The sequence below is a fragment of the Caulobacter sp. ALps2 genome, from assembly GCF_058681635.1.
This window is the reverse complement of sequence record NZ_CM178743.1, coordinates 3,688,411-3,803,753: the sequence shown is the minus strand read 5'-3', so window position 1 is coordinate 3,803,753 and position 115,343 is coordinate 3,688,411. Positions and strand designations below refer to the sequence as shown.

Genomic DNA, 115,343 nt, shown 5'->3' with positions numbered 1-115,343 from the left:
CAGGCCGCTGCGGCCAGGGATAGAAGTACGGCCAGGCCAGAGCGCCGGAGAAGGTGGCGTGAGCCTTCAGGCCCAGGCGCCGGCTGGCGACGGCGGCGGCCTTGACTTGCCCCACGGCCCAGGCCTGACGCTCCTTGGGCTTGCCACGCAGCTCGGGCGGGGCGAAGCCGTCGAACAGCTCGTCATAGGCCGGATGCACGGCGACCAGCTGGCCCTGCAGGTGGGTCGAAAGCTCGGTGATCTCCAGGCCGTACTCGGCCAGCTGGCCGGCGATGGCGTCGCAATAGGTCTGGCTCTCGGCGGCCAGGGCCAGGTCGAAGAACGAGTCCGCCCCGCCCGTCGGCATCTGCACGCCGACATAGCCAAGATCGGCGACCCATTTGGCCATGGTCTCCAGCTTGTCGAAGGGCGGCTCGCCGCCGATGAACTGGGCCAGGAAGATGGCCGGTCCCTTGAGCGTCTTCATCGCCCGTCTCCTTCCAAGGTGACCCAGCCAGCATCGTCGCGGCTGGCAGCCACCGCGCGCTCGACGAAGGCCATGCCGCGCACGCCTTCGCCAATGTCGGGCACGAGCGCTCCGCCCTGCCCTTCTATGGCGTTGGCGAAGTCGCGATAGATGTTGGCGAAGGCCTCGATGAAGCCTTCCGGGTGGCCGGTCGGCAGGCGGGTGACCGCACGGGCGGCCGCGCCCAGATAACCCGAGCCGGCGTGCAGCACCTGGCTGGGTCCGTCCAGCCAGTCCAGGGTCAAGACGTTCGGATCCTCATGCGACCAGGTCAGGCCGCCCCTCTCACCATAGACGCTGAGCGTCAGGCCATTGCGGGCGCCCGCCGAGATCTGCGAGGCGATCAGCACGCCGCGCGCGCCGCCTTCGAACCGCAGTAGCACGTTGCAGTCGTCATCCAGGCCGCGGCCGGGAACGACGGTGGACACGTCGGCGCACAGGCGCTCGACGCGGACACCGGTCACGAACTCGGCGATGTTGAAGGCGTGGACACCGATATCGCCGATACAGCCGCCGACGCCGGATTGCGCAGGGTCCGCGCGCCAGCTGGCCTGCTTATTGTCGCCGTCGCGCTCCAGGGGCTTGGACAGCCAGCCTTGCGAATATTCGACCACGACCTTGCGCACCGCGCCCAGGTCGCCCCGCGCCACGATCTCGCGCGCCTCGCGGACCATCGGATAGCCGGTGTAGGTATAGGTCAAGCCGTAGAGCTTGCCCGACGCCGCGACGACGCCCGCCAACTCTTCGGCCTCAGCCAGGTTCAAGGTCGCGGGCTTGTCGCTGATCACGTGCAGCCCGCCCTTCAGCGCGGCCGCCGAGACGTCGAAATGCAGATGGTTTGGCGTCACCACCGAGACCAGCTGGACACCGTCCTCGCGCACCCGCTCGGCGGCGATCATCGCGTGATGGTCCGGATAGACCCGGTCGGGCGCGACGCCCCAGGCGGCGGCCGCCTGGGCGTTCTTGGCCGGATCGCGGCTGAACACCCCGGCGACCAGCCGGATGCGGCCGTCCAGCTCGGCGGCCATGCGATGCACCGGCCCGATGAACGAGCCAGGACCACCACCCACCATGGCCATCCGCAAGGCCATCAGGCGACGACCTTGGAGAGGTAGTCGTAGCTGATCTTGGCGGACTCCAGACGCGGATGGGCGAACGGCGGCTCCTGCTCGTAGTAGAAACCGCGGATGCCGGCGGCGTAGGCCGCGGGCAGCAGCGTCTTCCAGTCGATCATGCCGCTGCCGACCTCGGTCGGGTCCTGCTTCAGCTCGAAATTGGTCTTGGTCGTCGCCTTGACGTCCTTGACGTGCATCTGAGTGAAGCGGCCCGGATGGGCCTTCAGCAGCGCCAGCGGATCGTGGCCGGCGGCGGTGACCCAGCCCACATCCATCTCGAAGGTGACCAGGTTCGGATCGGTGCCCTTCAGCAGGATGTCCATGCCGGTGGTGTCGCCCAGCGGTGCGAACTCGAAATTGTGGTTGTGGTAGCCGCTGATGATGCCGGCCTTCTTCAGCACGGCGGCCTTCTCGTTCAGGAAGTCGGCGTTCCACTTCCAGTCGTCGGCGGTCATCTGGACGCCGGCCGCGCGCAGGTCGTTACCCAGGCGATCGGGGATGTAGAGGATCGGCATGATCGCCGACTTCACGCCAATCACGTGCAGCTCGTCAGCCAGCTTGGCCAGGTCGCCGCTGAAGCCGTTGGGACCCTTGGGCGAGATGTGGGCGCTGGGGCAGATCAGGCCCGCCTTGTCGAAGGCCGCGCGCAGCTCGGCCGGGGTGCGTCCTAGATAGCCGGCGAGCTCCACCGATTTGAAGCCGATCTTGGCGACGGTGGCGAGCTGGGCGTCCAGCTCCTTGGCCAGGTCCGGACCCAGGCTGTAGAGCTGGATGCCGACCGGCTGCTGGTGGCGCTGGAAGAACGGCGTCTGCGCCGCGCTGGCGCCGCCGGCCAGGGTCGCGCCCAGCAGGGCCGCGCCAGCGCCGAGAAGGCCGCGCCGAGAAAGGTGTTCGTGCACGAGGCTTTCCTTTTGCATGAGGGCTTAGACTTGGGCCGGGCTGGCGGTCGCGGGGAGTTCTTCGGTCTCTGCCACCGGGCCACGCGACGGCGGGCGGAAGAACACCGCCAACAGGCAGACGGCCGCGAGGGCCATGCCGGTCGGGACCAGGAACAGGGTGGTGTAGTCCACCGAACCGTCCGTGCTCAGGCGGCTGACCAGCGACGGAAACAGGAAGCTGGCGACCACATTGCCGACACCCAGGATCAGCAGGTTGAACAGGCCCTGGGCGCTGGAGCGGACGTCCTTGGGGAACACCGCGTCGACGAAGATATACACGGTGGCGAAGAAGAAGGCGTAGCAGATCCCGTGCAGCAGCTGCACGGCGACGATCGTCGGGATGCTGTCGGCGAAGAAGGCGAAGACCGCGAAGCGCGCGGCATGGCCCAGCACGCCCACGATCATCGTCACCTTCCAGCCCAGGCGCACCAGCACCCGGCCCAGCAGGAACATGGTCAGGATCTCGGCCACCTGCCCCAGGCTCAACACCACCATGGACAGGTTGCCGGCGATCCCGACACGGTTGGTCAGGAAGGCGTCGGCCATCACGAAGTAGCCGTTGTGGATGACGCTATCGATGAAGGTTACGATGAACAGCACCAGCACGAACGGCGCGGCCAACAGCTTGAAGGCGCGTCGCCAAGCCAGCTTGTCGATGCCGGCCGCGTCCTTCCGGGCAGGCGTGTGCGGCAGGGTCAGGGCATAACCGGCGAAGGCGAACGAGACGATCGCCGCGACCAGGAAGATCCAGCGCACCTGCTCGACCGACGCATGGGCGCCCAGCAGGAAGACGAACGGCCAGCTGACCAGCACCCAGCCGACCGTCCCGCCCATGCGCACCGCGCCGAAGCCGGCGGCGGGATCCTTCAGGTTGGCGAAGGCGATCGAGTTGGTCACCGACAGGGTCGGCACATAGACCAGGCTGAAGATCAGGTAGCAGGCGAAGAACGGCCAGAAGTCGGTGGCGAACGCCGTGCCGACCAAGGCGAGACCGCCGATCAAGTGGCTGACGGCCAGGAACCGCTCCGCCGCGAAGTTGCGGTCGGCGAACTGGTTCGAAAAGAAGATGCCGACCAGGGCGGCCACACCCCACGAACTGCCGACCAGCGACTGCTGCCAGGGCTCGAAGCCCAGCATGCCCATGTAAGGGAAGATCTTCGGCGCCCAGGCGCCCCAGATCGCCAGCTGCAGCACCATCATCACGAAGAGCCGGAAGCTCGTGTTCATGGATCTGGCCTCCCCGACCAGTTTGGGCGGCCGGTTTCGCCCTTTTGGACGCCTTCCGCTCCGATGTAATCGAAATCATCGATAACAGGCGCCGGTCAGCTTGCCAAGCTGTCGGCTAGTCGCCAGTGTCGCGCCAATGGCGACCATTCAAGATGTTGCGCGCGACGCGGGGGTCTCGACCGCGACGGTCTCCCGGGTGTTCAGCGCGCCCGAACTGGTGCTGGAGACCACCCGAAACAAGGTGATGGAGGCGGTCAACCGCCTGGGCTACGAGCCGAACTTCGCGGCCAAGAGCCTGCGCACCCTGCGGACCGAGAAGATTTTGGTCACGGTGCCAGACATCTCCAACCCGTTCTTCTCGCAGGTGATCCGAGGCGTCGAGGAAGCCGCCCTGGCCGCCGGTTATTCGGTGCTGCTGGGCGACACCCGCCACGAGGAGACGCGCGAGGAGCAGTACGCGGCCATGTTCCGCCGCAAGGAGGCCGACGGCCTGATCTTCCTGGGCCACCGCCTGCCCGACGTGCTGGCCGAGATGGTCGCCGCCAAGGGCCCCAAGACGCCGATCGTCAACGGCTGCGAGTTCCGGCCGGGCCTCGCGGTCTCCAGCGCCCATATCGACAATGAGCGCGCCGCCGCCGAGGTCGTCGAATTCCTCTATGGCCTAGGCCACACGCGGGTCGGCGTCGTGACCGGCCCCTTGGCCAGCCCGATCAGCAGCGACCGCCTGTCCGGCGTGCTGTCGGCCGCCCAACGTCACGGCCACGCCAGCGCCCTGCGCATGGCCATCGGCGACTTCTCGATCGAGTCGGGCGTGCGCCAGACCGGCGAGCTGCTGGACGAGCCCGGCCGGCCGACGGCGATCTTCTGCTTCAGCGACGAGATGGCGATGGGCGCGCTGGAGGCCATCCGCCAGCGCGGCCTGCGGTGCCCCGAGGACGTCTCGCTGGTCGGCTTCGACGACATCCGCTTCGCCGAGTACCTGCACCCGAAGCTGACCACGGTCAGTCAGCCCAAGGAGCAGATCGGCCACGAGGTGGTGCGCCTGTTGATGGACATTCTGAGCGGTCGCGCCACCGCGCTGCAGAACGTCACCCTGCCCCACCAGCTGGTGGTGCGCTCCAGCACCGCCCCGCCGCCGGCTTAGCGCGGCGCCAACGCTCGGACCCAGATGTTGCGGAAGCTGATCGGCGCGCTGGGGTCGCCGTGGGCCTGCAGCTTGATCGGCGCGGGGCCATGGGCCTTGTAGGACGGCTTGCCGATATAGACCGTCTCGCCGGCCAGCACCGCGTGGTCCTGCACCAGCACGCCGTTGTGGATCACGGTGACATTGGCCGGCGTGGCCAGCGCCCCGTCCGCGCCGAACACCGGCGCGCGCCAGATGATGTCGTAAGCCTGCCACTCACCCGGCTTGCGACTAGCGTTGGCTAGGGGCGGATGCTGCTTGTAGACGCTGGCGGCCTGGCCGTTGACGTAGGTGGCGTTGTCATTGCTGTCGAGGATCTGCACCTCGTAGCCTTGGTCGCGCGGGCCGGTGGACGCCAGGAAGACGCCGCTGTTGCCGCGCGCCTGGCCCGACCCCGTGATCTCGGCAGGGATCCGCCATTCCAGATGCAGCTGGTAGTCGCGGAAGGACCGCTTGGTCTCGATATTGCCGCGCGCCTTGTCGACGATCAGCACGCCGCCCGCGACCGTCCAACCCGCCGGAGACTTGTCAGAGGCCGAGACCCACTGGTCGAGGCCTTGGCCGTCGAACAGTACGATCGCATCGGCCGGCGCGCCGCCCGCGTCCTTGGCAGGAGCAACGACTGGAACCGCCGGCTTCCAGACCTCGGTCTCTTCCGGCTTGGTCTGGGCCACGGCCAGCGAGACGGCCGTCAAGCCGCCGGCCATCGCGAACGCCAGGACGTTTTTACGCTTCATCTTGCTTCCCGCTCCCTATCGAGAACGGCAGCATAGGCGGCGAGGTCCGGAAACGACAACGCCCCCGCTGGCGGACCAGCGGGGGCGATTGCGTATAGCGCTAAACGTTGAAGCTTACGCGCCGCCCGGGAAGCGGAAGGGGACCTTCACCGAACCGGTCTTGGCGCCCATCGGCAGCTTCTCGGCGATGCACATGGCGGCCTTGTCGAAACCCTTACCAGCCGCGCTGTTGTCGACGACCTTGCAGTCCGACAGCTTGCCGTCGGCGGCGTTGCACTCGAGCATCACTTGCGCGGCGTCACGGGTGTTGGCGAACTGCTGCAGGCAGCGGCCCATCTGATCTTCGAAACCACCAGCGGCCGAAGCGGCCTGAGCGACGAAGAAGCTGCCAGCGAGACCCGCGGCGAAAGCGATCGAGAGTTTCATACCCACCCATTCCTTCTGGAACCGAACTTGTGAGGATGGTTATCGGGCCTAAGCCCTAAAGAACGCCCAAGGTTCGCGGTTAATCATTTCCAAAACACGAAAGTCGCCCCCCAAACTCCCGAAGCGCTTGGCTTGGCGGACAAATAATAAAAGCGGTTTTCTTAAACGCCGGACGAATGGTATCGCTTCCAACCCCAGGAGAGACAGCGCGACCATGTCCGATGCGCAAAGCCGGCGCCCTCGCAAGCCGCATGACGACCGGACCAGTTTGTCCGGCACCAATATCGAACGGGCCGGTGACTACAATCAGCGCGTCGCGTTGCAGTCCATCCGCATCGGCCTGGCGAAGACCAAGCAGGAAGTCGCTACCTATACGGGCCTGACGGTTCCGGCGATCACCAACATCGCCAACCGGCTTATCGAAGAAGGCCTGATCGTCGAGGCGGGCAAGCTGCACGGCGCCCGGGGCCAGCCGGCCATGACCTTCACGGTCAATCCAGACGGCTGCTACTCGATCGGTCTCAATATCGACCGCGACCACGTCACGATCGTGCTGTTGGATCTGGCTGGCAAGATCCGCGCCCGCGCCTCGCGCGAGATCGCTTTCGCCAGCCCCGATGAGGTCGCCGAGTTCTTCGAGCAGCATCGCAAGGCCTTCCGGCGGCTGAAGGGCGTCCAGGCCAACCGCATCATCGGCATGGGCGTGGCCGTGCCCGACGACCTGGCCAAGGGCGACCTGCCCCATCGCCCCACGGACTACGAGGCCTGGAACACGGTCGACATCCGCGCCCTGCTCTCGCGCGGCCACGACTGGCCGATCATGGTCGAGAACGACGCCGCCGCGGCCGCCTTGGGCGAGCTGCACTTCGGCCACGGCATGCACAATCCCAGCTTCTTCTACATGCTGGTCAGCTCGGGTCTGGGCGGCGGCCTCGTCGTCGACGGCGAGTACTTCCGTGGCGCGCATGGCCGCAGCGGTGAGTTGGGTTTCCTGCCCATCGGCGCCTCGGGCTCGGCGACCCTGGAGGATTTCGTCTCGCTGTCGTCGCTGAACGAGGCCCTGGGCGACTTGGCCCCGGCCGATCCGGCCGCGCTCGCCGACTTGCCGCCGGAAGGCCGTGAGCGGGTCGACGCCTGGCTGGACGTGGCGGCCGAGCGGCTGTGCGACCCGCTGGTCGCGATCAGCTGCCTGATCGATCCCCAGGCCGTGTTCATCGGCGGCCGCCTGCCCGGTTCGCTGATCGATCGCCTGGCCCAGGCCGTGAACGACAAGCTGTCCGCCCGCAACCTGGCCCTGGCCATGGCCCCGGTGCGCCACGCCGCCCTGGCCGCCGACGCTCCAGCTCTCGGCGCGGCGATCCTGCCGATCATCGCCCGCTATCTGCCGGTGCGTTCGGTGCTGCGCAACACCGCGCAGGTCTAGACTTCACCCGGCGCCCATAGGCGGGCCGCGCCGCGCACGCCCGAGCTGTCGCCCCAGCGCGCTGGCGCGATCTTGGCCGAGAAAGCATCCGAGAAGATGCGCGGCCCGATCACGCCCGGCAGCCTCGCGTACAGCGCCTCGACGTTCGAAAGCCCGCCGCCCAGCACGAAGACGTCGGGGTCGACGATGTTGCAGATCAACGCCATGGCTCGCCCCAGGCGGTCGACCAGGCGATCGAAAGCAGCGGCGGCTTCCGTGTCGCCGGCCAGAGCATCCGCGACGATGGCCGCGCCATCCAGCTCACGCCCCGTGCGCGTCGTGAAGTCGCGACGCAGGCCCGTGCCCGAGACCCAAGTCTCCAGACAACCCTTCTGGCCGCACCAGCAGTCCGGGCCGGGCGTCTCGTCCGTGTTCGGCCAGGGCAAGGGTATATGTCCCCACTCCCCGGCAACGCCATCACCGCCCTCTACCAGCCGTCCATCGACGACCAGCCCGCCGCCGCAGCCAGTACCCAGGATGATGGCGAAGGTCACGCGCGCGCCGGCCGCCGCGCCGTCGGCGGCTTCCGACAGGGCCAGGCAGTTGGCGTCATTGGCCAGGCGCACCGGTCGCTCTAAAGCCTGGGCTAGGTCCTCCCGGAAGCGACGGCCGTTGAGATAGACCGCGTTGGCGTTGCGCATCATGCCGGTGCGCGGCGAGACCGAGCCGGGCGCGCCGACGCCGACCGTTCCGCGCTGACCGGTCTCGGCTTCGATCCGTTCCACCAGCTCACGGACGGCCGCGAGGGCGGCGTCGTAGGTCGCCGGCGTGGACGTCCTGCGACGGACGACTACCCCACCTTCGGGCGCCAGGGCGGCCGCTTCGATCTTCGTCCCGCCGAAATCGACACCAATCTGGATCACTACTAGAACCTCGATCGCGCAGATGGCGGAGCCCGCCCTCGCGTCAGCGTGGTTGGAAAAACAAGGATGAAAAACGAAACTGGCTAGGGTGTGATGCGGACCATGACCACGCCGTGCGATGGCGCGGTCGCGACGAACCGGCCCTTCATCGCCCCCAGGTCCTCGCCCGCCCACAGGTCACGCACCTGGGCCTTCAAAGTCGCGGGGTAACCGAGCTCGGTCCAGTCCACCGCGATGGACTTGGCCGCCTCGCCGCGATTGAACAGGATCACCGCTCGACTACCGTCGGCCAGGGGCTTGGACCAGACCTCCAGGTCGCCGTCGTCGCGCACGCGGCGGCCCTGGACGCCCAGCCGGTCCTGGTTCACCGCGATGACCTCCTTGTTCAGCAGGATGTCGCGCGTGTCCTTGTCCATGCTGGCCACGTCATTGCCGGCGATCAGCGGCGCGGCCATCAGGGCCCACAGGCTGAAGTGCGAACGGTACTCCGTCGCGGTCAGCCCGCCATTGCCGACCTCCAGCATGTCCGGGTCGTTCCAGTGGCCAGGCCCCGCGAACGGATGGAGCGGCTCGTTCAGGTCCAGGATGCGCAGCACGCCCAACGAATAGTCGTGCTTGCCGTCCCACTTGTCGGTGATGTCGCCGGTCGTACGCCACAGGTTGCCAACCGCGCTGGCCCACAGCCACGGCTTGGCCGTGCCCCACTCGCACATGGAGAAGACGATATCGCGGCCGGTCTCGCGCAGAGCGTCGGCCATGAGGGTGTAGGCTTCCTCGGCATTGCGCGTGCCCGTCGAGCACCAGTCGTATTTGAGATAATCGACGCCCCATGAGGCGTAGGTCTTGGCGTCTTGGTACTCGTGGCCCTGGCTGCCGGGACGACCGCCGCACGTCAGCCGGCCGGCGTCGGAATAGATGCCGAACTTCAGTCCCTTGGCATGGACATAGTCCGACAGCGCCTTGATGCCGCTGGGAAAGCGTTTGGCGTCGTAGGTGATGAAGCCGCCGGCGTCGCGCGGGCCGTGCCAGCAGTCGTCGATCACGACGTACTGGTAGCCGGCCTCCTTCATGCCGTTCGAGGCCATGGCGTCGGCGACACGGCGGACGGTGGCCTCGTCGATATTGCAGGCGAACTTGTTCCAGCTGTTCCAGCCCATCGGCGGCGTCTGGGCCAGGCCGTTGGCGACTCGCGGCGGCGGATCCTTGTCGGCCGCCATCACGGCGGACGGAAGAACCAGCGCGGCGGCCGCCAACAAGGCGATCAGACGCTTGGATGGCCTAGGCATCAACGGTTCCTTTCGTGGGGTCGCGCGCGGCGACGCGTTCGAGGATGCTGGCGTGGGTCGGCATCCGAGCGGCGGCCTGGCGGCAAGCGGTCCGCACATGCTGCAGTCGCTCGGCCATCCGGCGCTCGTCCATCAGCCCGGCCAGCGGATCGAAGCCCTCGGGCTCGCCGCCCTGGCCGACCATGATCGCCAGCCAGTTCGGCTCCTGAAAGATGGTCTGGTTGGGGAAGATGGTCGCGCCCCGGGTGCGGAACAGGTCCATCTTGAGCTTCAGCGAGTCCGGGATCGTCATGTGGCGCATGCGGTCCCACAGAGGCTGACCGACGCGGCGGTTGGCGTGGTAGTGGTAGATCAGGAAGTCCCGGATCTGCTCCATCTCCTCGCCCATCATCTGGTTGTAGAGGTCGGAGACCGGCGCATCGATCTTGGCCAGCGGGAAGCTGCCGGCCAGCTTGATCAAACCGTGCTGGATCAGGTGGATCGAGGTGGACTCCAGGGGCTCCAGGAAACCGCTCGACAGGCCGATCGCCGCGCAGTTCTTGAACCGCGACACCTTGCGTCGACCGGTGGTGAACCGCAGGAAACGCGGGTCGCCCAGGATCTTGTTGCCCGGATGCTCGCGCGCCAGGGCGGCCAGCAGGTCATCGGCGGCCTGGTCGTCGCTGATGTGGTCGCTGACATAGACATAGCCGTTGCCGGTGCGGTGCTGCAGCGGGATGCGCCAGCGCCATCCGGCCGTGTCGGCGGTGGCGCGGGTATAGGGGATCGGGTCCTCGTAGCGCGCGGTCGGCACGGCCACGGCGCGGTTGGCCGGCAGGAACTCGGACCAGTCGTCATAGCCAACGCCCAGGGCGTCGCCGATCAGCAGCCCTCGGAAGCCCGAGCAGTCGACGAAAAAGTCGCCCGCCAGCGTCTCGTCGCCGTCCAGCGCCAGCGAGGCGATCGTGCCGTCCATCGGGTCCAGGTTCACGCCCCGGATCGTGCGCTCGACCCGCTTGACGCCCCTGCCCTCCGCGACCTCACGCAGCAGCTTGGCATAGAGCGAGGCGTCGAAATGATAGGCGTGGGCCATGGCCGCGCGCGGGTCGCGAGGATCCTCCACGCGCCAGTCGAACTTGCCGGCCTTGGCCGCCACGCAGCTCAGCGAGAACTCCGAGAGGTCGGCCTGGTAGCCCAGCTTGCGCGCCCGCAGCCAGAAGGCGTGAAACGACACCCCGTCCATCGGCGGGCCGTAATTGCCGAACGGGTGCATGTAGGCTTCGCCGGGATCGCCCCAGCCGACGAACTCGATCCCCAGCTTGTACGTGCCCTGCGTGGACGTCAGCATCCGCCGCTCGTCCACGCCCACGACCTGGTTGAAGAAGGTGATCGGCGGGATCGTCGCCTCGCCTACCCCAACCGTGCCGATGTCGGCCGACTCGACGAGGGTGATCCGCATCTGCTGCGGCGTGAAGACCTTGGAGAAAAACGCAGCCGACATCCATCCGGCCGTACCGCCGCCGACGATGACCAGGTGAGAGATCTTTCCCGCGTTTTCCATGCCGCCTTCGTTCAATCAAAAGATCCCCGCCGGCGACGCGCCGGCGGGGTTACGGGGCCTAGAAGGTCCCGCGCACGATGAACGAAACACGGCGGTCGCTGACGGTCCAGCTGTGGGTGCGGACCAGGGACTTCGAGAAGTTCCCCTGCGTGCCCAGGTACCAGCTGTCCCGCTGGTCCATCTCCAAGTCGTAGCGCGAGTTCAGTAGGTTCACGACCTGCAGGCCGACCTTCACCTGCGGGGTGAGACCGTAGGTCACAGAGCCGTCCAGCTGGCCGTAGGCCTTGGCGTAGACTGGCACCATCAGGTTCGAGGCCGAGGCGCTCATCAGGTAACGCGAGCGCCAGTTGTAGGCCAGGCGGGCGTCGATGCCGTACTTACTGTAGAGTAGCGTCGCATTGTAAGTGTAGCGCGACAGCTGCTCCAGCGGCAGGTCCAGCTTCGAAGCATTGATCTGCGAGGAGTCGGTGACGCTGCTGGTGACGTTCTGCGTGCCACGGCTTTCCAGCATGGTCGCGTTGAATTCCGTGCCCAGGCCGCCGAACACGCCGGGCAGGAAATCGTAGTACTGCTGGTACTGAAACTCGAGGCCATAGACCTTACCGTGGCCCAGGTTCTGCGGAATCGTGCCGACGGCCTGGACGGACTTGCCATCGGCCTTGGTGATCGTCGCCAGGGTCGGGGTCGATTGGATGTAGTCGTAGACGTCCTTGTGGAAGGCGCCGAGCGCCATCATGCCGCCCTTGAAGTACCACTCGCCCGACAGGTCGAACGAGTTGGAGCGCATGGGCTTCAGGTTCGGATTGCCCGAGTAGAAACCGAAGGCGACGTCGCTGTGGTACTGCACGGGCGAGCCGCCGGCCGCGGCCGCGTCGAGCTGGGCCTGGGTGTAGGCCGCGCCGGTCTGGGCGTTGATGATACCATCGGCGGCCGTGGCGTTGCGCGACTGCAGCGTGGCCGACATGTTGACCGAGGGGTCCAGCTGATAAAAGTCCGGCCGGACGATGTTCTTGGACGCCGCGAAACGCAGGAACAGGTTTTCCTTGGCCTTCAGACGCAAGTTCAGGCTGGGCAGCACGTTGGTGTAGTTGGTCTTGCCGACCGAGGCGAACGGCTTGCCGTCGGCGAAGTCGATCTTGGCTTGGGCCGTGGGCGAGGCGAAGCGTTTCTGAGATGCGTCGATGAACCCGACCGTGCCGAAGCCCTGGCCTTCGGTCGACGCATGCACCACGCGCACGCCGATATTGCCGTCCCAGCTCATGGCCCTGTCGCCCCATTCGAAGGGCAGGTCACCGCCGAAGCGGGCCTTGGCGTAGACCGCCTCGGTCTTCTCCCACTGGCGGTTGACGCCGCGCCCGCCCGAGCTGAGGAAACTGGAGTTCACGTCGCCCAGCGGCTGCCAATAGCTGATGCTGCCCGTCGGCGCGGCCCAGATGGGCATGTAGCTCATCAGGGTGCCTTGGGTGAACGGGCTGTAGGTCCCGCCGGCCGGCGACCAGGTCGGGATCGTGCCGTTGGGGCCGCCCGGCGGATAGTAGCCGTATTCGCCGTCGTTATAGGCTGGGCCACCGCCGGGGATCGGACCGTTCCACACGACGGTCTTCAAATAGGCGGCCAGCGCCTGCGGGCTCTTGGCCAGGTCGAACGACGGCATGATCAGGCCGGGAACGCTGAGGTCGCCCTTGAAGAAGTTGTCGAAGCTGACCGTGTCCTGGTGCTGGGTATATTTGTCAGCCGTGGCGGTGACCCGTGTGGCCCAGGGCGCTGAGATCAGGTTCCAGTTGTAACCCGCGTCGCGCGAGGTTGCGTCGCGCGAGGTGGCCCGGACGCCCAACTTCAGGTCCTTCAGCCAGTTGTCCTCGTCGAATGCATAGGTCACGTCGAACTTGCCCGAATATTCGCGGGCGTCGTTGTCGTCGAGGTGATCCATCGCGGCGTACAGGTTGAACGCCGATGGGGTCGAGGTGGTGTTGGCCATGGTGATCTTCGGCAACTCGCCGGTCAGATCCAGGCCAAAGCCCCCCGCCAGGGTGACGGTGTTGTAGACCGTCAGGTCCGTGCCCTCGCGGTGTGAATAGACATATTGCAGGTCGCCGGTGACCAGCCAGCGGTCGTTCGACCACTTGAAGCCGGCCGAGACGTCGTTGGTGTTGTCCTTTACCGTGCCGTAGCGAGTGCCCAGGTTCAGCAGGAACGAGTTGGCCACGCCGTTGCCGCCGCCACCGCCGTCGACCAGCTGTCCCTTCAGGAAGTTGCCGTCCGAGTCGAAGGTGAACGAGGTCCCGCTGGCCGGACCGACCACGAACGACTGGTTGTTCGTCGCTGAACAGCAGGCCGAGGTCTGGGCGAAGCGGTCCTGGAAGGTCTGCTTGGCCTCGGTGCGGAACAGGGTGGTGTAGAGTTCCAGGTTGTCGTTCGGACGCCACTGGAACGCGCCGTAGAAGCCGTTGCGGTTCCGGTCCTGCTCGTTGTTGCGGTACTGCACGCCGACAGGCACGAAGACCCGGCTCTTGCCCTGGCCGACGATCGAATTGTCGCCGTTGAAGTTGAAGGTCGAGCCGCCGTCGTACGACGACTGCACGCCCACGCCGTGGGCGTTGTACGGATCGACAGCGATGGTGTTGACGGCCGTCTTCAGCTTCGAGCTGGACATGCTGACCAGCATGCCGAACTCGCCGAGATTGGTGTCGAAGCGATCGCTGAGCAGGAAACTGCCCGACGGCGTGCCCTCCTTGCGCAGATCGCCGCGCGTGTAGTCGGCCGAAAAGGCCATCTGCCGGCCGGCCTGGTCGAACGGCATTCGGGTGCGCAGGTTGACCGTGCCGCCCAGGCCGCCTTCGACGATGTCGGACGACGGATTCTTGTACACATCGACGCCAGCGAAAAGCTCGGGCGTGACATCTTCCCACGAGATCGCCCGGCCGCCACGCGCCGAGAACATGTCGCGCCCGTTCAGTTCCGAACGCACCCAGGTCAGGCCGCGGATCTGGATGCCCGAGCCTTCGGCGTTCAGGCGGTCCACGTCGCGGGGTTGATTGGTCCGGCCGATGGTCACGCCCGGAACACGCTGCAGCGCTTCGGTGACCGAACGATCCGGCAGGCCGCCGATGTCGACGGCGGTGATCGAGTCGACGATCTCCTCGGAGTTCTTCTTCAGGTCCTGCGCCGACTGTATCGCCTTGCGCTGGCCGACCACGATGACTTCGGTCACTTGATCGACAGCGCTATCGCCGCCGACCGCGGTTGTCTGGGCCTGGGCTGATACGACCAGCACGCCAGACCAGGCGAGGGCCGCGGCCGACGCCAAGAGCACACGTTTCCTGTTGATTGCCTTCACGTTTCCACCCCTGAAAACTGCCACTTGGCCGGTTGACCAAGCGGGCCGCCGTTTGCGGCGAGTTCGACATGCGTCGCCTCACCGTCCCCCGGCATCTTTTATTTAATATGCTTTATTTAACCGGGGTGCATTTATCGTACAAGCGCAAATTCTCGGTTGCGAAATCGCGGCCGTTTCCCAGCAGCGGCGGGATGATCCGCTGCCGGGTTCGACGGGCTTAGCCGGCGTTTTCAGGTGGCGCGATCGAGACGAAGCCATGCGCCTCGACCAGGCTGACCTGGCCGGCGGCGATCCGCGCGGAGGGATTGGGCCGCGGCTCGGCGACCTTGTGCAGAGTATTGCGGTCGATATGGCGGAACGGCGCCGCCCTGCCCCGCACCTGCAGCATGGTCGTCGAGGTGTACGACCACTCGTCGTCGCCCTCGAAGCGCACGTCGAGTTCGTAGGAGTCGGTTCGAAACGCCCACTCCAGGAAGTCGGTCGAGCTGATGCCGTAGCTTGTGCTGCCACGCTCGGCCCGCACGATCAGGCTTGACCCGTCCTCCTGGGCGCGACCGCCGGCCAGGGCTGTCTGTCCGCGCGGAAGGGCCAGGGTCTGCATGACCAAGCCCGTAGCCGGCTCCCATAGCCAGTAACCGACCTGGTCGTGGAAGGTCGTGTCCTCGTCGGAGGCGACGATATGGACGTGATAGCGCAGGCCGTAGAGCAGCTGCGGGCCATTAGCCTGTGGGTCAATCGGCTGCATCTCGATACGCTCGAGGAAGTCGCGGCGCTCGGGACCGTCGGCCTTGGGGTTCAGGTCGACGCCCTTCATGCCCTCCCACACGCCGGCCAAGCGGCGCAGCGGACCCAGGTTGGCCAGGGTGTCCGGATCCACGTCCTCGGGTTCGGTGAAGATGTCGTCGGGGAAGTCGTGCATTAGGTCCGCGCCCTGGTGAAGCTTGACGCCGGCTCTATCGGGATGTGCGGAGGCGTCAAGCGTTACACGACAGACCGCGCCCCAAACGCATTGTTCCACGACGCGGCGGCTCGGCTAAGGCCCTTAGCGGGCTGGCGCGACCCGCCAGACGGTGTTGGAGAGATCGTCGGCGATCAGCAGGATGCGCCTGGCCGGATCGAAGGCCACGCCCACCGGACGGCCGCGCGCATGGCCTTTGCCGTCCAGGAAGCCGGTGACAAAATCGACGGGCTTACCATTGGGATGTCCGCCAGCGAATGGTATCCAGACGACCTTGTAACCGGCTAGGTCCTGGCGATTCCAACTGCCGTGCTCGCCGACGAACACGCCTTCGCGGAAGTCGCCTCCAAAGCCGCCATCGCGCGCGAAGCTGACGCCTAACGCCGCCACGTGAGAGCCCAGGGCGTAGTCGGGCACGATGGCCTTGGCCACCAAGTCCGGTTTCTGCGGTCGCACGCGCGGATCGACGTTCTGACCCCAGTAGCTGTAGGGCCAGCCGTAGAAGGCCCCATCGCGCACCCCGGTCAGATAGTCGGGCGCCAATTGTGGACCCAGCTCGTCGCGCTCATTGACCACGGCCCATAGGGCGCTGGTCGTGGGCTCGATAGCCAGGGCCGTCGGATTGCGGATGCCGTGGGCGATCGTGCGACGCGCGCCGGTCAGGCGATCGATCTCCCAGACCACGGCCCGCTCTTCCTCGACGTCCAGGCCGCGCTCGCCGACATTGCTGTTCGAGCCGATGCCGACATAAAGCTTGGTCCCATCTGCGCTGGCGGTCAGCGACTTGGTCCAGTGGTGATTGATCCGCGAGGGCAGCTTGGTGACCTCGACGCCCTTCTCGGTGATGCGGGTCTGGCCCGGCTGGTATGGAAAGCGCAGCAGGGCGTCCTGGTTGGCGACGTAGAGCTGGCCGTCGACGAAGGCCAGGCCGTAGGGCGCATTCAGCCCATCGATCAGCACCGCGCGTGTCTCGGCGCGGCCATCGCCGTTGGCGTCGCGCAGCAGCGTGATCCGATTGCCGCCCTTCACCTTGGTCTTCCCCTTGGCCTTGATGTAGCCGGCGATGATGTCCTTGGGGCGAACCTTGGGAGCCTGGGCGCCGCCCGAGCCCTCGGCCACCAGCACGTCGCCATTGGGCAGCACCAGCATCTGGCGCGGGATCTTCAGGTCTTTCGCCAAGGCCGTGACCATGAAACCCTTGGGCGCGATTGGCGTCGCGTCGCCCCAACCGGTTGGCTTGGCGATCTTCATCGGCGGCAGCAGGGTTTCCTGACGGTCAGGCAACGGCGGCTTGCCGGCCCCCGTCTGGTCCAGGCCCGGGTCGCCGCGCCCACAGGCCGTCAACGTGATCGCCGCCGCGGCGAGGAGAACCCAGCGCACGCTCATCGGACAATCCCCTCGACGCGTTGGCTAGAATAGCCGACCACGGCGGCGAACAAGGCGGCCAGGGTCGAAACGATCGACAACGTCAGGCCGGTCGAGCCGACCGAACTCCAGCCGTCATGGCTGTGCTGGAAGGCGTTGATCAGGCCGGCGCCCCACATCACGGCGACGGCGACCAGATAGATCAGCGCGCGCGCTCGCGTGGCGCGCCCCGGGAAGATGGCGCCAACGATCGCCCAGGCCAGAACCAGACCGCCAAAGAAGCACCCGCCGGCGATCAGCCAGGCCGAGAAGTTCGACCACTGGACCGTGGCGCTCTTCAGATACGCGATGTCGGAGGCTAGACCCGAGGAAAATAGCGCCAGGGGAAAGGCAAACAGGATAGCGTGGACAGGATGCAGAAGCGTGGCTCCGATCCCTCGGGGAGCTGGCATGGGATACTCCTACTGGCGTCGCCTGTGGCGTTAGCGGAGCAATTCCTGGACGACCGTTAGGTTTCATCGGCCATCGCCGCTCTCGTGGAGACGGCAGGATTGATGAATTGCATTCATGAACCTGTGGAACAGAACGCGCTAATCGCGGCTCAAAGCGTCGGCTAGCCTAGCCGAACCTGCGCGCGGCAACCACCGGCCGCCCTCGCCGCTTATACTGGCGGCGTCAGCGGAGGATCGGAGGATGACATGGCCGACACTGAAGACCTCAGCCTTTCGAGGCGCGACCTGATGGCGACGGGCGCGGCGTCCGCCGCCATCGTGAGTGCGCCCGCCGCCGCCAGCGCGGCGCCGTCCGACGCGCCCAGCCTAGCGCCGGTGAGCTTCAAGGTGAACGGCCAAAAGCGGTCCCTGAACCTCGACACCCGCACCACCCTGCTGGACGCGCTGCGCGAGCACCTGAAGCTGACCGGCACCAAGAAGGGCTGCGACCATGGCCAGTGCGGGGCCTGCACGGTCATCGTTGATGGACGGCGGATCAATTCCTGCCTGACCCTGGCGGTGATGCACCAGGGCGACGAGATCACCACGATCGAAGGCCTGGGAACGCCCGAGAAGCTGCACCCGCTGCAGGCGGCGTTCGTCAAGCACGACGGCTATCAGTGCGGCTACTGCACGCCCGGCCAGATCTGTTCGGCCAAGGCGGTGCTGGACGAGATCAAGGCCGGCGTCCCCAGCCACGTCACCGCCGATCTGACCGCCGATCCCCAGCTGACCGAAGCCGAACTTCGTGAACGGATGAGCGGCAACATCTGTCGCTGCGGCGCCTATTCCAACATCGTCGAAGCGATCGGCGACGTCGCGGGAGGCCTCTCTAAGGGGGAAATGGCATGAAAGCCTTCGCCTACGAACGCGCCCGTACCCCGGCCGAGGCCGCCGCGGCCGTCGCCCGTGAACCGAGCTCCCGCTTCATCGCTGGCGGCACCAATCTCCTGGACCTGATGAAGCTGGAGATCGAGACGCCCCGCCGGCTGATCGACGTCAATGGCCTGAAGTTGGACAAGATCGAAGCCACGAAGGACGGCGGCCTGCGCATTGGGGCGCTGGTGCGCAACACCGACCTGGCGTCCGACAAGCGAGTGCGCAAGGACTACGGCGTCCTGTCGCGCGCCTTGCTGGCCGGCGCCTCGGGCCAGCTGCGCAACAAGGCCACAACGGCCGGAAACCTGCTGCAGCGGACCCGGTGTCCGTACTTCTACGACACCAACATGCCCTGCAATAAACGCACCCCTGGCGCGGGTTGCTCGGCGATCGGCGGCTTCACGCGGTCGCTGGCGGTGCTGGGGACCAGCGAAGCCTGCATCGCCACCCACCCCAGCGACATGGCCGTGGCCATGCGGGTGCTGGACGCCTCCGTCGAGACCGTCCGACCCGATGGCGTGACACGCGCCATCCCGATAGCCGACCTCCACCGCCTGCCCGGCACCACGCCGCACGTGGAGACGGCCCTGACGCCCGGCGAGCTGATCACCGCCGTCACCCTGCCCAAGCCGGTCGGCGGCGTGCACGCCTATCACAAGGTCCGCGATCGGGCGTCGTACGCCTTCGCCCTCGTCTCGGTGGCGACCATCCTGCACAAGGACGGCTCTGGTCGGGTCGCCCTGGGCGGCGTGGCCCACAAGCCCTGGCGGGTCGAAGCGGCGGAAAGCGCCCTGCCGCGGGGTGCCAAGTCGGCGTCCGAACGGCTGCTGGCCGGCGCCAAGACCACCTCGCAGAACGCCTTCAAACTGACCCTGGCCGAGCGCGCGCTGGGCGCGGCCATGGCCCAGGCGCGGAGCTAGAGCCATGAAGTTCGACACCCCCGCCACGACCAACCCGATCGACCAGTTGAAGGTCATCGGCAAGCCCACCGACCGCATCGACGGCCCGCTGAAGACGACCGGCGCCGCGCCCTACGCCTATGAGCGGCACGACGCCCTGGACAACGTCGCCTACGGCTACATCCTGGGTTCGGCGATCGCCAAGGGCCGTATCAGGGCCATGGATGTCAGCCGCGCCAAGGCCGCTCCGGGCGTGGTGACCGTGGTCACGGCCCAGACCGCGGGCAAGCTGACCAAGGGCGACTTCAACACCGCCAACCTCCTGGGCGGGCCTGAGATCCAGCACTACCATCAGGCCGTTGCCGTGGTCGTCGCCGAGACCTTCGAACAGGCCCGCGCCGCCGCCGCCCTGATCAAGGTCGACTACGAGCGCACCAAGGGAGCCTTCGACCTGGCCTCAGCCAAGGACGGCGCGCCGCCAGCCGGCAAGGACAATCCCGACACCACGGTCGGCGACTTCGACAAGGCCTTCGCCGACGCACCGGTCAAGCTGGACGAGACCTACACAACACCCGACCAAGCCCACGCCATGATGGAGCCGCACGCGACCATCGCGGCCTGGAAGGGCGACAAGCTTACGGTCTGGACCGCCAACCAGATGGTCGCCTGGGGCCGGGGCGACGTGGCCAAGACCCTGGGCATCCCCAAGGATAATGTCCGCCTGGTCTCACCCTATATCGGCGGCGGTTTCGGCGGAAAGCTGTTCGTCCGCGCCGACGCGATCATGGCGGCGCTGGGGGCCAAGGCGGCTGGCCGGCCAGTCAAGATCGCCCTGCCCCGCCCCTTGATGTTCAACAACACCACACACCGTCCAGCCACGATCCAGCGCATCCGCCTGGGCGCGACCCAGGACGGCAAGATCACCGCCATCGGTCACGAGAGCTGGTCCGGCGACCTGCCTGGCGGCGGCCCCGAGACCGCTACCCAGCAGACCCGCCTGCTCTATGCCGGCGCCAACCGCATGATGAAGATGAAGCTGGCGACGCTGGACCTTCCCGAGGGCAACGCCATGCGCGCGCCTGGCGAGGCGCCGGGCCTGATGGCGCTGGAGATCGCGATCGACGAGTTGGCCGAGAAGCTGGGCATGGATCCCATCGAGCTGCGCGTCATCAACGACACCCAGGTCGATCCGGAAAAGCCTGGCCGTCCGTTCTCTCAACGCCAGTTGGTCGAATGCCTGCGCACCGGCGCCGACAAGTTCGGCTGGAGCAAGCGCGGCGCCCGCCCCGGCCACGTCCGTGATGGCCGCTGGCTGATCGGCCAGGGCGTGGCGGCGGCGTTCCGCAACAATCTCGTCATGAAGTCCGCCGCCCGCGTACGGCTTGAGAACACCGGCCAGATCGTGGTCGAGACCGACATGACCGACATCGGCACCGGCAGCTACACGATCATCGCCCAAACGGCCGCTGAGATGATGGGTGTGCCGCTGCACCAAGTGACGGTGAAGCTGGGCGACTCTACCTTCCCGGTTTCTGCCGGTTCTGGCGGCCAGTGGGGCGGCAACAGTTCGACGGCGGGCGTCTACGCCGCCTGTGTGAAACTGCGAGAGGCCGTGGCGACCAAGCTTGGCCTTGATCCCACGCTTGCTGAATTCGCGGATGGCCGCGTGAAGGTCGGCAACCAGAGCCTGCCGCTGGTTCAGGCCGCGGCCGATGCGCCGGTGATGGCCGAGGACGCCATGGAATACGGCGACCTGGCCAAGACCCATCAGCAGTCGACCTTCGGCGGCCACTTCGTGGAGGTCGCCGTCGACTCCGCCACCTGCGAGATCCGTATCCGCCGCATGCTGGCGGTCTGCGCCGCCGGCCGGATCCTCAATCCCAAGGCCGCTCGCAGCCAAGTGATCGGGGCCATGACCATGGGCGCCGGCGCGGCGCTGATGGAAGAGTTGGTCGTCGACAAGCGGATCGGCTTCTTCGTCAACCACGACCTGGCCGGTTACGAGGTGCCGGTCCACGCCGACATCCCGCACCAAGAGGTGATCTTCCTTGACGAAACCGACCCGATGTCTTCGCCGATGAAGGCGAAGGGCGTCGGCGAGCTGGGCATCTGCGGGGTCGGCGCGGCGGTGGCCAACGCCATCTACAACGCCACCGGCGTACGGGTGCGCGAGTATCCGATCACGCTGGACAAGCTGCTGAAGGACATGCCGGTTCTGGCTTAGTCGCCCAGCAAAGCGCGGGCGTAGTGCTGGCGGTCGATGATCGGTCGGAAGAAGCTCAGGGCGCCATCGATGACGGCCGGTTCGTTCAGCAATGCCCTGAACCACAGGTTCGCCTCGACCACGCCACGATGCAGGGACGTGACCCGGTAGCTGTGCTTGCCGGTGACAGCCGCGGCGGCCGAGACGGTGGGATCATTGCGCAGGCGAGCCTCGAACTGCTCCAGGTCCCGGACCTCCAGCAACCGCGTGCGCAGGTCGGCGATGCAGTGGCAGACATCGTCGGGCAGCCGCACCCGGTCGACCAACTTAAGCAGGCCGCTCTGCTTGAAGCGGGCGATGATCCGATGAGCCGTGGTCTGGGAGACGTCGAACATCTGGGCCAGCTCGACGACCGTCGGCAGCGGCTTGCCTTCCAGTCGCGCCAGAATCTCGAGGTCCGCCTCCAGGCCGACGCGCGGCGCCGGCGTCTGGCGTGAGAGGTGCGGCGGTCCGGGTCTGATCTGGTTCACGGGCGCCGCCTAGTCGCCGCGTTTCGGCGTGAACAGCAGGTCGTGATAGTCCCAGCTGAAATCGGCGATCGGCGAGACCGCCTTCATGGTCACCCGCTCGACACCGCCGTCGGCATCGAGGCCAAAGGTGACGTAGGCGGGCTCGAGCGTCTTATCGTCGAAACGGGTGACGAAGGTGTCGTACTGCCAGTGCTCCAGCTTGCCGGCCATGCGGGGCGTCGACTTGAAGTCGATCCGCAGGCCGTCCGAGCCTTGGGTGACCGCGATGTCGCCGTACCAAGGATCAACGTAGGTTCCCGCGTACTTGGCCTTCGGCAGCGAAGGTCCGACGCTAGCCGGCTTGGCCTGGACGCCGCCCAGCGCCTTCAGCGCCCCGCCGACCAGCTGCTTCTTGTAGGCGATGTAGCGCTCGGTCCACGGCTCGGGTTTGAGGCCCAGATAGTGGTCCAGCAGCTCGTACATCAGGCCGCGCGGCAGCTCGCCGTCCTCGCTGTTCAGCTCGATCGAGAAGCCGACATTCCGGTCCGGGATCAGCACGACCACGGTCTTGAAGCCGAACACCGCGCCGCCATGCCAGACGATCTGGGTCCCGCGATAGTCCTGGATCTCCCAGCCGAGCGCATAGGCCTGGAAGGTCGGCTTGGTGACCTCCATCCCGGGCGGGGCCTTGTCCAGCGGCTGGATCACCGTCGGCTGCCACATGGCCTTGCTTTGCGCCTCGCTGAACAGGCGCTTGCCGTCGGGCAAGGCGCCGTGGGCCAGCTGCAGCTTCAGCCACTTGGCCATGTCGTTGGCGCTAACGGCCATGCCGCCAGCCGGCGCGGCGCTGGTGGCCAGCTCGTCGCGCTCGTCCAGCACCTCCTGGTCGCCCGCGCCGCGCAGGCCGCCATTCATGCGGGCGTGCGGCTGGGCGCGGTTGGCGATCTGGAAACGACGTCCGTCGGTGGTCGAGTTCGTCATGCCGGCCGCGGCGAAGACGTGCTCGCGGACATAGTCCTCCCAGGTCTGGCCCGTTACCGCTTCAATGAGCTGGCCGGCCACCATGTAGAGGATGTTGTCGTAGGCGTAGCCGCTGCGGAAGCTGGTGGCGGGCTTGAGGTAACGCAGGCGGCGCACCGCTTCCGCGCGGGTGATGTTGCTGCGCGGCACGAACAGCAGGTCGCCCTGCCCCAGGCCCAGGCCGCTGCGGTGGACCAGCAGGTCGCGCACGGTCAGCTCGCGCGTCACCCACGGGTCGTACATCTGGAAGCCCGGCAGGCGGTCGGTGACCTTGTCGTCCCAGGACAGCTTGCCAGCATCGACCAGGGTGGCCAGGGCCGCCACGGTCATCGCCTTGCCGGTCGAGCCCGTCATGAACAGGGTGTCGGCGTCGACCTTCTCAGGGCTGCCTAACTTGCGGACGCCATAACCCTTTGCCAGCACGGTCTGGCCTTCGTCGACGATGGCGATCGACAGGCCCGGCGCACCGACCTTCTGGCGCAGCGCCTCGACATGGGCGTCGAAGTTCTTGGGCGGCTGGACGACAGGGCCGGCAGCGAGCGCGGCGGCCAGGACGAGGCTGATCATGAGACCTCCGGTTGGAAGGCGGGACGGCGAACGAGACGAAGCAGGCTCACGGTCGCCAGCGGCGCGACGTAGAGCGCGATCAGGGCATAGGCCAGCAGGCGATAGCCACCGCCGATCAGGGCGACCAGCCCGACCCGCTCGGCCAGTCCCATGCAGAAGACGAGCAGGGCCAGGGTGCAAAGGGCGCGAGCACGTACGCCGAACGCGCGGCCCATCCGCGCCTTGAAGGCGCCTGCGACGCGCTCGTTGATGGCGTGCACCGCGCCCGTGCCGCTCTCCAGCAAGGCCGCGAAGACCATCACCTGAAACAGCAGGCGGAAGACCGGCAGGTTCAGCTTGGCCAGCAGCACGTCTGACGGCAGGGCCGCCCCGCCCACTTCGGGCGCATAGGCGCACATGCAGACGAACAAGACGAAGGCCGGAATCATGGCCAGCGGCCCAGCGATGAGGCCGGCCTTCACCGCATCGCGATCGCTGAGCAGGTGGCGGGTCACCGGCAGGATGATCACTGCTCCGATGATGTTGTAGCCGGCATAGGTGGCGCCGCCGACGAAGGCCTCCGCGCCGATCTGGACCGGGACTGAGAAAGCGGTGGCGATGTCGTGGCCGAAGGTTCCCAAGGCCAGCACCAGGAAGAGGCCATAGACGCCGTAGAGCAGGATCGAGACCCAGGCGAACAGCTGCTCGACCAGCTTGTTGCCGAAGCTCGCAAAGACCGTCACCCCCGCCAGCAGGGCCAGCATCCCGGCCCACCGAGGCGCGGCGAACACGGCATGGCCGATCTCGCCCGCCGCCGCGCCGAATACGGCCAGCACCAGCACGACGAAGAAGGCGTAGGCCAGCTCGAAGGCGATCCAGCCGCGTCCCAGCAGCGCCTGGAAGAAACTCCGATAGTCCCGCGCCCCGTTCGCTCGCGCGAACAGGAAGGTCAGGACACACATGCCGCTCCAGATCAGCGTCGCCAGCGTCAGGCCGGCCAGGCCGCCCCACGGACCGGCGGGTAGGAAGAACTCCGCGATCTCGCGGCCCGTGGCATAGCCGCCGCCAATGACGGCGGCCTTGAAAGCCAGGCCCGGCAGCAGCCAGCGGCTGAACCAGCCTGAGGCCCGCCCGCTCATGCGAGGCAGGCGTCGAGCAGGCGCTCGAATGCCGGCCCGCCCCGGAGCGGGTCGGCGACCGGCAGGCCCAGGCGCTGAGCGACCGCCTCGATCTCGGCCTGGGCCGCCTCGGGCGACAACTTTCCGGTGTTAAGGCTGACGCCGGCGCAGCGGATGTCCGGACTGGTGACCCGCCCCAGGGCGATGGTCGCCGAGATCACCGCCTCGACCGACGGCAGGGCATGGCTGGCATGGCCCAGGATCTCGGTGCGCCCCGGCTCGTGGCAGACCACGAAGACGCCCGGTTGGCTGCCTTGCAGCAGGCCCAGCGACACCGCGCCATAGGCCGGATGCAGCAGCGAGCCCTGTCCCTCGATGACGTCGATATGGCTGAGCGGCGCGGCGGGGCTCAGCATTTCGGCGGCCCCGGCGATAAAGTCGGACACCACGGCGTCGATCGGCATGCCGGAGCCCGCGATCATGATCCCGGTCTGGCCGGTGGCCCGGAAGTCGACGTCCAGCCCCCGGCCCTTCAGCCCCCGCGTGATGGCCAGGGCCGCGTACTTCTTGCCCAGGGCGCAGTCGGTGCCGACGGTCAGGATCCGGCGACCCGAGCGTGGCTTGCCCGAGCCGACGGGGATACCGGGCGGCGGCGTGCGCACGTCGATCAGCCGGCGCCCGGTCCGCTCGGCGGAGGCCTTCAGCTCGGGAATGTCGCCCAGCCGGGCGTGCATGCCCGAGATGATATCGAGCCCAGCTTCCAACGCCTCGACCAGGCCGGCTACCCAGGCCGGCGGAATGACCCCGCCGGCGTTGGCGACCCCAATCACCAAGCCGCGCGCGCCCTCGGCCACCGCTTGCGCGGGGGCCAGGGCCGGCAGACCAGTACTGACCCGGCCGCCGGGCAGGACGAACTCGCCGACACAGCGTTCGCCGACCCAGTCGCGCAGCCCGAACGCCGTCTTGGCGTAGCCGGGCTCGACGGTGTCGCCGAGGAACAGGAGGTAGGGCGACGGCAGGCCGCCGACCTCCTCGGTTGCCTCGTCACGCGGAACTCTGGCGATAGCGCTCATGGGATCAGAAGCCGGCCGTCAGGCTGACGCCGATCGTGCGGGGACGGATCACGCCCGTGCCCATCGCCCCGCCTGGATAGACCGGCAGGCCGCTGGAGGTGACCGCCGAGCTGGAGACCTTGCCGTCGGCGTCGGTCACGTTCTTGACGTAGGCTTCCAGATCAACCGTGCCGAAGCTGACGCCCGCCCGCAGGTCGACCACCTCGTAGGACGGGACCTCGCGCTGCTCGCCATGGGCGGTGCGATAGGTCGCATCGAACGTACCGCTCTGCTTGCCCATGACCCGCAGCGAGGCGCCGACATAGGCTTCCTTGTCGCCGATCGACCAGCTGTAGTCGCCGTTGAAGCCCAGGCTGAGCTTGGGCGTGAACGGCAGTCGATCGCCCTTCTTGCCGCCAACCAGGGCGCTGGTGTCGCCTGACAACTTGGCGTCCGTATAGGCGCCGTTGGCCGACAGGGTCAGGCCATTGGCCAGGCGTGCGGTGGCGTTGAACTCCACGCCATCGCTTTTGGCGTCGGCGCCGTTGGCGTTGATGCCGAAGTTGTTGACCACGGTCAGCAGCTGGATGCCCTTCCAGTCGATGTGAAAGGCGGCGATGTCCAGGCTGAAGCGGCGGTCCGCGCTCTCGCCCTTGAAGCCGGCCTCGTAGCTGGTGACAGTGTCTGGGGCGAAGCTGGACGGCGTGCCGGCCGGGGCGCTGGGTGGGATCACGTTCGGGCCGCCAGGGCGATAACCCTTGGCGACACGGGCGTAGATCGAGCGGTGGTCATCGATCTTGAACTTCGGGGCCAGCGAATAGGTGAAGACGTTGTCCGAGGAGGTCAGATTGCTCGCGATCGGCGTCCCGCCGGCGAGCACGCCCTTGGCCGCTTGGCTGGCCGTCTGCTTGTTGTGGCTGTAGCGGCCGCCGACATCGACGTCGATCCGCTCGCCGAAGTGCAGGGTCGCATTGGCGAAGCCGGCATATTCCTTGTAGCGCGAGCTGAGATCCAGGTCGGCTAGCAGCGGCAGCGTGGTCAGCTGGGTCAGGGTACCCGGCGCGACAGCGATATACTCCTGGTGGATCAAGCCCTTCTCGTCGGTGAAGTAACCGCCGACCATCCAGTCGAACTTGGCGCCCTCGTTCGAGGCCAGGCGGACTTCCTGGGTATATTTCCGGTTGTTGGTGTTCTGTGCCAGATAAAGTTCGTTCGGCGCGCCGAACACGCTCTGGATCAGGCCGCTGAGATTGAACGAGGCGTCGTCGCGCTTGGTCTGGTTCAGCTTGGTGTAGCTGCTGGACGAAGTCAGCGTCGCGAAGCCCAGGTCGTAGTTGAACACCCCGTTATAGACGCGGTAGTCGACGTCCGAGAACGCTGGCACGAACTGCGACAGGGTCGGGCCACCGTGTAGGGTCTTCAGGGTGTTGGGATCGCTCTCGACCACGGTCGGGGCGTCGGCCTTGATGTCCTGCAACACGGTCGTCAGGCGCAGATCGAACTTGTCGTTCGGCTTGAACAGCAGCGAGGCGCGGCCGCCATAGACCTTGGCGTCGTTGATGTCTTTCTCGACGTCCGAGCCGGAGGTGCCGATCGAGTCGATGAAGCCGCCGTCCTTGCGGTAGAAGCCCGAGGCGCGGACCGCGACGGTGGGGCTGAGCGGGATGTTGACCACGGCCGTGCCGCGATAAGACAGGGCGCCCCCCTTGGTGTCCTCTACCGCGACGCGGCCGCGGGCGCTGTAGGCGTCGAAGTCGGGCGTATTGGTCACGAACTTCAGCAGGCCGCCCATCGAGCTGGCGCCGTACAGCGTACCCTGCGGGCCGCGCAGCACCTCGATGCGGGCGACATCGAAGGTGTCGAAATCGCCGGCCAGCACCGCGCCGTTCACCAGCGCGCTGCTCGAGCCGAACGGCGTCTCGTCCATGTAGACGGCCACGGTCGAGGCGACGCCGCCGGTGTTGACGCCGCGCATGACCAGGCGGCCCTGCCCCGGGGTGCTCTGGACCAATTGCAGACCCGGCACCAGCTTCAGGTAGTCACTGAAGTTGGTGGCTTGATGGGTTTCCAGGTCGTCACCCGACACCACCGAGATCGCCTGCGGAATGTCGATCAGCGTCTGCTCGCGTTTTTGCGCGGTGACGACAATTTCCTCGACGGTCGAGATGCTCGGCCTGGGGCCTTCGTCAGCCGCGAAGGCGCCGGAGTGGATCAGCAGCGCGCCGACGGCGCTGGAGATCAACAGGGTCGTACGCTTGAGCTTCATTCTAGTCCCCTCGTTGTTGCCTGCGCCGGACGGCCCCCAGGGCGCTTTGGCCCTTCTTCCGCCGGTGCTCGAGGTCGCTCGGGTTTCCCGTTTCGACCTCATCCCATTACGCAAATTTAATCCTATTTAGGACACTGTTATCCCAATCAGAGAATTGTCAACGGCAATCGCGCGTCAGGCGGACGGTCCGCCCGCTTCCACGCGACGCGCCCAAGGATCGATCAGACGCAGGAGGATCGCGGCGACCACGGCCAGTCCCGCGAGCAGCGCGAAATAGGCCGTGTGAGACATCCGGCTCCACAGCGTCCCGACCAGGCCGGCGCTGAGGCTGCCTGCGAAGATGGTCAGGTACCAGGCCGCCACGGTGGTCGCGCCGAACCCGGGCGGCGCCAAGCGCGCGAACAGGCCCAGCCCCGTCGGCAGGATGAACAACTCGCCGAAAGTGTAGACCCCGAAGAACGCCACCAACCACAGCCAGTGCGCCTTGCCGCCGCTGAAGGCGTCGACCGCGCACAGCATCAGATAGGCCCCGGCCACGATCAGCGCCCCTGTCGCCATGCGCTGGGCTGGCGAGGTGTCGCGCCCCGTGTCGGCCCGCTTCTTCCAGCCGGCCAGCAGCATCGGCGTCATGGCCATGACCAACAGCGGGTTCAGTGACTGGAACCAGGTCATCGGCACGGTCCAGGAACCCAGCGCCCGATCGACGCCCGCGTCGGCCCACAGGGCCACGGTGTTGCCGGCCTGCTCATAGGCGCCGCGGAACACGGTGACCGACAAGGCCACGGCCGCCAGGACCAGCACGGTCGGCAGGCCCATCCGGCCCCGCGCGGCTGTGGGCGCGGCGGCGACCCTGCCCTGCTCGGCCGGCAGATATCGCTGGCCCCACAGATAGATCAGCAGCCCCGCCATCATGCCCAGGCCCGCCACCGCGAAACCGACGTGCCAGCCGAACACCTCGCCCAGCGTCCCGCACAGCAGTGGCGCGAGAAAGCCGCCGATATTGATGCCCAGATAATAGACGTTGTAGGCCCAGCCGCGCCGGGGGTCGCCCTCGGCATAGAGGTCGTTGATCTGGCTGGGCAGGGTCGGCAGGAACAGGCCATTGCCCAGGGCGATCGTGGCCAGGGCGACATAGAGCAGGTTCTCGAAGCCCATCATGAAATGGCCGGCGGCCATGACGCTGGCGCCGATGATGATGGCCCGCCGCTTGCCCAGCAGTCGGTCGGCGATCACCCCGCCCACGATCGGCGTGAAATAGGCGCAGGCCGTATAGGTCCCGTAGATCAGGGACGCCGTCCCCTGGGCGACCAGCAACTGCTTGGTCATGTAGTAGACCAGCAGCGCGCGCATGCCGAAGTAGGAGAACTGCTCCCACATGTTCGTCAGGAACAGGACGGTCAGGCCGCGCGGCTGACCGAACCACGGCGACGGCTCGAGGGCCTTGTCGCTCATGCGGCCGCCGCCGAGGCCGGAGCGCCCCACACGCCCTCACCCGCCCAGACCGTGCCGTCCTTGTAGACGGCGCCGGGTGGTCGATCCTTGGCCAGGAAGGTCGGACCGTCCAGGTCGACGAGATCGCAGATCTGGCCCAGCACGAAGCCTGGCCCGGTAGCGAGACTCGTGCCGACCATGGTGCCAACCATGACGCCCAGACCCAGCCGCCGCGCCTTGGCGGCCATCAGCAGGCCCTCGGTCAGGCCGCCGCACTTGTCGAGCTTGATGTTGATGACCTGGAAGCGGCCCACCGCCGCCGCCACGTCGGCCAGGCTGACGGCGCTCTCGTCGGCGGCGATCGGGATCGGGCTGTCGAAGCCCTCCAGCTCGTGCTCATGGCCCCGCGCCAGGGGCTGCTCCAGCAGCGACACCCGCTGCTCGACCAGGGTCTCGACCAGGGCGTCCAAGTCCGCGCGGACAAAGCCCTGGTTGCCGTCGACGCCCAGCCAGGCGTCCGGTCGCGCGGCGCGAATGGCCCGCACCCGCTCTTGGTCGAGACCCAAGTCGCCGGTCAGCTTGATCTTTATCGACCGGGCCTGGCCATAGTCGATCGCGCCCTTGGCCATCGCCTCCGGCGTATCGGCGCCGAGCGTAAAGGTGGTGCGCAGCGGCTGAGGGGCGTCCAGCCCCGCCAGCCGCCACACGGGTTGCCCCGTCAGCGCCGCCTCCAGCTCCCACAGGGCGCAGTCGACGGCGTTGCGGGCTCCGCCAGGCGGCAGGATAAACCTTAGCGCCTCGCGGGTCGGCCAGGCCTCGATCGCCTCGCGGACCGCCTCGATCTGGGCCCGCATGCTGTCCACCGTCTCCTTCAGGAAGAAGACCCCGGACGCTTCGCCGCGTCCCTTCCCGCGCCCGTAAGACAGGGTCACGACGATGATGTCGGACGTGTCGAAGACGTGGCCGGCGATCCGGAACGGCTGGGCCAGCCGCAGCGTCTCGCTGGCGATGTCCAGGGTCAGCCGGGCCATCAGTAGCTCACCGACATGGCCAGCAGGTGGAAGGTGAAGGCGATGTAGAACAGCACCAGCGTCGCCAGCAGAAGCAGCGCGCTCCACAGCTTGCGCGCCCACCCGCGGCCGTCGGTCCAGGTCAGCCACGCGTTCCAGCCGGCGGTGACGATGGCCAGCGGCAGCAGCACCCAGCCCAGCCCCTGCAGGAGCAGCATCAGCCAGTCCAACGCGCCGGCCAGGGCCGCGGCGCTGGACGTCAGCATGGACATGCCCACGGCCCAGCCGACCAGCAGCGCCACCAGCAGGCCAGCGCCGGCGCGGGAAGCGCGCGAGGCCGTCAGGGCCTTGCCCGAAATGTCGGCCTTGGTCTTGTAGCGGCGACGCACCAGGGCGACGACCGGCCAGTAGAGGAAGGTCAGGATCAGAATGCCGATGCTGGCCATCAGCGCCGGCAGCACCCACGCCATGTCCTTGCCGGCCGGGGGGCGGTCGAAGACCATGAACGGCGAACCGAAGTCCCAGCTCCAGCGGACGGGTTCGCCATCGACGACCTGGGCGGCCAGGCGATCGTGACCACCGACCTCACGCCAGACGTAAGGGGCGATCTCGACCCACTCCTTCGGGCGGCCGTTGGGACCCAGCACGCTGGGGACGATCAGCTCGCCCTTGGGACCGGCCACGATCTTGGCCTGGCCCATCGCGTAGAACAGCGACAGGAAGCTGCTGTCGGCCCGACGGCTGGCCCACCAGCCACCGGCCATGGCCTTGGCGTGTTCGGCCGAGGTCTTGGCGTCGACCTTGCCGTCCGCCGCGCCGCCATAGGGCAGGTAGCGGTCCGAGAAGTCGCGGAAGATGGCCGTGCGCAGCGTTCCCGCCGCGCCCTGACGGCCGCCGCTGTTCAGCGACAGATACAGGCCCACGCCATCGTTCATGTAGAGGTGCAGCGACGAGTGGAACCCCTCGGTGTCGCCCAGGTGGCCGATCACGGTCTTGCCGTTGATCGAGGTCTCGAAGAAACCCAGCTCCATGCGGTCCAGCGGCTTAATCAGCGACTTGGGGTCGACCTTGTCCAGTGGGCTGTCGTGCATGGTCTTGGCGGTCGCCGCCGACAGGATGCGTGCGCCGTCCAGCTCGCCGCCCTGCAGGTGGGCGATCATGAAGCGGCCCATGTCCGCGCCCGTCGACGAGGCCGAGCCGGCCGGGGCCGGACCGACGATCTCGAAACCCTTCGAGGGCTTGCCGGGCTTGGAATAGCCGACGGAGTCCGTGCCATCCAGGTTCGCGGGCAGCGGTTGCCGGAACGTGGTGTTGGCCATCTTCAGCGGGCCCATGACGTGGCGGTCGAGATAGTCGTTGAACTTCTCGCCCGACACGCGCTCGACGATGTACGCCGCCAGGGCCGTGCCATAGTTCGAATAGGCCGGCGTCGTGCCCGCGTCGAAGATGCGGTGCGGCAGGTGCTTCTTGAGATAGTCGCCCAGGACCGGCTCGGGCTGGTCGTAGAAGATCAGCGCCTTGGCCACTTCCTCGAAGCCGGCCGTGTGCGTCATCAGCTGACGTGTGGTGATCGGCTTGCCCTTGTAGGCCGGGATCTTGAAGTCGAGGTACTTGTTGACGTCGGCGTCGAGGTCGATCTTGCCGACCTCGACCTGCTGCATCACGGCCGTCCAGGTGAACAGCTTCGAAATCGAACCCGGACGGAACAGGGTCTTGTTCGGATCGACAAGCATACGCTTGTCGCGATCCGCATAGCCGAAGCCGCGCGTCGTCAGGATCTGGCCGTCCTTGACCACGGTAACGACCGCCCCGGGAATGTCGCCCACACGCAGGGCGTAGGGCATGTAGCCGTCCAGCCAGAGGTCGACATCCGCCTTGGTGAGCACTGGCGTCGCCGATGGAATCGCCGGGGCCGCTGGCAACGACGCCGTGGCCTTGGCGACCGGCGGCGTCGCCGTCTCCTGCCGCGTCTGAGCCTGAGCGGAGCCTAGCCCCGCCAGCACCGCGGCCACAACGACCGCTACTCTTCTGATCGACCGCATTCTCTCGGCTCCCCTCGCCTGACGGCAGGATTGCTCCCGCTCGGCTCAGCCGATAGATTGGGAGACAACAATCCTGATCAGGACAATTGCTATCCTGATTGGAAAATTCGTCAACTGCCATGAGGAGTCGCGGCGCGTGCCTGCCAATGCCCACACGCTAGGAACCCTGCTGCGTGGACTGAGAGATCGTGAGGGCTGGACGCTCAAGCAGATGAGCGAGAAGAGCGGCATCCCCGTCTCGACACTTTCCAAGGTCGAGCACGACCGCCTGACCCTGACCTACGACAAGCTGCAGCAGCTCTCGCAGCGGCTGGGCATGCGGATGTCGGAGCTGTTCGCGGAAGAAGATTCAAGCCCGCCCCAGGCGGTCACCGCCCGGCGCAGCCTGGGCGACGTCGACCGCGCCGTGCGCGTCGAGACCCCGAATTACGACTACTACTACCTGCACACCGAACTGCGCGGGAAACGTATGATCCCGGTGATCACCAAGATCCGCGCCAAGAGCGCCGAGCAATTCGGCGATCTCGTCAGCCACGCGGGCGAGGAATACATCTTCGTCCTGAAAGGCAGGATCGTCGTCACCACCGAATTCTATGATCCGGTGGTGCTGGAGGAAGGCCAGTCAATCTATATCGACTCCAGCATGGGCCACGCCTATCTGGCCGCCGAGGGCTGTGACGAGGCCGAGGTGCTGGGCGTGATGTCCAGCGAGGACGACGAGCTTATGAAGGCTCTGCTGGACATCCACGAGGACCAGAAACAGGCGCGCCGCTGAAGTCGCGCGGCGGAGCCGTGGAGTCCCGCGCGATCAGCGCATGATCCAGAACGTGATCGGCGAAGATCTCGCCAGTCTCATCCGTCGATCTCAGAGCGCGGATCAGCCGATCCAGGGCGATCGCGGCCATTTGCCTGACCGGTTGGCGGATGGTTGTCAGCGGGGGCCATAGCGTGGTGGCCACGGTCGTGTCATCGAACCCGACCACGGTCAGGTCGCGCGGCACGTCCAGATGCCGACGGTGCGCAACCGACACGGCCGCGGCCGCCATGTCGTCGTTGCTGGCGAAGATCGCGGTCGGCGGCCGTTCTGCGTCGAGCAGTTGCTCGGCGGCGCGAAGGCCCGAGTCGTAGGTGAAGGCGCCCGAGGCCACGATGAGTTCAGCCTCCTCCACCTTGGCGATGGCCGCGCGCGCGCCTTCCAAACGCACGGCGCTGGCGGTCTGGTCCGGATTGCCGGCGATGAAGCCGATCCGTCTGTGGCCGAGATCCAGCAGGTGCTGGGCCATGGCCTGGCTGGCCTGGCGGTCGTCGATGCGCACATTGATCGCGTCGGTCGGCGGCAGACCGGCGGCGACCACGGCGACCGGTAGATGGGCGGCGCGCAGGATGTCGCGCGCCAAGGCCGACTCGCCCAACGGCGGAGCCAGGACCACGCCGTGCACACCGGCGGCGACCAGTCTCTGAAGTTCCTCCAGCGTCGGGGTCTGGCCGTTTTCGCCACGCACCAGGATCAGGCGGGCGCCCGCGCTGGTGGCCTCCTCGAACACCCCTACGAGAAAGTCACTCATGAAAGCCGAGCTGGGATTTGAATAGACCACCCCGATCCGCAGCTCGCCGGACATGACGAGGTTGCGGGCCGCCAGGTTGGGCTCGAAGCTCAGCTCGCGGATCGCGGCCAGCACCGCCAGCCGTGTCTCTTCCCGAACCTTGGCGCCCTCGTTGATGACCCGCGACACCGTCATGCGCGAGACCCCTGCCCGGTCGGCGACGTCGGCCATGGTGGCGCCCCGAGCGCGACGGGGCTTTCTGGTCGTGGGCGCTGTCATGTCGAATTGAGTCTCCCGCGCGGGACCGAGCCATAGCGCAAAGAAAGACGCCCGGGCCACTGGCGGTGATGCCGTGGGCCCGGGCGAGGCCGCCCAGGGGGAGGTGGAAGGCGGGCGGCCCGGGACTTAGAAGCTGTAACGGAGACCGAGGTGGTAGAACCGGCCCAGCAGGTCATAGAGCGCCGGGTTGGCGTCCAGGCCCGTATTGGTCTGGGGCGACGGCGTCGGATCGCGGTTCAGCAGGTTGTCGACCTTGCCATAGAGCTGCAGGCCATTGCCGAACTTGTAAGAGGCGCTGATGTCGACATAGGTCGCGCCGCTCATGTGGTTGTAATCGATGGTCGGATTGCTGCCGGTCGAGACGGGGCAGCTGCCAACCTTGCACTCGATGTAGTCGGTGGTCGTGCCGCCGAACCTGCCATCGCTGAACCAGCGCTCCTGAACGCTGAAGGCGAAGCGGTCGGTGTCCCAGGACTGGATAGCCAGGAACTTCCAGTCGGGCGTGGCGCCGGAGTTCTGGCCGGCCGAGTCGACGGCGACCGCGCCAGGAATGCCCGGGTTGGTGACGAACTTGTGGGTGTTGGTGGCTAGGCCACGGACCGTGAAGCGGCCGGGCACGCTGGGCAGTTCGAACCGATAGCTGCTCTCGATGTCGAAGCCGCTGGTCTTGATCGAAGCCAGGTTGAACGTCTGAGAGTTGATGAAGGCGTTCGGCGGATTGAGATTGAAAGCGCCGCAGAACTGGGTGAGGCCGCTATAGCAGAAGTTGACGATCTGCTGAGCGCCCAGGCTGGAGATACCGCCGTTGAGGACGATATTGTACCAGTCGACCGAAACGCTGAAGCCCGGCAGCCATTGCGGGTTCGAAAGCACCGCGCCGATAGTGACGTTCTTGGCGATTTCCGGCTTCAGGTTCGGGTTCCCCACCACGTTCTGAAACGCCGTCACCGCGCCGCCGGAGGGCTGGCCAGCTGGCGGCGTGCCGTTCGAGGGGACGGTGAAGTTCGGCAGCGTGGTCGTCACCGGCGCGGCGAACAGTTCCGACAGGTTGGGCGCGCGGACGTCACGCGAGGTGACGGCCCGCAGGCGGATGCCGTCGATCGGCGTGTCCCAGGTGGCCCCGACCTTCCAGGTATAGACGGTGCCCGAGGTGCTGTAGTCGGTCCAGCGGCCAGCCATGTTGAGGTTGGCCCGGCCCGCCGCATCCGAGTTCACCAACGGGATGTTCACTTCGGCATAGGCTTCCTTCACCGAGTAGCTGCCACGGCCGGAGTGGTAGTTGCCCGCGAACCAGTTGGAGCCCGACGCGACGAGGACCGGATCGGCCGGATAGTCGGCCGTGTTGGGCGAGTCCGTATTGCCGTCGCCGTAGGGGTCGCCTTTGACGTAGTACTGCTCCTTGCGCCACTCGCCGCCGAACGCCAGCGACACCGGACCAGCCCATGACGAGAAGGGCTCGCCGCTGAAGTTGATGCTGGCGACGTCCTGCTTCTGCACCGAGTGCTGGTACGGGCCGTTCTTGGGCGTGATGTAGGCCAGGGCCGCTTCGCTGGGCGGCTTGCCGCCGAAGATGTTGAACGGCACGCAGCCGTTGGCGCGGGCGACCGGGTCGGCGCAGACGATCTGTCCGCCCACCGTGGTGGCCTGGATGGCCGCGCGATAACGCGGCATCAGCAGGATGTCGTTGACGTGGATGTTCGTCGTGTTCTGGCCGTGGGTGTAATAGGCGTCGTAGTGCCAGTCCTTGCCCAGGGCGTTGAACTTGCCGTTGGCGCCGATCACGCCGCGATACTGGGTCCGGGTCGGATGGACCGAGATGTTCCTCGGCAGCAGGGCGTTGCTGGTGCCGAAGTTGAACGTCGTGATGCCATTGGCCGCGCAGGCGGCCACGATCGAGGCCGGCAGGAACGGGTTCGAGCACGACATCGTCAGGTTGGTGGTGGCGCCGCCCGGGTTGGGCTGGTTGCTGCTTTCCACACGGGCGACGTTCAGGGTCGCGTAGATCTCGTTGTTGTCATCCAAGTCGTAGCCGATGCGTCCGTAGGTTCCCATCCGCTTGATCCGGGACTGCAGCGAGGTGCCGATGCCGACATTGCCCGACAGGTCGCCGCCGACGCAGAAGCCGCCGTTCGAGTAGCAGCCGCTGACCGTGCCGGCGGCGTTCTTGGCGGGGACGCCGCCACCGCCGTACTGGAACTGGAATGGATTGCCGGCTTGGTCGAAGGCGGTGCCTTGCAGCGGGCCGTTACTGATCAGGCCGTACTTGGTGTATTGATAAGCTTGGGCATGCTCGCGATAGAGATATTGCGGAGAGCCGTCGTTGGTGACGCCGCGATTGACCAGGGTGGCGGTCGTGTACCAGTCGCGGCTGCCCGGCGCGTCCTCGCCGAAGCCGCCCGCCGGGACGCCCTCCTCCCAGTCATATTCGCCGCTGACCTGCACGTGCAGACGGTCGTTCAGGAAGTTCTTGCCGGCCGCGACCTGGGCCAGCCACTGGTGGTTATCGCCATAGGTCGTGACGCCCGTCAGGACGTTGGCCTTGAAGCCCTCGAACTTCTTGTTGGTGATGAAGTTGACCACGCCGCCAACGGCGTCGGAGCCGTAGGACGCCGAGGCGCCGCCGGTCACCACGTCGACGCGCTCGACCAGCAACTGCGGGAACAGGCTGATGTCGGGAACGCCCGTGACATTGGCCGGCACCACGCGCTGGCCGTCCAGGAGGGTCAGGGTGCGGATCGTACCCAGGCCGCGCAGCGAGAACGAGCTGAGGCCCTGCTGGCCGCTCGAGGTGCTGAACGTGCCCGTGGTCGCGCCGCTCGAACCCTGCAGCGATGGCAGCTGGGTGATGGCGGTGAAGATGTTGGGCTGAGCCGCGCGCTCCAGATCGGCCTGGCCCAGCATCTGGGTCGGCGTCGGGGCGGTGAAGCCCTCTGACCGGATCCGCGTGCCCGTGACGACGATCTCGGTCACGGTGCTATCGTCCGAAGCCGGGGTGGCTTGCGCGTAGGCCGCGCCCCCTGCGAAAATTGTCGCGAATGCGCTCGTCGCGAGCAGAGCGCTCAAAAAGGACGATCCCCCTCGCGTGCTACCGACAGCACTCATCCTGCATCCCTCCCAGTTTTTCATTGGACCATCTGATTGGCCTGCTGGGAATTTGTCAGACGATGGGACCGCTAACTATACGACCATGGTCGTATGCCTTTTGGGGACTGATCTCCTATTGTGGGACTACTTGTTCCGCACCGCGTAAAGCGCGTGGTGAGTCAGCACATACAGAGTGCGCCGATCGGCCCCGCCAAACAGAAGTTGCAAGGGCCTTTCGGGGATATCCAGGCGCCCCAACTCACGACCATCAGGGGCGTAGACGAACACCTGGCCGTTGGCGACATAGACCCGGCCTTCCGCATCCGTCGCGACGCTCTCCCCGCCCCGGTCGGCGAAGACCTTCAGCTGGGTGATGGCGCCCTTTTGTCCGACCAGACCGCTGTAGGTCTTATTCTCGGAACTGTTGGCGACGAACACCCGCTGGCCGGGCTTTACCGTGGTGAAGCCGTACGCATCCAGCGAATCCGAGAAGCGCAGACCGCGATGGTCGGGCGGGCCATTCGAGAAGACTCGATAGGCGGGCAAGACCAGGCTTCCGTCGGGCGAGATATATTCCTTGGCCTTGGGCAGCGCCATGTCGCGAGCGAACAGCTCGGCCAGGGTGGTGAACTGGAAGGTGTCGAGGTTCAGCTGATCCTTGAATTCGCCGTTGTTCCACCAGTTGACCGGCAGCACCGTCGCCGTGCCGGGATGATCGGTGGACGGCGTCGGCGCGATGACCGTAACCTCGGCGTCGGGACTGCCGGGCTTGAAACTGTAGACCGAGCCAGCGCGGCCGTCCGACGACAGCACCAGGAGATTGCCCGAGGCGTCTATGGCCAAGTTGACCGGGTCCAGGGTGTTGTCGCGCGCGATCGACAGCTTGCGATCGTCCGACCAGCTGTAGATCCGCTGGTTGCGGCGATCGGTGAAGTACAGCGTCCCCGCCGTGTCTACGACCCCGCCGCCCAGCGAATAGAAGCCGTCGCCCAGCTTCTCGACCTTCGCGCCGATCGGGAACACCGATGGCGTGACCGGCTTGGTCGTCGCGCCGATGTCCAGCACCGCGAACTGGCGCTCGCGCACCTCCAGGCCGCTGGTGATGTCCTGGATGGCGTTCTCGTACGGATACTTTGTCAGGCGCGTGAAGGTGCCGCAGCCGTTGTCGTCGCAGGCGCCAAAACCGCTCTCGCCGTTAACCGCCACGTTGCGGAAGCGGATGTCGTGCGAGTTGTAGATCCGCACCGCCGCCGGCGCCGGGCGGCGCGTACGGGTGACGCGATAGCCGTGATAGTTGGCCAGCAGGATGTTGCTGGAGTCGCGGATCTCCAGCGAGACGGTGTCTTCGCCCTCGCCGGCTTCCTCCTCGGTCTGCGGGGCCAGGAACTCCCAGTTGGCGACGCGGTTCAGGCTGATCTCGGTGCGCAGGTGATGCTCGACCGAGGCCTGATAGACATGGCCGGGCGTCTTGGTGTCGGAGATGTAGACGCCCGAATAGGCGTAGGTGTTGGGGCTCCAGATGTTGGAGAACGTCCCGCCCCCGCCGTTGGTCACCCACAGGCTGGGATACTGACCGCCCCAGCGCTTGGCCGCATCGGCGTCGGCCGTGGCGTTGTTGTTGTACGGGCTGAACCGCGTGCCGTCGTAGAGGTTGGTGCCGTGGCCGCCCTGGAACTTGACGTCGTTGACCATCGAGGTCGCGCCGGCTGTCCAGAGCAAAGCCGTGGCGCGTGGATTGGCGCCGTCGGTGTAGAGCCCCAAGCCAAAGACGATGTTGTCGCCGCCGTCCGCCGACCGCACCAGCGCCTTGGGGGCGCCGACGCTTTGGAAGGCCGGCGTGGCGTGAGGCAGCACGATCTGGGTCAGGCTGGGGTGCAGGCCGATCAGCACGGTGTCGGACTTCAGCTTCAATGTGTCGGTGACGCGATAAAAGCCGGTCGGGAAATAGACCACGCGATGGGTGTCGATCGCCTTCTGGATGGCGGCGGTGTCGTCGGTCGTGTTGTCGCCCTTGGCGCCCAGCGTGCGGACGTTGGTCCACTCGGCCGTCGGTGGCAGAGCGCGGATCGCGGGCTGCGTCGGTTTGGGCGCGGCGGAGACAGGCTCGGCGTCGAAGGTCGTCCTGTACTCGCCCATCTGGCCCAGGCCGGGCACGGTCAGGCCGTGATTGAAGGCCGCGACGCGATAGTCGCGGCCCTTGCCCAGCGTGGCCTTACCGCTGTCGCGGAAGCGGGCGAACATCGGGGTGTTGGTGGCCGAAGCGTTCTCGAAGCCCACTTGGGTGTAGACGTTGCGTTCGTTGGAGATCACGACCCCGGCCTTGGAGACGTTCTCGAAGCGGACGTCCCTGCCCCACAGCCAGTCGCCATAGCCGCGGTCGATCTCGATGCCCACCGGTGTGTCGCGCATGGTCACATTGACTAGGGTAAGCCCCGCCTCGTGCTCGCGGATAGCCGCGTCGCGCTGACCCTCGAAGGTGGAGTCCAACAGCACGAAGCCCCAGGCCGCCGACGGCTTCTCGGCCAGAATGCCGTAGCGACCGCCCTTGAAGTGCAGGTCCTCGGCCTCGTTGGCGACGTGGTACAGACCCGCCAGGCCCGAACCGATGTCGAAGGTCATGTGGCTGAGCACGGCGTGCTGGGCGGCGTGGAAGCGGATCGCCGTCGCGGCCGGATTGCCGTTGCCGATCGTGAAGTCGACATTGCTGATGGCGCTGTAGAAGGTGCCGGGATTGGCGTCGGCGATGTCCTTGTTGAACGGCACGCTGCCCGGCGGCGGGAAGGCCGGCTTGAAGGCCCGCGCCGGGTCGGGCTTGGCCCCGGCGAAGATCAGCATGTTGGCCAGGCCCTTCTGGAAACCCGGCGTCGCCTCGCCCAGCACGATCTCGGGCCGAGTCGTCCCGACACCAAACAACCGCACGCCCGGCCACAGAAAGAGCGTCTTGCTGATCCGGTAGCGTCCCGACGGCAAGAACACGAGACCGCCGCCGGGCTTTAGCGCCGCCGCGTCGATCGCCGCCTGAAGCGCGGCGGTGTCGTCGGCGCGGCCATCACCCTTGGCCTTCACCACGATGGCGGCGGGATCGTCTGGCGCCGTCGCGAAGACCGAGATCGAAGCCCAGGCCGGCGTTTCCGCCGCACAGGCCAACGCGATAGACGCCACGCTCGCGGCGACCAGCCAACGCTTCATACCCGACTCCCCAACCCGACCGTTATGGCGTGACAGCGTAGAGCGAACGGTGGGTCAGGACGAAAAGCGTTTTCCCCCCCTCCCCGCCGAAGATCAGTTGCAGCGGACGCTCGGGCACGTCGATGCGACCGGCCAGTTGACCGTCGGCGCCGTACTGGAAGATCTGGCCATTGGCGACGAACACCCGCCCCCGCCCATCGACCGCGACGCTCTCGCCGCCGCGATTGGCGAAGACCTTCAGGTCGGTCAGCGTCCCGCCGGGACCGACCTTGCCGCTATAGGTCTTGTTCTCGGAACCGTTGGTGACGAACACCCGCTCGCCGACCGCGCCGCCGATCAGGCCGTTGGCCTGCAGGCTGTCGGCCCAGCGCCAGCCGACGTGGTCCGGCGGCCCTTGCTGCCAAACCCTGAAGGCGGGCAGCGACACGCTGCCGTCAGGCGAGACGTATTCCTGCGCCTTGGGCATGCCGACGTCGCGGGCGAACATCTCGGCGAGGGTTGTGAACTCGCCCTTGGCCGGATCGTACTGGTCCCTGAACTCGCCGTTGTTCCACCAGTTGACCGGCAGCAGGGTCTTGGCCCCGGCGCGCACGGCCGCGGCCGTCGGGGCGATCATGGTCATGACGTCCTTGGGACCGTTCGGGTCGATCGAATAGACCGCGCCTTGCGGGCCCAGCGACGACACCACCAGCAGGTTGCCCGAGCGGTCGACCGCCAGGTTGGTCGGGTCCAGAGAACTGTCGCGGACGATCTCCAGGCCCTTGGCCGCCGTCCAGCGGTAGATCCTCTGGAAGCGCTTCTCGACGAAGTACAACGTCCCGTCGGCGCCCACCGTCGCGCCCGAGATCGACCAGAAGCCGGTCTCTAGCTTCCTGACCCTCGGGTCGACCGGGGCCGGCGCGGGCTGGTCGCCCTTGACGTCCAGCACCGCGAACTCGCGCTCGCGCACCTCCAGCTTGGAGGTCTTGTCCTGGATGGCGTTCTCGAACGGATACTTGCTGGCCCGCAGGTAGGTGCCGCACCCGATCTTGTCGCACAGGGCCACGCCGCTCTCGGCGTTGATGTGGACGTTACGGAAGCGGATGTCGGTCGAATTGAACAGCTTCACCGCCGTCTCGGCCGGATGGTATGACCGCGTGACCCGATAGCCGTGATAATTGGCGAACAGGATGTTCTTGGAGTTGCGCACCTCCAGGGAGACCGCATCGGGGCCGTCGCCGACCTCCTGCTCGGTCTGGGGCGCCAGGAATTCCCAGTTCTCCACGTTGTCGAGCACGAACTCGTTGCGCACGTGGTGCTCGACCGAGACCTCGTAGATGTGGCCCGGCGTCTTGGTGTCGCTGATGTAAAAGCCGGCCGAGGCGAAGGTGTTGGGGCTCCAGACGTTGGCGAAGGTGCCGCCACCGCCGTCCGTCACCCAGATGCTGGGATATTGCGCGTCCCAACGCCCGTCGGCCACGGGATCGCCGCTGCGGGCCTGGGCCGCGCCCAGCGGTTTGCCGTCGGCGGTGGGCGTACCGCCGCCGCCCATGATCTTGACGTCGGTGACCAAGGACCTCTCGCCCGACCGCCACAGCAGGGCCGAGGCGCGTGGGTTGATGCGGCCGGTGAAGAGACCGATGCCCGAGACGATGTTGTCGCCGCCGCGCGGGGTCTCCAGGATCGGCTTCACCGCGCCGACGCCGACATGGCCTGGATTGCCGTCCGGGATGACCAGTTGGGTCAGGGCCGGATGCAGGCCGATCAGCACGGTGTCGGGCTTCAGCTTCAGCGTGTCGCTGACCATGTAGAAGCCGATCGGCAGGTAGAGCACGCGATGGCTGTCGATCGCCTTCTGCAGGGCGGCGGTGTCGTCGCTGGAGCTGTCCCCCTTGACGCCCAGAGTCTTGACGTTGGTCCATTCAGCCATCGGCGGCAGCGACCGCAGCGCCTGCGTCGTGGCGGCCGGCAAGGCTTTCAGCGGTGTGATGTCGGAAAGCGTCTTGTATTCACCCATCTGGCCCAGGCCCGGCAGGGTTAGGCCGTAGGTGAACGAGCCCACGCGATAAGACTTGCCCTTGCCGTCCACGGTCTTGCCGCTATCGCGGAAGCGGGCGAACACCGGCGTGTTGGTGGCCACGGCGTTGTCGAAGCCGACCTGGGTGAAGACGTTGTCCTCGGCCGAGATGACGACGCCCGCCTTGGAGACATTCTCGAAGCGGACGTTCTTGCCCCAAAGGCTGTCGCTATAGCCCTTGTCGATCTCGATCCCGACCGGGGTGTTCTTGATCGAGACGTTGACCAGGGTCAGGTCGACCTCGTGCTCGCGGATCGCCGCGTCGCGCTGGCCGTCGAAGGTCGAGTCCACCAGGGTGAACTGCCAGGCTGGCGAGGTCTTCTCGGTGACGATGCCGTAGCGGCCGCCGTGGAAGTGGACGTCCTCCATGATGTTGCCGGCCTGGTAGACGCCGGCGAAGCCCGAGCCCAGACGGAAGTTCATGTGGCGCAGGAAGGCGTGCTGGGCCATGCGGAAACGCACGCCCGCGGCGGCCGGATTGCCGTCGCCGATCTCGATGTCGATATTGGCCATCGACGAATAGAAGGTGCCGGAATTGGCGTCGCGCACCTTGGCGGTCGCCGGCCGGACGCTGGGCACCGGCACGGGGATGTCGCCGACCTGATACTGGTCGCCGCCCGTGAACGAGACCATCGTGCCCACGCCTTCCTGGAAGCCGGGCGTGTTGGGCCCGAGCACGAGGCTGGGGCGAGTCTTGCCGACGCCGAAGACGCGCACGCCAGGCGGGATCAGGATGGTCCGGGTCAGGCGATAGCGGCCCGAAGGCAAAAAGACGAGCCCATGGCCAGTGTTGTCGCGCGCGGTGTCAATGGCCTTCTGGATCGCGTCGGTGTCGTCGGCCTTGCCGTCGCCCGCGCCCTTGATCGTAATGGCGCGGGGGTCGTCCGGCGTCACCGGCAGGGCCGAACTGGAAGCGGCGGCGGCCGCCATGACGGGACTCGAAGCCGCCAGCAACAACGACAACACAAGCGCTCTCATGCCACTCCCCAAATCTACCTTCGGTTAGTGATAAAGCCGCCGCCCGCCGTCACCATCCTCGACCATGGTCGTAGTTACGTCCCGCCGAGGCGTCGTTAGAACCCAGGTCCAGCCTTGACGTGCCGGCTCCTCGACGCGTCAGTCCAGGGACGCCGATTGCCGCAGCCATCCAGCCTCGTACGACCCGCCGGCCTCGCCGTCATCGCCATGGGTGTGAGCGGAAGTGGCAAGTCGACGGTGGGCGCCCTGCTGGCCCGGAAACTGGACTGCCCGTTCCTGGAAGGCGACGCATTTCACGACAGCAACGCCATCGCCAAGATGAGCGCCGGCTTGCCGCTGGACGACAATGACCGCTGGCCTTGGCTGGACCGGATCGGCGCTGCCATGGGCGAGGCCCTGGCCTCCGACGGTCAGGTCGTGGCGGCCTGCTCCGCTCTGCGTCGCCGCTATCGCGAGCGGCTGCGCGAGGCTATTCCGGTCCCTACCCGCTTCGTGCTGCTGGACGCCAGTTACGAAGAGCTGCTGCGCCGGCTGACCCAGCGCGCGAGCCACTACATGCCCGCCAGCCTGTTGGACAGCCAGTTGGCCACTCTAGAGCGCCCCGATGCCGACGAGGCGGTCCTCACCCTGGACGCCGCCGAACGGCCCGAGCGGCTGTGCGACATCGCTCAGGCCTGGCTGGCGGAGCCCGCGCCGTCGACGCCCGCGTCAAGGCATCAGGCGTTTCCGACCGCGTGACAGATGCCAGCGCATGGCCAAAGCGGCCTGGTCGCCGTCCTGGGCCCTGATCGCTTCGACGATCATCTCGTGCTCGCGCATCATCTCGGCGATCGCTTCCGGTGGCCGCGAGCGTGAGATGTCGACACCCGCCCGCATGATCTTGTCGACATCGGCCTCCAGCGCCTCGAAGGCGACGAGGAAGGCCGGATTGGCGGTCGCCAGGACGATCTGGCGGTGCAGCTCCATATCCTCGACATGGGCCGGCGCGTTGGACATCAGCGCCTGGCGAAGTCGGGTCAACGCATCCTCGATGCTGCTCATCTCCTCGGCCGAGCGCCGGACCGCCGCCAGCCGCGCCGCCTCGGCCTCGAGCACGAAACGCACCTCGTAGCTGCCCATGGTCGAGGGCAGCTCCGACAGCGGCATATAGGCGCCCAGCTTGTCGGACGGACGGTTCTTCACATACGAGCCGGCCCCGCGGCGGGCCTCGGTGATGCTGTCCGCGGCTAGTCGGACCAGGGCTTCGCGCACGATGGTGCGCGACATGCCGAACATCTCGGCCAGGCGCGATTCCGACGGCAGGCGGTCGCCGACCTCCAGGCCGTCGCCGTTGATCATCTCGACGATCCCCGTATAGGCCCGGTCGGCCAGGCGGCCCTCGCTCATCCATCGGTCTCCACGTCGACAGCCGCCCACCATCAAGCCATTCGGCGCCCTTAGGAAGCGTCACGGTGCGTTTTCACGTCCTAACACCCAAAACCTGTATGACAGGTTTTGACGATGAACTGAACAAGTTGCGATGTTCACGCTCACATCGGCAAAATCGCTTGAACTTGTCCAACAGATAGCGCTAACGTCGAGTCAGATAACCCGGATCGCCCGATGCAGAGTCGGGACCAAGAAGACGGGCTTCGCACCCTCGAAAGGCGGTGCGCAGGGACGAGACAGAGGGATTCAGCGATGACCACGACGGACGTTGCCGATCGGGATGTGAAGATGGCGCTGGGCGGCCTCACGCCGACCCAGATGAGAGTTCTGGAAGGCGTCAATTCGGGCCTGCTCAACAAGCAGATCGCCTTCGACCTCGGCATCGCCGAGGCCACCGTCAAGGCGCACATGACCGCACTGATGCGCAAACTCAACGTCCACAATCGCACCCAGGCGGCGATCGCGGCCCAGTCGCTGCTCGTCCAGGGACTGCGGTCCGCCGGCGGTTAGACCGCGGAGGACGCGTCGGCGAGATCTCTCGATAGTAGTGAAGTTGCCGAACACGCGCATATATGGCAGACCTCTCTAGAAGAGGGGCGCAACATGACCAACGAGCCGTTTCGGCGCTTGGCGACGGTCTATCTGGGCGAGGCCATTCGCTACCCAGCGCTGCGTGCGGTGACGCTGGCCCAATGGATGCTCGAAAGCGGTCGCGGCGCGTCGGCGCTGGCCACAGAGCACTATAATTTCGGCGGGCTGAAGTGGCGCAAGGAGATGACGCCCTACGCCACGAAAGTGAAATATGCCGCCCATGACGGCGAGGACTTCTATTGCAAGTTCGCGACCCTGGAGAACTTCATCTCGGGCTATTGGGCATTCCTCAACCGCGCGCCCTATTCCGGCTGGGAAGCCAATGTCGCCACGCCCGAGCGTTTCATCCGCTTCATCGGCCCCACCTACACGCCGCGACAGGACTACGCCGACTCCGTTCTGGCGCTGGTCCCCGAGGCCGAGCGCCTGCTGGCGGACATCAAGCAGAGCGAAGCCGCGGCTGCGACGCCCACGCCCAAAGGCCTTGGGGTGATCGTCATCGACCCCGGTCATGGTGGAACCAGCAACGTCTCCGGCAGCAGCGCCAACAACGCGATCTCGGTGAGCAACGTCAAAGAAAAGAAACTGGCCTTGGACTTCGCGCTGATCCTGCGGGACGAGCTGCTGCGTCAGGCCGCGTCGAAAGGCGAAGCGGTCCAGGTGGTGCTCACTCGGACAACGGACATCAATGTCACCGGCAAGGCGCGGGCCGCGATGGCCTTCGACCACAAGGCCAAGCTTTTCCTGTGCCTGCACTTCAATGGCAACAAGAGCGCGTCGGTCCGAGGCACCGAAACCTTCTACCGGGCCAAGGAGAACGACAACATCAACCTGGCGGCGGACATGGAGTTCGCGGGCGCGGTGCAGTCGGCGCTCTTCACGGCGCTGAAAGCGCTTGATCCCGGCGCCAAGGATCGCGGTATCAAGCCTGACAACCAGGGCAATCCCAACCTGCCGGGCTTTGGCGTCCTGAACGACATCAGTCTGGGCAACGACAGGCGGACCATTCCCTGCCGCGCCGCCTATATCGAAGCGGAGTTCATCTCCAACCCTTCCGTCGACAAGCTGCTGATTTCCGGTCCCCGCGCTGTGCAGAATAGAACCGCCGCGATGGCCGCCGTCGCCGGCGCCTGCCTAACGCAGATGCGGAAGATCCCTTCGTAGAGCACGGACGACGATCTCTGGTGGCTAGCTGTCACAAACGGCTGGTAGCAGGCTTCGCCCATGACCTTGGCCACTCACGAGCGGGCGATCTGGCTGGCGCGCAACGCGCTGCCGCACGAGCCGGCTCTGCGCGCGTGGCTGTCGCGTCGTCCGCTGGCCGGGCTCGAAGTCGACGACATAGTCCAGGAGACCTACGCCATCCTTGCGGCCCTCGACAGCGTGGACCACATCCTCAACAGCCGCACCTACATGTTCGAGGTGGCCAAGTCGGTGGTGTTGCGGTCCCTGCGCCGCAGCCGCATCGTCGCGTTCGAGGCGCTGGCCGAGGCCGAAGGCATGGAACCGCCGAGCGACGAGCCCTCGCCAGAGACCGTGGCCGCCGACCGCCAGGAACTGACCCGCATCGCCGCCCTCATCGCCGGGTTGCCGGCGAAGTGCCGCGAGGCCTTCACCCTGCGAAAAGTGCACGGCCTGTCACAGCGCGAGGTCGCCCGGCGCATGGGTGTTTCCGAGAACACGGTCGAGAAGCATGTCGGAAAAGGCATCGGTGTGCTGATGAATGCATTGGGGCGTGGCGGAAACGAACGCTTCCAGGCATCTAAGAACCGTATCGACCAGGACCCGAGTAAAGTTGAGCACGATCCGAGACAGCAGCGCCGACATTGACGCCGCCGCGGCCGCCTGGGCCGCGCGCGTTGATCGGGGGCCGTTGTCGGACGCGGACCAGGCCGCCCTCGAAACCTGGGCCGCGCAGGATCCGCGCCGCGCCGGCGCCTATGCCAAGGCCCTGGCCGTCAGCGCCCGCCTGGACCGCGCCCAGGGCCTGGGCGCCGACTTCGCGCCCGCCGCACACCCCGCCGCCAGAGCCGCTGACCGCAGGCGCCTGCTCGCGACCGGCGGGCTGCTCGCCGCCGCCTCGGTGGTCGGGGCGGTCGGCTACGGCGCGCTCAGCCTCAAGGGTCGGGTGACGACCGCCAAGGGCGACATCCGCCGCGCGCCGTTGGCCGACGGCTCGGCCGTGACCCTGAATACCGACACGACGATCCGCGCGACCTTCGACGGCAAGATGCGCCGGGTCGACCTGCTGCGTGGCGAGGCCCTGTTCGACGTCGCCAAGGACCCTTCCCGCCCCTTCGTGGTGGTAGCCGGCGATGTCCGGGTGCGAGCGGTGGGCACTAGCTTCACGGTCCGGACCCACGCCGACGGTCAGGTCGGGGTCGTCGTGCGAGAAGGCGTGGTCGAGGTCTGGCGCGGCGTCGAGGGCAAGCCGGTGCGTCTGTCCGCCGAACACGCCGTGCAGGTGGCGAGCGCCGGCGCCCTGACGCCCACGACCGTCGGCTCGGCGGCCGTCGACCGGGCCATGGCGTGGCGGCAGGGCCAGATCGACCTGGATGGCCTGACCCTGGGCCAGGCCGCCGACGAGTTCGCGCGCTATTCCGACCGTCGCATCGTCATCGACGACCCGGCCGTCTCGCGGCTGAAGATGACCGGCCTGTTCTCGGCCAGCGATCCGGACGGCTTCGCCAAGGCGGCCGCGCTCAGCCTGGGCCTGACCGCCACGCCGCACGCGGACGGCGTCCGTCTCTCGCGCGGCTGAACTTTTTTCGAGGACGGCATGGCGGGAGTTTCGACATCGAGGCTCCACCCCGATGAGGCCGGCGCGGGACCGGCGGATTTCGGGGCGATGACATGATGCTGAAGCAAACCCTGGCCGGCGGCGTGGCCGCCCTGGCCCTCCTGGCCTGCGCCCTCCCGGCGGTGGCCCAGCAACGCACCTTCGACGTGCCCGCCCAGGGCGCGGCTTCGGCCATCTCGTCCTTCGCCCGCCAGGCGGGCCTGCAGGTCGTGGCGCCGGCCGACGGCCTGGAAGGCCTCCGCACCCAGCCCTTGAAGGGTTCGATGGACGCGCGCGCCGCGCTGCGCAAACTGATCGACGGGACGGGTCTGGAGATCGTCTCCGACAGCAATGGCGTCATCGTGCTGCGCCGCGTCGCGTCGCCGGCCGCCGCCACCTTGGAGGCCGAGCCCACCGCGCTAGACACCATCATCGTCACCGCCCAGAAGCGCGAAGAGGCCGCCCAGGGCGTGCCGATCTCGCTGACAGCATTTTCTGGTCGCGCGGTCGAGACCTATCGCCTAGAGAGCCTGCGCGACATCTCGCGCCTGACGCCGGGCCTTCTGGTCTCGTCGTTCAGCCAGTCGAGCCCGACCATCGCCGTGCGCGGCGCGACCAACACCTTCACCCAGATCGGCGCCAACAAGCCGGTGGCCGTGGTCATCGACGACCTCTTCATCCCGCGCAACAGCGCCGCCACCTTCGAACTCTACGGCCTGAACTCGGTGCAGGTGCTGAAAGGTCCGCAAGGCACGCTGTTTGGTCGCAACGTCACCGGCGGCGCCATCGTGCTGGACACCGGCAAGCCGGCCTTCGGCGACACGAGGGGCTCGGTGCGGGTCGGCGCCGGCGACTATGGCCTTCGCCAGGTCGATGGCCGCGTGGACATCCCGGTCGGCGAGACGCTCGCGTTTCGCCTGGCCGGCTCGCTGAAGCAGCATGACGGCTATGGCCAGGACCGCCTGACCGGCCGCGAGCAGGACGACCTGGACAGCCGCAGCCTGCGCGCCCAGGCCCGGATCCAGGCGAACCAAGACGTCGAGGTGCTGCTGGGCGTCGACTATGCCGAGGACCACAACGGCGGCCGCACCCTGTCATCCAGGGCCGCCGGTTCGGACGGCGATCGCCGCACCTCGGAGCTGGGCTACAACCAGGGCTTCGCGCGGAACCAGTGGGGTGCCTCGAGCCGGATCTACTGGAACGCCCCGGTCGGCCAGGTCACCGCCATCACCGGCTATCGCTGGTCGCAGTCGGGCGAGGACTATTCAGGCACCGGCGCCAACTATCGCTTTCTCGTCGGGACCAACACCCAGTCGGTCAACCGCGACGTCGACGACGTGGGCCTGTTCTCGCAGGAGATCCGCTGGGCCAGCCCGAAGTGGTCGCGCGGCGACTTGGTGGCCGGCGTCTACTTCGCCGACGAGGACGCCAAGCGCCAGCTGCGCACGCGGGGCCTGGCCGCCATCACGGGCGTGGCCTCGTCCGACGTCCTGACCGACCAGGCGGTGAAGACCAAGAGCTACGCCGCTTTCGTCGACGGCACGCTGCACCTGCCGGCCGCCTTCGACCTGACCCTCGGCGCGCGCTACACCCACGACGAGAAGACCGCCTCGCTGGTCCGCACCGACTTCATCCGTCCGGCGACCGGCAGCTTCACGGCCCGCGACCTGAAGGCCGATTGGAGCGAGGTCACGCCCCGCGCCGTGCTCAGCTGGACGCCGCGCGAGGACTTCAAGGTCTATGGCAGTGTCACGCGCGGCTACACCGCTGGCGGCTTCAACACCGACGCGGCCGTGATCACCGCCCTGGCCCAGCCGTTCGATCCCGAGACCGTCACCAATTACGAACTGGGCGTGAAGTCCCAGTGGCTGGCTGACACCCTGCGGATCAACGCCTCGGTCTTCCACATGGACTACAAGGACAAGCAGGAGCTGTTCTTCAACAACGTCACCCGGGTGCTGACCATCACCAACGCCGGCCAGGCCACGGTCGAGGGCGCGGAAGTCGAGGTGGCTTGGCGCCCCCTGCCCTGGCTCAATCTGATGGGCAGCTACGGCCTGCTGGACACAGTCTACGACGACTTCGTCATTCCGGGCGGCGCGGTGAACACTGGCAACCCGCTGGGCTCGTCGCCGCGCAACAAAGGCTCGCTGGCCGCTGACGTCCGCATCCCGCTGAACGGCAAGGGTTATGTCACCGGCGCGATCAGCTGGGCCTATACCGACAGCTACTATACCGGCGCGACCAAGGACCCGAACCTGCACATCGACAGCTACGCCCTGACGAACCTGTCTCTGGGCTATGAGAGCCAGGATGGCCGCTGGATGTTGAGCGCCTGGGCCAAGAACCTGGGTGATGTCGACTTCCTGCTGACCCCGTCCACCCAAGGCGTGCTCGCCGAATACCTCGGCGAACCGCGCACCGTGGGCGTCATGCTGTCGGCGAAGTTCTGATGGCGGCGGTCGTGACCCGGCGCGGGCTGCTGCTCGGCGCTGGCGCGCTGGGTGCGGCCGCCCCGCTACCCGCCGAGGACGCCGTCGGTCAGCCCCTGCGTCCATGGCGGCGCGGCGGTCTCGACATTCACCACATCGCCACCGGCAAGGGCGACTCCACGCTGATCATCGGACCGGACGGATCCAGCCTGATGATCGACGCCGGCGCCTCCAGCACGCCGCCGCCGGCGAGCCTGGACATCCGCCCCAACGCCGAGCGTCGCCCCGGCGAATGGATCGGCCGCTACGCTCGCCGTCACCTAGCGGCGACCGGGAAGCCAAAGCTCGACGCCTTCCTGGTTAGCCACCTGCATCCGGATCACATCGATGGCTTGGGCGACGTCGCCGCCTTGCTGCCGATCGGCGTTCTGGTCGATCGCGACTATCCCGACTACGCCTATCCCAAGCCGTGGGAAGCGTCGTTCGCCAAGGCCTACATCGCCTTGGCCCGCGAGCGCGCCCGCGACGGCGGTCGCGTCGAGCGCTTTCGGGTCGGGGCCGCCGACCAGTTCGTCCTGCCCGGCGCCGAGATCCGCAACCTAGCCGCCAACGGCGAGGTTTGGACAGGGCGCGGGACCGAGACCCGCCGCCTGTTCCCGGCGATCGAGACCCTGCCCAAGGACGATGTCCCCGACGAGAACGCCTGCTCCGCCGCCATCCGTCTGCGCTATGGCGCGTTCAGCTATTTCGCGGCGGGGGACCTGACCAGCAACAGCTTCGACGGCGCCCTGCCCTGGCGCGATGTCGAGACGCCGGCCGCCCGGATCGCCGGCCCGGTCGACGTCGCCGTGGCCGCGCACCACGGCATGTTCGACGCCACCGGCGCAGATGTCGTACGCGCGCTGAGGCCGCGTGCCTGGATCATCCCTGGCTGGCACGTCGCGCACCCCAGCACGGACGCCCTGGAACGGATGCTGAGCCAGCGCCTCTACCCTGGCGCCCGCGACGTCTTCGCCACCGGCCTCTCGCCCGCCAACGCGTTGGCCCACACGTGGCTGACGGATCGACTGGCGGCGCGCGGCGGCCATATCGTCGTTCGTGTCGCCCCCGGCGGGACCAACTATCGTGTGATCGTCACGGACAATCGCGACGAAGACGACCGGGTGCTGGCGACCTGGAGCGCCTGGCCCGCCTAGAGTCGCATCCTCACGCCAAGGCTAAACGAACGGCCCGAACGGCCGATCTGCAGGGGGCGGCCGCGCTGGTTCTCGTAAGCGGCCTCGACCGTATCGGTCAGGTTGCTGGCCTCGACGAAGATCGACACACCACGGCTAAGATCGTAGGAGCCGGCCGCGTCCAGATAGCCGGCGCTGGCGACCACGAAGCTCGACACGCCGCCGCCCTGCATGTCGGCCTCGGAGCCGAACGGCGAGCGCCAGGTCCAGGACATGTGCGCGTGCAGCGATCCCCGTTCCACGAACGGGCTGATCGAATAGGACAGGCGCGAGACGCCGTTCAACCGACCGCGCCGGCCCAAGGCGTCGCGGCTCGAGGCGTCGACCCAGGTGGCGCTGGTCCAGACGCCGAAGCCATGGGCGAAACGACGGCTGAAGGCGGCTTCGATCCCGGTGACCTGGGCCCGCCCGGCGTTGCGCGGCCGCGACATCATCACCGTGGCCACCACCGGCGGTCCCACGCGCGTGGCGAAGGTCAGGCGCTCGGCCTGGACCGAGGCGACGATGAAGTCATCGATGGCCTTGTGGAACACCGCCAGGCTAACGCCGCCGAAGTCCTCGAACTCACGCTCGAGCGAAAGGTCGTAGTTGGCGGCGCGATACGGCTTCAGCTTCGGATTACCGCCGACGCCGGAGAACAACGTCCCCGGCGACGGGTTGTCGATCTCGGCCTGGCCGTTCTGGTAGAGGATCGAGACCAGACTGCTGGCCGGCACCGTCGCCGAGCGCAGATCGGCCAGCGACGGCCGGGTGATGCTGCGCGAAGCCGCCAGGCGCAGTCGCCAATGATCGTCCAGAGCGATAGCCAGATTGGCGCTGGGCAGCGCCACGGCCTGGTCGCCAGCATAGCGGACCGGTTTGACAGCCATATAGCCTGCCTCCGAGACGCCCAAGAGAGAGCCAGCCACGTCCGTCCGTGTCCAAGCGGTGCGCACGCCGACATTGCCCGTAGCGGACTTTCCCAGCACGCTTGTCGCGAAGTCCAGGCGCCCGTAGGCCGCCAAGATCCGCTCGCCGACCTTGTAGGAGCCTTGCAGGTCCGCGCCGGTGGGCGCCAGTTGATCGGCGTCGACGATCACGCCGTCCGCCTCGCCGGGAAGCACGAAACCCCGGCGGAAACCGTCGAAGTCAGCGGCGATCCAGGACGGAGGGCGCGCGCCAATGAGGCGATCGAACGCGTCCTTCGGTGCGCGGACGTCGAAGAAACTGGCGTCGACAACAACGCCCGGTCTGGCCGCGGCCTCGCGATCGCGGCGCTGGAAGTTCCGCCCCCGGTCGCTGGCATGCCCGCCCAACCGCAAGCTTTCGACCCGTAGCGGCCCAACCGTCCAGTCGACTGGCCGTTCGGCGGCGATCAGGCCAGTGATGTCGTGGTCCTCCACCTGGGTGGCCCGGACGCCGTAGCGCGAGAAAGTCAGTTGCGCCGGATCCGTCAGGTCGAACGACGTCGACAGCAACGGCGCCTTGCGACTGTCGATCAGGTCCGGTCCCAGGTCGAAGGCGTAAGACACGCCCAACGGGCTGACGGCGCCGATCCGTTGCAGCGGCGTATCCAGGTTCGAGCGGGCGCTGGAGAGGCTGAGGCGCGGCTCCAGGTTCCAGGCGCCGGCGTCGGCCTTCATGGCCAGGCTCAGCGAAACATTGTCATGGACCTGGTCGGAGACCTCGAGATTGTTGCTGATCTGGCCGGCCGTGATGCGCCCGCCGACCAGGGTGCGCCCTTCGAACTTCAGGTCGGTCGCCAGCGCCGGGGCCAAGTAATCGCTAATTCCATAGACGACGCGGTCCTCACGGATGGCGTTGTCGAAACGCGAGGCGAGCGCGTCTAGATAGAAGGTTACGGCCGGGGCGGCGCGCCACTCGACGCCCAAGAAGGCCGTGGCGCGGGCTCGCTGTTCCTGCTCGACCGTGGTGCGCACATCGTCGGGCACGGTCCGCGGCAGGCCGCCGACCACGATCTCGCGATAACGTGGGACCTGGAAGCGGTCGTACTGGACTTCGCGGCGCTCGGTGGAGACGCCCGCCACCACGCCCAGGCCACCGTCCCCGCGCCGCCAGCGGCCGGAGACCGCGACGTCCGGCGATACAGCACCGGACCGGATCTCGGCGCGGGCGTCGGCGCGGATCGACAGGTACGAGGGCCCTTCTAGCCCCCGCACCGTCCGGATATCGATATTGGAGCCGATGCCGCCATCGACGAGATCCGCCGTCGCCGACTTGGCCACGACCGCCCCAGCCAGCAAGTCTGCTGACAGAGCGCGGAAGCGAAATTGCCGGCCGCTCTGGGTGGAGTTGCGAATGTTCTCATTGAACGCCACCGGCGCGCCGTTCAGGGTCACCGACTGGAACAGCGGCCCCAGGCCCCGGACGCTGACGAACTGCCCTTCTCCCACCTCGCGTTCGATGGCCACGCCCGGGACGCGCTGCAGGGCCTCGGCGAGGTTGGCGGCCGGGAGTTCGCCGATGCGCCCGGCCGACACGGCGTCGATGATCGCCTCGGCGCGACGCTTCTGGATCAGAGCGTCTTCGATCCCTGCTACGAAGGCGGCCGTGATCGTCACCTCATCCAGGTCGACCGGTGCCTCAGGGACCGGCGCCGGGCGCGGCGGAGCGGCTGCCGTCGGCGGTTCGGCCCACACGCGGACCGAGGCGTGATCGGTGATCTCGTAGCGCAGGCCCGTGCCGGCCAGCAGCCGCTTCAGGGCGTCCTGCCAGGGCATGGTCCCGGAAACGGCGTTGGCGCGATAGGTCCGGCCCGGCTCGGTCGACAGCGCGAAGGCGCAGCCAGCCTTCAGACACAACGCCATCAGGGCCGGGCGAGCATCCTGGACCGGAATGTCGAAGCGGGTCGCCGCCTGCGCCGAAAACGGCGCGGCCAGGGCCAGCACCGCGATCGACAGAGCGGACACGCGGCGGAACGACATAAGACTACTGACGAGAACCCCCGGCGCGGTGAAAGCGCCACGGGTCTGGTAGCTTGGCTTCGTGACAGTCGCGCGAAACCTAGCGCGCCGAGGCCGTCACCTCACCCGGCGCGGTGCGGCTCAGGGTCACCGGCAGCACCTTGGCGGCGCTACCAATCACCGTGTCGCGACCGTCCAGCGGCAGCATGGCGGTGACGCGCTGACGGCCCAGCGCCGGGTCGGCCAGCCGGATCTTCGCGTCGGTGTAGCGGCCCAGTTCGGTGAGGACTTCCGACAGCGCCGCGTCCTGGAAGACCAGCCGACGCTTACGCCAGGCGACCGCCGTCGCCGGGTCGATATGGGCTTCGCGGCGCACGGCTGCGCCGGCCTGGTACGAGACCTGGTCACCGGGGATAAGACGGACGGGCTCGGTCGAGACGCGGGGCTGGCGAACCTCGACCGAGCCCTCCAGCAATTCCACTCTGGCACGGCCGTCGCGGAGGCTCGTGGCGAAGTGGGTGCCGGTCACGACGACCTGACGGTCGGCCAGGGCGACCTGGAATGGATGGGCCTTGTCATGGGCGACGGCGAAATAGGCCGCGCCCTTGTCCAGGGCCAGGCGGCGCACGCGGCCGTCGACCTTGGCTCTCAGAGCCGTGGCGGTGTCCAGCGTGACGACCGAGCCGTCGGCCAGGGTCACATCGCGGATCTCGCCCACCTGGGTGGTGTAGGTGGTCGCGCCAGCCAGCGGATCCTGGAAGCGGGAAACCAGCGTCGGCGTGATCGCCACGGCCAGCACGGCAGCCGCCAAGCCACCGGCCAGGGCGACGGGCGTCCAGCCGACCGAGTTGCGGCGCTTGCGGGCGGTCGGGATCAGGTTGAGCTCGCCCAGCAATTCGGCGCGCAGGCTTTGTGTCTCGCGCAGCAGGCCCTTGGCGGCTTCGTAGTCGGCGAGATTGGCCGGATCGGCGGACAACCAGCGCCCGAACGCCACCTGCGTCGCGCGCGACACATCGGGACGGCCCAGGCGCACGACCCAGCCCTCCGCGCTATGCGGCTGGCGTTCGAAAAAGGCGGCGAAACGGTCGAGCATCTAGAGCGTCAGGCTTTCCCAATGGCCCGGTCTTGCCCGGGGCGTATCTTCTCAACGATCGACGGACGAAACACCTCAGGTCTCCCGCGCGGCTTTCAGGCGTCGTAGCGCTTCGGCCAGGTGCTTTTCCACCATGCTGACCGAAACACCCAGGCGCTCGGCGATTTGGCGATAGCTGAGATCCTCGAAGCGATGCAGCAGGAAGGCGTCACGACAGCGCGGCGGCAGATCGCGGATGGCCTGCGCGATCCCGGCGAGGTCCTGGCGGGCGATCGAGCGGCGGTCGGCGGCGGGATCGTCGCTGGCCGCGTTCTCCCAGGCGGCGGTCGTGTCGTCCGCGTCGAGCTGAAGGGTGCGAGCGCGCTCGCGATTGGCCTGCTTCCAGTGGTCCTTCAGCAGGTTCTTGGCGATGGCGAACAGCAGCGGACGCCCGTCGGCCTGGCCGAGCTCATGCCCCGCCCGATGGAAGCGCGCGAACGCCTCCTGGACGATGTCCTCCGCGTCCTCGAGCGACTGCCCTCGCCGCTGCAGGAAGATGACGAGTTCGAGGCGCAGCCCCCTCATGCCGATCCTCTTGGTCGAACGCGCGGAAGCGCTCCCCCCGACGAAGGGGAGAGCGCGACCTGTGATGGCGTCCAGCGGGCTCAGAAGTTCATCCGCAGGCCGAGGCTGAAACGTCGTCCCGACTTCTCGTCCATGGTCGGGAAGGACGGATCCATCGTGTAGCCGCGGGTAGCCTCATCCGTGACGTTGATCCCTTCCAGGCTCAGCTGGACACGTTCGCTCAGGTTGTAGCTGACCGAAATGTCCGTCTGGCCATAGCCCGAGCGCCAGATCGGGTACATCTCGTAGCCGATTCCTTCGACGTACTTGTCCTTGTAGTTATAGGACACGCGGGCCTGGAAGCGGTCGTTCTCGTAGTAGACCGTGACGTTGTAGGCCTTGTCGGCCAGACCGATCGGCGGGGTTGGGACCTTGATGATCGATTGGCCGCTCAGCGAGCTGTCCAGGATCGTGTAGTTGGCGTTGATCCCGAAGCCCTTCGCCGGCTCCCAGAACAGACCGAACGGAACGATGGCCACCAGTTCGACGCCGTTGACCTTGTACGAGCCCTCGACGTTGATCGGTTGATAGACGTCGAAGTCGTAGACGCCGTCGATCGTGCCGTTGGCGTTGTACTTGGTGACGTTCTTGACCGTGCCCGTCAGGGCCTGACGCACGACACCCTCGATCTTCTTGTTGAAGTACGAGACGGCCAGCAGGCCACCTTCCGGCAGGTACTTCTCGAGGCCCACTTCCCACTGGTCGGCGAAGGTCGGCTTCAGGCCCGGGTTGCCGTCGGTGAAGCGGAACGAGTTGAAGCTCGCGGTGCGCTTGTAGGCGAGGTCGGTCAGGGCCGGACGCATTAGAGTCTTCGACGCCGCGGCGCGTAGCATGATGCTGTCGGTCAGGTCGGCGGTGAAGTTCAAGCTGGGCAGCAACTTGTTGTAGCTGCCGTCGCTCGACACCGGCGCGGGCGTGTAGGTCGTGCCGCCGGTCGGCGTCTGGATCTGGTGATAGCCCGACGAGGTGATCGAGGTGTCCACGTAGCGGACACCACCGTTCACAGTGACCGGCACCGGCCCAACGTCGAAACCCAGGTCGGTCATGGCGTAGAGGCTGGTGACCTTCTCCGACACTTCGTAGTAGTCGCCCGGCGTGTACGGCGTTGTGAAGCCCGCATACCGGAAGGTGTTGCGCGCGTACTCGTTCGAGATCTGACTCCAGGTGATGTCCCGGATGCTGTAGTCGCCGCCTGGCACCAACTCACCAATCGGGGTCAGCGGGCTATCGGCCATGGTTCGGGTGTTAAGCCAGGCGGTGCTGCCCTTCGACGGCCCCTGGATGTTCAGCGCTCCATACTGGCGCTCTTTCGACTTGTCAGTGTAGCGCCCGCCAATCTGGATGCTTTTCAGAGCTGGAAAAAAGCCGAGAGCGAAGTCCTTGGTGAAATCGAGCTGGGCCGCGTATTTGTCGTCCTTGATCTTCTCGAGCGTCGTCTCATAGGCCTCGAACAGATACTTCGACGGTGCGTTGTACATGTCGATCGAGGCCGGGTTGGCGCTCTTGACGGTCTCGCCGCCCTTGTCCGTCCAGCGCGTGCGCGACGGCGCGTAGGCCACGTGCTTTAGATTGGAATAGTCGAGCGTCTTCTTGGCGCCCGAATAGCCGGCCAGGCCGTGCAACTTCCAGCTGTCGCCATGCCAGTTGAACTCGGTTCCGAACTGGGCGTAGTCGGTCTTGTTGATCTGTTCCTTGCTCAGCATCTCGTGTTGGGTCGCGGTGTAGGACACGTCACGCAGCACGACCATGCCGTACTCCGAGAGGGTTTCCTTGTCGTACTCGTGGATCGTCTCCAGCGTGCTGCGGCTCGAGGCCGAATAGGCCGCCGCGTCGTACTGGTCCTCGGTGCTGTCGAAGCCGCCGACCATGAGGTCGAAGGCGATGTCGAAATTGGTTGTCGGCTTATACTGCAGCGAAGCGGTGCCGCCCCATTGATCCTGCGTGTTTAGATAGGCGCGGTCGCCGACCTTATCCTGGAAGATGATGCGGCCGGTCTCGTCGCGGTTGGTGTTGCTCTTGATGATGACGCCGGCGTCGCGAGCCAGCACGGCGGCGGCTTGCGCGGCGCGCGTGCCGCCTGCTTCCGAGAAGCGGAACATCGGGCGGAAGTTGATGCCCGAGTTGGAGTCGGTGCGGTTGGTGCGACGCGCGGCGGAGAACGAGACGAGGCCGCCCCAGTTGCCCCAGGTGTCAGAAGCCAGGAACGAGACCTTCGGATCGGCCTTTTCCGAGATCGAGTTGTAGGCGCCCTCGGCCGAGGCCACCAGTTTACGGCCGCTGTAGTCGAACGGACGGGCCGTCGAGATATTCACCGCGCCGGCGATGCCCCCCTCTTCGTCCGAGGCGCGCGGCGACTTCTGCACGGTGACCTGCTGGACGACTTCCGAAGCGAAGATGTCGAACTCGACGTCACGACCGCCGCTGCCCGACGCGGTGGCCAAGTTGTTGATGGTGACAAACGTGAATTCGCTGGGCAAACCCCGGACGCTGACGCGACCGCCCAAGCCCTTGTTGCGCTCGATAGTCACGCCAGGCATGCGCTGCAGCGCTTCGGCCAGGTTCTGCTCGGGGAAGTTGGCGACGTCGGTAGCCACGATCGAGTCCGAGAAGCCGATGGCCTTGCGCTTCATGTCCACGGCCTTCTCGAGGCTGCGGCGGTAGCTGCCGGTGACGATCACTTCCTCGACGGTCTCGTCCTGCGCGGGAGCCATTTGGGCGTGGGCGCCCGCGGCGGTGAACAGGCCGATGGCGGCGCAGCTGGTCATCAGCCAGGCCGCTTGGCGCGCGCGCGCGCCGTTGGTGTTCGTTCCGATCATTGCCGATATCCCCAGGTCTTTGTTGCGACGGGGGGCAGCCGAACCCGCTCGCTCGACCCACGCCCCCGACGGCAACAACGACGCTCCCGCGAGGGGCCTCAGCGCGCGCCTGTCGATTTCATCAAATCTTCACGCCCGAGCTCCGCTGGCGGCGCGACCCGATCCCAACCTGACCGTATGGGCTTCGCCGAATCCCGCCGCGATCCTGATCAGGACGCGTCCGCGAAACCCTTGGCGCGCAACTTGACGCCAGCGACGCGGGGGTCGTGCTCGAAGATCAGTCCGCCGGATACGCGGGACTGCTCGGGTATGTAGTCGATCGTGACGCCGGCCGGATCGTCACCGGCGATCACGCCTTCGATCTCGACATGAGCGGCGGGCGCCCCGCCGTGGTTGAAGGCCTCGATCTCGGCGACATAGCCGTGCGCCGTCGGCGTTACCCGCTTGAGCCGCACCTCGATCACGGGCGGTCCCTCCACACCGAATATCGCGTCCCAGGCGGTGAAGCCGATCGCCGTACCGGCTAGGACCAGGCCAATGCCGGCCGCGATCCACTCCAGGGTCGGGATGTCGTTGGCCGGTGCGCGCTTGGGCCGAGGCTTGGACGCAGCTGCGGTCGTGCGAGCCTTGGCCATCAGACCACCAACCGGGCGGTCGCCGCGCCGATCGCGGCGGGGAACCCCAGGACAATGGTCATGGTGGCGATCTCATGGACGGCGACGCCGTCGGTCCTGCCGAACGTCCAGAGCAGATAGAGGCTCATCAACAGCGCCACGCCGTAGCCGGGCGCGGTGAAGGTTACGAAGGTCCGCAAGAAGCCGCCGGCCTCGCGCCGTCGGGTCTCGCCCGGAAAGCCCAGCCGATAAACGAAGAGGTGCAGCAGCGCGATCGAGACGGCCATCAACAGCAAGGTGGCCAACGGCCCCATCTGGTAGGCGATCACGATCATCTCCTCGGTCGGGGCGACGTTGAACGCCAGGAAGGCCGCGCCGACGGCCATTAGGAAGAGTTCGCCCAGCGGTCCGGCCCCGGCCTTCTCCCGTTCGCCCGGGCCCCGCTCCCCCAGTTGCTTGCCGGCCAGCAAGGCGCCGACCGCGGCGGGTACGGCGCACAAAGAAATCTTGCCCAGCGCGCTATCGCTGCCGATCTCGTCGAGGCTCAAAACGCCGAAAATAGCCAGCAGCCCTCCCGACAGAAGGAAGCCCACGGCGAAGGCTGCCAGGGCGTCCATCACCTCGTCCTTCAGGCGGAAGGTCGGCTCGAAACCGGCATAGTACGATAGGCCAATCAGCATCGGCATGGTGAGCATCAGAAACACCAGCAGCCGCCAGCGTTCCACGGCCATGCCCAGCGACCACATCTCCATGGTCATCAGCAGCGGAAACGAGAACAGCAGCGCACCGCCGAAGGCACGGCTGAGGGCGCGGCCATAAGTGGCGTTGGCGTCCAAGGCGTCTTCTCCCGACCCGTTCGCCCAGCCAACGGCCAGGCTTGGCCGGCGGTTCCGGACGGCTTGCCTGGAACGAGGCCGCTATCCAAGGATTTGCAATCTCGACCGCTACCAGGGAGCCATCGCATGTCCATCGCCGATCGCGTCTGGTCGCCTTATTGCGGCGCGGGTCCTGCGCCCGCCGAGCTGTGGGCGCGCTGGAACCTCGATCCGTTGGGACTAGCCATTCTTGCGGTGCTGAGCGGCTTGCTGCTGGCGGCGTCCGATAACCGCAGGCTGGCCCTGGCCGCCGTGCTAGTCCTCGCCGTCGCATTCATCTCGCCGCTGTGCGCCCTGAGTTCTGCTCTGTTCGCCGCGCGGACCGTGCACCACGTCCTGCTCGTAGCGATCGCCGCACCGCTGATCGCCTATGCCCTGCCACGCCCCCCGCGCGCGCCACACCTGGCGACCTGGACCACCGCCTTCGTGTCCGTGTTCTGGTATTGGCACGCGCCGGCCGCCTATGGCTGGGCGATGTCGAGTGACCTGGCCTATGCCTTGATGCAGGCGAGCCTGCTGGTCACCGCCACGGCGTCCTGGCGCGCCGTGCGCGGGGCGCGGCCGGCCAGCGCGATCTCGGCGCTCCTGGCGACCATGGTGCTGATGGGCCTGCTGGGCGCGATCCTGACCTTCGCCCCCCGCGCCCTCTACGCGCCCCATGCCCTGACCACCGCCGCCTGGAGCCTGACGCCGCTGGTCGACCAGCAGATCGCCGGGCTGATCATGTGGATTCCCGCGGCGGGGGTCTATCTGGCCAACGCCCTGTCGATCCTCGCCAAGGCGCTGCGGCCACGCTTGGCGACCGCATGATCGACCGACTGATCGAGAACATCTTCGAATGGGCCGCCGGGCATGCAGACGAGGGCCGATACTCGCCGGTGGCCATCGTCTTCCACTGGACCATGGCGGCCCTGGCCTTTTTCCAGCTGGGCTGGGGTTTCTGGATGGGCCTCGCGCCGGCCGGGGCGAGGATGGCGGCCGCCTACGAGGTCCACTACGCGGTCGGGGTCTTGATGCTGGTCCTGGCCCTGGGTCGGCTAGGCTGGCGGCTATTCGCCCCGGACACGATCAACGACGCCGACAAGCCCGGCTGGGAGAGCGCGGCGGCCCATATCACCCACTACGTCTTCTACACCTGCCTGCTGGGGTTGCCCTTGAGCGGCTGGGCGATGGTGTCGGCCACGGCGCGCGAAACGGACCTCGCCCTGCTAGGTTTGCTGCCCTGGCCTCTGATGCCGTTGGGGGAGCTGACCAACCCGACACTCTGGGCCATCGAGGCGATCGCCGAATGGCTCCATTGGGGTTTCGTCGTCAGCCTGATCCTGCTGATCCCGATCCACGCTGGCGCGGCGTTGAAGCGCCACTTCATCGATCGAGACGACGTCCTGCATGGGATGCTGCCGATCGTCCCGCGGCTTGCGAAACGCCCGACGCGCTGGCGACGTCGGTGGCGGGCGCTGGAGAAGTGGATTGCCGCCTCAGCCAGACCGCCATGGCGTCGATCTCGGCGGACGTAAGCTTGCGGGCGATGTCGCCCATAGCGCCGCGAGGATCGTTACGCCGCTTGGCCAGACGCCAGCGCTCCAGTTGTTCACGGACATAGGCTTCCGGTTGGCCGGCCAAGGCCGGCTGGCCGCCGCCGACACCCTCGCCTCGATCGCCGTGACAAGCGGCGCAGGGCTGTAGGCCGCGCGCGGCGTCGCCCTGGCGCCACAGCGCCGGCGCGCGGGAAGCGTCACCGCCCGAAGGCGCCGCCAGCTCGGCATAGTAGCTGACCACCGCTCGGCGCGCCCGGTCGTCCAGCGCCTTGGCTACGGGCGTCATCACCGGATCGGGACGCAGGCCCGAGGCGTAGTCCTCCATCTGCTTCTGCAGATAGCCCGCCTCCAGCCCCGCCAGCCGGGGCGTCGAGATTCCGTCGCCCGCGCCGTCCAGGCCATGACAAGCAAAGCAAGCGCGCCGCGCCCCGCCGGCTCCGCCGCTCATGGCGATTATCCGACCGCTGGCGCTGAACGCCTGATCGGTCCGACTGGCGGGCCGGTCGCAGGCGGCCAGCAAGGTCAGGGCGAGAAGGATTGAAAGGTGGCGCACAGCGGCTTAACCGGCGGCTCCCGACCCGGTTCCTTCGGAACCTTGGCCGCTTGAGAGGGTTGAGCCTCGGGAGCGGTTCCAGGGGACGGCGTGAACAGCGGATCGAAAACGGCGAGTCTCGCGATGATCAGCCTGGCGAGCCTCATGGCCTGCGCCGAGAAGCCAGTCGGCCGCATGATCGCCGGCGCCGATCCGGATCGAGGCCTGGCTCTGATCGAGAGCCACGGCTGCGGGGCTTGTCACCAGATCCCGGGCCTGGAATGGCCGCATGGCAAGGTCGGCGGCCCCTTGGCGGGTTTCGCCGGCCGCGTTCTGATCGCCGGTCGCCATCCCAACCAGCCCGACGTGCTGGTGCGCTGGCTGCGCGATCCGCCCGCCTTGTCGCCGGAAACCGCCATGCCCGCCTCCAACATGACCGAGGCCCAAGCCCGCGATGTCGCGGCCTATCTCTATACGCTCCATGACGACTAAGGCGGCCGCGCACGAAAGCTTCAAGGGTTGGCCGCCGCCGGTGTTGGATCCGGCCGGGCCGTTCGCCGCGCCGCTGAGCACCCTGACCTGGGGCTTGTTGGCCATGTGCGTCTTCGTCATGGTCGTGGTGTTGGCCGCTTTGTCTATCGCCCTGTTCGCGCCCCGCTCGTGGCGACAGCGACTAGGCGGCGAGCGATTGGTGTGGGTCGCGGGCCTGGGCTTCCCTGTGGTGGTCTTGAGCGCTCTGCTGGTCTGGGGCCTGGCCTTGACCAACAAGCTTTCCGAAGCGCCGCGCCCCAGCGACCTGCGCGTCCGGGTGACCGGCGAGATGTGGTGGTGGCGCGTGGCCTACCTGGACGGCGCGGGTCGTGAACTGTTCCAGGACGCCAACGAGATCCATGTGCCGGTCGGCCAGTCCGTGGCCTTGGAGCTTGAGTCCACCGACGTGATCCACAGCTTCTGGGTGCCGCGTCTGGCGGGCAAGCTGGACATGATCCCCGGCCGCCGGAATGTCCTTCGCATCCAGGCCGATAGCCCGGGAACCTACAGCGGCCAGTGCGCCGAATACTGCGGCGGCGCTCACGCCTTTATGGCCTTTGTCGTCGTCGCCCATGCGCCCGAGGATTATGCCCGCTGGCGCGAGCGCGCGGCGCGACCAGCCGTCCCGCAGCAGACTCCCGGCGCGGCGGTGTTCGATACGAGCGGCTGCGGCGCCTGTCATACGATCCGCGGAACTTCGGCCAATGGCGTCGCCGGGCCGGACCTGACCCATGTCGGCGCTCGCCGCACATTGGGCGCCGGCGTTCTGCCCAACAACGCCGGCGCCATGGGCGGCTGGATCGCCAACAGCCAGGCCATCAAGCCCGGCAACCGCATGCCTGCCTATCCAGTACTCAGCGGCCAGGATCTGCGGGCCGTCTCGACCTATCTGGAGAGTCTCAAATGACCCCCCCGCCGGAGGGGCCTTCGGAGACCGGCTTCGATCGAGCGATCTATGACCGCTTCCCCACCAAGGGTCGGCGCCCCAAGGGCGAGGTCGAACAGCTGGAAGAGATCTGGTGCGCCCCCAAGGGCTGGCAGTGGCTCACCGCGATCAACAACAACTTCATCGGCGTCTACTACGTGGGCGCCGCCATGCTGTTCTTCGTGCTGGCGGGGGTGCTGGCGCTCCTGATGCGGACCCAGCTGGCCCTGCCGTTGAACGGGGTGCTGGCGCAGGAGACCTACAACCAGATCTTCACCATGCACGGCACGACTATGATGTTCCTGTTCGCCGTGCCGGCGGTCGAGGCGCTGGGCGTGTTGCTGCTACCTCAGATGCTCGGCGCGCGCGACCTGCCCTTCCCGCGCCTGTCGGCCTACGCCTTCTGGGCCTACCTGATCGGCGGGCTGGCGTTCTTCTGTTCGCTGTTCTTCGGCCTGGCGCCCAATGGCGGCTGGTTCATGTATCCGCCCCTGACCTCGACGACCTATTCGCCGGGGATCAACGCCGACTTCTGGCTGCTGGGGATCGGCTTCATCGAGATCTCGGCCATCGCCGGGGCCATCGAGATCATCGTCGGAGTGTTGAAGACCCGCGCGCCGGGCATGACCCTGGACAAGCTGCCGATCTTCGCCTGGGCCATGCTGGTCTTCGCCGGCATGATCATCATCGCCTTCCCGTCGGTGATCCTGGCCACCACCTTGCTGGAGCTTGAGCGGGCGCTGAACTGGCCGTTCTTCGACGCCACACGCGGCGGAGACCCGCTGCTGTGGCAGCACCTCTTCTGGTTCTTCGGTCATCCGGAGGTCTACATCATCTTCCTGCCCGCGGCGGGGGCCATGTCGACTCTGATCCCGGCGGTGGCCAGGACGCCGCTGGTCGGGCACTGGCTGGTGGTGCTGGCCTTCCTGGCCACGGGCTTCATCAGCTTCGGCGTCTGGGCCCATCACATGTTCACGACCGGCTTGCCGGAGGCTTCGGTCGGCGTGTTCTCGGCCGCTTCCATGGCCGTCAGCCTGCCCGCTGGCGTGCAGGTCTTCTCCTGGATCGCCACCGTGGCGTCCGGAAAGATGCGCTTCAACACGCCGGGCCTGTTCGTGCTGGGCTCGCTGCTGATCTTCGTGATGGGCGGGTTGACCGGCGTGATGGCGGCCATGGTGCCGTTCGACTGGCAGGCCCACGACACCTATTTCATCGTCGCCCACCTGCACTACGTGCTGATCGGCGGCATGGTCTTTCCGCTGTTCGCGGCGATCTACTACTGGACGCCCATGGTTTCCAGCCGGCCGCTCAGCGAACGCCTGGGCCGCTGGACGTTCGGCCTGATGTTCGTCGGCATGCACCTGGCCTTCCTGCCCATGCACCTGTCGGGCCTGATGGGCATGCCGAGGCGGGTCTGGACCTACGCTCCCGGCCGCGACTTGGAAATCCCGAACATGATCTCCAGCGTCGGGGCCTTCGTGTTCGCGGTGGGGGTGCTGGTATGGTTCGTCGACATGGTCCGCAACTTCCGACCGTTCGGATCCGACTCCGGCAATGTCTATGACGGTCCCGGCCTGGAGTGGCTGCCGGCCGAGCTCTATTCGACGCGCAGCATCCCCATCGTTACCTCGCTCTATCCGCTGTGGGACCAGAAGAACTTGGCCCGCGACGTCGAGGCCGGCCGCTACTTCCTGCCTAACGCGCCGACCGGTGGGCGCGAGACTCTGGTCACCAGCCCGATCGAGGCCGAGCCGCAGCACCTGCTGCCCATGCCCAAGCCGTCCGGCTGGCATGTCTGGGCGGCGGTGTTCACGGCGGGCTTCTTCCTGCTGCTGACGGTGCAGGCCTATGCCGCCTCGGCGGTCAGCGGGGTGCTAGCGACCTACTGCGTGATCCGCTGGTGCTGGTTCCTCGACCATCCCTTGCCGCGGAAGGAAGTCGACGTCGGGGCGGGGCTGATGCTCCGGACCTACGCCAGCGGCCCGTCCAGCACCGGCTGGTGGGCGATGATCATCACCCTGGTGGTCGCCGGCATGGTGCTGGCGATGAACGTCTTCTCATACGTCTTCCTGTGGAGCCGCTCGGAGGCTCCGTGGAACGCGCCCGCAGGACCCGAAACCCTGGTCGTCGCGGCGATGAACCTGGCGGCCATCCTCTGCGCCTGGCTGGCCAGCCGCGCCCTGGCCAAGACCCCTCGCCTCACTGTTCTCCTGACTGTCGCCGCCGGAGCGCTGGGGGCCGCCGCTTGGGCCCTGGACCTGAGGATTTGGCGTGGAACGGGCCTCTCTCCGGACCTCAGCGCCCAAGGCGCGATCGTCTATTCGCTCTTGGCCTGGCAAGGCTTTTTCGTCGCCGTCGGCGCGATCATGGCCGTCTATGTCGTGCTGCGCTGGATGTTTGGCTACGTCGGCTCCGATCGTCCGGCCACCGTGCAATTGGTCGGGCTGTTCCACGCCTATGTGGCGGCCCAGGGGCTGGTCACGCTGGGCCTGCCGCGCCTGTTCGCGACAGTTTGACCGCGGCTTAAGGCCAAGCTCGTTCAGGTGCGCTTCATGTTGGAATGCGGATGCTGGCTCCGGCGCAGGCGGCGTGTGCTCTGACGACAAGGACCAAGCGATGGCGGACGGCCATTTCCAAGACGTCGAACTTCTACGGCGCGAACTGGCGGTCCTGATCCTCGAATGGGCAGGCAAGGCCGTGAAGGACGATCCCGACGGGCCGATGTCGACCGCCCTGACGCGCGCGGTCAGCGACGCCGCCCGCAGCGCCGTCATCGAACAACATCAGGTCCTGGCCGCCGACGCCGCCGATCGGATCGCCGAGGCGCTGGAACGTCGCGGCAAGGCCAGCGGCCTCCTACCGGCTTGGAGCGTCGCCCTCATGGCGCTGGCCGCCGCGGCGCTGCTCGGCGTCGGTTTCCTGCTCGGCCTGCGGGGAGGCAAGACCGAGGACGCCTTGCCGCCTCCGCCCGCCTCGGCCAGCAGCGCGCCGATCGCGCCGATCGCCCCATCCGTCGACGAACCGGCATCGTCCGCGCGCTCCACCGCATCTCAACCGCCTCCTGCCCGCGCCCAGCGCGCCCAGCCCTCCGCCGCCAAACCCGCATCACGTTCAGCGCCGCGCGAGCTGGGCCGCCCTGCTCCGGCCAATGAAGAAGCCGCATCGCGTTCGACCCAGCCGGTGGGCGCCACGCCGACGCCTGCCACTCCCACCGGGCCGACGACGCCATGACCGTCTCGGTCCCCACCGCCGTGATCGGTCCTAAGGCGCAGGGCCGGAACTACGGCCTGCGCCGCTACGCCGGACCGCGCCTGAGCTCTGAGAGCCAGGCGCGCTTGGCCGACTTCGCCCTGTCCCTTGCCGGATGGGCCATGCTGCGCCGCCGTCGTTTCGTGGCCATGCTGCCGCTGGCCGCCGACGGCGCTTCGTTCGCCGTGGCCAGGGCCCGCCACCTGGGCGAGGGCGAGCTCGGCCCCGTGGCTGTAGCCCATCTGCTGATCGTCGACGCCGCCCTGATCGAGGCACTGGGCTGGGCTTCGCCTCGCCTGCTGCGCCTGCTGCCCGAGCCGGAGGACGCCGCCTTCGGTCTGGAGCCCCTCACGGTCTCGCCCAGCAGCCTGGCCAAACCCGCGGCTCGCCCGATAGTCGCGGCGCGCGTGGGCTGGGCCGACCTGGCCATCGACGTTGGCGACGAGGATCCCGAAGCGACGTTGTGCGCCCTGGTCGAGGGCGTCGAACCACCATCCCAAAGGGCGCGCCTCACGGGTTGGGCCAGCACCAGCCTGATGACGCCAGCCGGCGATCTCGACCCGGCGCGCACCTTCAGGCTGGTCACCCACGCCGCGAGTGAAAGCCCCGCGGCTTTCCAGGCCACACACGAACTTGTGTCGCTCAAGGCCACCGCCGAGCCCTCTCTGGCCTGGAAAGCCTGGCTGAAGCTTGCCGCGATCGCCGAGCGTGAACCGGCCGCGGCCGCCCTGCGCTCGGCGCAATGGTCACAGGACAAGGCGCGCCTGCCCGCCGACGACGTGATGTTCGAGGAGATCGCCTCGGCTTGCGCCAACCTTGCTCCGCCGGCGATGGTCGCGCTGCTGCGGGCGGTTATGCACCATGCCGACGGCTCCGATGCGGTCAGCGCGGCCTTGCGCGATGGCGTGTCTGAGACGTTCGACGCCCTGATCGCCGTAGCTGACGCGGAGGGCGCCGCCTTCTACGTGCGTGGCCTGGTCGACGGAGCAGAGCCAATCGCCCTGCCTGGCCTTGCCGAGGCGATAGCAAGACCCGCTGTCGCGGCGTGGTTGGGAGACATCGCCCACCGTCTGGATCTGGCCGAGGTGGTCGGCCTATGGGCTGCTCGTCTCGCGGACGCCCCCGCCTTCGCCGAGACGCTCACGGCCGCCGATCCCGCTTTTCTGGACGCGGCGCTCGACGTCGCCCTCTCCCGTCTCGACGACGAAGACGTCCGACGGCTCGCCGGAGCCTTGGTGCGCCTGCGGTGCCTGCGCCCGGCCATGGAAGGTTCTCGGCTTCGCGCGGCGCTGGAGGCCCTGCTCGCCAAGCCGCCGGCGGGCGTCGACGCCGCCTTGGCCGATCCGGCGGTGCTGGCGGCCGCCCAGACCTTCGCGCCCGAACTGGCGGCCGCCCTGGCGACCCGTTCCATTCCGGCTGGCCTGCGCCAGGCCCGACATCCGGCCGACTTCACCCGCGCCGCCTGGGCCTTGGTCGCCGCCGCGAAGGCGGAGAGGACGGCGTGATGATCTACTGCGAGATCTGCACCAACACCTTCTCAGGCGAAGACTTCGCCGACTGCCCGCACTGCGCCCTGGCCGAGGGCCGCGCAGCGACGCCGGCGGTCCGCGCCCTCGACACCCCGGCGCCCGGGGTGACCATGAGCGAAGTCATTGACACCCTTCGCCGGATGACTCCTGAAACGCCGTCCACTGCGCCACAGGCGCCGGAAGGCTTGAACGAAAGCTTGCGCGCGCTGGTCGAACAGAAGGTCGACCAAGCCGCCGCCGCTGCATCGGAGGCGCCGACCTTCGCCCCCGCCCTGACCGACGCCGAGCCTGCCGCCGAGGGGCCGATCCTGGGCCAGACGAACCGCGAACTGGACGTCGAGACTCTGCGCCGCATCCGCGAGTCCGGCGTGTTCACCGTGGTGCTGCTGGGCTTCCCGACCGCCGGCAAGACGTGGTTCCTCAACCGGCTGAAGTACGAGCTGCAGGAGGGCGACGCCTATGCCTGCTATCCGCGCCGCGCGCCGCCTGGTGATGTCGAAAACACCGTGCAGTTCACGGCCCATCGGTTCCGCAAGGGCGCCCAGGACTTCTACGTCATCGACATTCCGGGCGAACGTTTCCTGCGCGCCGTTGAGGGCTCGTTTCTCGGCGAGTCCAACACTCTGATGCGGCACGTCATCTATACCGGCCAGGCTTTCCTGACCCTGCTGCCGGCCGACGAGACCCTGCTGGCCGAGCGCGCCCACGATGTCCTGTGGCGTCGCGCGGCCGCTGGCGAGCGAGCGCCGGTGGATCTCGCCAACCTGCCGCCCGCCCAGACGCTGATCGACCGGGTCGACGCTCTCAAGCGCCTGATCCTCCAGACCCGCAAAGCCGCGGAAGCGGGTGACGGCAAGGCCCGGACCAAGCTCAAGACCCTGGTTCGCGAGCGCAAGCAGATGCTGGAGGGCGGCGTTGAACAGGCGCTGCATCGCCTGGCCGCCAAGCACGAGGAGCTGGGCGAATATATCAGCGGCGTCGGCCTGATGGCCCAACTGATGGTGGTGATGGAAGAGCGCGGCGGTCCCGACCTCGACCCTTCGATCGACGCCTATGCCGTGTTCGATCGCAGCCGCGAGGCTGAGCGCAAGAAGCCGAGCAAGCCGATGTTCATCGTCCTCTCGAAGAGTGATGACCTCACCCATCGGTCGGACGCCGTGCAGTTGCCGATCCGCAGGCTGTTGCAGGGTCACCCGCAGGCGGCCCACCTGCTGCGTGTCCTGCGCCGCGAACCGCGTAAGGCCGACGCCTTCGCGACCCTCAACGCCCTGAGACCCGGGGTCGCCCGCCAGATCGACGAGTGGTTCGCCCTGGCCAGCTTTCAGTTCGCCACCGCCTTCGAGGGCGTGGCGCGCGGGTCGACGACAATCAACTATCGGCTGGGCCATGTCGGGGTCACCGAGCTGATCCGCGCCCTGCTGCGCCTCAAGGACCACACCGAGAAGAAACGTGCCTGGGACGTCTCGGGGCTCTTCCGGCGGCGCTCGCCCACCGAGACCTCACAGACGGAGTCAGCGCCGTGAGTCGACGTGGCGGCGTATGGCCGCTGATCGCCAGCGGACTTCTGACGTTGGTGGCCGGGGTATGGATCATCTGGGCCTTCGGTCTAACGCCCAGCCTTGGAACGTCGACGGTCGGCGCTGCGCCGACTCGTGGCGGCGGGCCCTGGATAGAGCGCCTGGGCCTATCGCAACTCGAACCCTGGTCGTCCCCGACACCGGCCTTCGCCGAGCGCCTCGCCGCACTCGGCGACACCCCGCGGGGCGCGGCGCTGAGACGTGACGTCTGCCAGGGGATCGGCATGGACGGCGATCCCGCGTTCCGCGAGGTGCGGCGGGCTCTGGCGCGCAACGACGGCGCCCTTTGTCCGGCGCCCATCGAGCATGTCGCCGCGGCCTCGCCCGTGATCGTGGCCCTCGGCCCCCGCCTGGGCTGGCCGGCCCTCCTGGTCGTGTCGGCCATGGTCCTAAGCCTCGCCCTCTGGAGGCTGCGAGCCCTGAAGCGGGCGCACGATCACTGGCGGTTTCTGGGTCGATCCACCTTCGGGACAACGCGGAGGGCGGGCAGCGGATGAGTGGCGTCCTGCTGGGTGTGATCTGCCTGGCGCTCGGTCTAGCGTTCTGGCGTGTGGCGAGCGACGGCGCGTCGACGCGGCGCAAACCTTCGCCTCGGCGCGTCGCGGCCCTGGCCGTCGGCGTCACGGCGCCGGCTATCCTGGTCGTAGGGTGTTTGGCGATCGCGGCTGTTCAGGGTCGCGGGGGCGAACTTCGCCTGTCGCTGCTGCGGCTGACCGCCGAGGTTCGGCAATTTCCCCTGCGGATCGGCGGCGACGCCAACCGCGACGATCTCGTCACGCCGCGCCTGCCCGCTAGCTTCGCCACGATCGAGCCGGACCTTTCCAGCGGCGGTGACGCGCCGCCGCTCGCCCTTGTGATCGCCGGTTCCGACCAAGCGCCGCCGCAGACCGTGATCGGGATGCGTCAGGGGCGAGAGCTGACCTGGCCTACCGCCTTGGCCTTCGCCGAGGGCGACGCCGTCTGTGTCCAGGCGCCGTGCGAGCGCGACGGCGCGGCTTGGGCGGTCCTGCGCGGGCGCAGTCTGGTTCCAGCGGATTGGCGCGACGGTGAGGTCTTGGTCCGCCCAAACGCCGTCGCCGGCCCGCCCATGCCAGAGCGCAAGACCCTCTTGGCGTTCGGCGGCGTCAGCGACTGGACTCCCCTCCAGGCGATCCATCCCCTGCGTGACTTTTTTCCGCGCCCGGGCGGCGCCGATGTCAGCGGCGTTCTGGCCGACTGTGAGCGCTGGCTTTGCGCCGGCAAGGGTGCGGCCCTCACGCCAGTCCGCGGCTTCCTGTTCCAGCGAGGCGGCTTTGGCGGCTCGGCCTGGTCGATCATCCTCGCCGACCCCGGCGCACGCATCGCCCGGAGCGGCCGAGTGGTTCCATACACTTCGCCCGTCGCCATATCGTTGGGCGCGGGGATCAGGGCGGAGATCTTCGAACCACGTTTCGTCGATGGAGTCCTCGATGGACCCGACGCGCGCCGGGGTCGCCTGCAGTTGCGGCGCAGCCTGATCCTGGCCGAGCGCGACGGCCGGGCCGAGATCAGCTTCGCCACCCCGCCAACCGAGATCGTCGGCCGCTGCGAGCGCGGCGCGCCAGCCCGGCGGCTTGGACTGGAGGCTACCGTCGTCGGCGGCCTGACGGCCGACGCCCTCCGCACGGCGCCGGAGACACCCCGGGGACCGGCCTGCACCGGTTTCACCCACGCCAGGCTGGACGCGCCGGCCGCCGGCCCCGCCCTGCGCATCGCGCATCTGGCCTTGGACAGGCTCGCGACGCCCTGGCCGATGGCGCTGATCGTGCTGGCCTGGACCGCCAGCTTGCTGCTGGTATGCCTTGACCTCTTCCATCGGCGCCCCGCCCTGTGGACGATCGTCAGTCTATTGCAGCTGCTGCTGTCCCTGCGATTGCTGATCGGCCTCGCCGCCGCCCAAGCAGACCCGGCCCTGGACTGGCGCGAGATCCTCGGCGACGCCGCTGTCGCTTATGTCGCCGTTCCGGCCGCCCTGTTGGCCTGGGCGCGAGCCGGCGAAACACGCAAGCCCGGCGACCTGACCCTGGACCTCGCCCCGCCCTTGGCGGCGGTTACCGTCTTGGCCTGGACCCATCGCCTGAGCGTCCTGGCGTTTCTGCTGCTCGCCGCCTGGAGCGCCGCCGTACTGTGGCGCGCCGTCCCCTCGCTCGCCGATCGCTGGCGGCGTGTCATCGGCGAACCGAGATCGCCATGGCTGTCCGGCATGCTGCTGCTGGTCGTCGTCCTGGTGGTCCGCCTCGCGTTCGGGGCCGTCGGCTGGAAGGAACGCATCGATCTTGGCGTCACCGTGCTGGCGATCAGTGTCGTCTACACGCCCCTGATCTTGGTCGGCTTTGGCCGCCTCCTGGCCGCCAGCGAAGCTCGGCCCGAAGGATGGGGGCGCCCAATCGTCTTCTGGATTCTGCTGGCCCTGGCGACCTTCGTCGCGCCATTCACCGTGCGCGACAGCGGCTACGCCCTGATGTTCCTGCCGATCGCCGGGGTCGCCGCGGGTCTCGCCTTGCGTCGGCGGGCAGCGCGTCTGCCCTGGATCGCGCCGGCGGTCTTGGCCATGTCCGCCTTGCTAGTCCTGCCGATCTCGGGCGCGGCCGGCGTGGCGAGCACCGATCGCCTGGGACAAACCGCCCAGATGCATCGTGGCCTCAACGACGAGCAGGCGCTGGCGACGCTCGACCGCCAGGCCAAGGCCAGCCAGAATCTGCTACGGCTCTACCTGATCGCCGCCCCCGAAGCCCTGGGGGCCGACGCCTCGACCGAGGCCGAGGCCCTCAAGATCTGGTCGGCGCAGCTCTCGGACTACACCGGCTCGCTGTTCGGTCGCGGCTACCTGTCGTCGGCCAATCTCACCGCGCTCAAGCCGGTGCAGGCCACCGACAACCTCACGGCCGTCCACCTGATGTCGCCGTTCGGACGCCTTGCGACCGGCCTTTTCCTGGCCTTGCTGGCCGGCGCGTCTATCGCCGTCTGGTCCCTGACGCGCTCGGCGCCGCTCGACACGCGACGCGCCACCGGCCTTCTCGCTCTGTGGTGCCTGTTCGGCGCGGCGACCTACATGACCCTGGCCAATCTGCAGTTGGTTCCGTTCACCGGCCGGAACGCCTACCTCCTCGCCCCGACCTCCGGCGGCGACCTGCTGGAGGGCGCGATCCTGGTGGCCCTGGCCGTCTGGGGCCTAGCCGAGCGCTCTCCTGAGTCGAAGCGATGAGCCGTCGTCCCAAGCGCCTCGCCGGCTGGACCCGGGCCATAAGTATCGCAGCGCCCCTGGCCGCCGTCGTCGCCCTGGTCGTCGGCGCACCGGGCCTGCTCGCCGCCCTGGGCAGGCCATCGGGCCAGGGCCTCACCAGCGGCTATGACCGTCTGGTCGACGCCATCGCCCAGCGACAGTGGCTATCGGTGCGCTACGACGCCAATGGCGAACCGCGGATCGCCTTGCGTGAAGGGCCGGTCGGCGGCGATCCGCGCCTGCGCGCCTTCGTCAACGCCTCCTACCTGCGCGGCGACCTACAAGATCCGGCGGTCTGGCGGCTCAGCGACGACGGCCAGTGGGTCGAGGGCATCGATCCTTTCGCCCATCACATCGACCGCCCGTTCTCGGGCGGCGGCGCCTGGAGCGGGCAAATCCTGTTCCGAGGCGGCCCCGCGCCCGGACTGCGCTTGCAGCCGTTGGGCGATCCTCCGCCGGCGCCCATCGCGCTTGAGCCGCAGGGCGCGCCCGCCGCCACTTGCGACATCCTGATGCCGACGCGGCGCGTCGGTGCATCTGGGTCGCGCCGCGCCCTCTCCATTTGCCTGAAGGACGGCGACCAGCCGCCGCACGCCGTCGGTTCGGTGATCCTGGTCGGCGACCGTGCCGTCGTCCGCGTGCAGACGCCTTCGATCCTAGAGATCCGCGTCGGCGGCCGAGACGTGCGTCCCAGCGCCGACGGCGAAGTCACCCTGACGCCGCTGGCCCTGGGCGACACGCTGACCCTGCGGACTGGCCAGTCGGTGATGCGCCTGCGCCTCGAGGGCGGCGGCGCTGACATCGCCCACAGCGCGCCCTCGGGGGCTCGCGTCTACTTCCCCGCGCTGCAGCCTCTTGCCCAGCCGCTCGAACGCGTCATGGCCAATCGACCGCCCAAGCCGCTGCGCCTATCGCTGGACGCGCGTCTGCAACAGGCCGCGCAGGACGCCCTGAACGCCGGCGCCGCCACCGTGCGGTCCAGCGGACCGCCAGGCGCCAAGCCCGACCCCGACGACGCCTTCAAGGCCGCGGTGACGGTGATGGACACCACCAGAGGCCAGGTGCTGGCCGTGGCCTCCTGGCCCCTGGTCGAGACCGACCTGACGCCCGCCCAGCGTCGCACGCGTCGAGGCCAGAACCTGGTCGCCCAGAACCACAATTTCGAGCGCCTGCCTGTCGGCTCCATGGCCAAGGGGCCGTTCTCCCTGGCGATCCTCGACGCCGACCCGGCCCTGGCCAGCCTGAAGATGCAAGGCGGTGGCACGGGCCGCGTCCGCACCGTGCTGGGCATGGACCTGGGCAAGGGCGGGTTCGACAATCACGGCCTGGGGATGACCGATTTCCCGGCCTTCCTCGAGCACTCCAACAACCGCTACGCCCTGGCGCTGATGATGCTGGCCTATCGTGATCCGGCCGCCCCGTCGGGGCCGCCACGCGCCCAGCCGCCGCCGGTCGAGGCCTGGTCGCTGGACGGCCACGGCCGCACCGACACGCCGCCCCTGCCCGTCTTCGGCGAGGCCGCCGCGCCGGGTCCGTTCGGATGGGCGCTGCAACCGCCGCCCGGACGCGGCCCGGCCTGGCCCGATCGCCTGGCCAGGCTGTTCGAGGTCGACGCTGGCCAGGGTGGCGGCTGCCGGTACGACGTCGACGTCTGGCGCGGCCTGACCGGGGCGACGCCGCGCTGCGCCTCGCCCCTGGCCAGCGCCTCGCCGGAGCGCGAGCGCCTGGGCTTCGACGCCGTCGCCTCGTTCCGCAACGACTATCTGATGGCCGTGCTTGGCGGCAGCCGTTCGACCTGGAGCGCCATCAAGATGGCCGAGGTCTATTCGCGGATCGCCACCGGTCGCCAGGTGCGAGCCCGGTTCACCCCCACCGCCGGCCCCGAGGCCGCCGACCTGCCGATGCGCAGCCCGCAAGTCCGCGCGTCCGTGCTCGACGGGCTCTCGCGGGTTGTGAAAACCGGCACCGCCGCCTGGCTCGGCCGCGAGTTCGCCGGCATGGGCTACAGCCCGGACGTTGTCCTGTACGGAAAGACCGGCACCATGAAGGTGGCTGGCGAGGCGCCGAGCGAGCCGGGCGTGGCCCTACTGCGGCAACTGGCCCGCAGCGACTGTGGCCTGCGCTGGGACGCGGCGGCCGGTGTGCTGAAATTCGGCTTCGTCGCCCCGCGCAACCAGGCCGAGGCGACGCGGCAGATCCTGGATCTCAAGGAGATCCGTTGCCGAGTCCGCGTTGCTGGCCGTCGTGATCTGGCCCAGCAGGCGGCGGCGGAGATGCAGCGCTACGCCTGCTTCTATCGGAACTGCCAGCCGGCCGATTTCACGCCGGAGCCGGACGGCCGCGTCCTGGGGCTCCCGATGCGCGCGATCGAGCCGCCACTGCTCGACGGCCATGCCATCGCCGTCGTCGCCCTGCGCCAGGTCGATGGCAAGCCCGTGCGGGGCCTGACCATCGTGGTCAATCTGCAGGACAAGCGCCAGGCCGAGACCCCGGCCCTGGCCGTCGCTGCAGCCATACTGCGCTCCCCCGGCGCCCATGCCTGGATCGCCGGAGGCGGGATGTGAAGCTTTCGCCCTTCACCCTTGCCGCCGCCGGGCTGTGGCTCGCCGCCATCGGGCTCGGCGCGTGGTCAGCCCGGCCGTCGCCCACGCCCAGCGTCGAGACCGAGACTCCGCGTTGGCTGGCCGTCAAGGTGGCCGCCGGCAGCCCCGCCGCCCGCGACTGGCCGCATTTCTTCGCCTGCTCGGGCCTTGCCGCCGACCCGGCTTTGATGCGCGCCACCCTTGGCCTGAACGGCGGCGGCGGGGAAAGCGTTTGGCGTCGGGACGGTTCGGACACGCCGATCCGCGTCGCCCTCGCGCCCATCGAGACCCCGTTGGCGCCCGAGGCCGACCTGATCATCGAGGCCGCGACCCGGTCCGCCGCCGATTGCGGAGACACGCCATGACGTCCCTCCAGGCCGAGACGCCGCTCCGCCTGAAAGTTGACGGTTTCAGCAAGCCCCTGCGCCTGCGGCAACTGCGTCGCGACGGGGCCCTGGAGACGTTCGCCGTCGAGGGCTACGCGCTGGAGGCCGTGCGCTTCGCCCCGGCCGGTGGGCGACTGGCGACGATGCCGGAGGCGGTCGAAGCCTACGCGACGGCGCTGGACGCGTTCGAGAGCCTCGGGCGACGGCTACAAGCGGCGCAACCGCGCGCGGCCATACCCGTGGAGGCGGTCGCCCGGGCGGCGAGCGGATGCTTCTGGCTGCAGGCGCCAGGCGGCCGGACCCTGGAAGTCTGGCTGGCCGAGCATCCCGGCCCCGTGGCCGAACCCATCGTTGCCGCGTTCGCTCGCCGCCTGGCCGAGGCGTTGGAAGACCTGCACACAACCGGCATCGTCCATGGCGATCTCTCGCCCAAGGCCGTGCTGATCGAGGGCGGCGCGGTGCGCCTGACCGGCTTCATGGTCGATCGCCGTCCGTTCTTCCGGTTGCTGCGCGGCCAGGAGGGCCTAGTCGAACCTGGCTACGCCCCGCCGGAAGCCCATGACGGCGCCCTGCGTCATCCCATCGGCCCGGCGGCGGATCTCTATGCCGCCAGCGCCCTGCTCCACCGCCTGCTGACAGGCCGCGCACCGCCGGCCGCCACCGCCCGCGTGGCCGGTGACACGGCCTGGCCCGGCGGCGTCGCCTTATCCGCCAGCTTGCGTGACGGGATCGAGGCCGGCCTCGCCCCGGCCGCACCGGCGCGGCCGGCCAGCGCGACCGCCTGGCTGGCCGGGCTTGATCTCGGGCCCGAGCCCGAGGAGACGCCTTGGTTCGACGGGTTAGGGAAGACCCTTCCCGTACCCCCGCCGCCGGAGCCGCCGCCGGAAGTCGACACGCTCCACGTTCCGCCGTTGCCGATGGCCGAACCCGGTCCTGTCGAGTTCGCGACCACGGAGACGCCGCTGACGCTGACGCGCGAGGCCCCGGCCCGCCGACGGTTCGGCCTCTGGGCGGGCGGGATCGGCCTCGCCGTCCTCGCAGTCGCCGCGCTCGCCGTGGTCGCGCCCAAGCTTGGTCCGTGGCTACGCTCCCCGTCGCGCGCCGATGCGCTCCAAGCGGTGGTCCCGGTCGCGCCAGCTGGCTGCCAATGGCTCTCGGTCGCCGGCGCCTGGCGCCTGCGTTGTCAGGACGCACCAGCCCAGGGCCTGCGCTTGCCCGAGCGGTTCGACGCTGAGACGACGGCGCGCGCCATGGCCGGTGAGCCGGCGGCCATGGAGCGCCTGGGCGCGTTCTATCGCTTGCGGGCTAGCGAGACCGCCAATCCTGATCGCGGAACCTACGCCTATCAGGCGCTGGACTGGCTGCAACGCGCCGCCGCGAACCCCACCGACGGTCGTCCCGATACGGCGCGGGCCCGCGACGATGCGGCCCTGGCGCTCGGCCAGATGCTGGCTCGTGGCGAAGGCGGACGCGCCCCGGATCCAACCACGGCCGAGACCCGGCTTCGTCAGGCCGCGGCCGGCAGTCGCGCCGACGCCGTGCTCGCCCTGGGTCAATTGCTGGAAACACAGGCCAGCGACGATCCCGATCGGCTGGCCGAAGCGCGCGGTCTCTACGCCCGAGTGGCCCAGTTGGGCGACGGCTCGGCGCTACAACGCGAAGCCGAGAAGGGTCTTACCCGCATCGACGCCGCAACGAAGCCTCCGCCCGTCGAGGTCGAGGCGCCGCCCAAACCTCCTGTCGAGGAACGCGTCGAAAAGCCGGTCGAGAAAAAGCCCGCGCCGAAACCCGCTCCCGTCACCAAGCCCGCTCCCGCGCCGATGCCTGTCGCGATCAGGCCCAAGCCACCAGTCGCCAGGCCCGAGCCGCCGAAGCCAACGCCTAGGCCAGCTCTCCGCACCTGGACGACCTCGACCTTCATCAAGGTCGATCCGACCACGAACTTCTATCCCTCGCTGGAGCTGGCCGGCCGGGCCGCCTGCGACAGCGAAGGCGGCGAGACCCTCTCGGTCCGCGCCGGCGACACCAACTGCCCCAACGGCGTCAACTACTGCCAGGTGCGCGCCGTCGCTACCTGCCAAGGAGCCAGACCATGATCCGAGCGACGCGATCCTTCTTGGCGACCGCCGTCGCCGTGCTCCTGGCGGGCGCGACCCAGGTCCAGGCCCAGACCGCCTTCCGGGGCGATTGCGACCAGGCGCGGACGTTCGCCCAGTCGCTGGCCTTCAAGGCCTCGTACCGGGGGGTGCAGCGGATGACCCCGCAAGCCGCCGATCCGTGCGGACGGGACGTGGTCGCGGTCTACGATCTGAAGCGGCGTAACGAAGCCAACGCCAACTACGACCTGCTCGGCCGCTACTACTACCTATGGCCGGACAACGCCTCGTGCCGCGAGGAAGTGCACGATCGGCTGAGCGGCATCGCGCGTATCACCCAGGAGGTGCGGGCCAGCGGCCTGCTCTGTGAGGTTCAGTTGCGCCTCGACTTCGATGTGGCCAATGACGAGAAGTATGGCCCAAACCGCTTCTCCAAGCTCGTCACCCTGGTCGGCGCCGACACCTCGCGCTTCGCCGCCACCGCGGCGGGCGAAACGGGCGCGACGGTCTTCTACGAAGCCCCGGCCCACGCCGCCGACCGCGCCGCCGGTCCCGCCGACGAAAACAGCGACGTCGTCACCGACCGCAGCCGACCGCCCGCCCCCGCCGTCACCCGGCCCTACACGCCGGACCGGCGACAGTTCTTCGATCGTCGCTTCGGTCGCTTCTACTACTATGACCCGGTGCGCGACGCCTATTTCTGGGAAGACGGCGAACCCCGTGACTAGCCTCGCAGAGCCCCGCGCACGGCCAGACTGGTCAGCCATGCCGCCATATCGCGCGGTCGGGCTAATCCTAGCCGCTCCAAGGCCCGATCGTCGGCGGGCTCGCGCTTGAGACCACGCAGGATGAGACCCGCCAGTCGCCCCGGCTCGGCCTGGGCCGCCCTCAGATGTCCCAAGGTCGGCAGGAGGCTTTCCTCCAATGGATCGAAGTCGGAGCCGAACGGCAGCAGCGGCGCCAGGCCCGCCTTGCGCGCGGGGGCCAGCGCCTCGGACACCCGTTCGGGCGTATTGCCGCGAAACGCCTGCGGCACGGCGTAACCGCGCTCAACCTTGCCTGCCGCCTTGGCCTTGTCCAGCAGCTCGGGCTGGAAGCGGCTGTCGGATACGTTCAGCAGACTGACGATAACATCCCGATCGGTACGGCCGCGCAGGTCCGCGACGCCGTATTCGGTGACGACGATGTCGCGCAGGTGGCGCGGAATGGTGCCGTGACCATAGGACCACAGGATGTTCGACGAGGCCTTGCGGCCCTCGCCGCGCACCGCGTCCAGCGTTATCACCGACCGCGCGCCGTCCAGGGCGAAGGCCTGCGCCACGAAATTGTACTGCCCGCCTACCCCGCTGACGACGCGGCCGTCCTCCAGACCGTCGGAGACCACCGCGCCCAGCATCGTGACCATCATGGCGGTGTTGATGAAGCGCGCATCGACGCGCGCGGCCCGCCTGGCGGCCTCGTCGCCGTAGAGCTCGTTGATCGCCGAGATGGCCTGCATCTGGAACTTGGCGCGGTCCGCCGCCGGCATCTCGCGCAGCGCGGTGTAGAAGGCGCGCGGGCCCAGGAAGAAACCGCCGTGCAGCACCGCGCCGTCGACCTCACGCTTGAGGACTCCTGCCCTCCAGAGGTCTAGCAGGCAGTCGACGAACATCTCGGTGGCGGCGTAGAGCCCGGTCTCGAACCGCTCGCTATGCGGCGGCGCCACCGCGTTCGGCGACAGGCGCTTGACGGTGTCGCGGAAACCTTCCGGGTTCTGATGTCGGACGATCAAACCCTGGGCCACGGCATCGCTGATCGAGCCGATGCCCATCTGGATCGTGCCGCCGTCGGGGATCAGGCCCGCGGCATGGAAGCCGATCGCATACTGGGTGTCGGAGATCGGCTCCTTGGGCGGCGCGAACAGCGGAAACTGTACGCCCGGTCCGTCCAGGAGATGACTGAACGTCGCGGCCTGCAGGTCGCCGTCGCCAGGCATGAACGGCAGGGCGTCATTGACCTGGCCCACGAGCAGGAAGTCCGCCTTGCCCGCCTTGCGCGCGGTCAGCAGGTCCAGGGTGATGTCGGTATTGCACGACAGGCTGTAGCGGTCGCCTTCGCGCGCCACCAGCTGGCCCAGGACGTTGACGCCACGCTCCAGCAGATAGCCCGCCGCGTGAGTGTAGTTGGCCGAGATGTAGCTGCGTTGGGCGCTCGGAACGGAGAGCCGCGTTCCGGCCTGGAAGAAGAACTCGTCGACCTGGATGTTGTCGGGCAACGCGTCGCGGCGCTGGATCTCGGCATAGGCCAGGGCCGGATAGCCGCCCAGGGTGCGCTCGATGACCGGCCCCAGGAAGGCCGCCTCCAGCGCCGAGCTGGGCTTGGGCGGCTCCAGGGTCAGCGCCGTGAAGATGTGCAGGTGGACTGACGGGTCGGCCATGGCCCTGGCGAACAGAGCGTTGGCAAAGTGGTTGGCCTTGCCAAGGCCGAGGGGCAGGCCCAGCACGATACGGCGGCCGACCTTATCGATGATCGCGTCGGCCAACCGTTCTGGATCGGTAAAGCGCTCCGTCATGCCTCCAGCTTGGACCAGCCTTCCGCTGGCCGAAAGCGCTCGCCGTACTTACGGGAGAGGTCTTCAAGCCGGGCCTTCACCTCGGCCACGCCGCGTTGACGGGCATAATGCAACGGTCCGCCCCGAAAAGGCGCGAAACCAGCCCCAAAGATCATCGCCGCGTCGATGACGTCGGGATCGTCCGAGACGCTGTCGCCCAGCAGGGCCGCGCAGGTATTGACCAGCGGCAGGATCAGGCGGTCGGCCATATCGGGATCAGGCTCGGCGGTGTTGGGCGCTTTCTGGGCGTGGCCGCCCTTCCAGACGTAGAGTCCCTCGCCCGTCTTTTTGCCAAGTTTCTTCTGCTCGACCTTGTCGCGCAGCCATTGCGGGGCGTCGGGCATGTCCCACTTGAGTTCGCGCTTGAGCATGTCGGCCACGGCCAGGCAGATGTCCAAGCCCACTTGGTCGGCCAGTTCGATCGGCCCCATCGGCATGCCGAACCGCTCGGCCGCCTTGTCGACCGTCTCCTTGGCCACGCCTTCGTCCAGCATGACCATGGCTTCGATCAGGTATGGGGTTAGGGCGCGGTTGACGATGAAGCCCGGCGCGCTCCTGGCTGGGGCGGGCAGACGTTCTATCGCGCCGACGTAGGCGCGAGCGGCCTTTTCGACCTCGGCGTCCAAGCCGTCGTGTCGCACAACCTCGACCAGCTGCATCCTCGAGACCGGATTGAAGAAGTGCAAGCCGACCAGCCGTTCGGGCCGCCGCAGTCCCTCGCGCAGGGTTTCCAAAGGGATCGACGAGGTGTTTGTGGCCAGGATCGCGCTCGGCTTCATCAGCGGCTCGAGCTTGGCGTAGAGGGCCTGCTTCAGCTCGACCTTTTCGGGCGCGGCCTCGATGACGAGATCGGCCGAGCGCGCGCCCTCGCCTTTCAGGTCGGGAACCAGGCGGTCCAGAGCGTCACGGACCTTCAGGTGATCGTCATGAGCGATCTTGCCGTAGAGCTCGCTCGCCCGCTTGATCGCTCCACCGATCGGCTCGGCCTTTACGTCGGTCAGGGTGACGGTCAGGCCGCTCCAGGCGCACCAGGCGGCGATGTCGCCGCCCATGGCCCCGGCGCCGATCACGTGAACGCGTTTGATGTCGCCGCCCTCGCCCGCCAGGCCCTTCAGCGTCTCGCCCAGGAAGAAGACCCGGATCAGGTTTTGAGCCGACTCCGACACCATCAATCGGGCGAAAGAGCCAATCTCGGCCGCCTTCATCGCCTCGAAGTCACCCCCGTGGCGCTCCCAGAGCTCGATCAGTGCGCCCGGCGCGGGATAGTGCTCGGGCGGCGCCTGCTTCTTGGCCTCGTCGCGCATGCGGACAGCGGCCAGGCGGCGGGCCGGACCACTGTCCTTGATCCTGTCGATCAGGCTCTGGCCGTCGGCGTGCAGGTCGCCGCGCACCGTCGCCCTGATCGCCGCATGCAGATGGCGCTCGGGAATGACCGCGTCAACCAAGCCAAGGGCCTTGGCCTTTTTGGCGGTGATGCTCTTGCCCGTCAGCATGAAACTCATCGCCTGCAATGGGTCGATCAGCCGCGTGAATCGCGCCGTTCCGCCCAGGCCCGGATGCAGGCCCAACCGCACCTCCGGAAAGCCGAACTTGGCGCCGTCGATAGCGATGCGGATCTTACAGGCCAGCGCCACCTCCAGCCCGCCGCCCAGGGCGTAGCCATGGACTACCGCGATCGTCGGATAGGGCTGGCTCTCCAGCCGGTCAGCGATGGCGTGGGCGCGAGCCATGCGCTGCTCGACCTCGCCGACGTCGGTCGCGCCGCTGAACTGGCTCACATCGGCGCCAGCGATAAAGCCCGACAGCTTGGCCGAGCGGATCACGAGACCCGTCGGGCGATCGGCCTCCAGCAGGTCCAGGATCTGGTCCAACTCGACCAGCACCGCGTCGTCCAAGGTGTTGGCGCTGGCGCCGGCCTTGTCGAGCACCGCCCAAGCGACACCTTCCGAGTCCCGGGCCAACCGCCAGTGCGTCAGGCCGTAGTCGTTCATCGGCGCCGGCCCCAGGTCGAGGTCGCGAGGTTTGAGGAGGGTCAGGGCGCGGTCTTGCATGGCCATCTTCCTCAGACCCGCTCGATCAGCATGGCGCCGCCCTGCCCGCCGCCGATGCACTCGGTGGCGATACCGCGCTTCAGGTCGAGGCGCTCCAGGGCGTTGATCAGGTGCAACACGATACGGTTGCCGCTGGCCCCGACCGGATGGCCGAGACTGATCGCCCCGCCGTCCACGTTCAGGCGATTGCGATCGATGGCGCCCGCCGCGCGGGGCAGGCCCAGCACCCGCCGGCAGAAATCCTCGTCCTCCCAGGCGGCCAGACAGGCCAGCACCTGAGCGGCGAAGGCCTCGTTCAGCTCCCAGAGCTCGATGTCCCGCAGGGATAGGCCCGCGCGCCGCAGCAGTGGCGTCGAGGCCAACACCGGTCCCAGCCCCATGATCGACGGATCCAGCGCGGCCCACTCACTATCGAGGATGACGGCGCGGGGCTTCAGACCATGCTCCCGCACCGCCTCTTCCGAGGCCAGGATCACCCACGACGCGCCGTCGGTGATCTGCGAGCTGTTGCCGGGCGTCACCTTGCCGAACGGCCGCTCGAAGGCCGGCTTCAGCTTGGCCAGTTTCTCGACCGAGCTGTCGGGGCGCACGCCATCGTCGTGGTCGTGCACGGTCCCGTCGCGGGCGAAGGCGGGCTCGACCTCGCCGGACAGCCAGCCTGCGCTCTGGGCCTTGGCCAGGCGATGGTGGCTCTCGACGGCATAGGCGTCGGCAGCCTCGCGGCTGATGTCGAAATAATGGGCCAGGACCTCGGCGGTCTGGCCCATGCCGAGGTCGGTGATCGGGTCGGTCAGGCCGCGCTCAAGGCCCACGACCGGGGTCAGCATGTCAGGTCGGAAGCCGGCCATCGCCTTGACCTTGTCGATCGGGGCCTTAGCGCGTTGCAGGGCCGACAGCCACGCGACCGCCGACTGCTTCAGCACCAGCGGCGCGTGGCTCAAGGCCTCGGCGCCGCCGGCCAGGATCAGGTTCGACGAGCCCTCGCGGATGTAGCGATAGGCCGTGTCGATCGACTGCATGCCCGAGCCGCAATTGATCGCCACCGTGAAGGCGATCATTTCCGGCCCGCAGCCCAGCCGCAGAGCCGCCACCCGAGCGGGGTTCTGCTCGTCCGCGATGACATTGACGCAGCCCAGGATCACCTGGTCGAAGGCGTCCGGCGCGAACGGCTGGCGCAGCAGCAGCGGCTGTCCGCACTGGACGGCCAGATCCACCGGCGTGAACGGTCCCGGCCCGCCGCGCGCCTTCAGGAACGGCGTCCGCGCGCCGTCGACGACATAGACCGGCCGGTCGGCGACCGGGCTCCTGAGAACGCTCATGTCGCTGCAATTCCTGGATCGGCGATAGGTTTCATGCGCCGAGCGTCGCTGCGCAAGGATCGTACGCCGCCCGCCCAAAATCGAGGCGCCCGAGGCTCGCCCTACGGCGCACCCAGTATTACATATTGAACTCTTCGTAATATCGACGATGGGATGCCCGACATGGATACGTCCACTTCCACCCTGGCGCGTTTGAGCATCAGCCTACCGGCCGAGCTGATGACCCAGCTCGACGCCATGGTCGCCGAGCGCGGCCTGCCCAGCCGCTCGCAGATGATCGCCGAGCTGATCCGTCACGAGCTGGCCGAGCACAGCGGCGAGCGGCCCGACGCGGTGCTGGCAGGCACCATAACCCTTATCTACCGAGCCGAAAGCGGCCGAGTCCGTCACGCCTTGGCCCAGACGCAGCTGGGGTACGTAAAAGAGGTGATCTCGGCCCAGAACGTCTTCTTGGAGGACGACCAGGCCATGGAGGTCCTGTTGGTCCAGGGGCCGTCCGAGCGCCTCCAGCAGCTGTGCGACGACCTGCGCAAGGTGCGCGGCGTCCAGCAGATCAAGCTCGTCACCACCACCGCCCTGCTGCCGCCGCTGCACTTCCACGGCGACGAGCCCGACGGAGAGTCCCCATGACCGAAACCGCTACGCCGTACGCCGCCCAGGCTCATGCCCGCGCCCAGGCCGGGACGCGTGTCGAGGCCATGCCGACCGTGCCGGCCAGCGCGGCCGCCGACCTGCCGCCAGGCGTCTCGGCTAGTGACGTGGTCTGGGACGAGACCATCGCGCCGGGCGGCTACGCCAGCCGCCAGATCGCCCGGGGCTCACGCCTGCGCCTGACGGATCTCGCCGGCGACGCGGCCGTCTCGCTGCTGATCTTCAACGCCGAGCGGCCGATCGAGCGCCTCAACATCGCCGACACCCTGAAAGTCCAGTGGAACGGCTACCTCGGCCAGGGCCGCCTGCTGCTGTCCGACATGGGCCGGGTTCTGGCCAGCATCATCAAGGACGAGGCCGGGACGCACGACGCCTTCTGCGGCGCCTCGAACCAGGCCAGCAACGCCCGCAAATACGGCGACGGCTTCAACCACGGCGCCCATCCCAACGCCCGCGACCGCTTCTCACTGGGCGTGGCCAAGTTCGGCCTGGGCCGCAAGGACATCCATCCCTGCCTGAACCTCTTCAAGGAGGTGCGTATCGGCCAGGGCGGCGAGACGGTGATCGATGTCGGTCCCTACGTCGCCGGCCGCACTCTCACTCTACGCGCCGAGATGGACCTGATCGTGGTCCTGGCGAACTGCCCCCACGTTCTGGACCCGCGCGAGACCTACGCCGTGACCCCGGTGCGCGCCACCGCTTGGCGTGGCCCGATCACGCCCGCCGATGACCCGATACGCATCGCGACGCCCGAGGGCCTGCGCGCCTTCCTGAACGTCGAAGACTACTTCTCGCGCTGAGGCCCCGTCATGGCGTTCGATCCTCCGCCCCTCGCCCACATCGTCCACGACGAGGTTGTCCCCGCGCGTGCGCCCTGGGTGCACGCTGTGAAAGCCGGGCAGACGCTGCGCATCGTCGATTTGGAGGGCAACCAGGCCGTCGACTTCCTGGCCTACAGCGCCGCCGACGACACCGAGCGCTACAGCGCCCAGGACACCATCGCCGCCCAGAAGAACATCTTCCTCCGCGAGGGCTCGGTGCTGCTGTCCAACGAGGGCGCGCCGATGATGACGGTAACGGCGACCGCCGTGGCCTATCACGACACCATCGGCGGGGCCTGCTCATGCGAGAGCAACACTCTGCGCTATGGCCATCACACCAAAGGCCAACACGCCTGCGTCGAGAACTTCCTGGTCGCCAACGCCAGCCAGGGACGCGGCAAGCGCGACATGGTCAGCAACGTCAACTGGTTCATGAACGTGCCGGTCGAGGCCGACGGAGCCTTGGGCATCGTCGACGGCATCTCGGCGCCCGGCCTGTTCGTCGACCTCCGCGCCGAGATGGACGTCATCGTCGTCGTCTCCAACTGCCCCCAGATCAACAACCCCTGCAACGGCTTCAACCCGACGCCGGTACGCATGATCATCGCCCAGTAGGACCCTACCGATGTTCGACAAGGTCCTGATCGCCAACCGCGGCGCCATCGCGTGCCGCATCATCCGTACACTGAATGTCATGGGCGTGAAGTCGGTGGCGGTGTTCAGCGACGCCGACGCCGGCTCGTTGCACGTGTCGCTCGCCGACGAGGCCGTGCGCCTGGGCCCCGCCCCGGCCGCCGAGAGCTACCTGCGCGCCGACCTGGTGCTGGCCGCCGCCAAGGCGACCGGAGCCCAAGCGATCCACCCCGGTTACGGCTTCCTCAGCGAGAACGCCGCGTTCGCCCAAGCCTGCGAGGACGCGGGCGTGGCCTTCATCGGCCCAACGCCCGACAATATCCGCGCCTTCGGCCTGAAGCACACGGCCCGGGACCTGGCCCAGGCGCATGGCGTGCCGCTGGCGCCCGGCACCGACCTACTGGTCGATCCGCGGGCGGCGCTGGAGGCGGCGGAGCGGATCGGCTTCCCCGTGATCCTCAAGGCCACGGCCGGCGGCGGCGGCATCGGCATGCGGGTCTGCGAAACCGCCGAGGCCGTCGAGGAAGCCTTCGCGGCCGTCCAGCGCCTGGCGACCGGCAATTTCAGCGACGGCGGCGTCTTCCTGGAGCGCTATGTCCGGAAGGCCCGCCACGTCGAGGTGCAGGTGTTCGGCGACGGCGCCGGCAAGGTCGTGGCCCTGGGCGAGCGCGACTGTTCCCTGCAACGCCGCAACCAGAAGGTCGTCGAGGAGACCCCCGCCCCCGGCCTGCCCGCCGCCACCCGCGCGGCCCTGCTGGACGCGGCCGTCCGCCTGACCTCGGCGGCCGACTACCGCTCGGCCGGCACGGTCGAGTTCCTGTACGATGCCGACCGCGACGATTTCTTCTTCCTGGAGGTGAACACCCGCTTGCAGGTCGAGCACGGCGTGACCGAGCAGGTCACCGGCGTCGATATCGTGGAATGGATGGTGCGCGGCGCGGCCGGCGACTTCGCCTTCCTCGACGTCCCGCCGCCCGAGCCCAAGGGCGCGTCGATCCAGGTCCGCCTCTATGCCGAGGATCCGGCCCAGGACTATCGCCCCAGCTCAGGCGTGCTCACCCAGGTGACTTTCCCGGACGGCGTCCGAGCCGACGGCTGGGTGGTCGACGGGACCGAGGTCAGCGCCTTCTATGACCCGCTGCTGGCCAAGCTGATCGTCACCGCGCCGGATCGCGAGGCGGCCGTCGTGGCCTTGCAGCAGGCCCTGGACGAGACGCGTCTGGCCGGTATCGAGACCAACCTGGACTGGCTGCGCGCCGTGGTTCGCAGCGAACCGTTCGTGACCGGCCAGGTCTCGACCCGCGCCCTGGAAACCGTGACCTGGACGCCCGACACCATCCAGGTGCTGAGCGGCGGCCCGGCCACCACGGTGCAGGACTGGCCAGGCCGGCAAGGCTACTGGGACGTCGGTGTGCCACCATCTGGCCCTATGGACGCCTTCGCGTTCCGCCTCGGCAATCGGTTGCTAGGCAACACGACCGACGCGGCCGGGTTGGAGATCACCGCCCTCGGCCCGACGATCAAGTTCAACCGCGCCGCCGTCGTTTGCCTGACTGGCGCCCGCTTCGACGCGCGCCTGGACGGCGCGGCGGTCGAACCCTACGCGCCGCTGACGATCCGGCCCGGCCAGGTGCTGAAGATCGGCCGGGTGATCGAGGCCGGCTTGCGCGGCTATCTGCTTTTCCAAGGCGGCTTGGACATGCCGGCCTATCTGGGCAGCCGTTCGACCTTCACCCTGGGCGGCTTCGGCGGCCATGCCGGGCGCAACTTGACAGCCGGCGACGCTCTGCGCCTCGTGCCAGCGGTCGCGACCACGGCGCCAGCCCTGGCCGAGAACCTGTGGCCCGAAACGACCAAAGCCTGGACCATCCGTGTCCTGCCTGGCCCGCATGGCGCTCCGGACTTCTTCACGCCCGCCGACGTCGCCATGATCGGCGGCACGGACTGGAAGGTGCACTACAACTCCAACCGCACCGGCGTGCGCCTGGTTGGCCCCAAGCCCGAATGGGCGCGGCGCGACGGCGGCGAGGCCGGACTGCACCCGTCCAACATCCACGACAACGCCTACGCCATCGGGGCCGTCGACTTCACCGGCGACATGCCGATCATCCTGGGCCCGGACGGCCCGTCGCTGGGCGGCTTCGTCTGTCCGTTCGTGATCATCGAGGCCGACCTCTGGAAAGCCGGCCAGCTGGCGCCGGGCGACACAGTCCGCTTCGCCGTGGTCAACGACGCGACGGCCGCTGAGGCGCTCGAGGCGCAGGAGGCCCTGATCGCCAACCTCGCGGCCTCGCCTGAACCGGCCTCGCCGCCGGTGGACGAGCAGGCCAGTCCGATCCTCCACGAGCTACCGCAAGACGGCCACCGTTCGCGCGTGCTCTACCGACGCCAGGGCGACCAGCATCTGCTGGTCGAATACGGCCCGATCGTACTGGATCTGGAGCTGCGTCTGCGCATCCACGCTCTGCTGCTGGACCTCCAGGCTCAGGCGCTGGAGGGGGTCATCGACCTGACGCCGGGCATCCGCTCGCTGCAGGTCCACTATGACAGCCGCCGCCTGACCCAGGCCAAGCTGTTGGAAATCCTGGTCGCCGCCGAGGACCGGCTGGGCGGACTGGACGACTTCGAGATCCTCTCGCGCGTCGTCCACCTGCCGCTGTCGTGGAAAGACCCGGCGATCTACCAGACCATCGACAAGTACATGCAGGCCGTGCGCGACGACGCGCCCTGGTGTCCGGACAACATCGAGTTCATCCGTCGCGTCAACGGCCTGAACAGCATCGAGGACGTTAAGCGGATCGTCTTCGACGCCAGCTATTTGGTCATGGGCCTGGGCGACGTCTATCTGGGCGCGCCGGTCGCCACGCCGGTCGACCCACGTCATCGCCTGGTGACCACCAAGTACAACCCCGCCCGCACGTGGACGCCGCCCAACGTGGTCGGCATCGGCGGCGCCTATATGTGCATCTACGGCATGGAGGGCCCGGGCGGCTACCAGCTGTTTGGCCGCACGATCCAGGTCTGGAACACCTGGCGTCAGACCGAGGCCTTCACCGACGGCAAGCCCTGGCTGCTGCGCTTCTTCGACCAGATCCGCTTCTTCCCGGTCAGCGCCGACGAACTGACCGAGTGGCGACGCGACTTCCCGCTGGGCCGCCGCCAGATCCGCATCGAAGAAGAGACCTTCCGCCTCTCGGACTACCGCAAGATGCTGGCCGAGGAGGCCGACAGCATCGCCGCCTTCCAGGCCACGCGCCAAGCCGCCTTCGACACCGAGCGCGCCGACTGGGAGGCCAAGGGAGAATTCGCTCGCGTCGAGGCCCTGTCCGGTTTCGCCGACGCCAAGGAAGCGACGGCGGCCGTGGAGGTCCCGCCCGGCGCCGACCTCGTCGAGGCCCCGCTCGGTGGCAATGTCTGGAAGGTGCTGGTCGAACCCGGCCAGCGGGTGGAAGCCGGCGCGGTTATCGCGATCATCGAGGCCATGAAGGCCGAGTGCGACGTCTCCACGCCAGTCGCTGGGATCGTGAGCGCCGTCTACGCCCAGCCCTCGCAATCCATCGCCGCCGGCGCGCCAGTCATCGCCGTCACCCCGGACCTAGAGGCCGCGGCGTGAGCTTCGAACGCCTCTCCGTCGAAGCGATCGCCCAGGCCGTGAACGGCGGGGCCAGCGCCGTCGAGGTCGTCCAGGCCGCGCTCGGTGCGGTCGCCGCCTATGACGTGATCCAGCCTCAGGTCTGGATCCTGCGCCTGCCCGCCGAGGCTGTCCTGGCCCAGGCCCGGGCGGTGGACGCCCGCATCGCCACCGGCGAGACCCTGCCGCTGGCCGGCGTTCCGTTCGCGGTGAAAGACAATATCGACGTCGGCGACCTGCCGACCACGGCCGCCTGCCCGACCTTCGCCTATACCCCTGGGCGCTCCGCGACCGTCGTCGAGCGCCTGGTCGCGGCCGGGGCGGTTCTGATCGGCAAGACCAATCTCGATCAGTTCGCCACGGGCTTGGTCGGCGCCCGCAGCCCCTACGGCGCGCCGCGTTGCGTGTTCAACCAGGCCTTTGTCAGCGGCGGCTCGAGCTCGGGCTCGGCCGTGGCGGTCGCGGTTGGGCTGGTCGCCTTTTCCCTCGGCACCGACACCGCTGGTTCGGGTCGCGTGCCGGCAGCGTTTAACCACCTTGTCGGCCTCAAGCCCAGCAAGGGGCGCTGGAGTACGCGTGGCCTGGTCCCCGCCTGCCGGTCGCTAGACTGCATCAGCGTCTTCGCCGCTGACATCGCCGGCGCGACCCTCGTGGACAAGGTTCTGGCCGCCTTCGATCCCGAGGACGATTATTCCCGCCATCTGCCTGACGCGCCCATCGGCGGTCGCCGCTTCGCGGTCCCCCTGCCCGATCAGCGCATCTTCTTCGGCGACGGCGAGTCGGAGACCCTCTACGCCACCGCCATCGCGCGCCTGCAGGCCGCCGGCGGCGTCGCCGTCGAGGTCGACATCGCCCCGCTGCTGGACGCGGCCAAGCTGCTCTACAGCGGCCCCTGGGTCGCCGAGCGCACCGCCGCCGTCGAGCCGCTGCTGCGCGCCACGCCCAGCGCGATCGAGCCAACCGTACGCGCCATCGTGCAGGGCGGCCTGGCCGTCACCGGCGTCGAGACGTTCCGAGGGCTCTACGCGCTGGAAGGCTATCGCCGGGCGGCCGAGGCGATCTGGAAGGTCGCCGACTTTCTTTTCCTGCCGACGACACCGACCATCTATCGGCTGACGGAACTCAAGGCCGAGCCCTTGGCGCTGAACGCCAATCTCGGCCTCTACACCAACTTCGTGAACCTCCTGGACCTCTCTGCCCTCGCCGTTCCGGCCGGCTTCCGGGCCGATGGGACGGGCTTTGGCGTCACCCTGGTCGCCCCCGCCTTCGCCGACCGCGCGCTGCTGGACCTGGCCGGCCGCTATCTGGAGACCTTCCCCATGGCCGACACGCCCCCTCTGGACCTGACGCCTCACAAGCCCGGCGTGAAGCTAGCCGTGGTCGGCGCCCACCTGGGCGGCATGCCGCTGCACTGGCAGCTGACCTCGCGCGAGGCGCGGCTGGTCACGGCGACCAAGACGGCCCCAGCCTACAAGCTCTACGCCATCGCCAATTCGACGCCGCCCAAGCCGGCGCTGGTGCATGTGGGCGACGGCGGCAGTTCGATCCAGGTCGAGGTCTATGAGCTAAATGTCGAGGCGTTCGGCGGCTTCACGGCCGAGGTCCCCGCCCCGCTGGCGATCGGCACCGTGACCCTGGAGGACGGAACCTCGGTGAAGGGTTTCGTCGCCGAGCCCCGCGCCCTCGATGGCGCGACCGACATCACTCACCTGGGCGGTTGGCGGGCCTATATCGCTTCGCTTGCGAGTTAGCGATTTCGCACCGCACAACGAAAAAGCCCGCGAACCAGGTTCGCGGGCCTTTCAAGGTCGTGCGAGACGACGGTTCGCGGTTTGAGGCCTTAAGCCGTGGCGCGAGCCGCCTTCAGAGCCGACAGGGTCAGATAGATCAGGCTGAACATTCAGTTTTTCCATTGCGACAGGCGAAGGGGCACAATCTCCCTTCGAGCCACTCATATAGAGTGACAACGTTGTCACAACAAGAAGGCGATGCTGCGGTGCAGCGTCGCAGGTGAAGCCCTACCCGCCCAGTCCCACCAAGGCTTCCGGCCCCATCGCTCCCGGCTTGTCCAGCGGGAAGTCGTAGACCGCCGTCGCGCCGTAGCGATGTGGCGCATGCGGGTCGCGGCGGCGCTTGTCAAAGGCCAGCACGCGTGTGCCCAACTTGAAGGCCTCCTTGATGTCGTGGGTGACCATCATGATGGTCAGGCCGTTGTCGCGCCAAAGGCTGGTGATCAATTCGTGCATGTCCAGGCGCACGCCAGGATCGAGGGCGCCGAAAGGCTCGTCCAGCAACAGGATGCGAGGCTTCTTAATCAGGGCCTGGGCGATGGCCAGGCGCTGCTGCATGCCGCCCGACAGCTTGGCCGGATAGAGGTCGCCGCTGTCGGCAAGGCCCACGGCGGCCAGCATGGCGTCGGCCTCTTCCAGCGCCTTGCGGCGACGCGCGCCGGCGAGCTTGCCCAGAAACGGCGAGCCGGCGCAGTCTAGGCCGAAGACGACATTGTCGCGGGCCGACAGGTGCGGAAACACCGAATACTTCTGGAACACCACCCCGCGATCGGGCCCCGGCTCGGCGCGCAGCTTGCCGCCGTCAAGGTCTATGGCGCCGCGCGTCGGCTTCTCTTGGCCGATGATCAGCCGCAGGAAGGTGCTCTTGCCCGCCCCGGACGGGCCGACGATCGAGACGAAGCTGCCCTGCTGGATCGACAGGTCGACGCTTTCGAGCACGACCTTGTCGCCGTACTCCACCCAGACGTTGCGGAAGGTCAGCAGGCCGCCCATCAGCGCGCCCTCTCCGGATAGGCCCAAGGGTAGGCGCGGTGGGCGATCAGCCGCAACGTGACGTCCATCGCCACCGCCAGGATCGAGATCCAGGCGACGTAGGGCAGGATGATGTCCATCGACAGGTACCGGCGAACAAGGAAGATGCGGTAGCCCAGGCCCGTGTCGGCGGCGATGGCCTCGGCCGAGATCAGGTAGACCCAGGCTGGGCACAAGGAGAGGCGCAGGCTGTCGATCAAGCGCGGCATGGCCTGGGGCAAGGCCACGCGGACGGCCAGCTGCCAGGTGCTGGAGCCCAGGGTCTGGGCCTTGACCAGCTGTTCCTCGGGAATGGCGGCGACGTGGGCGGCCAGGTCGCGGACCATGACCGGCGTCACCCCGATGACGATCAGGGCGATCTTGGCCGTCTCGCCCAGGCCGAAGACGATGAACAGGATCGGCAAGACGGCAATGGGCGGGATCACCGCGATCCCCGCCACTAGCGGCCCGAACTTGGCGCGCAGCAACGGCAGCAGACCCAGGCCCAAGCCCAGGATCAGGCTCAGCGCCGTGGCGATCAGCAGAGCCAGGCCGATACGCTCCACGCTGGCCAGGGTGTCGACCAGCAGCGGCGCATGGCCGGTCAGTGGGTCGACCCTGGCCATCAGTTGCACGGCCTCGACCATGGCGGTCGGCGTCGGCAGCAGCTTGTCGCGCGAGTTTTCGGCGTGACGGGCCTGCGAGGCCATCAGGTAGAGCAGCGCCGCGGCCAGCAGCGGGATCATCCCGAGCAGGACCGCGAGACCGCCCCGGGGCCTGACGTTGAGGAGGCGCATGATCGCTAGAGCTTACCGTCGGCCGCCTGCTGCACGTAGGTCGTGTCGAAGCGCAGCTTGACGTTCTTGGGGTCGCCCAGGGTCTTGCCGCCCGGGAAGCTGATGCCGATGTCGTCGACCGACTTCGCGCCCTGGCCGAACAGACCCATGCTGAAGCTGAACTTGCGCACGCGGTCGTTGGCGGTGACGAGGTCGGGGCTGACCGTGGCCGCCAGCGCCGCCTTCGGATCGGCATAGAGGTAGGTGGTCTTCAGCTGGCCTTCGAAGCTGGCGAGGTCCGCGCCCGACAACTTGGCCATCTGCTCGCGGGCCGCCTTGCCTTCCGGCGTCTGGGCCACGGTCAGGGCCATGGTCTCGTACCAGATGCCCGCCAGGGCCTTGCCCAGGTTCGGATTGGCCTTCAGAGCATCGGTGCTGACCATCAGACCGTCCAGGATCTCGCCCGGGATCATAGAACTGTTGAAGACCTCGGTCGCGCCGGGCGCCTTCTTCACTTCCGACAACTGCGGGTTCCAGGTCACCAGGGCCTTGGTGTCGGCCGCGCCGAAAGCGGCGACGATGTCCGCGTCCGAGGTGTTGATCGTCTTGACGTCGCTCATCTTCAGGCCGGCCTTTTCCAGGGCGCGGGCCAGCAGGTAGTGCGAGACCGACAGCTCGACGAGGTTGACCGGACGGCCCTTGAGCTCGGCCAGGGTCGTGCCGTTCTTCAGCACCACGCCATCGTTGCCGTTGGAGTAGTCTCCGATCATCACCACGGTGGTGTCCTTGCCGGCGGCGGCCGGCACGGTCAGGGCGTCCATGTTGGTGGCGGTGACGCCGTCCAGCTTGCCGGCCGAGTACTGGTTCAGCGACTCCACGTAGTCGTTGATCTGCACCAGATCGATCTTCAAACCGTACTTGTCGGCCCACTTCTTCACGATGCCTGACTGCTGGGCGTAGGCCCACGGCATCCAGCCGGCGTAGATGGTCCAGCCGATCTTGTACTCGCTCTTGACGGCCTCCGCGGACGCAGCCGGGGCGGCCTTGTCGGCGCTTTTGGGGCCGCATGAGGCCAAGGCCAGGGTCGACACGGCCAAGACCGCCATGAAACGCTTGCGGGTGAACTGGACACTCATCAGCGGCTCCCTCCGAATTGGCTGCCAAAATTCGCTGAGGGAAGCGTTTTCCATATTACGAGTTGTCGCAATCGTAATACCGGCGAGACGCCATACCGGCGTTTCCACCCAGGCTGTTATGCCGAAAAAGCAGGCCGATCCATTTCGAAGGCGCCGCATCGCGCGCCGTTCTCATCGCCCGATGACGCTGAGGCCCGCACGGGCGTTTGCCGGCGCCCTCGCCTCCCCCAGCCTCCAGATCAGGCACGGAGGATACGAAGATGCTGTCCAAACTGATGGCGAACGTCTGGTCGTTTGTGTGCGAAGGCTTCACGGCGCGGGGCGGGCGCTACTGGCTCACCTGAGCGCTTCCAAGCCGAAGCAATCAAAAACCGGTCCCACAATGGTTAACGCTCAGCTGGACAGCGAAGCCGAGGTTGCGGCTGGCTCAGGCGATCACCACCTCGGCGTGGCTGAAGGCGTCCTGGAAGGCCGGGCTCAGATCCGCGTCGGTGACGAGGATGTCGACCTCATTCAGCGAAGCGGTGTGCACCAGGCCGATGCGGCCGAACTTGCCGTGGTCGACCGCCAGCAACACCCGGCTGGCCGTTGAGTAGGCGATACGGCTCATGATCGCCTCGCTGGGCGAGTGGTCCATCAGGCCGTGCTCCAGGTTCACCGCTCCAACGGTCAGAACCGACAGGCTGGGTCGGAAGCCCGCCAGGAAGTCTTGGGCATGACGGTCAGAGAAGGCCTGGTAGGCCTCGTTCAGTTCGCCGCCGGCCAGGAACAGCGTGTGACCCCGGTCCTTGCGCACCGCCTGGGCCACGGCCAGCGAGTTGGTGATGATCTTCAGTTGGCGATGCTCGCCCAGCGCCTTGGCCACGAAGCAGGAGGTCGAACCGCTGTCGAGGAACAGGGTGTCGCCATCCGAGATGAACTTGACCACCGCCTCGGCGATGCGGGTCTTGCCCGCGACGTTTTTCTGCATACGCAGGTCGAACGGCCCCTCGATCTCCTGCGGCGGCAGGCGGACCGCGCCGTGCAGGCGCACGATCGTCCCGGCCTCCTCCATCACCCGCAGCTCGCGCCGGATCGTCTCCTCGGAGACCGACAGCGCCTTGGCGATGTCGGCGATCGCGCGCGTCTGGTTCGGCTCGAGCAGGTTGAGGATGTCGCGCTGACGATCGTACCGTTTGAGCATTCTGTGTCCGTCTCTGTCGGGCCTCGATGACACTATGCCGTGAGTCCCGGTGGATGAAGGGCGCCCCCGGCCGGCGGGGAATGGGGAGACCGGCCGGGGACGAGCGCTCGCTAGAAGGCTAAGCGCAGCTGGATCCGCGCATAACGCGGGGTCTGGTAGTCGACCGGCTTGCGGAAGTTGGTGTCCGCCACGCCGCTGCCGCCCACGTCGCCGAACTCGTGGTAGGCCGTCACCGCGTGCGAGTTGAACAGGTTGAACACGTCGAGTCGCAGCGAGGCGTCGAACCGGTCGCCCGGCGTCGGGATGGTCACCACGGCGCTGGCGTTGAACTGGGTGACCCAGTCGCCCGTGAAGGCCGAGCCGCGATCGACGACCTTGCCCTGGCAGTAGAAGCCGTAGCCCTGGTAACCGTAGGCGGTGGCGTCGACGTCCCTGGGCACGATGCCGATGCAGCTGTACTTGCGCGGCGACTGGACCAAGCCGTTGCCGCCCAGGGTCAGCCAGTCGTTCACTTGATAGCTGCCATAGGCCTTGAAGGTGTGGCGACGGTGGTTAGGCAGGTAGCCATCAGCGCCGTTCAAGAAGCCCGGCGAGTCGAAGTCGGCCGTGGTGTTGATCGCCAGCTGGCCGTTCTCCGAGCGCACGCCGCCCTCGTAATTGCCCTTCAGGCTGGCCCAGGTATACGAACCCGAGACCGACCACTTGCCGTCGAACGCCCGGTCGAAGGTGGCGGTCAGGGCGTTGTAGTCGCGCTTGGGCTTGGGATAGGTCAGATCCGCCGCCGACAGGGTGACGATCGGCTTGGAGCCGTCCGGCAGGCTGTTGAGACGGATCTTCACGTCCTCGCCCGGATTGACGATCACCCACTGGCGGCCGCCGCCGAAGCTGGACTGGCACTGGGCGGCGGTGAAGCCGGCCTTCACGCAATAGGCCCGCGCGCCGGTGTCGATGGCCACATCCTCGACGATGTTGTTCAGCTCGCGGTGGGTGAAGTAGGCTCCCACCTTGATCAGGTCGCCGAAGCGGCGCTCGTAGCCCAGCACGAACTCGTCGGCCGACTGCGGCTTGAGGTTATGGGCGATCGACTCGGCGGTGTCGGCCACCAGGCCCGAGGCTGAAACCAGGCAGTTCGACACCCCGGTATCCGGGCAGGCCGACACGCCGTTGGCCGTGGTGATCGCCGCGCCGATGGACGGCGCGCCGTTGGCGCCGACGCCGTCCAGGCGGTTGTAGCGGGTGTAGGTGACCAGTGAACCGGCGAACTTCAGCGACAGATCGCTGGGCAGTGGCAGGTAGTAGCGGCCGAAGAAGGCGTAGAGCTTGGACTTGCCATCGCCGAAGGGGTCGCCGGAGACCGACAGGCGCGGCGCCCACTGGTTGCCCGGGTCGTAGAAGGTCTCGTCGTCGGCGTCGCGGTTGTCAAAGCGGTCGTTGCGGACGCCAGCTTCGACCTGCAGGCGGTCATTGAACAGCGACCACTGGTCCTGGGCGTAGAACGCCTGGTTGACGGTGCCGAAGCTGCCGCTGTTGCGGTAGACGCGGGTCGTCACATATTCAACGCCGGCCGGCAGGTTGCTCTGGTCCGAGCCGGTCGAGCGATACAGCTTGAAGGCGCCACGCCCGATCGTCTCGAAGAATTGGGTCGCCGTGTTCTTCTCGTGGTCGTAGCCGACCCGCAGGTGGTGGGCGCCGAACAGGTTGAAATTGAAGTCGGCGTCGGCGCGGTAGAACGTCCGCTCGTCATCGTTGAACGACTGAGCGTCGGTGACCTTGTTCAGGCCGATGTTCACGCCCGCGGTGTTGGTGCGGTAGTCGACCACCTGCTCATTGGTGGTGTCCAGCGGTAGCTGGCCATCCCGGAACTTGTTGACGCCATAAGCGGCCGACAGCGTGAACCAGGGCGTGAAGGTGCCGGTGTAGCGGCCGATGTAGTTCTCGCCGCCCGAACGCTGGTTGGTGCCGCCAGTCTCCGCGCCAACCGTCTTCGTCGTCGGGTCGTAGTTCAGGCTGCGGTTGCGCACATCCTTGGTGGTGTCGAAATAGGTGAACTCCAGGTGCTGCTTGGAGGTCAGCCAGCCGTCGATCTTGCCGCCCCAGAACGGCGCGTCGTCGCTGACGCGCGTGGCGTTGGAGCCGGTGGCCTGAGGCGTGAAGGTCTTCAGCTTGCGCTGGTTGTAGAGGCCGTAAAAGAACAGGCGATCCTTGATGATCGGCCCGCCCAGCTCGGCCACCCACTCCTCGCGGCTAGCCGTGGAGTCCTGGAAATTGTTGCGGAAGGTGTTGGGGGCGCTGTCACGCAGATCACCCGGCTCCCAGGTCGCGGTCACGCCGCCGTGGAAGACGTTGGTGCCGGACTTGGTAATGGCGTTGACGAAGCCACCGGTGGAGCGGCCGAACTCAGCCGGATAGCCGCCGGTCTTCACTTCCACCGACTTGTAGAAGTCGAACGGCACTTCCACGGGCAGCAGGCCCATGCGGAAGTTGGTGATGTTCAGGCCGTTCACGAAGAAGGCGTTCTCGATGAAGCTGGCGCCCGAAATCGAGATCTGGTTGGCGAAGGTTCCGTTGGCCGAGGACGAGCCCTGCACCACGCCCGGCGACATCAGGGCGATGTCGCGCAATGAGCGACCGACCGGCACGCGCTCGGCTAGTTCGCCGATCTCGATGGCCGCGCCGGTGGTGGTGATCTCGAAGTCCGGCGTGCGCATGCGGCCGGCCTTGACCACGACGGCCTCGACCGAGCCGACCGGCGCCAGGGTGAAGAGGTTCGAGGCGCCCGCGCGGCTGATTAGCACGCCCGCCTCCGTATAGGCGTCATAACCGTCCGCGCTGACCGAGACGGCGTAGGCGCCCGGGGTCAACTGCGGGACGACATAGGCGCCGCTGGCGTTGGTCGTGGCCGAGCGTTTCACGCCCAGGGCCTCCGAAGTCAGCCGCACCACCGCCCCGGCGATTGGCGCGCCGTCGGCCGACTGCACGCGGCCTGAGGCCTGGACGTTGGTGTAGTCCTCCGCGAAGGCCGGCGCCGTCATCAGCGCGACCGCCGGAATGCTCGCGCTGACCAGGGCCAGCGCGCGCAGCGCCATGACGCCGCGCAGGCGCCGCCCGGCTCGAGTGTGTTGCCTCACGACCGACTCTCCCAAAGAGAAATTTGTGCCCGACGAGCGCTTCGGGCCGTGCACACGGCCGCCGCCCCCTCGCCACGGTCTCCCTTAGCCGCACTTTGTGGATGTGATGTGACATTTGTTGATTTCATGTTCATGTCACGAGAGATTGGCTTGCGCTTCGTGTGTATTTTGACCACAAACATCGCGAAACCCACATAGAAGCCGTTCGTGGCGATGAGATCGCCACGGCCACGCGGGCTTCACAGGGATGTGTCAGACGTCCGCCACAGAACGACGTCTTCAGCGAAGAGGCTTCAGGTGACCAAGACTTCCCTGCCGATCGTCATGCTGTGCGCGGCGATCCTCGGCGGCGGCGCCAACGCCGCCCTGGCCGCGCCGGCCGATCCCTACTTCGCGACCATCGACGTGCGCCGCGACGCACGCACGGACGACAGGACGATCGCCGGCGTCGTGTTCGACGACACGAACCACAATGGCCGCCTGGACGCGGGCGAACGCGGCGTGGCCGGCGTGAAGGTCTCCAACAGCCGCGAGGTCGTCCTGACCGACAAGGCCGGCCGCTATGCCCTGCCCGTCCGTCCGGACATGGCGGTGTTCGTGGTCCAGCCCAGCGGCTGGCGCGTGCCCACCGACGAACGCTGGGTCCCGCGCTTCGCCTACCAGCACAAGCCGGCCGGCACGCCCAAGGCGCTGCGCTACGGCGGCCTGCCGCCGACCGGCCCCCTGCCCTCGGCGATCAACTTTCCAATCATTCCCACAGAACCCGGTCAAAACTTTGAATGCGCGGTCCTGGGCGATGTCCAGCCGGCGTCCAACATCGAGGTCGGCTATGTCCGCGACTCCCTGGTCCGCGAACTGGTCAACGCGCCCAAGAAGCCCGCCTGCTTGCTGGCCCTGGGCGACATCGTCAGCGACGACCTGCACCTGATCCCGCGCACCGCCGAGGTGATGGGCGCGATCGGCGCGCCGCAGTGGTGGGTGCAGGGCAATCACGACTACGACCACGACGCCGACCACGACATCGACAGCTCCGACACCTGGCGGCGCCTCTACGGCCCCAACAACTACGCGTTCGAGATGGGCCAGGCGGTGTTCATCGTGCTGGACAACGTCTCGTTCCCCTGCGGCGAGGACCCGCGCGAAGCCCGCGAGCGGCCGTTCTGCGAGCAGTACTGGAAGACCTATGCCGGTCGCCTGCTGCCCGACCAGATGACCTTCATCGCGAATGTCCTGAAAACCACCGATCCCAAGAAGCTGGTGGTGCTCGCCGCCCACATCCCGTTCGTCGGCTTCGACAACAGCGAGTCGCAGCCGCACCAGACGGCCAATCTCGACGAGCTGTACGCCCTGGTGAAGGGCCGCCCGGCCCTGTCGCTGACCGGCCACAGCCACACATTGGAGAACATGGCGGCCGGCGACTCGATGGCCGGCTGGAAGGAGACCGTTGGCGTCTCGACCATCCCGTTCCGCCACCTGGTGGCCGGCGCGGTGGCCGGCGACTGGTGGGGCGGCGACTACGACATCGACGGCACGCCGATGAGTATTCAGGGCGACGGCTCGCCGCGCGGCTATGTCGACTTCGCTGTGAACGGGACCGACTACAGGCTCGACTACCGCGCCAGTGGCCTGCCGCGCGACCGGGCCATGTGGCTGTCGGTCAGCACCCCGGCCTTCCGCGACTGGGCCGACAAGATCTTCGCTTGGCGCGACGCTCCGGAGGACAAGCGCGATCCAGTCCCGCCGCTCAGCGTCCAGGACCTGCCCGACGTGAAGATGCTGACCCCGACCGACCTGGCCGGCCAGAGCTGGCTGACCGCCGACGTCTGGATGGGCGACTCGACGACCAAGGTCATGGTCGCCATCGACGGCGCCGCGCCCCGGCCGATGACCCGCACCCAGGAGATGAAGGGCGAAGGCGTGCGCAACGGCTCGGCCTGGTCGGATCCGTTCGCCCTGCAACGTCAGCTGACCATGGCTCGCACCGCGATCCAAAGCCGTTCGGGCGATCCGGAGACCCAAGGCTACGTCCAGGGCCGCCAGAAACGCCTGCCGCCGATGCCGCCCCAGCCGCGCGGTTCACGCGCCGACCACTCGCCCCACATCTGGCGCTACGACCTGCCCAAGGACCTGACCGAGGGCATGCACACGGCGGTCGTCACCGTCACCCGCGACCAGGGCGAACCGTCCCGCGACACCCTGGTGTTCGAAGTCCGCCCCACGCGCCCGAAGCCTACCTTCGACTTCGAGCACTGGGACAAGTTCAAGAACCAGTAGCGTGGCGCGCCCTGCTGGATTCGAACCAGCGACCGCTCGCTTAGAAGGCGAGTGCTCTATCCAGCTGAGCTAAGGGCGCGCGCTGGCCGGCCTAGTCCGCAATCGCCCTAATGAGTCCAGGGCTGCTTGCGGTTGGCGGCGAAGTTGTCGGCGTAGGCCTTGATGATCCGCTTGGGGGTCTTCGGCTCGAACAGCTGGAAGGCGATCTCGTGACGCTGGGCGTAGGCCACGGCCTCGTCGCGGGTCTCGAAGGTCAGACGGATCTGGCCGTTCATGTCGCTGGACTGGGTCCAGCCCATCAGCGGGTCGGATCTGCGGGCCGAGGCCGGTTCGAACTCTAGCACCCAGTCCTTGGTCTTGGCCTTGCCGGACTGCATGGCGTTCTTGGCGGGGCGATAGATGCGGGCCAGCATGACCTTCTCCAAAGTACCTTGCCGATGGTCGGAGCGGCAGGATTTGAACCTGCGACATCCTGGTCCCAAACCAGGCGCGCTACCAGACTGCGCTACGCTCCGAAACATCGGCAGGCGGGTGCTCTACAGGCGTTTGACGCGCGGATCAACGAAAGCGTCACGTCTTCGGAAAGATCCTGTGCAAGACGCGATCTCCAGGCAGGATTCCCAGCTGGGCCGCGCGACCGCCCGCGATCTCCAGAACGCCAAGGATCATGCCACCCGAGGGCAGCGGCGTCTCGTCGTGCGGACGGGCGTTGCGGATGATCGACAGGACGGTCCCGTTGGGCGCGATGTAGATGATGTCCAGCGGAATCAGCGTGTTCTTCATCCAGTAGGCCGCCGGCTGCGGCCGCTTGTAGGTAAAGAGCATGCCCCGGTCCGGGGCCAGGGACTTACGAAACATCAGCCCCTGCTTCTGCTGAGCGGGGGTGGCGGCGATCTCGACCAGGAAGCGCGCCCGACCGCGGCCGGTGACGACCTCGACCGTCTCCAGCTTGGTTGCGGCCAGGACCTCCCCGCCCGCGCCGACGCCAAGCGTCAGCGCGGCCAGCAAGCCCCTTCTATCGATCATCCGCTCCACCACGCGCCACCTCGTCGAAAGCCAGTCCCTGAAAGACTAGCTTCCGTCGAGAGACGGCGGAAGTCGAACGTCTGAAATCAGGCGTCGCCGGCGGTGATCTCCGCGACCACCAAGCCCTTGGGCCCCCGCGCGAACCGCACCAGGACATCGTCGCCCGGCTGCAGGTCCTCGAGCCCGCCCCGGCGGAGCGTCTCGATGTGCACGAAGATATCGCCTGGCTCGGCGTCGCGGATCACGAAGCCATAGCCCTTGGTGCGGTTGAACCATTTGACCTTGGCGTGCTCGGCCGGCCCTTCGGGCTCCAGGGCGTGACGCCCATGGCCTTCCCGCAGAGGATCGCGGCGCGGCGGCCCGTCGGCGAAGGTCCGCCTCTGGCGCTCCAGCGGCGCGGGCGCGGAGCTTTCATCAAGATTGACGACCTCGCAGACCTGCCAGCCCTTGGGCCTTTTCACGACGTCACACACGATAACCGCCCCCTCCATGGCGGTTTCGCGGCCGCAGTTACGCAGCGACGTCACATGTAGAAGCACGTCCTTCAGCCCGGTCTGGCCGGGATCATCGGGTACGATGAACCCATAGCCCTTGCCGGCGTCGAACCACTTCACCCTCCCGCTGATGCGCACGAACTCTTCGTGCGCCGCAGCGTCCTCAAAATCGAAACCAGACATCCCACCCCTCTGGCTTGCCCAATCAGCCCATCGGAGCAAGCACTACGAGAACAGTGTTCTCGCGTTACGAGAGCCGTCAATGACGAAATCACGTCAAAACGGCGCGCAAAGGCGTTCCGCGACATTTCGTCGCAGATACATCACAGCAACAATTCTGAAATACAGCCAGAGATGGCAGTCCCTAGGGGAGTCGAACCCCTCTCTCCAGATTGAAAATCTGGCGTCCTAACCGATAGACGAAGGGACCACATAACCGCCAAAGCGGAACATAGCCGATATATAGTCCTCGCGGGTGGCAGTCCCTAGGGGAGTCGAACCCCTCTCTCCAGATTGAAAATCTGGCGTCCTAACCGATAGACGAAGGGACCACGGCCCCGCGAGGAAGCGGGTGTATAGCCGCGACCTTTGGGGTGCGCAAGCCGCCGAAAACGGATTTTTTCAGTCCGCCTACATCGCTCGCGTCAAAGGGCCTAATCCGAGTAACGCGCCCTGGGATCGTTGGCGTCCTCGATCTCCAACTGGACGCCGTTGCGGCCCATGTAGTCGTCGGGTTTCAGCTTACCGACGACGTCCAGGGCCCCGCCGCCGGCCAGCAGGCGCTGGCCCAGAGGCGTTTCGGCGCTGCGCCAGCTGATCGCCTTGATGCGGTCTCCGGTCGGACCGACGAGGTCCATACGCACGTGCCCGCCCTTAAGCGCCGAGACGCGGTCTGGCCGCACCTGGCTCAGGGCGAACATCGGTTCGGGATTGCCTGGGCCGAACGGCGCCAAGCGCTGGAAGTCGTCGAGCAGCGCGCGATTCGCCGCGCGCGGCTGAAGCAGGGCGTCGATCTCGACCGACTCGACCCCCACCGCCTCCATCTCGCCGGCCAAGCGCTCTTCCAGGAAGGCGCGCAGCTCGGGAATGGAGTCGGGGCGAATCGACAGGCCCGCCGCCATGGCGTGGCCGCCGCCGGCCATCAGCAGGCCGGCCTCGTAAGCCGCCTGGATCGCCTTACCCAGGTTCACGCCAGGCTGCGAGCGACCCGAGCCCTTGCCGACATTGGCGGCGCGATCGACGCCGATCACCACCACCGGCTTGCGATACCGCTCGCGCAGGCGGCCGGCGACGATGCCGATGACGCCGGGGTGCCAGTCGTCGCCGGCGACCACGATCACCGGCGCGTCGGGATTGAAGTTGCTGCCGCGCTCCAGCAGGGCCGCGGCCTCCTCGACCACGGCGGCCTCGACGGCCTTGCGTTCGGTGTTGAGGCCGTCGAGCTCCTCGGCCAGAGCGGCGGCTTCCAGCGGATCGTCCGTGGACAGGAGGCGCGCGCCCAGGTCCGAGCGACCGATGCGGCCGCCGGCATTGATCCGCGGTCCCAGGATGAAGCCGGCGTGGAACACGGACGGATCGCCCGAGCCCTTGCCGACTTCGAACAGCGCCTTCAGCCCCGGATTGGCCCAGGCGCCCATGGTGCGCAACCCCAAAGCCGTCAGCGCGCGGTTGAAGCCGACCAGCTGGGTGACGTCGCAGACCTCGCCCAGGGCCACCAGGTCCAGCCACTGGCGCAAGTCCGGCTGCGGACGATCGTCGGTGAACAGGCCGCGCTTGCGGGCCTCGCGGTTCAGGGCGGCCAGCAGCACGAAGGTGACGCCGGCGGCGGCCAAGACCCCCTGCCCGCTCTGGCACCCCGGACGGTTGGGATTGACCACGGCGGCGGCGGCCGGCGGGTCCTCGCGCATCAGGTGGTGGTCGATGACCACGACCTCCAGGCCGATCTCGCCGGCGCTGGTGATGGCGTCATAGGCCGCCGCGCCGCAGTCCAGGGTCACGACCAGCTCGGCCCCGCCGTCGCGGATCTTGCGGAACGCCGCCGGGCTTGGGCCGTAACCCTCGGTCAGGCGATCGGGAATGTAGATGGGCAGCTCGACGCCCATGTAGCGGAACCAGCGGACCAGTTGGGCGGCGCTGGTGGCCCCGTCGACGTCATAGTCGGCGAAGACCATGGTCGGCCGCCCCTGCTCCAGGGCGTCGATCAGGATCTCGGCCGCCCGGTCCATGTCGGTGAAGCTGGACGGGTCGGGGAACAGCGCCTTCAGAGTAGGACGCAGATAGTGTTCAGCGTGATCCAGGGTGACGCCGCGCGAGACCAGGGCCCTTGCGAGCGGCTCGGTCAGGCCGTGGCGTTGCTGGATGTCGCGCACCACGGCCATGTCGGCCGGCCGCTCGCGCCAGGCGCGGCCGCTCAGCGAGCGCTCGACGCCCAGGAAGACGCTGGACGGAAGATTGAGGGCACCATCTGCGGGCATCGCTGGAGAGTAGCGGGTCACGTGGATTCGGACCATGCGGCGCCGACACGACAGTCCCGGACGTGGGTTAGCCGACCTTCGCCTCTCCGCGCACGACCTCGACCTCGTTGGCCGAGCCCAGCACCACCGGCACGCGTTGGTGCAGCTTGTTCGGTTGCAGGTCGAGGATGTCGGTGACGCCCTCGGTCGACTTGCCGCCAGCCCGCTCGACCAGCAGGCTCATCGGATTGGCCTCGTACATCAGGCGCAGCTTGCCCGGCTTGTCGGGTTCCCGAGCGTCCCACGGGTACATGAAGATACCGCCGCGCATCATGATGCGGTGGACGTCGGCGACCATCGAGGCCACCCAGCGCATGTTGAAGTTCTTGGCGCGCGGGCCTTCCTTGCCCTGCAGGCAGCCGTCGATATAGCGGCGCACCGGCGGCGCCCAGTGGCGCTGGTTCGACATGTTGATGGCGAACTCAGCCGTGTCGGCCTTGATGGCGATGGCTGGATGGGTCAGCAGCCACTGGCCGTCGGCGTTCAGGGTGAAGCCGTTGACGCCACCCGACAGCGTCACGACCAGCATGGTCTGTGGCCCGTAGACGGCATAGCCGGCCGCGACCTGGTTGCGGCCTGGCTGCAGGAAGTCGGCTTCGGCGGGCGCGTGATCGGCCGGCGCTGGCAGCACCGAGAAGATCGTCCCGACCGAGACGTTGACGTCGATGTTGCTGGAGCCGTCCAGCGGGTCGAAGGTCACCAGATAGCCGCCCACGCGGCCGGTGGGCTCGACCTCTTCCAGTTCCTCGGAGGCCAGACCCGCGACCGGGTCGCAGCCCTTCAGGGCGTCGCTCAGCATGTCGTTGGTGATGACGTCGAGCTTCTTCTGCTCCTCGTCCTGCACATTGGTGCTACCCGCCGCGCCCAGGCTGCCCGACAGGGCGCCGGAGGCGACCACGCGGCTGATCCGAGCGCAGGTCTGAGCGATCGTCGCGACGACGTCCTTGAGGGCGGCGTCCGCCGGCTCCGCCGCGAGCCAGGCGGCCAAGTCGACAAAGCTAGTCATGGAAACCTCGAAACCAGAAAATAGAACGGCCGCCCTTACCGGACGGCCGTGACAGGAAAGCCTCAGACCTTCCGTTTCATGCGAACTTCGCGAACGGTGCCCGTCGACGAATTCATCACCAGGGTGTGAGTATGGACGCAGCCATCGCGGAAGATGACGCCGTCCAGAAGCCCGCCGCGCGTGACACCCGTGGCGGCGAAGATCGCCTCGTCACGGACGATCTCGTGCAGGTCGTACTTCTTGTCCAGGTCCGTGATGCCCCAGCGCGCCGCGCGGGCGCGCTCGTCGCCGTTGCGGAACAGCAGACGGCCCTGGAACTGGCCGCCGACGCACTTGAGGGCCGCGCAGGCCAGGACGCCTTCCGGCGCGCCGCCAGAGCCCAGATAGAGGTCGATGCCCGTCGAAGGATCGGTGGTGTTGATGACCCCGGCCACGTCGCCGTCCGTGATCAGATGGATACGCGCCCCGGCCGCGCGGACCTTGGCGATGATGTCGGCATGGCGTGGACGATCCAGCACGCAGACCGTGATCTCGGTCACCGCGACGCCCTTGGCCTCGGCCAGGGCCTTGATGTTGTCGGCCGGCGAGCGATCCAGATCGATCACCCCGGCGGGCAGGCCCGGACCGCAGGCGATCTTGTCCATGTAGGTGTCGGGCGCGTTCAGCAGCGTGCCCTTCGGCGCCCAGGCCATCACCGTCAGGGCGTTGGGCTGGGCCTTGGCGGCCAGGGTCGTGCCTTCCAGCGGATCGAGGGCGATGTCGACCTTGGGCCCCTTCCCAGTGCCGACCTTCTCGCCGATGTAGAGCATCGGCGCTTCATCGCGCTCGCCTTCGCCAATGACGATCTCGCCGTCGATGTTCAATTCATTCAAGGCGTTGCGCATCGCGTCGACGGCCGCCTGGTCGGCGGCCATTTCGTCGCCGCGGCCCAGCATCGTCCACGAGGCGATGGCGGCGGCTTCGGTGACGCGAACGGCGTCCAGGACCAGCGAGCGGTCCAGGGTGTTCGAACTCATCCGTCTCTCCCGACCGCTCCCGGAAAAGAGCGGCCTAGTTCCCAATGTCGCCTTCGACGCCGAGTTTTCTCGGTCGTTTAGATGCGCGCGACGCGCAGAAGGCGGGGACGCTCTAGCACGGTCTGCAGCTTTTCGATGCGGCTAATCGCGTCCAGAAGCTTCGATTCCGGCGTCGCATGCGTAACGAGCACGATGGGCACGCCACCCGCGCCATCGACGGGCTTTTGCAGGAAACTGTCGATCGAGACACCGCACTCGGCCAGGGTTTCCGAGATCGCGGCGATGACGCCAGGCTGGTCCTGGACCATGACGCGCAGATAGGCCTTGCCCACCGCGCGGGCCGGATCGATCGGCGTGAACGAGGTCAGGTCGCCGGCCGGGGCCTGGAACACCGGACGCACGGCCTTGGTCATCACGTCGGCGATGTCGGCCGCCACGGCGGCGGCGGTCGGGCCCGCGCCGGCGCCCGGGCCTTGCACGAAGATCCGGCCGATGCGCACGCCTTCGATGAAGAGCGCGTTCAGCGCGCCGCCGGCCTGGGCCAGCGGGTGATCAAGCGGCACCAGCGACGGATGCACCTTCACCGCGACGCCGTCCTCGGACTTGGCGGCGCTGGCGATCAGCTTGATACGGTAGCCCAGATCCTTGGCCAGCTTGATGTCGAGCAGGTCGACCTCGCTGATGCCTTCAATCTCGGCGGCCGCGAAGTTCGGGGCGCAGCCGAAGGCCAGGGCGGCCAGGATGCTGACCTTGTGGCCCGCGTCGAAGCCGCCGACGTCCATGGTCGGATCGGCCTCGGCATAGCCCAAGCCCTGCGCCTCGCGCAGCACATCAGCGAACGAGCGGCCGGTCTTCTCCATCTCCGAGAGGATGAAGTTGCAGGTGCCGTTCAGAATGCCGGCGACCGAGACGATGTCGTCGCCGACCAGCGCTTCGCGCATCATTTTCACGGCGGGCACGCCCCCCATCACCGCGGCTTCGAACAGCAGCGGCGCGTTGTTGGCCTCGGCCAGGGCGGCGAGTTCGGCGCCGTGCTCGGCGATCAGGGCCTTGTTGGCCGTGACCACCGGCTTGCCGGCCTTCAGGGCTGTCTCGACGGCGGCCTTGGCCGGGCCGTCCGAACCGCCGACCAGTTCGACGAACAGGTCAACGTCGGGCGAAGCGGCCAGGGCCACCGGATCGTCGAACCAGGCGAGTTGCGAGATGTCGACCGTACGCGGACGCGACTTCGACCGGGCCGAGACGGCCGTCACGACCGCCTTGTCGCCGGCCGGCGCGAAGCCCGGGCGGTCGGCCAGGAATTGCAGGAGGCCGCCGCCAACGGTGCCCAGGCCCGCGACGCCGACGCGCCAGGTCTTGTTCGTCATCTTCGAATCCTCGGGTGAACTGGCTTACGCCTGTTCCATCTTGTTGTGGGCCTTGGCCAGGATGGAGTCGGCGTTGGCGATGAATTTCTTCACGTTGCGCGCCGCCTGGCGGATGCGGTGTTCGTTCTCGACCAGACCGATCCGCACATAACCCTCGCCGTATTCGCCAAAGCCGATACCGGGGGCGACGGCGACGCCGGCCTCCTCGATCAGCAGGCGCGAGAACAGCATCGAGCCGGCCTCGCGGTACTGTTCAGGGATCTTGGCCCAGGCGAACATCGAGGCCGGCGGATTGGGGATGTCCCAGCCCGCGCCCTTCATCGACTTGATCAGGGTGTCGCGGCGGCTCTTGTAGATGCCGCGGATCTCGTCGACGCAGTCTTGCGGGCCATTCAGCGCCGCGGCCGCCGCCACCTGCACCGGCGTGTAGGCGCCATAGTCCAGGTACGACTTCACGCGGGCCAGGGCGGCGCAGATGCGAGCATTGCCGACCACCATGCCAACACGCCAGCCGGCCATGGCGTAGGTCTTCGACAGCGAGTTGACCTCGACCGCGATGTCCTTGGCGCCGTCCACCTGCAGGATCGACGGCGGCGGGTTGTTGTCGAAATAGATCTCGCCATAGGCCACGTCGCTGATGACCAGCAGGTCGTGCTTCTTCGCGAGAGCCACGGCGTCCTTGTAGAAGTCCAAATCCACCCACTGGGCGGTCGGGTTGGACGGATAGGACAGGATCAGCACGCTGGGCGGCGGCACCGAGTGCTTCACCGCGCGGCTGATGTTGGACAGATACTCTTCCGGCGACAGGGCCGGCACGTGGCGGATGATGCCGCCGGCCATGATGAAGCCGAAGGCGTGGATCGGATAGGCCGGGTTCGGGCAGATGATCACGTCGCCCGGACCGGTCAGGGCCTGGGCCAGATTGGCGAAGCCTTCCTTCGAGCCCAAGGTCGCGATGACCTCGGTGTCGGGATTCAGCTTCACGCCGAAACGGCGGCCGTAGTAGTTGGCCATGGCCTTGCGCAGGCCCGGTATGCCCTTCGACGCGGAATAGCGGCCCGCCTTGGGATCGCGCGCCGTCTCGATCAGCTTGTCGACGATATGCTGGGGTGTGGGCATGTCCGGATTGCCCATGCCGAAGTCGATGATGTCGGTCCCGTCGGCGCGGAGGCGCGCCTTGATCTTGTTGACCTCTTCGAAGACGTACGGCGGCAGGCGGCGGATACGGTGAAAATCGGTGCTCATGAGGGCTCTGTGCGCCGCTTCGGCGCTCTGGGAGCGAAAAGTCGGGCATGGATAGACCCCGCGCGGGGTCAAGCCAAGCCAGTTCAAGGAAGATTATGCCTCCGTCGCCCAACTAGGGCTGGGACGGAGGCGCGCTAGCTCGGCCGCGGGCTGCGCGGGCGAAGGCTTCGGTTGCGGCGCGGTCGGCGTCCGTGGGGGCCTCGAAGGCGCCCGGCTTGACGTCGCGGCGCGCTTTGTCGGCGTAGCTCTCGGTGTCCTTGAGCTCCCAGGTGCTCGGCGCGACAGCCTTGGTCACGGCGTCGCCCGCGCGCTGCTGGTCGACCACGGCCGCCCGGACCTGGTTGGCGTTCGGCACGTCGTTCGGGATCACCGGAATGTCCGAGAACTTGCGGCGCGGCGCCTTGGCCTTGGCGGCGGCGGTCGCCCGCGCGGCGATCGGTGAGCTGGGATCGACCTCGGCGGTCTTGAACGGACTGGCCACGCACGCGGCCGCGCCGGCGGCCAGGCCGACGATCAGAGCGACACGTACGATTTTGCGGGTTTCGCCGTTCATTGGTTCTGGTCTTATGCGATGATCGCGGCGAGCGAAAGGCGTTCGGCGCCGCTTTTCGCGAACACAATAGGCGGAGGAACTCATGGCCACGGCAAAGGCGGCTCCCAAGGCCCGGAAGAAAGCTTCCCCCAAGGTCGAGACCGCCGAACCCAAGGCCAAGGCCGCCCCCAAGAAGGCGAAGGCGGCGTCCAAGCCCGAAGCCGTCGAACCGCCGCCGAAGACCGAATCGGCCGGCAAGACGTCTGGCGACCCCCAAGGCGGCGCCCCGCCCTTCCCGCCGTTCGAGCGCATGCTGTCGCCCGACCAGATGAAGATGGTCGAGACGCTGTCGGCGAACCTGGCCCGCGCGGCCGTCACCGCCCAGGGCGCGATCGCTGAAGCGGCGCTGCGCCAGGCCGATCGCCCAGCCGCCCTGTCGCCCGATCCCTTCCACGTCGCCCCCGCCCTGAACGAGGTGATGACGCGTCTGGCCGCCCAGCCCGACCGGCTGATGCGGGCCCAGGCCGATCTCTTCAGTCAATATATGGAGCTGTGGCAGTCGACCGCCCGCCGCGCCGCCGGCGAGGAGGTCACGCCCGTTGTCGCCCCGGCCGCCGGTGACAAGCGCTTCAACGATCCGGACTGGGCCTCGAACCCGATGTTCGACCTGATGAAGCAGTCGTACCTGCTGTCGTCCAACTGGCTGAACGGCCTGATCGCCGAGGTCGAGGGCGTGGATCCGGCCAGCAAGCGCCGCGTCGAGTTCTTCACCAAGATGCTGACCGACGCCTTCTCGCCGTCGAACTTCCTGATCTCCAACCCCGCCGCCCTGCGCGAGGTGGTGCAGACGCAGGGCCAGAGCCTGGTGCGCGGCATGGAAAACTTCGCCGCCGACCTGGAGCGCGGCGGCGGCCAGCTGGCGATCAGCCAGACGGACCTAGCCAAGTTCAAGGTCGGCGAGAACGTCGCCACCGCGCCGGGCAAGGTCGTCTACCAGAACGATATCCTGCAACTGCTGCAGTTCGATCCCAGCACGGACAAGGTCAGCGAGATCCCGCTGCTGATCTTCCCGCCGTGGATCAACAAGTTCTACATCATGGACCTGCGGCCCGAGAACTCGATGATCCGCTGGCTGACCAGCCAGGGGTTCACGGTGTTCGTCGCCTCCTGGGTCAATCCGGACCAGAAGCTCGCGGCCAAGACCTTCGAGGACTACATGCTCGAAGGCATCTATGACGCCACTCGGCAGGTCATGACCCAGTGCGGCGTCGATCGGGTCAATACGGTCGGCTATTGCATCGGCGGCACGCTGCTGTCGGTGGCCCTGGCCCACATGGCCGCGAAGGGCGACAAGCGGATCAATTCAGCCACCTTCTTCGCCGCTCAGCAGGACTTCGCCGAGGCCGGCGACCTGCTGCTATTCACCAACGAGGAATGGCTGCAGTCGATCGAGCAGCAGATGGACGCCGCCGGCGGCTTCCTGCCCAGCCAGTCGATGGCCGACACCTTCAACGCCCTGCGCGGCAATGACCTGATCTGGTCGTTCTTCGTCAGCAACTACCTGATGGGCAAGGAGCCGCGGCCGTTCGACCTGCTGTTCTGGAACGCCGACCAGACGCGGATGCCCAAGGCGCTGCACCTGTTCTATCTGCGCAATTTCTACAAGGACAACGCCCTGACAACGGGCCAGCTGCACATGGGCGGCGAGCACCTGGACCTGTCGAAGGTCAAGACGCCGATCTATGTCCAGTCATCCAAGGATGACCACATCGCCCCGTTCCGCAGCGTCTATCGCGGCGCCAAGGCGTTCGGCGGGCCGGTGACCTTCACCATGGCCGGCTCGGGCCACATCGCCGGGGTGATCAATCACCCGGACGCCAAGAAGTACCAGCACTGGACCAACGAGAGCCTGCCCGGCGACGTCGGCCAATGGATCGCCGGGGCCACCGAGCATCCGGGCTCGTGGTGGCCGCATTGGGCCGCGTGGCTGCGCTCGCGCTCGGGCGACGAGGTCCCCGCGCGCGATCCGGCCAAGGGCAAGTTGAAGCCCCTGGAAAACGCGCCCGGCAGCTTCGTGATGGTGAAGTCGAACGAATAGGCCGCGGCCCCACCAAAGACCCACGTTCGCCCAAAAGTCGCCGTGTTCGCGGTTGAGCTTGCCGCCATGCTCACGCTCGACCGCCGGACAGCCTTGGGGATGTTCGCCGCGACCCCGCTCATGGCGGGCGCGGGGTCCAGTTTCGCGTTGATCCAGAATGCGGGCGTAAAGCTGGCCGCCGCCGCGCGAGAGCAGATCGGTGTCACGCTCGACTATGACCCCAGCTACCGCTCGATCGGCTATCCGAACGGCGACGTGTTGCGCACCAGCGGCGTCTGCTCCGATGTCCTGGTCCGCGCGGCCCGCGACGCCTGGGACATCGACCTGCAGCGGCGGGTGCACGAGGACATGGTCCGCGCCTTCGAGGCCTATCCCTCGCGTCGCACCTGGGGCCTGAAGAAACCCGACGCCAATATCGACCACCGGCGAGTGTTGAACCTGGAGACCTTCCTGGCGCGCCAGAAAGCCAACGTTCCCCTGCCCTCCACGGGCCTCCTGGGCGGCGATGGATTCGCGGCTCCCCAGGCCGGCGACGTGCTGACCTGGCGGCTGGCGGGCGGGGGTCGTCCGCACCTGGGCGTCGTCGTCGACGGTCCCAGGACCGTGCGGGTGGCGCACAACATCGGCTCCGGCGTGCGTGAGGAACCGCTGTGGATGTTCAAGCTGCACAAGCCCGCCGGCCATTACCGGTGGCGGGTGTGACGCCGATCAGAGACCGGCGTCTTCCTTGAGGCCCAGGGCGATGTTCAGGTTCTGGACCGCCGCGCCCGAGGCGCCCTTGCCCAGGTTGTCCAGCAGCGCCACCAGGCGGACCTGACCGCTGGTGTCCGAGCCGAACACGAACAGCTTCAGACGGTTGGTGCCGTTCAGCCCTTCCGGATCCAGGGTCGTCATGCCCTTGGCTTCGTCCAGCGAGGCGACCTCGACGAACGTCTCGCCCTTGTAGTGCTTGGCCAGGGCGTCGTGGATGTCGCCCAGCGACGGCGCGCCGTTCAGGGTCGCGAAGTGCAGCGGCATCTCGACGATCATGCCCTGCAGGTAGCGGCCCACGGCCGGCATGAAGATCGGACGGCTCAGCAGGCCGCCATGCTTCTGCATCTCCGGCACGTGCTTGTGAGTCATGGAGAGGCCATAGATCCGGTACGGGACCTTGGTGAAGTTCGCGGCGCTCTCGTCCTCGAACTCGGCGATCATGGCCTTGCCGCCGCCGCTGTAGCCCGACACGGCGTTGTACGAGACCGGCAGTTCCGGCGGCAGGATGCCGGCGCTGACCAAGGGCCGCGTCAGGGCGATGGCGCCGGTCGGATAGCAACCCGGGTTCGAGATGCGCTTGGCGGCGGCGATCTTGCCGCGCTGTTCCTTGTCCAGCTCGGCGAAGCCGTAGGCCCAGCCCTCGGCGGTGCGATAGGCGGTCGAGGCGTCGATGATCACCGTGTCGGGATTGGTCACCAGCGACACGGCTTCCTTGGCCGCGTCGTCGGGCAGGCACAGGATCACGGCGTCCGCGCCGTTCAGCATCTCGGCGCGGGCGTCGGCGTCCTTGCGCTTGTCCGGATCGATCGAGACCAGCCGCAGGTCGGCGCGGCCGACCAGGCGCTCACGGATCTGCAGGCCGGTGGTGCCGGCTTCGCCGTCGATGAAGACCTTGGGGGCGCTGGACATGCGGACTCCGAACTCTGGCCGACGCCAGCAGAAGAAGCAGAAAACAGAGACAGAAATGAAAAAGGGCGCTTCGGCCTGACCGAAGCGCCCTTTCCCAAAAACGTAATCGTCGCGATTAGCGCTTCGAGAACTGGAAGCTGCGGCGGGCCTTGGCCTTGCCGTACTTCTTACGCTCGACGACGCGGCTGTCGCGGGTCAGGAAGCCGTGCGGCTTCAGGACCGGGCGCAGGCCGGGCTCGTAGAAGGTCAGAGCCTTCGACAGGCCGTGGCGGATCGCGCCGGCCTGACCCGACAGAC

The 115,343-nt window shown here is 67.7% G+C and carries 85 protein-coding genes, 4 tRNA genes and 2 pseudogenes (2 of these 91 only partly in view); 35 read left to right on the top strand and 56 right to left on the bottom strand.

What is annotated here, in order from left to right; all coding sequences use genetic code 11:
- The 4 genes in view from ACW173_RS18075 to ACW173_RS18060 are tightly spaced (at most 24 nt apart) and all read right to left on the bottom strand, a layout consistent with a single transcriptional unit that may run on beyond the window.
- A protein-coding gene (locus tag ACW173_RS18075) for a sugar phosphate isomerase/epimerase family protein (protein WP_492081473.1) crosses the window boundary here: on the bottom strand, window positions 1-466 show its start. 590 nt of this gene lie to the left of the window's left edge; 466 of the gene's 1,056 nt are visible here — the first part of the coding sequence; it begins with the start codon at window positions 464-466; its stop codon lies off the left edge, out of view.
- The gene (locus ACW173_RS18070; RefSeq protein ID WP_492081472.1) at window positions 463-1,596 is read right to left on the bottom strand and encodes a Gfo/Idh/MocA family protein; all 1,134 of its coding nucleotides are present in this window, start codon (window positions 1,594-1,596) and stop codon (window positions 463-465) included. Before ACW173_RS18070 ends, ACW173_RS18075 begins: the two co-directional genes overlap by 4 nt.
- Window positions 1,596-2,519 carry a sugar phosphate isomerase/epimerase family protein gene (locus tag ACW173_RS18065; protein WP_492081471.1) on the bottom strand — a complete coding sequence of 308 codons (924 nt, stop codon included), beginning with the start codon at window positions 2,517-2,519 and terminating at the stop codon, window positions 1,596-1,598. The genes ACW173_RS18070 and ACW173_RS18065 overlap by 1 nt, the downstream gene beginning before the upstream one ends.
- 24 nt (window positions 2,520-2,543) lie before the next feature.
- Window positions 2,544-3,785 (bottom strand): MFS transporter, encoded by a 1,242-nt coding sequence (locus tag ACW173_RS18060; protein ID WP_492081470.1) that lies wholly within the window; start codon window positions 3,783-3,785, stop codon window positions 2,544-2,546.
- Between the two features lie 136 nt (window positions 3,786-3,921).
- Between ACW173_RS18060 and ACW173_RS18055 the strand changes: the two genes are divergently transcribed.
- Window positions 3,922-4,929, top strand: a complete 1,008-nt coding sequence (locus ACW173_RS18055) for a LacI family DNA-binding transcriptional regulator (RefSeq protein ID WP_492081469.1) — start codon at window positions 3,922-3,924, stop codon at window positions 4,927-4,929.
- Here ACW173_RS18055 and ACW173_RS18050 read toward each other — a convergent pair.
- Window positions 4,926-5,705: a 3-keto-disaccharide hydrolase gene (locus ACW173_RS18050; RefSeq protein ID WP_492081468.1), complete on the bottom strand. Its 780-nt coding sequence runs from the start codon at window positions 5,703-5,705 to the stop codon at window positions 4,926-4,928. The genes ACW173_RS18055 and ACW173_RS18050 overlap by 4 nt on opposite strands.
- A 114-nt stretch (window positions 5,706-5,819) precedes the next feature.
- Window positions 5,820-6,131: an energy transducer TonB gene (locus tag ACW173_RS18045; protein ID WP_223390649.1), complete on the bottom strand. Its 312-nt coding sequence runs from the start codon at window positions 6,129-6,131 to the stop codon at window positions 5,820-5,822.
- Window positions 6,132-6,345: 214 nt separating this feature from the next.
- On the opposite strand from ACW173_RS18045, the gene ACW173_RS18040 reads away from it, so the two are divergent.
- Window positions 6,346-7,554 carry an ROK family transcriptional regulator gene (locus ACW173_RS18040; protein ID WP_492081467.1) on the top strand — a complete coding sequence of 403 codons (1,209 nt, stop codon included), beginning with the start codon at window positions 6,346-6,348 and terminating at the stop codon, window positions 7,552-7,554.
- Here ACW173_RS18040 and ACW173_RS18035 read toward each other — a convergent pair.
- The 7 genes from ACW173_RS18035 to ACW173_RS18005 form a co-directional block, all read right to left on the bottom strand.
- Window positions 7,551-8,456 (bottom strand): ROK family protein, encoded by a 906-nt coding sequence (locus ACW173_RS18035; protein WP_492081466.1) that lies wholly within the window; start codon window positions 8,454-8,456, stop codon window positions 7,551-7,553. The two genes, ACW173_RS18040 and ACW173_RS18035, sit on opposite strands and share 4 nt — an antisense overlap.
- An 83-nt stretch (window positions 8,457-8,539) precedes the next feature.
- Window positions 8,540-9,742 carry an alpha-galactosidase gene (locus tag ACW173_RS18030; RefSeq protein ID WP_492081465.1) on the bottom strand — a complete coding sequence of 401 codons (1,203 nt, stop codon included), beginning with the start codon at window positions 9,740-9,742 and terminating at the stop codon, window positions 8,540-8,542.
- Complete coding sequence (locus ACW173_RS18025) at window positions 9,735-11,282, bottom strand: tryptophan halogenase family protein (protein ID WP_492081464.1); 1,548 nt, start codon at window positions 11,280-11,282, stop codon at window positions 9,735-9,737. Before ACW173_RS18025 ends, ACW173_RS18030 begins: the two co-directional genes overlap by 8 nt.
- Before the next feature lie 58 nt (window positions 11,283-11,340).
- Window positions 11,341-14,589, bottom strand: coding sequence for a TonB-dependent receptor (locus ACW173_RS18020; protein WP_492081463.1), 3,249 nt, complete (start codon window positions 14,587-14,589; stop codon window positions 11,341-11,343).
- A gap of 247 nt (window positions 14,590-14,836) precedes the next feature.
- Complete coding sequence (locus tag ACW173_RS18015) at window positions 14,837-15,538, bottom strand: FABP family protein (RefSeq protein ID WP_492081462.1); 702 nt, start codon at window positions 15,536-15,538, stop codon at window positions 14,837-14,839.
- Between the two features lie 123 nt (window positions 15,539-15,661).
- Window positions 15,662-16,963, bottom strand: a complete 1,302-nt coding sequence (locus ACW173_RS18010; protein WP_492081461.1) for a PQQ-dependent sugar dehydrogenase — start codon at window positions 16,961-16,963, stop codon at window positions 15,662-15,664.
- Window positions 16,960-17,394 carry a DUF2231 domain-containing protein gene (locus ACW173_RS18005; RefSeq protein ID WP_492081460.1) on the bottom strand — a complete coding sequence of 145 codons (435 nt, stop codon included), beginning with the start codon at window positions 17,392-17,394 and terminating at the stop codon, window positions 16,960-16,962. The genes ACW173_RS18010 and ACW173_RS18005 overlap by 4 nt, the downstream gene beginning before the upstream one ends.
- Window positions 17,395-17,640: 246 nt before the next feature.
- Here ACW173_RS18005 and paoA point away from each other — a divergent pair, with 246 nt between their 5' ends.
- Genes paoA through paoC form a run of 3 tightly spaced genes read left to right on the top strand, consistent with a single transcriptional unit; the run spans window position 17,641 to window position 21,435 of the window.
- On the top strand, window positions 17,641-18,285 hold the full coding sequence (gene paoA / locus ACW173_RS18000; RefSeq protein ID WP_492081459.1) for an aldehyde dehydrogenase iron-sulfur subunit PaoA: 645 nt from the start codon (window positions 17,641-17,643) through the stop codon (window positions 18,283-18,285).
- Window positions 18,282-19,232: an FAD binding domain-containing protein gene (locus ACW173_RS17995; RefSeq protein ID WP_492081458.1), complete on the top strand. Its 951-nt coding sequence runs from the start codon at window positions 18,282-18,284 to the stop codon at window positions 19,230-19,232. The genes paoA and ACW173_RS17995 overlap by 4 nt, the downstream gene beginning before the upstream one ends.
- Before the next feature lie 4 nt (window positions 19,233-19,236).
- The gene (gene paoC / locus ACW173_RS17990; RefSeq protein WP_492081457.1) at window positions 19,237-21,435 is read left to right on the top strand and encodes an aldehyde oxidoreductase molybdenum-binding subunit PaoC; all 2,199 of its coding nucleotides are present in this window, start codon (window positions 19,237-19,239) and stop codon (window positions 21,433-21,435) included.
- Here paoC and ACW173_RS17985 read toward each other — a convergent pair.
- The 8 genes from ACW173_RS17985 to ACW173_RS17950 all read right to left on the bottom strand — a co-directional run bounded on the left by ACW173_RS17985 (window position 21,432) and on the right by ACW173_RS17950 (window position 32,408).
- Window positions 21,432-21,944, bottom strand: a complete 513-nt coding sequence (locus ACW173_RS17985; protein WP_492081456.1) for a winged helix-turn-helix transcriptional regulator — start codon at window positions 21,942-21,944, stop codon at window positions 21,432-21,434. The two genes, paoC and ACW173_RS17985, sit on opposite strands and share 4 nt — an antisense overlap.
- A gap of 9 nt (window positions 21,945-21,953) precedes the next feature.
- Window positions 21,954-23,510: a serine hydrolase gene (locus tag ACW173_RS17980; RefSeq protein WP_492081455.1), complete on the bottom strand. Its 1,557-nt coding sequence runs from the start codon at window positions 23,508-23,510 to the stop codon at window positions 21,954-21,956.
- Window positions 23,507-24,628, bottom strand: a complete 1,122-nt coding sequence (locus ACW173_RS17975; RefSeq protein ID WP_492081454.1) for a YkvI family membrane protein — start codon at window positions 24,626-24,628, stop codon at window positions 23,507-23,509. The genes ACW173_RS17980 and ACW173_RS17975 overlap by 4 nt, the downstream gene beginning before the upstream one ends.
- A complete protein-coding gene (locus ACW173_RS17970; protein WP_492081453.1) occupies window positions 24,625-25,680 on the bottom strand; it encodes an N-acetyltransferase DgcN family protein in 1,056 nt (351 codons plus the stop codon). Before ACW173_RS17970 ends, ACW173_RS17975 begins: the two co-directional genes overlap by 4 nt.
- A 4-nt stretch (window positions 25,681-25,684) precedes the next feature.
- Window positions 25,685-27,925: a TonB-dependent receptor gene (locus ACW173_RS17965; RefSeq protein WP_492081452.1), complete on the bottom strand. Its 2,241-nt coding sequence runs from the start codon at window positions 27,923-27,925 to the stop codon at window positions 25,685-25,687.
- Window positions 27,926-28,099: 174 nt separating this feature from the next.
- Window positions 28,100-29,377, bottom strand: coding sequence for a peptide MFS transporter (locus ACW173_RS17960; protein WP_492081451.1), 1,278 nt, complete (start codon window positions 29,375-29,377; stop codon window positions 28,100-28,102).
- Window positions 29,374-30,387, bottom strand: a complete 1,014-nt coding sequence (locus tag ACW173_RS17955) for a dipeptide epimerase (RefSeq protein ID WP_492081450.1) — start codon at window positions 30,385-30,387, stop codon at window positions 29,374-29,376. Before ACW173_RS17955 ends, ACW173_RS17960 begins: the two co-directional genes overlap by 4 nt.
- Window positions 30,387-32,408 (bottom strand): serine hydrolase domain-containing protein, encoded by a 2,022-nt coding sequence (locus ACW173_RS17950; protein WP_492081449.1) that lies wholly within the window; start codon window positions 32,406-32,408, stop codon window positions 30,387-30,389. The genes ACW173_RS17955 and ACW173_RS17950 overlap by 1 nt, the downstream gene beginning before the upstream one ends.
- 136 nt (window positions 32,409-32,544) lie before the next feature.
- On the opposite strand from ACW173_RS17950, the gene ACW173_RS17945 reads away from it, so the two are divergent.
- Window positions 32,545-33,183 carry a helix-turn-helix domain-containing protein gene (locus ACW173_RS17945; RefSeq protein ID WP_492081448.1) on the top strand — a complete coding sequence of 213 codons (639 nt, stop codon included), beginning with the start codon at window positions 32,545-32,547 and terminating at the stop codon, window positions 33,181-33,183.
- Here the strand turns inward: ACW173_RS17945 and ACW173_RS17940 are convergent.
- From ACW173_RS17940 to ACW173_RS17925, 4 genes are all read right to left on the bottom strand, one after another.
- Window positions 33,131-34,231 (bottom strand): LacI family DNA-binding transcriptional regulator, encoded by a 1,101-nt coding sequence (locus ACW173_RS17940; protein WP_492081447.1) that lies wholly within the window; start codon window positions 34,229-34,231, stop codon window positions 33,131-33,133. The genes ACW173_RS17945 and ACW173_RS17940 overlap by 53 nt on opposite strands.
- Before the next feature lie 126 nt (window positions 34,232-34,357).
- A complete protein-coding gene (locus ACW173_RS17935) occupies window positions 34,358-37,333 on the bottom strand; it encodes a TonB-dependent receptor plug domain-containing protein (RefSeq protein ID WP_492081446.1) in 2,976 nt (991 codons plus the stop codon).
- A 126-nt stretch (window positions 37,334-37,459) separates the two neighbouring features.
- Window positions 37,460-40,504: a glycosyl hydrolase family 28-related protein gene (locus ACW173_RS17930; RefSeq protein ID WP_492081445.1), complete on the bottom strand. Its 3,045-nt coding sequence runs from the start codon at window positions 40,502-40,504 to the stop codon at window positions 37,460-37,462.
- A 22-nt stretch (window positions 40,505-40,526) separates the two neighbouring features.
- Complete coding sequence (locus ACW173_RS17925; protein ID WP_492081444.1) at window positions 40,527-43,538, bottom strand: glycosyl hydrolase family 28-related protein; 3,012 nt, start codon at window positions 43,536-43,538, stop codon at window positions 40,527-40,529.
- A gap of 156 nt (window positions 43,539-43,694) precedes the next feature.
- Here ACW173_RS17925 and ACW173_RS17920 point away from each other — a divergent pair, with 156 nt between their 5' ends.
- The gene (locus tag ACW173_RS17920) at window positions 43,695-44,276 is read left to right on the top strand and encodes a gluconokinase (protein ID WP_492081443.1); all 582 of its coding nucleotides are present in this window, start codon (window positions 43,695-43,697) and stop codon (window positions 44,274-44,276) included.
- Here the strand turns inward: ACW173_RS17920 and ACW173_RS17915 are convergent.
- Entirely contained in the window at window positions 44,247-44,924 is a 678-nt protein-coding gene (locus ACW173_RS17915; RefSeq protein ID WP_492081442.1) for a FadR/GntR family transcriptional regulator, read from the bottom strand. The genes ACW173_RS17920 and ACW173_RS17915 overlap by 30 nt on opposite strands.
- A gap of 294 nt (window positions 44,925-45,218) precedes the next feature.
- Between ACW173_RS17915 and ACW173_RS17910 the strand changes: the two genes are divergently transcribed.
- The 6 genes from ACW173_RS17910 to ACW173_RS17885 all read left to right on the top strand — a co-directional run bounded on the left by ACW173_RS17910 (window position 45,219) and on the right by ACW173_RS17885 (window position 51,964).
- Complete coding sequence (locus ACW173_RS17910; RefSeq protein ID WP_492081441.1) at window positions 45,219-45,476, top strand: helix-turn-helix domain-containing protein; 258 nt, start codon at window positions 45,219-45,221, stop codon at window positions 45,474-45,476.
- Window positions 45,477-45,569: 93 nt separating this feature from the next.
- The gene (locus ACW173_RS17905; protein ID WP_492081440.1) at window positions 45,570-46,721 is read left to right on the top strand and encodes an N-acetylmuramoyl-L-alanine amidase; all 1,152 of its coding nucleotides are present in this window, start codon (window positions 45,570-45,572) and stop codon (window positions 46,719-46,721) included.
- A 60-nt stretch (window positions 46,722-46,781) separates the two neighbouring features.
- Window positions 46,782-47,387 (top strand): RNA polymerase sigma factor, encoded by a 606-nt coding sequence (locus tag ACW173_RS17900; RefSeq protein ID WP_492081439.1) that lies wholly within the window; start codon window positions 46,782-46,784, stop codon window positions 47,385-47,387.
- Window positions 47,353-48,318 (top strand): FecR family protein, encoded by a 966-nt coding sequence (locus tag ACW173_RS17895; protein WP_492081438.1) that lies wholly within the window; start codon window positions 47,353-47,355, stop codon window positions 48,316-48,318. The genes ACW173_RS17900 and ACW173_RS17895 overlap by 35 nt, the downstream gene beginning before the upstream one ends.
- A 92-nt stretch (window positions 48,319-48,410) precedes the next feature.
- Window positions 48,411-50,789 carry a TonB-dependent receptor gene (locus ACW173_RS17890; RefSeq protein WP_492081437.1) on the top strand — a complete coding sequence of 793 codons (2,379 nt, stop codon included), beginning with the start codon at window positions 48,411-48,413 and terminating at the stop codon, window positions 50,787-50,789.
- Entirely contained in the window at window positions 50,789-51,964 is a 1,176-nt protein-coding gene (locus tag ACW173_RS17885) for a ComEC/Rec2 family competence protein (protein WP_492081436.1), read from the top strand. Before ACW173_RS17890 ends, ACW173_RS17885 begins: the two co-directional genes overlap by 1 nt.
- Here the strand turns inward: ACW173_RS17885 and ACW173_RS17880 are convergent.
- From ACW173_RS17880 to ACW173_RS17855, 6 genes are all read right to left on the bottom strand, one after another.
- Entirely contained in the window at window positions 51,961-54,912 is a 2,952-nt protein-coding gene (locus ACW173_RS17880; protein WP_492081435.1) for a TonB-dependent receptor, read from the bottom strand. The genes ACW173_RS17885 and ACW173_RS17880 overlap by 4 nt on opposite strands.
- Before the next feature lie 94 nt (window positions 54,913-55,006).
- Window positions 55,007-55,999 carry a FecR family protein gene (locus ACW173_RS17875; RefSeq protein WP_492081434.1) on the bottom strand — a complete coding sequence of 331 codons (993 nt, stop codon included), beginning with the start codon at window positions 55,997-55,999 and terminating at the stop codon, window positions 55,007-55,009.
- 75 nt (window positions 56,000-56,074) lie between these two features.
- Window positions 56,075-56,563: an RNA polymerase sigma factor gene (locus ACW173_RS17870; protein WP_492081433.1), complete on the bottom strand. Its 489-nt coding sequence runs from the start codon at window positions 56,561-56,563 to the stop codon at window positions 56,075-56,077.
- An 80-nt stretch (window positions 56,564-56,643) separates the two neighbouring features.
- A complete protein-coding gene (locus ACW173_RS17865) occupies window positions 56,644-59,418 on the bottom strand; it encodes a TonB-dependent receptor (protein WP_492081432.1) in 2,775 nt (924 codons plus the stop codon).
- A 209-nt stretch (window positions 59,419-59,627) separates the two neighbouring features.
- On the bottom strand, window positions 59,628-60,053 hold the full coding sequence (locus ACW173_RS17860; protein WP_492081431.1) for a hypothetical protein: 426 nt from the start codon (window positions 60,051-60,053) through the stop codon (window positions 59,628-59,630).
- The gene (locus tag ACW173_RS17855) at window positions 60,053-60,868 is read right to left on the bottom strand and encodes a TIGR02587 family membrane protein (RefSeq protein WP_492081430.1); all 816 of its coding nucleotides are present in this window, start codon (window positions 60,866-60,868) and stop codon (window positions 60,053-60,055) included. Before ACW173_RS17855 ends, ACW173_RS17860 begins: the two co-directional genes overlap by 1 nt.
- Window positions 60,869-60,994: 126 nt before the next feature.
- Here ACW173_RS17855 and ACW173_RS17850 point away from each other — a divergent pair, with 126 nt between their 5' ends.
- Window positions 60,995-61,717 carry a cytochrome c oxidase assembly protein gene (locus ACW173_RS17850; protein WP_492081429.1) on the top strand — a complete coding sequence of 241 codons (723 nt, stop codon included), beginning with the start codon at window positions 60,995-60,997 and terminating at the stop codon, window positions 61,715-61,717.
- A complete protein-coding gene (locus ACW173_RS17845) occupies window positions 61,714-62,424 on the top strand; it encodes a cytochrome b (RefSeq protein ID WP_492081428.1) in 711 nt (236 codons plus the stop codon). Before ACW173_RS17850 ends, ACW173_RS17845 begins: the two co-directional genes overlap by 4 nt.
- 19 nt (window positions 62,425-62,443) lie before the next feature.
- Here the strand turns inward: ACW173_RS17845 and ACW173_RS17840 are convergent.
- Window positions 62,444-62,893 (bottom strand): annotated as a pseudogene (locus tag ACW173_RS17840) (c-type cytochrome); the annotation flags it as partial.
- A 228-nt stretch (window positions 62,894-63,121) separates the two neighbouring features.
- Here ACW173_RS17840 and ACW173_RS17835 point away from each other — a divergent pair.
- The 12 genes from ACW173_RS17835 to ACW173_RS17780 all read left to right on the top strand — a co-directional run bounded on the left by ACW173_RS17835 (window position 63,122) and on the right by ACW173_RS17780 (window position 79,821).
- Complete coding sequence (locus ACW173_RS17835; RefSeq protein WP_492081427.1) at window positions 63,122-63,469, top strand: c-type cytochrome; 348 nt, start codon at window positions 63,122-63,124, stop codon at window positions 63,467-63,469.
- Complete coding sequence (gene coxB / locus ACW173_RS17830) at window positions 63,459-64,415, top strand: cytochrome c oxidase subunit II (RefSeq protein ID WP_492081426.1); 957 nt, start codon at window positions 63,459-63,461, stop codon at window positions 64,413-64,415. The genes ACW173_RS17835 and coxB overlap by 11 nt, the downstream gene beginning before the upstream one ends.
- The gene (locus ACW173_RS17825) at window positions 64,412-66,949 is read left to right on the top strand and encodes a cbb3-type cytochrome c oxidase subunit I (RefSeq protein ID WP_492081425.1); all 2,538 of its coding nucleotides are present in this window, start codon (window positions 64,412-64,414) and stop codon (window positions 66,947-66,949) included. The genes coxB and ACW173_RS17825 overlap by 4 nt, the downstream gene beginning before the upstream one ends.
- A gap of 100 nt (window positions 66,950-67,049) precedes the next feature.
- Window positions 67,050-67,664: a hypothetical protein gene (locus ACW173_RS17820; protein ID WP_492081424.1), complete on the top strand. Its 615-nt coding sequence runs from the start codon at window positions 67,050-67,052 to the stop codon at window positions 67,662-67,664.
- Window positions 67,661-69,187 carry a hypothetical protein gene (locus tag ACW173_RS17815; RefSeq protein ID WP_492081423.1) on the top strand — a complete coding sequence of 509 codons (1,527 nt, stop codon included), beginning with the start codon at window positions 67,661-67,663 and terminating at the stop codon, window positions 69,185-69,187. The genes ACW173_RS17820 and ACW173_RS17815 overlap by 4 nt, the downstream gene beginning before the upstream one ends.
- Window positions 69,184-70,734: a hypothetical protein gene (locus ACW173_RS17810; RefSeq protein WP_492081422.1), complete on the top strand. Its 1,551-nt coding sequence runs from the start codon at window positions 69,184-69,186 to the stop codon at window positions 70,732-70,734. Before ACW173_RS17815 ends, ACW173_RS17810 begins: the two co-directional genes overlap by 4 nt.
- Window positions 70,731-71,285 carry a hypothetical protein gene (locus ACW173_RS17805; protein WP_492081421.1) on the top strand — a complete coding sequence of 185 codons (555 nt, stop codon included), beginning with the start codon at window positions 70,731-70,733 and terminating at the stop codon, window positions 71,283-71,285. Before ACW173_RS17810 ends, ACW173_RS17805 begins: the two co-directional genes overlap by 4 nt.
- Window positions 71,282-74,011: a hypothetical protein gene (locus tag ACW173_RS17800; RefSeq protein WP_492081420.1), complete on the top strand. Its 2,730-nt coding sequence runs from the start codon at window positions 71,282-71,284 to the stop codon at window positions 74,009-74,011. Before ACW173_RS17805 ends, ACW173_RS17800 begins: the two co-directional genes overlap by 4 nt.
- Window positions 74,008-76,593, top strand: a complete 2,586-nt coding sequence (locus ACW173_RS17795) for a serine/threonine-protein kinase (RefSeq protein ID WP_492081419.1) — start codon at window positions 74,008-74,010, stop codon at window positions 76,591-76,593. Before ACW173_RS17800 ends, ACW173_RS17795 begins: the two co-directional genes overlap by 4 nt.
- Entirely contained in the window at window positions 76,590-76,976 is a 387-nt protein-coding gene (locus tag ACW173_RS17790) for a hypothetical protein (RefSeq protein ID WP_492081418.1), read from the top strand. Before ACW173_RS17795 ends, ACW173_RS17790 begins: the two co-directional genes overlap by 4 nt.
- On the top strand, window positions 76,973-79,093 hold the full coding sequence (locus ACW173_RS17785) for a protein kinase domain-containing protein (RefSeq protein WP_492081417.1): 2,121 nt from the start codon (window positions 76,973-76,975) through the stop codon (window positions 79,091-79,093). Before ACW173_RS17790 ends, ACW173_RS17785 begins: the two co-directional genes overlap by 4 nt.
- A complete protein-coding gene (locus ACW173_RS17780) occupies window positions 79,090-79,821 on the top strand; it encodes a hypothetical protein (RefSeq protein ID WP_492081416.1) in 732 nt (243 codons plus the stop codon). Before ACW173_RS17785 ends, ACW173_RS17780 begins: the two co-directional genes overlap by 4 nt.
- Here ACW173_RS17780 and ACW173_RS17775 read toward each other — a convergent pair.
- The 3 genes from ACW173_RS17775 to ACW173_RS17765 are packed head-to-tail and all read right to left on the bottom strand — an operon-like array spanning window position 79,818 to window position 85,053.
- Window positions 79,818-81,644, bottom strand: a complete 1,827-nt coding sequence (locus ACW173_RS17775; RefSeq protein WP_492081415.1) for an acetyl-CoA hydrolase/transferase C-terminal domain-containing protein — start codon at window positions 81,642-81,644, stop codon at window positions 79,818-79,820. The two genes, ACW173_RS17780 and ACW173_RS17775, sit on opposite strands and share 4 nt — an antisense overlap.
- Window positions 81,641-83,734 carry a 3-hydroxyacyl-CoA dehydrogenase NAD-binding domain-containing protein gene (locus ACW173_RS17770; protein WP_492081414.1) on the bottom strand — a complete coding sequence of 698 codons (2,094 nt, stop codon included), beginning with the start codon at window positions 83,732-83,734 and terminating at the stop codon, window positions 81,641-81,643. Before ACW173_RS17770 ends, ACW173_RS17775 begins: the two co-directional genes overlap by 4 nt.
- Window positions 83,735-83,745: 11 nt before the next feature.
- Window positions 83,746-85,053, bottom strand: a complete 1,308-nt coding sequence (locus tag ACW173_RS17765) for an acetyl-CoA C-acetyltransferase (RefSeq protein ID WP_492081413.1) — start codon at window positions 85,051-85,053, stop codon at window positions 83,746-83,748.
- 153 nt (window positions 85,054-85,206) lie between these two features.
- On the opposite strand from ACW173_RS17765, the gene ACW173_RS17760 reads away from it, so the two are divergent.
- The 5 genes from ACW173_RS17760 to atzF are packed head-to-tail and all read left to right on the top strand — an operon-like array spanning window position 85,207 to window position 92,540.
- The gene (locus ACW173_RS17760; protein ID WP_492081412.1) at window positions 85,207-85,683 is read left to right on the top strand and encodes a CopG family ribbon-helix-helix protein; all 477 of its coding nucleotides are present in this window, start codon (window positions 85,207-85,209) and stop codon (window positions 85,681-85,683) included.
- Complete coding sequence (locus ACW173_RS17755; protein WP_492081411.1) at window positions 85,680-86,504, top strand: urea amidolyase associated protein UAAP1; 825 nt, start codon at window positions 85,680-85,682, stop codon at window positions 86,502-86,504. The genes ACW173_RS17760 and ACW173_RS17755 overlap by 4 nt, the downstream gene beginning before the upstream one ends.
- Window positions 86,505-86,513: 9 nt before the next feature.
- Window positions 86,514-87,140, top strand: coding sequence for an urea amidolyase associated protein UAAP2 (locus ACW173_RS17750; protein WP_492081410.1), 627 nt, complete (start codon window positions 86,514-86,516; stop codon window positions 87,138-87,140).
- A 10-nt stretch (window positions 87,141-87,150) separates the two neighbouring features.
- Window positions 87,151-90,771: an urea carboxylase gene (gene uca / locus ACW173_RS17745; RefSeq protein ID WP_492081409.1), complete on the top strand. Its 3,621-nt coding sequence runs from the start codon at window positions 87,151-87,153 to the stop codon at window positions 90,769-90,771.
- Window positions 90,768-92,540: an allophanate hydrolase gene (gene atzF, locus ACW173_RS17740; RefSeq protein WP_492081408.1), complete on the top strand. Its 1,773-nt coding sequence runs from the start codon at window positions 90,768-90,770 to the stop codon at window positions 92,538-92,540. The genes uca and atzF overlap by 4 nt, the downstream gene beginning before the upstream one ends.
- Before the next feature lie 267 nt (window positions 92,541-92,807).
- On the opposite strand, the gene ACW173_RS17735 is transcribed toward atzF, so the two are convergent.
- From ACW173_RS17735 to ACW173_RS17715, 5 genes are all read right to left on the bottom strand, one after another.
- Window positions 92,808-93,572 carry an ABC transporter ATP-binding protein gene (locus ACW173_RS17735; RefSeq protein ID WP_492081407.1) on the bottom strand — a complete coding sequence of 255 codons (765 nt, stop codon included), beginning with the start codon at window positions 93,570-93,572 and terminating at the stop codon, window positions 92,808-92,810.
- Window positions 93,572-94,387, bottom strand: a complete 816-nt coding sequence (locus ACW173_RS17730; protein WP_492081406.1) for an ABC transporter permease — start codon at window positions 94,385-94,387, stop codon at window positions 93,572-93,574. Before ACW173_RS17730 ends, ACW173_RS17735 begins: the two co-directional genes overlap by 1 nt.
- A gap of 5 nt (window positions 94,388-94,392) precedes the next feature.
- Window positions 94,393-95,502 (bottom strand): putative urea ABC transporter substrate-binding protein, encoded by a 1,110-nt coding sequence (locus tag ACW173_RS17725; RefSeq protein WP_492081405.1) that lies wholly within the window; start codon window positions 95,500-95,502, stop codon window positions 94,393-94,395.
- Between the two features lie 427 nt (window positions 95,503-95,929).
- The gene (locus tag ACW173_RS17720; RefSeq protein ID WP_492081404.1) at window positions 95,930-96,685 is read right to left on the bottom strand and encodes a DeoR/GlpR family DNA-binding transcription regulator; all 756 of its coding nucleotides are present in this window, start codon (window positions 96,683-96,685) and stop codon (window positions 95,930-95,932) included.
- Between the two features lie 110 nt (window positions 96,686-96,795).
- Window positions 96,796-99,813 (bottom strand): TonB-dependent receptor, encoded by a 3,018-nt coding sequence (locus ACW173_RS17715; RefSeq protein WP_492081403.1) that lies wholly within the window; start codon window positions 99,811-99,813, stop codon window positions 96,796-96,798.
- A gap of 297 nt (window positions 99,814-100,110) precedes the next feature.
- Here ACW173_RS17715 and ACW173_RS17710 point away from each other — a divergent pair, with 297 nt between their 5' ends.
- Entirely contained in the window at window positions 100,111-102,087 is a 1,977-nt protein-coding gene (locus tag ACW173_RS17710) for a calcineurin-like phosphoesterase C-terminal domain-containing protein (protein WP_492081402.1), read from the top strand.
- A gap of 2 nt (window positions 102,088-102,089) precedes the next feature.
- Here ACW173_RS17710 and ACW173_RS17705 read toward each other — a convergent pair.
- The 13 genes and pseudogenes from ACW173_RS17705 to ACW173_RS17645 form a co-directional block, all read right to left on the bottom strand.
- Window positions 102,090-102,166, bottom strand: a tRNA-Arg gene (locus tag ACW173_RS17705).
- A 28-nt stretch (window positions 102,167-102,194) separates the two neighbouring features.
- Window positions 102,195-102,500: an ETC complex I subunit gene (locus ACW173_RS17700; protein WP_492081401.1), complete on the bottom strand. Its 306-nt coding sequence runs from the start codon at window positions 102,498-102,500 to the stop codon at window positions 102,195-102,197.
- Window positions 102,501-102,525: 25 nt separating this feature from the next.
- Window positions 102,526-102,602: transfer RNA gene (locus ACW173_RS17695), tRNA-Pro, on the bottom strand.
- 55 nt (window positions 102,603-102,657) lie between these two features.
- Window positions 102,658-103,270 (bottom strand): annotated as a pseudogene (locus ACW173_RS17690) (DUF192 domain-containing protein).
- Window positions 103,200-103,790 (bottom strand): stationary phase survival cold shock domain protein CspD, encoded by a 591-nt coding sequence (gene cspD / locus ACW173_RS17685; protein WP_492081400.1) that lies wholly within the window; start codon window positions 103,788-103,790, stop codon window positions 103,200-103,202. Before cspD ends, ACW173_RS17690 begins: the two are co-directional and overlap by 71 nt.
- A gap of 172 nt (window positions 103,791-103,962) precedes the next feature.
- Window positions 103,963-104,037, bottom strand: a tRNA-Glu gene (locus ACW173_RS17680).
- A 46-nt stretch (window positions 104,038-104,083) separates the two neighbouring features.
- Window positions 104,084-104,158, bottom strand: a tRNA-Glu gene (locus tag ACW173_RS17675).
- A gap of 102 nt (window positions 104,159-104,260) precedes the next feature.
- Window positions 104,261-106,081, bottom strand: coding sequence for a single-stranded-DNA-specific exonuclease RecJ (gene recJ, locus ACW173_RS17670; protein ID WP_492081399.1), 1,821 nt, complete (start codon window positions 106,079-106,081; stop codon window positions 104,261-104,263).
- Between the two features lie 67 nt (window positions 106,082-106,148).
- On the bottom strand, window positions 106,149-107,126 hold the full coding sequence (locus tag ACW173_RS17665) for a class 1 fructose-bisphosphatase (protein WP_492081398.1): 978 nt from the start codon (window positions 107,124-107,126) through the stop codon (window positions 106,149-106,151).
- 62 nt (window positions 107,127-107,188) lie between these two features.
- A complete protein-coding gene (gene glpX / locus ACW173_RS17660; RefSeq protein WP_492081397.1) occupies window positions 107,189-108,142 on the bottom strand; it encodes a class II fructose-bisphosphatase in 954 nt (317 codons plus the stop codon).
- 77 nt (window positions 108,143-108,219) lie between these two features.
- Entirely contained in the window at window positions 108,220-109,509 is a 1,290-nt protein-coding gene (locus ACW173_RS17655; protein ID WP_492081396.1) for a homoserine dehydrogenase, read from the bottom strand.
- A gap of 24 nt (window positions 109,510-109,533) precedes the next feature.
- Entirely contained in the window at window positions 109,534-110,754 is a 1,221-nt protein-coding gene (locus ACW173_RS17650; protein WP_492081395.1) for an LL-diaminopimelate aminotransferase, read from the bottom strand.
- Between the two features lie 112 nt (window positions 110,755-110,866).
- Window positions 110,867-111,307 carry a hypothetical protein gene (locus tag ACW173_RS17645; RefSeq protein WP_492081394.1) on the bottom strand — a complete coding sequence of 147 codons (441 nt, stop codon included), beginning with the start codon at window positions 111,305-111,307 and terminating at the stop codon, window positions 110,867-110,869.
- Between the two features lie 82 nt (window positions 111,308-111,389).
- Here ACW173_RS17645 and ACW173_RS17640 point away from each other — a divergent pair, with 82 nt between their 5' ends.
- The gene (locus ACW173_RS17640) at window positions 111,390-113,384 is read left to right on the top strand and encodes a class I poly(R)-hydroxyalkanoic acid synthase (RefSeq protein ID WP_492081393.1); all 1,995 of its coding nucleotides are present in this window, start codon (window positions 111,390-111,392) and stop codon (window positions 113,382-113,384) included.
- A gap of 66 nt (window positions 113,385-113,450) precedes the next feature.
- Window positions 113,451-114,086: a DUF1287 domain-containing protein gene (locus tag ACW173_RS17635; protein WP_492081392.1), complete on the top strand. Its 636-nt coding sequence runs from the start codon at window positions 113,451-113,453 to the stop codon at window positions 114,084-114,086.
- Window positions 114,087-114,092: 6 nt separating this feature from the next.
- Here ACW173_RS17635 and argC read toward each other — a convergent pair whose 3' ends face one another.
- The gene (gene argC, locus ACW173_RS17630) at window positions 114,093-115,046 is read right to left on the bottom strand and encodes an N-acetyl-gamma-glutamyl-phosphate reductase (protein ID WP_492081391.1); all 954 of its coding nucleotides are present in this window, start codon (window positions 115,044-115,046) and stop codon (window positions 114,093-114,095) included.
- Window positions 115,047-115,161: 115 nt separating this feature from the next.
- On the bottom strand, window positions 115,162-115,343 hold the 3' end of the coding sequence (gene rpsI, locus ACW173_RS17625) for a 30S ribosomal protein S9 (protein WP_492081390.1). The gene runs 292 nt beyond the window's last position; the window shows 182 of its 474 coding nt (coding positions 293-474); its start codon lies off the right edge, out of view; the stop codon is at window positions 115,162-115,164.

Excerpts from the sequence above, each read along its gene's own strand:
- ACW173_RS17995 (WP_492081458.1), top strand. The coding sequence starts at position 18,282 with ATGAAAGCCTTCGCCTACGAACGCGCCCGTACCCCGGCCGAGGCCGCC.
- ACW173_RS17665 (WP_492081398.1), bottom strand. The coding sequence starts at position 107,126 with ATGACTAGCTTTGTCGACTTGGCCGCCTGGCTCGCGGCGGAGCCGGCG.
- ACW173_RS17800 (WP_492081420.1), top strand. The coding sequence starts at position 71,282 with ATGAGTGGCGTCCTGCTGGGTGTGATCTGCCTGGCGCTCGGTCTAGCG.
- ACW173_RS17910 (WP_492081441.1), top strand. The coding sequence starts at position 45,219 with ATGACCACGACGGACGTTGCCGATCGGGATGTGAAGATGGCGCTGGGC.
- ACW173_RS17860 (WP_492081431.1), bottom strand. The coding sequence starts at position 60,053 with ATGGCCAAGGCTCGCACGACCGCAGCTGCGTCCAAGCCTCGGCCCAAG.
- ACW173_RS17940 (WP_492081447.1), bottom strand. The coding sequence starts at position 34,231 with ATGACAGCGCCCACGACCAGAAAGCCCCGTCGCGCTCGGGGCGCCACC.
- ACW173_RS17820 (WP_492081424.1), top strand. The coding sequence starts at position 67,050 with ATGGCGGACGGCCATTTCCAAGACGTCGAACTTCTACGGCGCGAACTG.
- ACW173_RS17935 (WP_492081446.1), bottom strand. The coding sequence starts at position 37,333 with ATGAGTGCTGTCGGTAGCACGCGAGGGGGATCGTCCTTTTTGAGCGCT.
- ACW173_RS17905 (WP_492081440.1), top strand. The coding sequence starts at position 45,570 with ATGACCAACGAGCCGTTTCGGCGCTTGGCGACGGTCTATCTGGGCGAG.
- ACW173_RS17635 (WP_492081392.1), top strand. The coding sequence starts at position 113,451 with ATGCTCACGCTCGACCGCCGGACAGCCTTGGGGATGTTCGCCGCGACC.
- ACW173_RS18040 (WP_492081467.1), top strand. The coding sequence starts at position 6,346 with ATGTCCGATGCGCAAAGCCGGCGCCCTCGCAAGCCGCATGACGACCGG.
- coxB (WP_492081426.1), top strand. The coding sequence starts at position 63,459 with ATGACGACTAAGGCGGCCGCGCACGAAAGCTTCAAGGGTTGGCCGCCG.
- ACW173_RS18050 (WP_492081468.1), bottom strand. The coding sequence starts at position 5,705 with ATGAAGCGTAAAAACGTCCTGGCGTTCGCGATGGCCGGCGGCTTGACG.
- ACW173_RS17730 (WP_492081406.1), bottom strand. The coding sequence starts at position 94,387 with ATGCGCCTCCTCAACGTCAGGCCCCGGGGCGGTCTCGCGGTCCTGCTC.
- ACW173_RS17780 (WP_492081416.1), top strand. The coding sequence starts at position 79,090 with ATGATCCGAGCGACGCGATCCTTCTTGGCGACCGCCGTCGCCGTGCTC.
- ACW173_RS17720 (WP_492081404.1), bottom strand. The coding sequence starts at position 96,685 with ATGCTCAAACGGTACGATCGTCAGCGCGACATCCTCAACCTGCTCGAG.
- ACW173_RS17875 (WP_492081434.1), bottom strand. The coding sequence starts at position 55,999 with ATGCTCGACCGTTTCGCCGCCTTTTTCGAACGCCAGCCGCATAGCGCG.
- ACW173_RS17930 (WP_492081445.1), bottom strand. The coding sequence starts at position 40,504 with ATGAAGCGTTGGCTGGTCGCCGCGAGCGTGGCGTCTATCGCGTTGGCC.
- ACW173_RS17775 (WP_492081415.1), bottom strand. The coding sequence starts at position 81,644 with ATGACGGAGCGCTTTACCGATCCAGAACGGTTGGCCGACGCGATCATC.
- ACW173_RS17970 (WP_492081453.1), bottom strand. The coding sequence starts at position 25,680 with ATGAGCGCTATCGCCAGAGTTCCGCGTGACGAGGCAACCGAGGAGGTC.
- ACW173_RS17750 (WP_492081410.1), top strand. The coding sequence starts at position 86,514 with ATGGCGTTCGATCCTCCGCCCCTCGCCCACATCGTCCACGACGAGGTT.
- ACW173_RS17925 (WP_492081444.1), bottom strand. The coding sequence starts at position 43,538 with ATGAGAGCGCTTGTGTTGTCGTTGTTGCTGGCGGCTTCGAGTCCCGTC.
- ACW173_RS17955 (WP_492081450.1), bottom strand. The coding sequence starts at position 30,387 with ATGGCCCGGCTGACCCTGGACATCGCCAGCGAGACGCTGCGGCTGGCC.
- ACW173_RS17865 (WP_492081432.1), bottom strand. The coding sequence starts at position 59,418 with ATGATCGGAACGAACACCAACGGCGCGCGCGCGCGCCAAGCGGCCTGG.
- ACW173_RS18045 (WP_223390649.1), bottom strand. The coding sequence starts at position 6,131 with ATGAAACTCTCGATCGCTTTCGCCGCGGGTCTCGCTGGCAGCTTCTTC.
- ACW173_RS17735 (WP_492081407.1), bottom strand. The coding sequence starts at position 93,572 with ATGGGCGGCCTGCTGACCTTCCGCAACGTCTGGGTGGAGTACGGCGAC.
- ACW173_RS18005 (WP_492081460.1), bottom strand. The coding sequence starts at position 17,394 with ATGCCAGCTCCCCGAGGGATCGGAGCCACGCTTCTGCATCCTGTCCAC.
- ACW173_RS18030 (WP_492081465.1), bottom strand. The coding sequence starts at position 9,742 with ATGCCTAGGCCATCCAAGCGTCTGATCGCCTTGTTGGCGGCCGCCGCG.
- ACW173_RS17850 (WP_492081429.1), top strand. The coding sequence starts at position 60,995 with ATGTCCATCGCCGATCGCGTCTGGTCGCCTTATTGCGGCGCGGGTCCT.
- ACW173_RS17965 (WP_492081452.1), bottom strand. The coding sequence starts at position 27,925 with ATGAAGCTCAAGCGTACGACCCTGTTGATCTCCAGCGCCGTCGGCGCG.
- cspD (WP_492081400.1), bottom strand. The coding sequence starts at position 103,790 with ATGTCTGGTTTCGATTTTGAGGACGCTGCGGCGCACGAAGAGTTCGTG.
- ACW173_RS17870 (WP_492081433.1), bottom strand. The coding sequence starts at position 56,563 with ATGAGGGGGCTGCGCCTCGAACTCGTCATCTTCCTGCAGCGGCGAGGG.
- ACW173_RS17700 (WP_492081401.1), bottom strand. The coding sequence starts at position 102,500 with ATGCTGGCCCGCATCTATCGCCCCGCCAAGAACGCCATGCAGTCCGGC.
- ACW173_RS17885 (WP_492081436.1), top strand. The coding sequence starts at position 50,789 with ATGGCGGCGGTCGTGACCCGGCGCGGGCTGCTGCTCGGCGCTGGCGCG.
- ACW173_RS18070 (WP_492081472.1), bottom strand. The coding sequence starts at position 1,596 with ATGGCCTTGCGGATGGCCATGGTGGGTGGTGGTCCTGGCTCGTTCATC.
- ACW173_RS18060 (WP_492081470.1), bottom strand. The coding sequence starts at position 3,785 with ATGAACACGAGCTTCCGGCTCTTCGTGATGATGGTGCTGCAGCTGGCG.
- ACW173_RS17845 (WP_492081428.1), top strand. The coding sequence starts at position 61,714 with ATGATCGACCGACTGATCGAGAACATCTTCGAATGGGCCGCCGGGCAT.
- ACW173_RS17890 (WP_492081437.1), top strand. The coding sequence starts at position 48,411 with ATGATGCTGAAGCAAACCCTGGCCGGCGGCGTGGCCGCCCTGGCCCTC.
- ACW173_RS17980 (WP_492081455.1), bottom strand. The coding sequence starts at position 23,510 with ATGATCAGCCTCGTCCTGGCCGCCGCGCTCGCTGCCGGCCCTGTCGTC.
- ACW173_RS17760 (WP_492081412.1), top strand. The coding sequence starts at position 85,207 with ATGCCCGACATGGATACGTCCACTTCCACCCTGGCGCGTTTGAGCATC.
- ACW173_RS18025 (WP_492081464.1), bottom strand. The coding sequence starts at position 11,282 with ATGGAAAACGCGGGAAAGATCTCTCACCTGGTCATCGTCGGCGGCGGT.
- paoA (WP_492081459.1), top strand. The coding sequence starts at position 17,641 with ATGGCCGACACTGAAGACCTCAGCCTTTCGAGGCGCGACCTGATGGCG.
- ACW173_RS18055 (WP_492081469.1), top strand. The coding sequence starts at position 3,922 with ATGGCGACCATTCAAGATGTTGCGCGCGACGCGGGGGTCTCGACCGCG.
- ACW173_RS17640 (WP_492081393.1), top strand. The coding sequence starts at position 111,390 with ATGGCCACGGCAAAGGCGGCTCCCAAGGCCCGGAAGAAAGCTTCCCCC.
- uca (WP_492081409.1), top strand. The coding sequence starts at position 87,151 with ATGTTCGACAAGGTCCTGATCGCCAACCGCGGCGCCATCGCGTGCCGC.
- ACW173_RS17770 (WP_492081414.1), bottom strand. The coding sequence starts at position 83,734 with ATGCAAGACCGCGCCCTGACCCTCCTCAAACCTCGCGACCTCGACCTG.
- ACW173_RS17795 (WP_492081419.1), top strand. The coding sequence starts at position 74,008 with ATGAGCCGTCGTCCCAAGCGCCTCGCCGGCTGGACCCGGGCCATAAGT.
- glpX (WP_492081397.1), bottom strand. The coding sequence starts at position 108,142 with ATGAGTTCGAACACCCTGGACCGCTCGCTGGTCCTGGACGCCGTTCGC.
- ACW173_RS17915 (WP_492081442.1), bottom strand. The coding sequence starts at position 44,924 with ATGAGCGAGGGCCGCCTGGCCGACCGGGCCTATACGGGGATCGTCGAG.
- ACW173_RS17950 (WP_492081449.1), bottom strand. The coding sequence starts at position 32,408 with ATGCGGTCGATCAGAAGAGTAGCGGTCGTTGTGGCCGCGGTGCTGGCG.
- ACW173_RS17725 (WP_492081405.1), bottom strand. The coding sequence starts at position 95,502 with ATGAGTGTCCAGTTCACCCGCAAGCGTTTCATGGCGGTCTTGGCCGTG.
- ACW173_RS17975 (WP_492081454.1), bottom strand. The coding sequence starts at position 24,628 with ATGAGCGGGCGGGCCTCAGGCTGGTTCAGCCGCTGGCTGCTGCCGGGC.
- ACW173_RS17765 (WP_492081413.1), bottom strand. The coding sequence starts at position 85,053 with ATGAGCGTTCTCAGGAGCCCGGTCGCCGACCGGCCGGTCTATGTCGTC.
- ACW173_RS17825 (WP_492081425.1), top strand. The coding sequence starts at position 64,412 with ATGACCCCCCCGCCGGAGGGGCCTTCGGAGACCGGCTTCGATCGAGCG.
- argC (WP_492081391.1), bottom strand. The coding sequence starts at position 115,046 with ATGTCCAGCGCCCCCAAGGTCTTCATCGACGGCGAAGCCGGCACCACC.
- ACW173_RS17645 (WP_492081394.1), bottom strand. The coding sequence starts at position 111,307 with ATGAACGGCGAAACCCGCAAAATCGTACGTGTCGCTCTGATCGTCGGC.
- ACW173_RS17655 (WP_492081396.1), bottom strand. The coding sequence starts at position 109,509 with ATGACGAACAAGACCTGGCGCGTCGGCGTCGCGGGCCTGGGCACCGTT.
- ACW173_RS17815 (WP_492081423.1), top strand. The coding sequence starts at position 67,661 with ATGACCGTCTCGGTCCCCACCGCCGTGATCGGTCCTAAGGCGCAGGGC.
- ACW173_RS18015 (WP_492081462.1), bottom strand. The coding sequence starts at position 15,538 with ATGCACGACTTCCCCGACGACATCTTCACCGAACCCGAGGACGTGGAT.
- ACW173_RS17900 (WP_492081439.1), top strand. The coding sequence starts at position 46,782 with ATGACCTTGGCCACTCACGAGCGGGCGATCTGGCTGGCGCGCAACGCG.
- paoC (WP_492081457.1), top strand. The coding sequence starts at position 19,237 with ATGAAGTTCGACACCCCCGCCACGACCAACCCGATCGACCAGTTGAAG.
- ACW173_RS17785 (WP_492081417.1), top strand. The coding sequence starts at position 76,973 with ATGACGTCCCTCCAGGCCGAGACGCCGCTCCGCCTGAAAGTTGACGGT.
- ACW173_RS17960 (WP_492081451.1), bottom strand. The coding sequence starts at position 29,377 with ATGAGCGACAAGGCCCTCGAGCCGTCGCCGTGGTTCGGTCAGCCGCGC.
- recJ (WP_492081399.1), bottom strand. The coding sequence starts at position 106,081 with ATGCCCGCAGATGGTGCCCTCAATCTTCCGTCCAGCGTCTTCCTGGGC.
- ACW173_RS17835 (WP_492081427.1), top strand. The coding sequence starts at position 63,122 with ATGATCAGCCTGGCGAGCCTCATGGCCTGCGCCGAGAAGCCAGTCGGC.
- ACW173_RS17755 (WP_492081411.1), top strand. The coding sequence starts at position 85,680 with ATGACCGAAACCGCTACGCCGTACGCCGCCCAGGCTCATGCCCGCGCC.
- ACW173_RS18010 (WP_492081461.1), bottom strand. The coding sequence starts at position 16,963 with ATGAGCGTGCGCTGGGTTCTCCTCGCCGCGGCGGCGATCACGTTGACG.
- ACW173_RS17650 (WP_492081395.1), bottom strand. The coding sequence starts at position 110,754 with ATGAGCACCGATTTTCACCGTATCCGCCGCCTGCCGCCGTACGTCTTC.